Annotated in this window: 104 protein-coding genes, 1 tRNA gene, 2 pseudogenes and 1 riboswitch (1 of these 108 cut by a window edge); of the genes and pseudogenes, 64 read left to right on the forward strand and 43 right to left on the reverse strand. The window is 63.8% G+C overall.

Going from position 1 to position 105,279, the window contains the following annotated elements; all coding sequences use genetic code 11:
* From NKI49_RS11155 to NKI49_RS11180, 6 genes are all read left to right on the forward strand, one after another.
* Window positions 1-25 carry the 3' end of a cell wall hydrolase gene (locus NKI49_RS11155; protein WP_352598753.1) on the forward strand. It extends 1,160 nt beyond the left edge of the window, so only the last 25 of its 1,185 coding nucleotides appear in the window; its start codon lies beyond the left edge, outside the window; its stop codon occupies window positions 23-25.
* A gap of 257 nt (window positions 26-282) precedes the next feature.
* Window positions 283-690: an AtpZ/AtpI family protein gene (locus NKI49_RS11160; RefSeq protein WP_352598752.1), complete on the forward strand. Its 408-nt coding sequence runs from the start codon at window positions 283-285 to the stop codon at window positions 688-690.
* 59 nt (window positions 691-749) lie between these two features.
* Window positions 750-1,508, forward strand: a complete 759-nt coding sequence (locus tag NKI49_RS11165; protein ID WP_352598751.1) for a F0F1 ATP synthase subunit A — start codon at window positions 750-752, stop codon at window positions 1,506-1,508.
* An 84-nt stretch (window positions 1,509-1,592) separates the two neighbouring features.
* Window positions 1,593-1,817: a F0F1 ATP synthase subunit C gene (locus NKI49_RS11170; protein WP_013896722.1), complete on the forward strand. Its 225-nt coding sequence runs from the start codon at window positions 1,593-1,595 to the stop codon at window positions 1,815-1,817.
* A 63-nt stretch (window positions 1,818-1,880) separates the two neighbouring features.
* Entirely contained in the window at window positions 1,881-2,480 is a 600-nt protein-coding gene (locus tag NKI49_RS11175; protein WP_352598750.1) for a F0F1 ATP synthase subunit B, read from the forward strand.
* A 10-nt stretch (window positions 2,481-2,490) separates the two neighbouring features.
* Complete coding sequence (locus tag NKI49_RS11180) at window positions 2,491-2,982, forward strand: F0F1 ATP synthase subunit B (protein ID WP_027023007.1); 492 nt, start codon at window positions 2,491-2,493, stop codon at window positions 2,980-2,982.
* Between the two features lie 318 nt (window positions 2,983-3,300).
* On the opposite strand, the gene rnhB is transcribed toward NKI49_RS11180, so the two are convergent.
* Together rnhB and NKI49_RS11190 are read right to left on the reverse strand one after the other, a co-directional pair.
* Complete coding sequence (gene rnhB, locus NKI49_RS11185; RefSeq protein ID WP_352598749.1) at window positions 3,301-3,996, reverse strand: ribonuclease HII; 696 nt, start codon at window positions 3,994-3,996, stop codon at window positions 3,301-3,303.
* A 129-nt stretch (window positions 3,997-4,125) separates the two neighbouring features.
* Window positions 4,126-5,280, reverse strand: a complete 1,155-nt coding sequence (locus NKI49_RS11190; RefSeq protein WP_352598748.1) for a PA0069 family radical SAM protein — start codon at window positions 5,278-5,280, stop codon at window positions 4,126-4,128.
* A 151-nt stretch (window positions 5,281-5,431) separates the two neighbouring features.
* Here NKI49_RS11190 and NKI49_RS11195 point away from each other — a divergent pair, with 151 nt between their 5' ends.
* Both NKI49_RS11195 and NKI49_RS11200 read left to right on the forward strand, forming a co-directional pair.
* Window positions 5,432-5,953, forward strand: coding sequence for a glycosyltransferase (locus tag NKI49_RS11195; protein WP_352598933.1), 522 nt, complete (start codon window positions 5,432-5,434; stop codon window positions 5,951-5,953).
* 146 nt (window positions 5,954-6,099) lie between these two features.
* A complete protein-coding gene (locus NKI49_RS11200) occupies window positions 6,100-7,074 on the forward strand; it encodes a hypothetical protein (protein ID WP_352598747.1) in 975 nt (324 codons plus the stop codon).
* A gap of 30 nt (window positions 7,075-7,104) precedes the next feature.
* Here the strand turns inward: NKI49_RS11200 and moaB are convergent, their stop codons facing one another.
* The 6 genes from moaB to NKI49_RS11230 form a co-directional block, all read right to left on the reverse strand.
* Window positions 7,105-7,659 (reverse strand): molybdenum cofactor biosynthesis protein B, encoded by a 555-nt coding sequence (gene moaB, locus NKI49_RS11205; RefSeq protein ID WP_352598746.1) that lies wholly within the window; start codon window positions 7,657-7,659, stop codon window positions 7,105-7,107.
* Complete coding sequence (locus NKI49_RS11210) at window positions 7,646-8,545, reverse strand: 4-(cytidine 5'-diphospho)-2-C-methyl-D-erythritol kinase (protein ID WP_352598745.1); 900 nt, start codon at window positions 8,543-8,545, stop codon at window positions 7,646-7,648. Before NKI49_RS11210 ends, moaB begins: the two co-directional genes overlap by 14 nt.
* Window positions 8,546-8,571: 26 nt before the next feature.
* Window positions 8,572-8,757 (reverse strand): membrane protein, encoded by a 186-nt coding sequence (locus NKI49_RS11215; RefSeq protein ID WP_027023000.1) that lies wholly within the window; start codon window positions 8,755-8,757, stop codon window positions 8,572-8,574.
* A gap of 139 nt (window positions 8,758-8,896) precedes the next feature.
* Window positions 8,897-9,760: a S49 family peptidase gene (locus NKI49_RS11220; protein ID WP_352598744.1), complete on the reverse strand. Its 864-nt coding sequence runs from the start codon at window positions 9,758-9,760 to the stop codon at window positions 8,897-8,899.
* Between the two features lie 79 nt (window positions 9,761-9,839).
* On the reverse strand, window positions 9,840-10,640 hold the full coding sequence (locus NKI49_RS11225; protein WP_352598743.1) for a tRNA1(Val) (adenine(37)-N6)-methyltransferase: 801 nt from the start codon (window positions 10,638-10,640) through the stop codon (window positions 9,840-9,842).
* Window positions 10,640-10,864: a putative signal transducing protein gene (locus NKI49_RS11230; protein ID WP_015318845.1), complete on the reverse strand. Its 225-nt coding sequence runs from the start codon at window positions 10,862-10,864 to the stop codon at window positions 10,640-10,642. The genes NKI49_RS11225 and NKI49_RS11230 overlap by 1 nt, the downstream gene beginning before the upstream one ends.
* Before the next feature lie 204 nt (window positions 10,865-11,068).
* Between NKI49_RS11230 and NKI49_RS11235 the strand changes: the two genes are divergently transcribed.
* From NKI49_RS11235 to NKI49_RS11275, 9 genes are all read left to right on the forward strand, one after another.
* The gene (locus NKI49_RS11235) at window positions 11,069-12,085 is read left to right on the forward strand and encodes a polyprenyl synthetase family protein (RefSeq protein WP_027022997.1); all 1,017 of its coding nucleotides are present in this window, start codon (window positions 11,069-11,071) and stop codon (window positions 12,083-12,085) included.
* 275 nt (window positions 12,086-12,360) lie between these two features.
* Entirely contained in the window at window positions 12,361-13,029 is a 669-nt protein-coding gene (locus tag NKI49_RS11240) for a GntR family transcriptional regulator (RefSeq protein WP_352598742.1), read from the forward strand.
* Window positions 13,030-13,192: 163 nt separating this feature from the next.
* On the forward strand, window positions 13,193-13,792 hold the full coding sequence (locus NKI49_RS11245) for a biotin transporter BioY (protein WP_352598741.1): 600 nt from the start codon (window positions 13,193-13,195) through the stop codon (window positions 13,790-13,792).
* A 12-nt stretch (window positions 13,793-13,804) separates the two neighbouring features.
* Complete coding sequence (locus NKI49_RS11250; RefSeq protein WP_352598740.1) at window positions 13,805-14,248, forward strand: DUF1284 domain-containing protein; 444 nt, start codon at window positions 13,805-13,807, stop codon at window positions 14,246-14,248.
* 232 nt (window positions 14,249-14,480) lie between these two features.
* Window positions 14,481-16,256, forward strand: coding sequence for a tetratricopeptide repeat protein (locus NKI49_RS11255; RefSeq protein ID WP_352598931.1), 1,776 nt, complete (start codon window positions 14,481-14,483; stop codon window positions 16,254-16,256).
* A 184-nt stretch (window positions 16,257-16,440) separates the two neighbouring features.
* Entirely contained in the window at window positions 16,441-17,361 is a 921-nt protein-coding gene (locus NKI49_RS11260) for a glycine--tRNA ligase subunit alpha (protein ID WP_196807013.1), read from the forward strand.
* Window positions 17,362-17,474: 113 nt separating this feature from the next.
* Window positions 17,475-18,161 (forward strand): endonuclease domain-containing protein, encoded by a 687-nt coding sequence (locus NKI49_RS11265; protein ID WP_352695631.1) that lies wholly within the window; start codon window positions 17,475-17,477, stop codon window positions 18,159-18,161.
* Between the two features lie 75 nt (window positions 18,162-18,236).
* Window positions 18,237-20,939: a glycine--tRNA ligase subunit beta gene (locus NKI49_RS11270; protein WP_352598737.1), complete on the forward strand. Its 2,703-nt coding sequence runs from the start codon at window positions 18,237-18,239 to the stop codon at window positions 20,937-20,939.
* A 190-nt stretch (window positions 20,940-21,129) separates the two neighbouring features.
* Window positions 21,130-21,450: an ATPase gene (locus NKI49_RS11275; protein WP_352598736.1), complete on the forward strand. Its 321-nt coding sequence runs from the start codon at window positions 21,130-21,132 to the stop codon at window positions 21,448-21,450.
* A 75-nt stretch (window positions 21,451-21,525) separates the two neighbouring features.
* Here NKI49_RS11275 and NKI49_RS11280 read toward each other — a convergent pair whose 3' ends face one another.
* A complete protein-coding gene (locus NKI49_RS11280; RefSeq protein ID WP_352598735.1) occupies window positions 21,526-21,909 on the reverse strand; it encodes a hypothetical protein in 384 nt (127 codons plus the stop codon).
* Between the two features lie 173 nt (window positions 21,910-22,082).
* Complete coding sequence (locus NKI49_RS11285; RefSeq protein ID WP_352598734.1) at window positions 22,083-22,532, reverse strand: hypothetical protein; 450 nt, start codon at window positions 22,530-22,532, stop codon at window positions 22,083-22,085.
* 192 nt (window positions 22,533-22,724) lie between these two features.
* Here NKI49_RS11285 and NKI49_RS11290 point away from each other — a divergent pair, with 192 nt between their 5' ends.
* The 3 genes from NKI49_RS11290 to NKI49_RS11300 all read left to right on the forward strand — a co-directional run bounded on the left by NKI49_RS11290 (window position 22,725) and on the right by NKI49_RS11300 (window position 25,889).
* Window positions 22,725-23,699, forward strand: a complete 975-nt coding sequence (locus NKI49_RS11290) for an L-threonylcarbamoyladenylate synthase (protein WP_352598733.1) — start codon at window positions 22,725-22,727, stop codon at window positions 23,697-23,699.
* Window positions 23,700-23,707: 8 nt separating this feature from the next.
* Window positions 23,708-25,138: an FAD-binding oxidoreductase gene (locus NKI49_RS11295; protein WP_352598732.1), complete on the forward strand. Its 1,431-nt coding sequence runs from the start codon at window positions 23,708-23,710 to the stop codon at window positions 25,136-25,138.
* Between the two features lie 184 nt (window positions 25,139-25,322).
* On the forward strand, window positions 25,323-25,889 hold the full coding sequence (locus tag NKI49_RS11300) for a DUF6101 family protein (RefSeq protein ID WP_027022983.1): 567 nt from the start codon (window positions 25,323-25,325) through the stop codon (window positions 25,887-25,889).
* Window positions 25,890-25,977: 88 nt separating this feature from the next.
* On the opposite strand, the gene ubiA is transcribed toward NKI49_RS11300, so the two are convergent.
* Window positions 25,978-26,961 carry a 4-hydroxybenzoate octaprenyltransferase gene (gene ubiA / locus NKI49_RS11305; protein WP_352598929.1) on the reverse strand — a complete coding sequence of 328 codons (984 nt, stop codon included), beginning with the start codon at window positions 26,959-26,961 and terminating at the stop codon, window positions 25,978-25,980.
* A 60-nt stretch (window positions 26,962-27,021) separates the two neighbouring features.
* The gene (locus NKI49_RS11310) at window positions 27,022-27,933 is read right to left on the reverse strand and encodes a LysR family transcriptional regulator (RefSeq protein WP_352598731.1); all 912 of its coding nucleotides are present in this window, start codon (window positions 27,931-27,933) and stop codon (window positions 27,022-27,024) included.
* An 89-nt stretch (window positions 27,934-28,022) separates the two neighbouring features.
* On the opposite strand from NKI49_RS11310, the gene NKI49_RS11315 reads away from it, so the two are divergent.
* The gene (locus NKI49_RS11315) at window positions 28,023-28,844 is read left to right on the forward strand and encodes a phytanoyl-CoA dioxygenase family protein (protein WP_352598730.1); all 822 of its coding nucleotides are present in this window, start codon (window positions 28,023-28,025) and stop codon (window positions 28,842-28,844) included.
* Between the two features lie 128 nt (window positions 28,845-28,972).
* Window positions 28,973-30,250, forward strand: coding sequence for a phosphoribosylamine--glycine ligase (gene purD, locus NKI49_RS11320; protein WP_352598729.1), 1,278 nt, complete (start codon window positions 28,973-28,975; stop codon window positions 30,248-30,250).
* Window positions 30,251-30,267: 17 nt separating this feature from the next.
* Here purD and NKI49_RS11325 read toward each other — a convergent pair whose 3' ends face one another.
* The gene (locus tag NKI49_RS11325) at window positions 30,268-31,377 is read right to left on the reverse strand and encodes a glycoside hydrolase family 25 protein (RefSeq protein WP_352598728.1); all 1,110 of its coding nucleotides are present in this window, start codon (window positions 31,375-31,377) and stop codon (window positions 30,268-30,270) included.
* Window positions 31,378-31,759: 382 nt separating this feature from the next.
* Here NKI49_RS11325 and NKI49_RS11330 point away from each other — a divergent pair, with 382 nt between their 5' ends.
* Both NKI49_RS11330 and NKI49_RS11335 read left to right on the forward strand, forming a co-directional pair.
* Window positions 31,760-33,529 (forward strand): acyl-CoA dehydrogenase family protein, encoded by a 1,770-nt coding sequence (locus NKI49_RS11330; RefSeq protein ID WP_352598727.1) that lies wholly within the window; start codon window positions 31,760-31,762, stop codon window positions 33,527-33,529.
* A gap of 19 nt (window positions 33,530-33,548) precedes the next feature.
* On the forward strand, window positions 33,549-34,301 hold the full coding sequence (locus NKI49_RS11335) for a crotonase/enoyl-CoA hydratase family protein (RefSeq protein ID WP_352598726.1): 753 nt from the start codon (window positions 33,549-33,551) through the stop codon (window positions 34,299-34,301).
* A gap of 231 nt (window positions 34,302-34,532) precedes the next feature.
* Here the strand turns inward: NKI49_RS11335 and pdxH are convergent, their stop codons facing one another.
* On the reverse strand, window positions 34,533-35,150 hold the full coding sequence (gene pdxH, locus NKI49_RS11340; protein WP_352598725.1) for a pyridoxamine 5'-phosphate oxidase: 618 nt from the start codon (window positions 35,148-35,150) through the stop codon (window positions 34,533-34,535).
* Window positions 35,151-35,220: 70 nt separating this feature from the next.
* Here pdxH and NKI49_RS11345 point away from each other — a divergent pair, with 70 nt between their 5' ends.
* The 4 genes from NKI49_RS11345 (at window position 35,221) to NKI49_RS11360 (ending at window position 38,311) form a co-directional block, all read left to right on the forward strand.
* Entirely contained in the window at window positions 35,221-35,682 is a 462-nt protein-coding gene (locus NKI49_RS11345; RefSeq protein ID WP_352598724.1) for an RT0821/Lpp0805 family surface protein, read from the forward strand.
* Window positions 35,683-35,824: 142 nt separating this feature from the next.
* Window positions 35,825-36,757 (forward strand): DnaJ C-terminal domain-containing protein, encoded by a 933-nt coding sequence (locus NKI49_RS11350; protein ID WP_027022972.1) that lies wholly within the window; start codon window positions 35,825-35,827, stop codon window positions 36,755-36,757.
* Between the two features lie 106 nt (window positions 36,758-36,863).
* Entirely contained in the window at window positions 36,864-37,682 is an 819-nt protein-coding gene (fabI, locus tag NKI49_RS11355) for an enoyl-ACP reductase FabI (RefSeq protein WP_352598723.1), read from the forward strand.
* A gap of 41 nt (window positions 37,683-37,723) precedes the next feature.
* Window positions 37,724-38,311, forward strand: a complete 588-nt coding sequence (locus NKI49_RS11360) for a histidine phosphatase family protein (protein ID WP_352598722.1) — start codon at window positions 37,724-37,726, stop codon at window positions 38,309-38,311.
* Window positions 38,312-38,390: 79 nt separating this feature from the next.
* Here the strand turns inward: NKI49_RS11360 and NKI49_RS11365 are convergent, their stop codons facing one another.
* On the reverse strand, window positions 38,391-38,651 hold the full coding sequence (locus tag NKI49_RS11365) for a DUF1344 domain-containing protein (RefSeq protein WP_352695633.1): 261 nt from the start codon (window positions 38,649-38,651) through the stop codon (window positions 38,391-38,393).
* A gap of 184 nt (window positions 38,652-38,835) precedes the next feature.
* Here NKI49_RS11365 and aroC point away from each other — a divergent pair, with 184 nt between their 5' ends.
* Both aroC and ribB read left to right on the forward strand, forming a co-directional pair.
* Window positions 38,836-39,957: a chorismate synthase gene (gene aroC / locus NKI49_RS11370; RefSeq protein ID WP_352598721.1), complete on the forward strand. Its 1,122-nt coding sequence runs from the start codon at window positions 38,836-38,838 to the stop codon at window positions 39,955-39,957.
* A gap of 109 nt (window positions 39,958-40,066) precedes the next feature.
* The gene (gene ribB, locus NKI49_RS11375; protein ID WP_352598720.1) at window positions 40,067-41,167 is read left to right on the forward strand and encodes a 3,4-dihydroxy-2-butanone-4-phosphate synthase; all 1,101 of its coding nucleotides are present in this window, start codon (window positions 40,067-40,069) and stop codon (window positions 41,165-41,167) included.
* Window positions 41,168-41,461: 294 nt separating this feature from the next.
* Here the strand turns inward: ribB and NKI49_RS11380 are convergent, their stop codons facing one another.
* Window positions 41,462-42,685, reverse strand: a complete 1,224-nt coding sequence (locus NKI49_RS11380) for an MFS transporter (RefSeq protein ID WP_352598718.1) — start codon at window positions 42,683-42,685, stop codon at window positions 41,462-41,464.
* A 120-nt stretch (window positions 42,686-42,805) separates the two neighbouring features.
* Here NKI49_RS11380 and NKI49_RS11385 point away from each other — a divergent pair, with 120 nt between their 5' ends.
* A complete protein-coding gene (locus NKI49_RS11385) occupies window positions 42,806-43,414 on the forward strand; it encodes a TetR/AcrR family transcriptional regulator (RefSeq protein ID WP_352598717.1) in 609 nt (202 codons plus the stop codon).
* A 78-nt stretch (window positions 43,415-43,492) separates the two neighbouring features.
* On the opposite strand, the gene NKI49_RS11390 is transcribed toward NKI49_RS11385, so the two are convergent.
* Genes NKI49_RS11390 through NKI49_RS11400 form a run of 3 tightly spaced genes read right to left on the reverse strand, consistent with a single transcriptional unit; the run spans window position 43,493 to window position 46,387 of the window.
* Window positions 43,493-44,164 (reverse strand): ABC transporter ATP-binding protein, encoded by a 672-nt coding sequence (locus NKI49_RS11390; protein ID WP_352598716.1) that lies wholly within the window; start codon window positions 44,162-44,164, stop codon window positions 43,493-43,495.
* Window positions 44,161-45,402: an ABC transporter permease gene (locus tag NKI49_RS11395; protein ID WP_352598715.1), complete on the reverse strand. Its 1,242-nt coding sequence runs from the start codon at window positions 45,400-45,402 to the stop codon at window positions 44,161-44,163. The genes NKI49_RS11390 and NKI49_RS11395 overlap by 4 nt, the downstream gene beginning before the upstream one ends.
* Window positions 45,403-45,409: 7 nt before the next feature.
* Window positions 45,410-46,387, reverse strand: a complete 978-nt coding sequence (locus NKI49_RS11400; RefSeq protein ID WP_502899469.1) for an efflux RND transporter periplasmic adaptor subunit — start codon at window positions 46,385-46,387, stop codon at window positions 45,410-45,412.
* An 80-nt stretch (window positions 46,388-46,467) separates the two neighbouring features.
* On the opposite strand from NKI49_RS11400, the gene NKI49_RS11405 reads away from it, so the two are divergent.
* Both NKI49_RS11405 and NKI49_RS11410 read left to right on the forward strand, forming a co-directional pair.
* Complete coding sequence (locus NKI49_RS11405; RefSeq protein ID WP_352598713.1) at window positions 46,468-47,238, forward strand: TetR/AcrR family transcriptional regulator; 771 nt, start codon at window positions 46,468-46,470, stop codon at window positions 47,236-47,238.
* A 175-nt stretch (window positions 47,239-47,413) separates the two neighbouring features.
* On the forward strand, window positions 47,414-48,397 hold the full coding sequence (locus NKI49_RS11410; RefSeq protein WP_352598712.1) for a hypothetical protein: 984 nt from the start codon (window positions 47,414-47,416) through the stop codon (window positions 48,395-48,397).
* An 83-nt stretch (window positions 48,398-48,480) separates the two neighbouring features.
* On the opposite strand, the pseudogene bluB reads toward NKI49_RS11410, so the two are convergent.
* Window positions 48,481-49,149 (reverse strand): annotated as a pseudogene (gene bluB, locus NKI49_RS11415) (5,6-dimethylbenzimidazole synthase); the annotation flags it as partial.
* A gap of 47 nt (window positions 49,150-49,196) precedes the next feature.
* Window positions 49,197-49,375, reverse strand: a riboswitch (cobalamin riboswitch).
* Between the two features lie 349 nt (window positions 49,376-49,724).
* Between bluB and NKI49_RS11420 the strand changes: the two are divergent.
* The 6 genes from NKI49_RS11420 to NKI49_RS11445 all read left to right on the forward strand — a co-directional run bounded on the left by NKI49_RS11420 (window position 49,725) and on the right by NKI49_RS11445 (window position 54,726).
* Window positions 49,725-50,651 carry a histone deacetylase family protein gene (locus tag NKI49_RS11420; protein ID WP_352598711.1) on the forward strand — a complete coding sequence of 309 codons (927 nt, stop codon included), beginning with the start codon at window positions 49,725-49,727 and terminating at the stop codon, window positions 50,649-50,651.
* A 3-nt stretch (window positions 50,652-50,654) separates the two neighbouring features.
* Window positions 50,655-50,906, forward strand: a complete 252-nt coding sequence (locus tag NKI49_RS11425) for an exodeoxyribonuclease VII small subunit (protein ID WP_352598710.1) — start codon at window positions 50,655-50,657, stop codon at window positions 50,904-50,906.
* A gap of 110 nt (window positions 50,907-51,016) precedes the next feature.
* Window positions 51,017-51,283: a DUF2277 domain-containing protein gene (locus NKI49_RS11430; protein ID WP_352598709.1), complete on the forward strand. Its 267-nt coding sequence runs from the start codon at window positions 51,017-51,019 to the stop codon at window positions 51,281-51,283.
* Between the two features lie 39 nt (window positions 51,284-51,322).
* Window positions 51,323-52,243, forward strand: a complete 921-nt coding sequence (locus NKI49_RS11435; protein WP_352695635.1) for a pirin family protein — start codon at window positions 51,323-51,325, stop codon at window positions 52,241-52,243.
* A 146-nt stretch (window positions 52,244-52,389) separates the two neighbouring features.
* On the forward strand, window positions 52,390-54,303 hold the full coding sequence (gene dxs, locus NKI49_RS11440; protein ID WP_352598708.1) for a 1-deoxy-D-xylulose-5-phosphate synthase: 1,914 nt from the start codon (window positions 52,390-52,392) through the stop codon (window positions 54,301-54,303).
* Between the two features lie 147 nt (window positions 54,304-54,450).
* Window positions 54,451-54,726, forward strand: a complete 276-nt coding sequence (locus NKI49_RS11445; protein WP_352598707.1) for a hypothetical protein — start codon at window positions 54,451-54,453, stop codon at window positions 54,724-54,726.
* A gap of 161 nt (window positions 54,727-54,887) precedes the next feature.
* Here NKI49_RS11445 and NKI49_RS11450 read toward each other — a convergent pair.
* The 3 genes and pseudogenes from NKI49_RS11450 to NKI49_RS11460 all read right to left on the reverse strand — a co-directional run.
* Window positions 54,888-55,283, reverse strand: a pseudogene (locus tag NKI49_RS11450) (GFA family protein); the annotation flags it as partial.
* A 103-nt stretch (window positions 55,284-55,386) separates the two neighbouring features.
* Window positions 55,387-56,535 (reverse strand): GNAT family N-acetyltransferase, encoded by a 1,149-nt coding sequence (locus NKI49_RS11455; protein ID WP_352598705.1) that lies wholly within the window; start codon window positions 56,533-56,535, stop codon window positions 55,387-55,389.
* Window positions 56,532-57,533: a sterol desaturase family protein gene (locus tag NKI49_RS11460; protein ID WP_352598704.1), complete on the reverse strand. Its 1,002-nt coding sequence runs from the start codon at window positions 57,531-57,533 to the stop codon at window positions 56,532-56,534. Before NKI49_RS11460 ends, NKI49_RS11455 begins: the two co-directional genes overlap by 4 nt.
* 333 nt (window positions 57,534-57,866) lie before the next feature.
* On the opposite strand from NKI49_RS11460, the gene NKI49_RS11465 reads away from it, so the two are divergent.
* On the forward strand, window positions 57,867-58,631 hold the full coding sequence (locus NKI49_RS11465; RefSeq protein WP_352598703.1) for a TlyA family RNA methyltransferase: 765 nt from the start codon (window positions 57,867-57,869) through the stop codon (window positions 58,629-58,631).
* Window positions 58,628-59,869 carry a class I SAM-dependent RNA methyltransferase gene (locus NKI49_RS11470; RefSeq protein WP_352598702.1) on the forward strand — a complete coding sequence of 414 codons (1,242 nt, stop codon included), beginning with the start codon at window positions 58,628-58,630 and terminating at the stop codon, window positions 59,867-59,869. The genes NKI49_RS11465 and NKI49_RS11470 overlap by 4 nt, the downstream gene beginning before the upstream one ends.
* 250 nt (window positions 59,870-60,119) lie before the next feature.
* Here NKI49_RS11470 and tldD read toward each other — a convergent pair whose 3' ends face one another.
* From tldD to NKI49_RS11485, 3 genes are all read right to left on the reverse strand, one after another.
* Complete coding sequence (gene tldD / locus NKI49_RS11475) at window positions 60,120-61,532, reverse strand: metalloprotease TldD (protein WP_352598701.1); 1,413 nt, start codon at window positions 61,530-61,532, stop codon at window positions 60,120-60,122.
* Between the two features lie 87 nt (window positions 61,533-61,619).
* Window positions 61,620-62,111: a GNAT family N-acetyltransferase gene (locus NKI49_RS11480; RefSeq protein WP_352598700.1), complete on the reverse strand. Its 492-nt coding sequence runs from the start codon at window positions 62,109-62,111 to the stop codon at window positions 61,620-61,622.
* 10 nt (window positions 62,112-62,121) lie between these two features.
* Complete coding sequence (locus NKI49_RS11485; RefSeq protein ID WP_352598699.1) at window positions 62,122-62,676, reverse strand: invasion associated locus B family protein; 555 nt, start codon at window positions 62,674-62,676, stop codon at window positions 62,122-62,124.
* Window positions 62,677-62,934: 258 nt separating this feature from the next.
* Between NKI49_RS11485 and coxB the strand changes: the two genes are divergently transcribed.
* The 11 genes from coxB to rnhA all read left to right on the forward strand — a co-directional run bounded on the left by coxB (window position 62,935) and on the right by rnhA (window position 72,243).
* The gene (gene coxB / locus NKI49_RS11490; RefSeq protein WP_352598698.1) at window positions 62,935-63,951 is read left to right on the forward strand and encodes a cytochrome c oxidase subunit II; all 1,017 of its coding nucleotides are present in this window, start codon (window positions 62,935-62,937) and stop codon (window positions 63,949-63,951) included.
* Window positions 63,952-63,989: 38 nt separating this feature from the next.
* Entirely contained in the window at window positions 63,990-65,642 is a 1,653-nt protein-coding gene (ctaD, locus tag NKI49_RS11495) for a cytochrome c oxidase subunit I (protein ID WP_352598697.1), read from the forward strand.
* A gap of 75 nt (window positions 65,643-65,717) precedes the next feature.
* Entirely contained in the window at window positions 65,718-66,662 is a 945-nt protein-coding gene (locus NKI49_RS11500) for a heme o synthase (RefSeq protein ID WP_352598696.1), read from the forward strand.
* A complete protein-coding gene (locus NKI49_RS11505) occupies window positions 66,659-66,826 on the forward strand; it encodes a cytochrome c oxidase system small membrane protein (protein WP_502899466.1) in 168 nt (55 codons plus the stop codon). The genes NKI49_RS11500 and NKI49_RS11505 overlap by 4 nt, the downstream gene beginning before the upstream one ends.
* Window positions 66,826-67,458, forward strand: coding sequence for a cytochrome c oxidase assembly protein (locus tag NKI49_RS11510; protein ID WP_352598695.1), 633 nt, complete (start codon window positions 66,826-66,828; stop codon window positions 67,456-67,458). The genes NKI49_RS11505 and NKI49_RS11510 overlap by 1 nt, the downstream gene beginning before the upstream one ends.
* A gap of 1 nt (window position 67,459) precedes the next feature.
* Window positions 67,460-68,338 (forward strand): cytochrome c oxidase subunit 3, encoded by an 879-nt coding sequence (locus NKI49_RS11515; protein ID WP_352598694.1) that lies wholly within the window; start codon window positions 67,460-67,462, stop codon window positions 68,336-68,338.
* Between the two features lie 190 nt (window positions 68,339-68,528).
* On the forward strand, window positions 68,529-68,915 hold the full coding sequence (locus tag NKI49_RS11520; RefSeq protein ID WP_352598927.1) for a DUF983 domain-containing protein: 387 nt from the start codon (window positions 68,529-68,531) through the stop codon (window positions 68,913-68,915).
* Window positions 68,912-69,667, forward strand: coding sequence for an SURF1 family protein (locus NKI49_RS11525; RefSeq protein WP_352598693.1), 756 nt, complete (start codon window positions 68,912-68,914; stop codon window positions 69,665-69,667). Before NKI49_RS11520 ends, NKI49_RS11525 begins: the two co-directional genes overlap by 4 nt.
* A 67-nt stretch (window positions 69,668-69,734) precedes the next feature.
* Entirely contained in the window at window positions 69,735-70,745 is a 1,011-nt protein-coding gene (gene ispH, locus NKI49_RS11530; protein WP_352598692.1) for a 4-hydroxy-3-methylbut-2-enyl diphosphate reductase, read from the forward strand.
* 5 nt (window positions 70,746-70,750) lie between these two features.
* Window positions 70,751-71,713 (forward strand): homoserine kinase, encoded by a 963-nt coding sequence (locus NKI49_RS11535; RefSeq protein ID WP_352598691.1) that lies wholly within the window; start codon window positions 70,751-70,753, stop codon window positions 71,711-71,713.
* On the forward strand, window positions 71,710-72,243 hold the full coding sequence (gene rnhA, locus NKI49_RS11540) for a ribonuclease HI (protein ID WP_352598689.1): 534 nt from the start codon (window positions 71,710-71,712) through the stop codon (window positions 72,241-72,243). The genes NKI49_RS11535 and rnhA overlap by 4 nt, the downstream gene beginning before the upstream one ends.
* Window positions 72,244-72,294: 51 nt before the next feature.
* On the opposite strand, the gene NKI49_RS11545 is transcribed toward rnhA, so the two are convergent.
* From NKI49_RS11545 to NKI49_RS11555, 3 genes are all read right to left on the reverse strand, one after another.
* Window positions 72,295-72,771, reverse strand: coding sequence for a DUF2938 domain-containing protein (locus NKI49_RS11545; protein ID WP_352598688.1), 477 nt, complete (start codon window positions 72,769-72,771; stop codon window positions 72,295-72,297).
* A 92-nt stretch (window positions 72,772-72,863) separates the two neighbouring features.
* Window positions 72,864-73,346 carry a peroxiredoxin gene (locus NKI49_RS11550; RefSeq protein WP_352598687.1) on the reverse strand — a complete coding sequence of 161 codons (483 nt, stop codon included), beginning with the start codon at window positions 73,344-73,346 and terminating at the stop codon, window positions 72,864-72,866.
* 82 nt (window positions 73,347-73,428) lie between these two features.
* Window positions 73,429-74,235 (reverse strand): protein-disulfide reductase DsbD domain-containing protein, encoded by an 807-nt coding sequence (locus tag NKI49_RS11555; RefSeq protein WP_352598686.1) that lies wholly within the window; start codon window positions 74,233-74,235, stop codon window positions 73,429-73,431.
* Window positions 74,236-74,404: 169 nt separating this feature from the next.
* Here NKI49_RS11555 and NKI49_RS11560 point away from each other — a divergent pair, with 169 nt between their 5' ends.
* On the forward strand, window positions 74,405-75,013 hold the full coding sequence (locus NKI49_RS11560) for a YqgE/AlgH family protein (protein WP_352598925.1): 609 nt from the start codon (window positions 74,405-74,407) through the stop codon (window positions 75,011-75,013).
* A gap of 141 nt (window positions 75,014-75,154) precedes the next feature.
* Here NKI49_RS11560 and NKI49_RS11565 read toward each other — a convergent pair whose 3' ends face one another.
* Genes NKI49_RS11565 through thrC form a run of 4 tightly spaced genes read right to left on the reverse strand, consistent with a single transcriptional unit; the run spans window position 75,155 to window position 81,360 of the window.
* Complete coding sequence (locus NKI49_RS11565) at window positions 75,155-78,043, reverse strand: EAL domain-containing protein (RefSeq protein WP_352598685.1); 2,889 nt, start codon at window positions 78,041-78,043, stop codon at window positions 75,155-75,157.
* Window positions 78,044-78,045: 2 nt separating this feature from the next.
* Window positions 78,046-78,642: a GNAT family N-acetyltransferase gene (locus NKI49_RS11570; RefSeq protein WP_352598684.1), complete on the reverse strand. Its 597-nt coding sequence runs from the start codon at window positions 78,640-78,642 to the stop codon at window positions 78,046-78,048.
* Between the two features lie 13 nt (window positions 78,643-78,655).
* A complete protein-coding gene (locus NKI49_RS11575; protein ID WP_352598683.1) occupies window positions 78,656-79,948 on the reverse strand; it encodes a M16 family metallopeptidase in 1,293 nt (430 codons plus the stop codon).
* Window positions 79,949-79,962: 14 nt separating this feature from the next.
* Entirely contained in the window at window positions 79,963-81,360 is a 1,398-nt protein-coding gene (thrC, locus tag NKI49_RS11580) for a threonine synthase (protein WP_352598682.1), read from the reverse strand.
* A 129-nt stretch (window positions 81,361-81,489) separates the two neighbouring features.
* Between thrC and NKI49_RS11585 the strand changes: the two genes are divergently transcribed.
* The gene (locus NKI49_RS11585) at window positions 81,490-82,197 is read left to right on the forward strand and encodes a hypothetical protein (RefSeq protein ID WP_352598680.1); all 708 of its coding nucleotides are present in this window, start codon (window positions 81,490-81,492) and stop codon (window positions 82,195-82,197) included.
* A 41-nt stretch (window positions 82,198-82,238) separates the two neighbouring features.
* On the opposite strand, the gene NKI49_RS11590 is transcribed toward NKI49_RS11585, so the two are convergent.
* Window positions 82,239-82,928 (reverse strand): HAD family hydrolase, encoded by a 690-nt coding sequence (locus tag NKI49_RS11590; RefSeq protein WP_352598679.1) that lies wholly within the window; start codon window positions 82,926-82,928, stop codon window positions 82,239-82,241.
* A gap of 176 nt (window positions 82,929-83,104) precedes the next feature.
* On the opposite strand from NKI49_RS11590, the gene NKI49_RS11595 reads away from it, so the two are divergent.
* Entirely contained in the window at window positions 83,105-84,238 is a 1,134-nt protein-coding gene (locus tag NKI49_RS11595) for a site-specific DNA-methyltransferase (protein WP_352598678.1), read from the forward strand.
* A 59-nt stretch (window positions 84,239-84,297) separates the two neighbouring features.
* Here the strand turns inward: NKI49_RS11595 and NKI49_RS11600 are convergent, their stop codons facing one another.
* Window positions 84,298-84,909 (reverse strand): HAD family hydrolase, encoded by a 612-nt coding sequence (locus NKI49_RS11600; protein ID WP_352598677.1) that lies wholly within the window; start codon window positions 84,907-84,909, stop codon window positions 84,298-84,300.
* Window positions 84,902-86,041: an A/G-specific adenine glycosylase gene (mutY, locus tag NKI49_RS11605; RefSeq protein WP_352598676.1), complete on the reverse strand. Its 1,140-nt coding sequence runs from the start codon at window positions 86,039-86,041 to the stop codon at window positions 84,902-84,904. The genes NKI49_RS11600 and mutY overlap by 8 nt, the downstream gene beginning before the upstream one ends.
* Window positions 86,042-86,095: 54 nt before the next feature.
* Here mutY and NKI49_RS11610 point away from each other — a divergent pair, with 54 nt between their 5' ends.
* From NKI49_RS11610 to smc, 3 genes are all read left to right on the forward strand, one after another.
* Window positions 86,096-86,605 carry a DUF721 domain-containing protein gene (locus tag NKI49_RS11610; protein WP_352598675.1) on the forward strand — a complete coding sequence of 170 codons (510 nt, stop codon included), beginning with the start codon at window positions 86,096-86,098 and terminating at the stop codon, window positions 86,603-86,605.
* 154 nt (window positions 86,606-86,759) lie between these two features.
* On the forward strand, window positions 86,760-87,503 hold the full coding sequence (locus tag NKI49_RS11615) for a DsbA family protein (RefSeq protein ID WP_352598674.1): 744 nt from the start codon (window positions 86,760-86,762) through the stop codon (window positions 87,501-87,503).
* Between the two features lie 117 nt (window positions 87,504-87,620).
* Complete coding sequence (gene smc / locus NKI49_RS11620; RefSeq protein WP_352598673.1) at window positions 87,621-91,079, forward strand: chromosome segregation protein SMC; 3,459 nt, start codon at window positions 87,621-87,623, stop codon at window positions 91,077-91,079.
* Between the two features lie 13 nt (window positions 91,080-91,092).
* Here the strand turns inward: smc and NKI49_RS11625 are convergent, their stop codons facing one another.
* The 4 genes from NKI49_RS11625 to NKI49_RS11640 all read right to left on the reverse strand — a co-directional run bounded on the left by NKI49_RS11625 (window position 91,093) and on the right by NKI49_RS11640 (window position 94,887).
* The gene (locus NKI49_RS11625) at window positions 91,093-93,183 is read right to left on the reverse strand and encodes an O-antigen ligase family protein (protein ID WP_352598672.1); all 2,091 of its coding nucleotides are present in this window, start codon (window positions 93,181-93,183) and stop codon (window positions 91,093-91,095) included.
* 458 nt (window positions 93,184-93,641) lie between these two features.
* The gene (locus NKI49_RS11630; RefSeq protein ID WP_352598671.1) at window positions 93,642-94,031 is read right to left on the reverse strand and encodes a hypothetical protein; all 390 of its coding nucleotides are present in this window, start codon (window positions 94,029-94,031) and stop codon (window positions 93,642-93,644) included.
* Window positions 94,032-94,368: 337 nt separating this feature from the next.
* Window positions 94,369-94,443, reverse strand: a tRNA-Gln gene (locus NKI49_RS11635).
* Between the two features lie 99 nt (window positions 94,444-94,542).
* Window positions 94,543-94,887 (reverse strand): VOC family protein, encoded by a 345-nt coding sequence (locus NKI49_RS11640; protein WP_027022915.1) that lies wholly within the window; start codon window positions 94,885-94,887, stop codon window positions 94,543-94,545.
* Between the two features lie 221 nt (window positions 94,888-95,108).
* On the opposite strand from NKI49_RS11640, the gene ppdK reads away from it, so the two are divergent.
* From ppdK to NKI49_RS11655, 3 genes are all read left to right on the forward strand, one after another.
* On the forward strand, window positions 95,109-97,775 hold the full coding sequence (gene ppdK / locus NKI49_RS11645; protein WP_352598670.1) for a pyruvate, phosphate dikinase: 2,667 nt from the start codon (window positions 95,109-95,111) through the stop codon (window positions 97,773-97,775).
* 177 nt (window positions 97,776-97,952) lie between these two features.
* Window positions 97,953-99,020 (forward strand): glycosyltransferase family 9 protein, encoded by a 1,068-nt coding sequence (locus NKI49_RS11650; RefSeq protein ID WP_352598669.1) that lies wholly within the window; start codon window positions 97,953-97,955, stop codon window positions 99,018-99,020.
* A gap of 171 nt (window positions 99,021-99,191) precedes the next feature.
* Entirely contained in the window at window positions 99,192-99,932 is a 741-nt protein-coding gene (locus tag NKI49_RS11655) for a polysaccharide deacetylase family protein (RefSeq protein WP_352598668.1), read from the forward strand.
* A 31-nt stretch (window positions 99,933-99,963) separates the two neighbouring features.
* On the opposite strand, the gene NKI49_RS11660 is transcribed toward NKI49_RS11655, so the two are convergent.
* Both NKI49_RS11660 and NKI49_RS11665 read right to left on the reverse strand, forming a co-directional pair.
* Window positions 99,964-100,353 (reverse strand): DUF427 domain-containing protein, encoded by a 390-nt coding sequence (locus NKI49_RS11660; RefSeq protein WP_352598667.1) that lies wholly within the window; start codon window positions 100,351-100,353, stop codon window positions 99,964-99,966.
* A gap of 126 nt (window positions 100,354-100,479) precedes the next feature.
* Entirely contained in the window at window positions 100,480-100,836 is a 357-nt protein-coding gene (locus NKI49_RS11665; RefSeq protein WP_352598666.1) for a hypothetical protein, read from the reverse strand.
* Window positions 100,837-101,028: 192 nt separating this feature from the next.
* Here NKI49_RS11665 and NKI49_RS11670 point away from each other — a divergent pair, with 192 nt between their 5' ends.
* Both NKI49_RS11670 and NKI49_RS11675 read left to right on the forward strand, forming a co-directional pair.
* A complete protein-coding gene (locus NKI49_RS11670) occupies window positions 101,029-102,651 on the forward strand; it encodes a fatty-acid--CoA ligase (RefSeq protein WP_352598665.1) in 1,623 nt (540 codons plus the stop codon).
* Between the two features lie 78 nt (window positions 102,652-102,729).
* On the forward strand, window positions 102,730-103,515 hold the full coding sequence (locus NKI49_RS11675; RefSeq protein ID WP_352598664.1) for a DUF1499 domain-containing protein: 786 nt from the start codon (window positions 102,730-102,732) through the stop codon (window positions 103,513-103,515).
* Between the two features lie 14 nt (window positions 103,516-103,529).
* On the opposite strand, the gene NKI49_RS11680 is transcribed toward NKI49_RS11675, so the two are convergent.
* On the reverse strand, window positions 103,530-104,438 hold the full coding sequence (locus NKI49_RS11680; RefSeq protein ID WP_352598663.1) for an MBL fold metallo-hydrolase: 909 nt from the start codon (window positions 104,436-104,438) through the stop codon (window positions 103,530-103,532).
* Between the two features lie 119 nt (window positions 104,439-104,557).
* Here NKI49_RS11680 and NKI49_RS11685 point away from each other — a divergent pair, with 119 nt between their 5' ends.
* Entirely contained in the window at window positions 104,558-105,148 is a 591-nt protein-coding gene (locus tag NKI49_RS11685) for a biotin transporter BioY (protein WP_352598662.1), read from the forward strand.
* Window positions 105,149-105,279: the final 131 nt, after the last annotated feature.

The following is a 105,279-nucleotide window of genomic DNA, read 5'->3' on the forward strand; positions in this document are numbered from 1 at the left end:
CACGTACGGCGGCGGCTGGAGCTGAGTGCCCGCACGCCCGCGATCTTTTCGCGCGGTCCTGCGGCCGATCGAGGAGCCATTGTCCGGGGGGATTCGCGCGACGCACCCCCGTCATCGCGGCGGGCACGATGTCGCACCTCTCTAATCCGCTGATTTCATTCACTAAAATACATGAGTATGAACTTCCGCCCGTGGCTTGACGGGCGCAAACCCTCTAACTATGTTGCCGGCGACTTTAGAAGCGGACGGACGGTGACGGTCTGACCGGGCAGGGGGGTTGCGATGGCCGAGAAGAATGGGCCAGGCGGAACCGGAGAAACCGGCCGCGGCAATCAGCATGAAACCGGCATCCGCGACGACGATCTTGAGCGACGTCGGCGTGAACTTGAAGCATCGCTTGCGACAAGGTTGCCGAACCGGCTCGAGGGGAAAGACGACGCGAAAGCGGGCAGTGTGGCCGGATATGGCCAGGCGCTCAAACTCTCCAGCGAGTTTATCGCCGGAGTAGTGGTGGGTGCCGGCATCGGCTGGATCATCGACCGGCTGGCGGGGACATCGCCATGGGGTCTGATCGTGTTTCTGCTGCTCGGGTTTGGCGCCGGCGTGCTCAATGTCATGCGTTCGGCGGGCGTTGTTGCTGAATTCGGGCAGGGCGACAGATCGCGCCGTGACCAGGACGACACGAAATGACCGCGCTTCATGTGCGGCAATGGTAACGAGGCCGCACGCGGCATTGACGGGGATTGAAAGTGGCAGCTGACAAGGTCGATCCGATCCACCAGTTCCATATCAACAAGCTGATACCGATCGAGATCGGCGGCTATGACCTGTCATTCACCAATTCGGCGCTGTTCATGGTCGCCACCGTGGTCGTCGCGGCGGCGTTCCTGTTCCTGACCACGTCGAGCCGCAGCCTTGTTCCCGGCCGGCTCCAGTCGGTCTCCGAAATGGCCTACGAGTTCGTCGGCAACATGTTGCGCGATGCCGCCGGAACGCAGGGCATGAAGTTCTTCCCCTTCGTGTTCTCGCTGTTCATGTTCGTGCTGGTCGCCAACCTGCTCGGCCTGTTCCCCTATTTCTTCACCGTCACCAGCCACATCATCGTCACCTTCGGCCTCGCTGCCCTGGTGATCGCCACCGTCGTCGTCTACGGCTTCATGAAGCATGGGTTCGGCTTCCTGAAACTGTTCGTCCCGCATGGCGTGCCGGTGTTCCTGCTGCCGCTGGTGGTGCTGATCGAGGTCATTTCCTTCGTGTCGCGCCCCGTCAGCCTCTCGGTTCGTCTGTTCGCCAACATGCTGGCCGGCCACATCACGCTGAAAGTGTTCTCCGGGTTCGTCGTCAGCCTCTCCGCGCTCGGCGCGGTCGGCGTCGCGGGCTCGGTGCTGCCGCTGGCCATGGCCGTGGCGCTGACGGCGCTTGAACTGCTGGTCGCCTTCCTGCAGGCCTACGTCTTTGCCGTGCTGACCTGCATGTATCTCAACGACGCCCTGCATCCCGGGCACTGACCAAAAATTTCCGGCCCAAGAGTTTCCAACATTGCCGCCGGAATGGAATAACAACGGAATTTCAGATCCAAAGGAGTTGAACAAATGGACGCAGAAGCAGCAAAGTACATCGGCGCTGGTATCGCTTGCCTGGGCATGGGCGGCGCGGGCATTGGCCTCGGCAACATCTTCGGCAGCTACCTCTCGGGCGCGCTGCGCAACCCGTCGGCCGCCGATGGCCAGTTCGGCCGTCTGATCTTCGGCTTCGCCGTGACCGAAGCTCTGGGCATCTTCTCGCTTCTCATCGCGCTTCTGGCCCTGTTCGGCTGAACCTCTGCGTTGATTGGACAGGCCGGCCGCGAAAGCGGCGGGCCTGATATCAGGGAATAGTCCATGTTCGTGACATCTGCCTTCGCGCAAGAGTCCGCGCCATCAACCGATACCAGCCACGCTGCGACGGAAGGCGACACGCAGTCCGGCACCAGCGTGCCTGCCGAAGCGCACGGCACGTTTCCGCCGTTCGATCCTGCGACCTTCCCGTCGCAGCTTCTGTGGCTGGCGATCACTTTCGGGCTGTTCTACCTCTTCCTGAAACGGGTCGTTATGCCGCGCGTCGGCGGCATCATCGACGTCCGCAACGATCGCATCAGCCAGGACCTCGACCAGGCAGCCAGGTTGAAGGGCGAGGCCGACGCCGCCGTTGCTGCCTACGAGCAGGAACTGGCGGAAGCCAAGACCAATGCCAATTCGATCGGCCAGCAGGCCAACGATGCGGCCAAGGCCGAAGCCGAGACCGCGCGCAAGAAGGTCGAGGCCGCGCTCGATGAAAAGCTTGGCGCGGCCGAAGCGCGTATTGCTTCCATCAAGGCCAACGCCATGAAGGAAGTCGGCGGCATCGCCGAAGACACCGCCTCGGCGATCGTCGAGGCACTGGTCGGCGGCAAGGCCAGCAAGGCCGAGATCGCGGCCGCGGTCAAATCCGTGGCCCGGTGAGGAGCGCATCATGGACGCCACATCTCTAGCAACGCTCTGGGCAACGATTGCCCTGGTCATCTTCCTGGGCGTCGCCGTCTACATCAAGGTGCCCCGCATGATCGCGAAGGCGCTCGATGCCCGCGCCGCCAGGATCAGCAACGAACTCGACGAAGCGCGCAAGCTGCGTGAAGAGGCCCAGCAACTGCTCGGGCATTACCAGCGCAAGCGCAAGGAAGCCGAACAGGAGGCCGCCGACATTGTCGCGGCCGCCAAGCGCGAGGCCGAACTGCTCGCTGCCGAAGCGCACAAGAAGACCGAGGACTACGTCGCCAGGCGCACCGCGCTTGCCGAGCAGAAGATCGGTCAGGCCGAGCGCGAGGCGATCGGCGAAGTGCGCGCCAGCGCCGTCGACATCGCCGTCGAAGCGGCACGCACGCTGCTCGCCGGCAAGATCGACGCCAAGGCCGGAGCGGAGTTGTTCAAGGCTTCGCTCGCGGACGTGAAGGCAAAGCTCAACTGAGCCGATCGCGTCAGGAATTGAAAAGGCCGCCCGGGAAACCTGGCGGCTTTTTTTATTTCGGCTGGGATGATCTCCCCCCTCGAGGGGGAGATGTCGCCGAAGGCGACAGAGGGGGTCGGTACGTCCAGGCGCAACCTCTTATCCGGCAAAAAAGGATGTCGGCGCTTCACGCGCGGCGACCCCCTCTGGCCTGCCCGTCCTCCGCAGCAGCTGCGCTGCAGCTACGGAGGGTGGACCGGCCATCTCCCCCACGAGGGGGGAGATCGGCTGTCATCGCCGCTTCGCCAATCTCTTTGTGACGCAGTCGAGCCCAACAGCTCAATCGAGCCCGTCGAAACTCTCTTCTTCCACCACTTCCGTCCCGCCGAGCCTGAAGGGCGCGAACGATACGCGGTGCAGCCGGGCGACCGGCCCGTGTGCTTCGATCGCCGTGCGATGCCGGACGGTGGCGTAACCCATGTGGGCCTCGAAACCGTAGCGGTCGTGATGATTGCCGCAGCCGCACATCATGCGGTCGCGCATCACCTTGGCGACGATGGAGGCGGCCGCGATCGACTGCGAGCGCTGATCGCCCTTGATCAGCGCGCGTCCGGCGCAAGGCAATCCGGGCGGCACGTCGCGGCCATCGGCGAGCGCGAGCTTCGGCTGAACCGACAAGCCGACCAGGGCGCGGCGCATCGCCTCCACGCTGGCCTTCAGTATATTGCTGCCGTCGATGCCCTCGGCGCTGATCGACGCCATCGAAACACCCTGCGCGGAACCGAGAATGCGCAGGAACAGCGCCTCGCGCTGCAAATGGCTGAGCCGCTTGGAATCGTCTAGGCCTTCGGGGATGTTGGCGGGGTCGAGCACCACCGCCGCAGCGACCACCGGCCCGGCGAGCGGGCCACGGCCGGCCTCGTCCATCCCGGCCACCGGCCACAGGCCTTCGGCCATCGCCTTCGTCTCGAAGGAGAAATCGGGTTTCTCGACGATTTCGAAGAGAGGCGGAGAATCAGAACGCGCGCGAGCCATGTTGCGGCGAGGTTCGCATCGGCTCCGATTCTCCGCAAGTCCCTCCGGGTCGGGTGGGGCGCCGGACCGGGAGGGCACCGTCTGCAGGCCGGGGCAGGCCGGACGGGATTCAACAAGCGAAAGGCAAGTTTAGAGCAGCATCAGCTGCTCCTGGTCCTTTCCGGCCGCGACGAACTGGTCGGTCCTGAGCGTGCGCCGCTCGGCATTGAGGCCGAGCCGCTTGGCGGTGATCTCGAAGCGCCGGCCGATCTGCCAGGCATAGGGACCGGCGCCCTTCATGCGCTTGCCCCATTCCGAATCGTAGTCCTTGCCATCGCGCATCGAGCGTATCAGCGACATCACGTGACGGTAGCGGTCCGGATAATGGCGCAGCAGCCAGTCCTTGAAGATCGGGCTGACCTCCAGCGGCAGGCGCAGCACGACATAACCCGCCTCGCGCGCGCCGGCGGCACACGCCGAATCGAGGATGCGCTCCATCTCCTGATCGGTCAGGCCAGGGATGATCGGCGCCACCATCACCGAAGCCGGAATGCCGGCATCCGAAAGCTGCCGGATCGCCTCCAGCCGCTTGGTCGGCGTCGACGCGCGCGGTTCCATGGTGCGCGCCAGCATGCGGTCGAGCGTCGTCACCGACAGCGCCACCTTGGCGAGCCCCCGTTCGGCCATGCGCGACAGGATGTCGATGTCGCGCGTCACCAGTGCTGATTTGGTGACGATGCCGACCGGATGTCCGCGCGCCTCCAGCACTTCGAGGATCTCGCGCATGATCCGGTATTGCTTCTCGATCGGCTGGTAGGGGTCGGTGTTGGTGCCGATGGCGATGGTGCGCGGCTGGTAACCGTCCTTCGACAATTCCTTGTCGAGCAGCCTTGCGGCATCCGGCTTGGCGAACAGCTTGGATTCGAAATCGAGGCCAGGCGACAGGCCCATGAAGGAGTGCGTCGGCCGCGCGAAGCAATAGACGCAGCCATGCTCGCAGCCGCGATAGGGATTGATCGAGCGATCGAAGGAAATGTCGGGCGATTCGTTGCGGGTGATGATGGTGCGCGGCTTCTCGACCTGCACCTCGGTCTTGAACGGCGGCAATTCCTCCAGCGAATTCCAGCCATCGTCGAAGACATGCCGGCTGACCGGCTCGAACCGCCCGGTCGGATTGATGCCTGCCGACCGGCCGCGGTTGCGGTCGGGACGGATACGCACGCCGCTCTGTTCGATCATCGCGTTGGCCATCTCGGCTCTTCCTGCTCCGAAAGCCGCGATGTCGGCGCGCACGATCTGTTCCATCTTCGCCCGCTCCCAGGGACTGTCCATGTTGTGCCGGATTGCTCTGTTCATGAAAATAATCCTATCTCAGCAAAAAGAACAAAGCAAGAACTTTTTTATGCTGCGTGGCAAAAACTGGCGCCCGGAACGGCTTTCCGCTATTCGGCTAGCGATGCTCAGTGTTCTCATCGAAACCCGCAATGACGAGGAGGCTCTCGCCCGCACGCTCGCTTCGCTGATCGGCGGTGCGGTGGAGGGCGTGGTGCGCGAGGTCGTCGTCTGCGATGCCGGCTCCACCGACCAGACGCATCGCGTCGCCGAGCATGCCGGCTGCCACTACGTGGCCAGCGGCGGCATCGCTGCCGGCATCCGACAGGCCAAAGGCGACTGGCTGCTCATCCTGGAGCCCGGCGCGCGGCTGGTGGAGGGCTGGATCGACGCTGTCGTCGCCCACACCGCCAGGCAAACCATGGCGGCGCGGTTCTCGCGGGCGCGCGGCAGCCGCATGCCGTTCCTGGCCCGGGTCTTTTCCGGAAACCGGGCCCTGGCCGACGGACTGGTGATCAGCAAGCGGCAGGCAGCCTCGCTGTCGAAGAATGCCGCCGGCGCCGAGGCGCTGGCGCGCGGCCTAGCGACGAAGCGGCTCGACGCCGAGATCTGGGTGGCGCCACCCAAACAGGGCGCGCGGAAGTGATTTTTTGCAACTGCACACTCTGTTGTGCATTGCACAAAATCTGACGTGAGATTAGCGTCCCCGTCAGGTGGGCGAATTGGGTTTGGGTCATGCCGAGCGGTGGGCACCGATGCAGCGTCGGTGCCGCTCTCATAACCGAGGACCCAATGAACCTTTCACCCCCCGACAACTCCGGCGCCGCCAGTCTCGAGGCAATTGCGCGCAATGGCAGCCTGCTGCGCCGTATCGCCGTGCGCATTCCGACTTACCTGAAGGATTTACGCGAAAATCCCGCCTGGCTGCCGATGTTCGTCCTGGCCCGCACCATGCCCGGGCGGCGGATGCACTGGCTGGGCGCGAAACGCGCCCGTCCGGCCGACAATGCGGGGGATACGATGTTCGCAGGCGTCGAGCGCGAGGCGGCGGTCGATGCGCTGCGCTCCGACGGGCTGTTTTCAGGCTTGGTCCTGCCGCCGGAAATCCATCAGGAGATCGCGAATTTTGCCCGACGCACGCCTTGCTTCGGCAATTTCGACCGCCGTATCGAGTTCATGCCGGACGAGCATGCCGAAGCCGAAAAGCGTTATGGGCGGCCGCTGCTCAGCGGGCATTATTTCGAGCGTGTCCTCGACTGCCAGGCGGCACTCGCCATACAGCGCGATCCGCTGCTTCTCGACATCGCCGCGCATTATCTCGGCGGCCAGGCGAAACTGATCACGACGCGCGTCTGGTGGAGCTTTCCGACCGGCGCGGCCTCGGACGCCGACAAGAACCTTGCCTCGCTCGGCAAATATCATTTCGATCTCGACGATTGGCGGATGCTGAAGTTCTTCTTCTACCTGATGCCTGTCGATGCCGGCACCGGTCCGCATGTCTACGTCAGGGGCAGCCACAGGCGCCGCAGCCTCAAGCACCAGCTGACGCTTCTCGTCGGCCATCCAGCCGAGGATGTGCTGAACGTCTATGGCGACGAGAGCCCGGTGACGCTGACCGGCGAGGCTGGGCTGGGCTTCGTCGAGGATCCGTTCGGCTTCCACATGGGCACCGTGCCGGCGCGCACGCCGCGGCTGATGATGGAAGTCGGCTTCGGTGTTTCGCGCCCCTCGCGCCGGCGCTTTCACGGCGAGCCGGTCATCCGCTGAAACCTTGCGTCCGGGGACGCAGGACGGCAGCTACGGAGCCGATTTGCCGCGCCGCAGATGCTCGTCCAGGCGCGGCATGATCTCGACGAAGTTGCAGGGCATATGGCGGTAGTCGAGCTGCGCCTTCAATATGCCGTCCCAGGCGTCCTTGCAGGCCCCGGGCGAGCCCGGCAGCACGAAGACGAAGGTGGCGTTGACGACGCCGCCGGTCGCCCGGCTCTGGATCGTCGAGGTGCCGATCTTGTCGTAGGAGATGCGGTGGAACACTTCCGAAAAGCCGTCCATGCGCTTTTCGAAGATCGGCTCCAGTGCCTCCGGCGTCACGTCGCGGCCGGTGAAGCCGGTGCCGCCGGTGGTGATGACGACATCGATCGCCGAGTCCTTCGACCAGTCGAGCACCTTGTCGCGGATGTTCTCGCGGTCGTCGGTGACGATATCGCGGGCGGCCAGGATGTGGCCGGCCTCGGTGATGCGGTCAGCCAGCGTCTGGCCGGATTTGTCGTCGGCGAGGCTGCGTGTGTCCGAAACGGTCAGCACCGCGATGCGCACGGGGATGAAGGAACGGCTTTCGTCAGTTCTGGCCATCAGCGCCCTCCGATGCGATGCTGCGCGTCGCCGCGACGAACCAGTCGGGCTGGCGGGCGCGGATCTCGGCGGCCGCGCGTTTGGCGACGTTGCCGGTCTCGAACAGGCCGAAGCATGTCGCGCCCGACCCCGACATTCGCGAAAAACCCGATCCAGCCTTGTTCAGCCATGAAAGCGCCCTGCCTATGGCGGGCTGTAGCGCAAGAGCTGCCGGTTCAAGATCATTGCGGGTGATCTCCAGCCAGTTGCGCAGGCTGTGAAAATCGATGCGGCCCGGCAGCGGCGGCAGGCCCTCATTGTCGCGCCGCGACAGCGCGTTGAATATTTCGGCCGTCGAGACAGGAGTGCCGGGATTGACCAGCACCAGCCCCAACGCCGAAAAATCCGGCACGATGGACAGCTCGTCGCCAATGCCGCGCGCGACCAGCGGCTTTGCCGCCAGGCACATCGGCACATCGGCGCCAAGCGAGAGGCCGATCCGCGCCAGCGCGGCGTCATCGATGTCCAGGCCCCATGTCTCGGCCAGCCCGCGCAGCACCGCCGCCGCGTCGCTCGACCCGCCGCCGACGCCGGAGGCAACCGGCAGGTTCTTTTCGAGCTTGATCGAAACCGGCGGCGTTCTCTCTGGTCCAGCCTGTTTTCGCAGGGCGTCGCGCGCCTGGAGCACGAGGTTGGCGGCGTCGAGAGGAACCGTCGGCGCGTAGCGGCCGGAAACGGTGAAATCGTCGCCGTCGGCAAGCGCGATCTCGACCCGGTCGCCGAAACGCGTGAACACCGCCAGGCTTTCGATCAGGTGATAGCCGTCGGGGCGCCTGCCCGTGACATGCAGCGCTAGATTGATCTTGGCGTGCGCTGGCCAGATGCGCGAACCGATATCGGTGTCCACGGCGTCAGTCGTCTGCGGAATGATGCTCAGTCCTTGGCCAGCCGGTATTCGCCGGTCTTCGGGTCCTTGACCAGCGTACCCATCGCGCCGTTCGCCGCCTGCTTTTCAGTGCGCCGCACCTTGGCGGTCACGCGCTCGGCTTCCCGGATGAAAGTGCGGTAGCCGAAATAGGCGGCGACGCCAACGACGGTGAAGAAAATGATCTGCGGCATGTCGAAACTCCTCCCACGCTAGGCCGGCGAAGGCGGCCGGTCGGGTCGGTTGATGCATGTCACCCAAAGCGGTTTCGGCTTTGGGGAAACGACATGCCTACGATTTCAAGCGCTCATGCTAGACGGTTTTGCATGGTTTTCAAAGCCCGAACCGAGCCCACAGCGCGCGCTCTTCCGCCGCATCGATGATGCCGCTGGCCGCGGCGGCGGCGATGTCGGGCGCCGAAAAGCCCTGGCTCGACCCGAACAGGCCGAAGCGGCTGAGGAAACCGCGCGGCGCGGTGATCAGCTTGAGTTGGGTCTTCTCCCCGAACCTTGTCTTCAGCACCGTGCGCATGTCGCCGAGCGCGTCGACCAGGCCGAGCTCCAGGCCTCTCTTGGCGGTCCAGAACAGGCCGGTGAACAGGTCCGGATCATCCTTCAGCTTCGTGCCGCGCCGCTCCTTGACCAGGTCGATGAAGGTTTCGTGGACCTCGAGCTGCAGCGCCTTCAGCCGTTCGACGTCTTCCTTCTTCTCGGGCTTGAACGGGTCGAGCACCGCCTTGTTCTGGCCGGCGGTGTGGACTCGGCGCTCGACGCCGATCTTCTTCATCAGTTCGGGGAAACCGAACGAGGCCGAGACCACGCCGATCGAGCCGACGATGGAGGACGGATCGGCGAAGATTTCGTCGCCGGCGACCGCGATCATGTAGCCGCCCGATGCCGCGACGTCCTCGACGAAGACCAGAACCTTCTTGTTCTTTTCCGTCGCCAGGTCGCGGATGCGCTTGAAGATCAACCGCGACTGCACCGGCGAGCCGCCGGGCGAATTGATCGATATGGCGACCGCCGGCGCGTCGAAGGAAAAAGCCTTTTCGATGAGGCCGGCGGTAGAGGCAAGCGACAGCGTCGGCCGGAACTGGCCGCCACCGGCCATGATGGTGCCGTGCAGCCGCATGACCGGAATGGTGACGACGCTGGAACGCCAGGATTTAGGCAGCAGGCGGTTGAAAAAGCGCTTCACGATGGCGAGGTCTCCGGCCGGTGGGTTGCAGGCATGTAGGAATTCCCCGGCCAACGGCAATGTGGCCGGCGACAATAGCTCAGTCTCCGAACAGCGAGGCGAGACCGTTGGCGATCATTTCGCTGCGCTCGTCCGGACCGTTGCCGGAGCGCGCATGCAGCATCAGGGGCGGGCGGATGGCGAGTTTCCCGCGCGCGCCGAGCGCCGCCCGCACGATGATGCGGATCGCCGCCGCATCGGGGCGCGGGTGGACGGCGAGCATCTCGGCATCGCCGAAGCGGCCGGCAAGCGCGCCGAGAATGGCGCCGAGCTGGTCGGGTCGCGCGATGACGGCAAGCCCGCCGCGCGGCCTGACCACGGCCGCCGCACTGCGGATCCAGCTCTCGAACAGCCCGTCCTCCATCACATGCGCTTCCTTTCTCAGCCGGTCTGGTGTGGCGCGGTCCCGGGCGGCGTTGAAAGGCGGGTTCATGATGACGAAATCGAAATCATTGTCGGCGAGACCGGCCGCCGCGCGCGCCCGGCCCGACACCGTGACGTCGGCGATCAGAACGGAGGCGCGGTCGCTGAGATGCGCGTTGCCGGGATGGGCAAGGGTGGCGGCCGCGAAACGTGCCATTTCCGGCGCGCGCTCGACGAGCACGGCCTCGGCGGCCGGGCAGCGAGACAGCACCGCAAGCCCGGCGGCCCCGGCTCCGGCGCCGAAATCGGCGAGGCGCCCGCCAAACGCGGATGGCACGGCCGCCGCCAGCATCATCGCATCCATGCCGGCGCGATGGCCGCCCTGCTTGGGCTGCACGAGCCAGAACCGGCCGCGATGAAAAGCGTCGACCGTGTGGGCCGGCGTGTCCGAAACAAGGGCGGCTGGCGCGGCTGACATTATTTTCCGCGGATCTCGTTGGCGATGCCGGCATCGGTCAGGATGCGCCGCGCCGCGTCGGCCTGGTCGGCGTCGACCATGACGCGCCGCGGCAGGATCCCGAGCGAACCGTCGAGCACGCTCATGTTCTGGTCGGCGACGAAGCAGCCGATGCCGGCATCGCGCATCAGCGATTCGACAAAGGAGATGATGACCGCGTCGTTGGTGCGAATGAGCTCTATCATCGGGCGAAACTCTCAGTTTGCAGCACTTCTGTAAACGGGCAGGCGGATTTGCCTGGCGAAGAAGAACTTCCTTGGCGCCGGTCGGCACGCTGTCGTCATCGCCGCGCTAATTCGCCTCTTGCCGTGGCTATGTCCGCCGCCCTAGAGTCCATGCGGGATCAAGGGTGCCGTCGCACGCGTTATATCAAGACGGGAGAGTTTGTCGTGGGTGTCGTTCTCAACATCGAAAACGGGAAGCGGGAACCCGCGTCCATCAAGGATCTGATCGACCTGACGGCGGCCGATATGGGGCGTGTCAACGAATTGATCCTGTCCAAGGCTGGCTCCGACGTCGAGATGATCCCGGAGGTCGCCAATCACCTGATCTCGTCCGGCGGCAAACGGCTGCGGCCGATGCTGACGCTCGCCGCAGCCCAGATGTTCGGTTATGCCGGCGAGGGCCATGTCAAGCTCGCCACCTCGGTCGAATTCATGCACACCGCAACGTTGCTTCACGACGACGTCGTCGACGAGAGCGGCATGCGGCGCGGCAAGAAGACCGCCCGCATGATCTGGGGCAACCAGGCGAGCGTGCTGGTCGGCGATTTCCTGCTCGGCCAGGCCTTCCGCATGATGGTCGATGTCGGCTCGCTCGAAGCGCTCGATATCCTGTCGAGTGCGGCCTCGATCATCGCCGAGGGCGAGGTCATGCAGCTTGCGGCCGCCAAGAACCTCGAAACCACCGAGGACGAGCATTTCGCCGTCATCAAGGCCAAAACCGCGGCGCTGTTTTCGGCCGCCGCCGAAGTCGGCCCCGTCATCGCCCAGGCGACCCGCAACGACCGTGCGGCGCTGCGCTCCTACGGCATGAATCTCGGGCTTGCCTTCCAGCTCATCGACGATGCGCTGGATTATGGCGGCACCAGCAAGGATCTGGGCAAGAATGTCGGTGACGATTTCCGCGAGGGCAAGGTGACCTTGCCGGTCATTCTCGCCTACCGGCGCGGCACCAAGGCCGAGCGCACCTTCTGGAAGCGCGCCATCGAGGACAATGTCACCGACGACGCCGGCCTGGAAAATGCGATCGGCCTGATGACCCGCCACGGCGCCATCGCCGATACGATCGGCCGCGCCCGCCATTTCGGCGAGATCGCCCGCGACGCGCTGGCGCCGCTGGAAGCGACGCCGCAGAAATCGGCGCTGATCGACGTCATCGATTTCTGCATCAGCCGGGTGAACTGAAGCCGTCTCATCCGGGCTCCGGCTACTTCGCTTTTCCAGGCAATACCATCGCGGCGAGCAGGGCTGATGACGATGCACGCTCCTGCACGGCCTTTCCGTGCAGGAGCGTGACGGCGTGCCGAAGAAGCGCCTTCACCATCTCGTCACCGTCGCCATGCAGGCGCTGGACGCAAGACTGGCAGAGCGCCCTTGACTTGCGGCGCCGCTTTAAAGCAGTTGTGAAAGCCGGTCCCACCATCTCGACAAGACGCCCCGCCGCAAATTATCTATAAAACATGGCAAAGGGCACGGACGACACCATCGCGGTGCGCATCAGCAAGGCATTGGCGGACCGCATCATCTCGGGCGCGATCGAACCGGGCGCTCGGCTTCGGCAGGATCATGTCGCCGAGGAGTTCAACACCAGCCATGTGCCCGTGCGCGAGGCCTTCCGCCGGCTCGAGGCGCAAGGCCTTGCCGTCAGCGAGCCGCGCCGTGGCGTGCGCGTCGCGGCTTTCGATCTGGGCGAGGTCAAGGAAGTCGCCGAAATGCGGGCCGCGCTCGAAGTGCTGGCATTGCGCCATGCCGCGCCGCATTTGACGGCGGCCATTCTCGACCAGGCCGAGGAGGCGACCAAGGCCGGCGACAAATCCCGCGACGTCAGGTCTTGGGAAGACGCCAATCGCGCCTTTCATCGCTTGATCCTGGCGCCATGCGGCATGCCGCGCCTGCTTGCCACCATAGACGATCTCCACGCCGCGAGCGCACGCTTCCTGTTCGCGGCGTGGCGCTCGGAATGGGAGGTGCGCACCGACCAGGACCACCGGGCGATCCTGGCCGCCTTGCGGCAGGGAAACACCGAATCGGCGGCGGTGACGCTGGGGCGGCATGTCCAATGGATTGGCCGCAAACCGGTCAAGACAGCCTCCGGGACCACGCGGGAAGCGTTCGCGATCGTGGGTTAGAGCAACTCCGGCAAAAATGCGAGACGGCCGTCCGGACCTGCCTGACGAACAGCGTTGGATTGGCCTTTGCACAGCGAAGGCTTGCTATCTCCGAAGAATTGTGGATTCGATAATAGATCGAAGTCAGAAATTATCTATAATTCAGATCGATCGAAGGAATCCAATGGCAAACATCGCATTCTCGTCCCGCAAGGCCTCTTTCAGCCCGCTCAGGCTCCAGGATCGCGCGCTCGGCTGGCAGGTCGGAGCCGTCGTGCTCGGCACGCTGTTTCTGGCACTGTCGTCCTACATCGAGGTGCCGATGGTGCCGGTCCCGGTGACCATGCAGACCTTTGCCGTGACATTGATCGGTGCGCTCTATGGCTGGCGGCTTGGCGCGGTCACCATCGCCGCCTGGCTGGTCGAAGGCGCGGTGGGCTTTCCGGTCCTGGCCGGAGGGGCAGCCGGTTTGTCGCATTTCGTCGGCCCGACAGGCGGTTATCTCTTCGCCTTTCCGGTCGTCGGCGCGCTTGTCGGCTGGCTGGCCGAACGCGGCTGGAACGGCAACAGGGTGGTGCTTGCCTTCGCCGCCATGCTGCTGGGCAATCTTGCCTGCCTGGTCCTCGGCACGATCTGGCTCGCCGTCATGATCGGCACCGAACAGGCCATCACCTTCGGCTTCTTGCCTTTTCTGCTCGGCGGCTTGCTGAAGTCGGCGCTCGGCGTGGCGACCCTGAAGCTGTTTTCAGGCTACAGGCCGGAGCCGACCGATCTCAGGCCGTAAGAATAGCCGCGAATGACGATCAGGCTGCGCGCCCATCACCTCCTTTGCCTGCTCACCTATGTGGGCAAGGGATACAGCCCCGCTTTCACCGCCAATTATGACGGGATCGCGAAGCGCCTGAGCCTGGGCGAGGACATCCTCCTCGTTTCCGGGCCCGACGACGTCTGTGCCCCATTGCTCGACGATCCGGAACCGCACTGCCTGCGTGAAAGCGCGGCCGAGCGGGACCGGCAGGCAGCGGCAGACCTGGGGGATCTGCTGGCCCGGCCAACCCGGATCGGCGACCGCCTCGATCTCGATGCGGCAACCTTGGCGCGGATGCGCGAGGCGTTTTCGGCCGGCCTCGTGCGCAAGGCCTGTGACGGCTGCGAATGGAACGCGCTGTGCGGCACGGTCGCGGCTGATGGGTATCGCGATATCCGGGTACGGCGGTCGGCTTTGCCGGGCAAGCGCTGACATTGGCGCTGACATCCCTGCATGTCCGGGCTCCGCGCAGCGCCCAAGTCCAGCCTCGAAGGCGAAAACGATCCTTCCACCATGTTTTGTTAATCGGGTGCCCCGATTGTGAATTGGAAGCGGATTGAAGCCCGACCCCAAAAAGGCCATGCTTTGCCCCGAAGATCGAGTAAAGTTCGAGTCTACGTCGATCCCGCTGACGCGGAGATGGCGCGCGGCTGAAAGGGATATGATGCAGCAAGGACGTGCACGCTGGCTGGCAAGGCTGGCAATTGTGACAGGCATGGCGATCTCGGCTCTGCCGGCCTATGCCAAGCAAACCAGCGAACCGGTCAAGATTACCTCGTTCTCGGGCGCCTATCTGGCGGCCCGGATCGCCGAAGGCGACAACGATCTCGACGGCGCCATCGCCTACTACAAACAGGCCCTGGCCTTCAATCCGGGCGACACCGCCCTGCAGCAGAGCCTGATGCTGTCGCTGATCGCGCAAGGCCGCTTCGACGAGTCCCTGGTCTATGCCGACAAGCTCAAGGAAGTTCCCGATGTCGAGCGCTTCTCGCGCCTGGCGCTCGCGGTCGATTCCTTCCACAAGAAGGATTTCACCAAGGCGCAATACTGGCTCAAGCTGTCGCTGGAATCCGATCTCGACCGGCTGATCTCCGGGGTCATGTCCGGCTGGGCCGAGCAAGGTGCTGGCCAGCCTAGCGATGCGATGGCCTCGATCGACAAGCTTCAGGGACCCGATTGGTTCGGCCTGTTCAAGTCCTTCCATCGCGCGCTGATCGCCGATGCCTCTGGCATGCCTGAAAAGGCCGACGCGATCTACGCCGCGACGATGCAGGATACGGCGGCCGGCGGTGCGGCCCCCGAGACCTGGATGCGCAACGCGCAGGCCTATGCCTCCTTCCTGGCCCGCAAGGGCGACAAGGCAAAGGCGATATCGGTGCTCGATCAGGCCGAGGCGTTTTCGCCGGGCAAGCTGGAAATCGTCGCCTTGCGCGACAGGATCAGCAAGGGCGACAAGATCGAGCCCCTCATTGCGGGCCCGTCGGATGGCGCGTCGGAGATACTGCTTGACCTTGCCACCGCGCTCAACCGCGGCGGCGGCGAGCCGTTCGTCCGTCTCTACCTGCAATACGCGCTGGCGCTCAAGCCCGACAGCGACGCGGCCCTCGTGCAACTCGCCGCCGTCTCCGAACAGTTGAAGGACGGCGAGGGCGCCATTGCGCTCTACCGGCGCATCCCCGACTCTTCGCCGCTGAAGCAGCTGTCTGACCTCCAGCTTGGCCTCAACCTTGCCGATCTCGACCGCCACGATGAGGCCATCACCCATCTGAAGGCCTTCATCGACGCCCATCCGAACGATATGCGCGCCTATCTGGCGCTCGGCGGGGTCTATTCGTCGAAGGACGATTTCCGCTCGGCTGCCAATCTCTACGACAAGGCTGTCGAGGCGCTGAAGACACCGACCGCCGCCAACTGGAACATCTTCTATCAGCGCGGCATCGCCTATGAGCGCCTTAAGGAATGGCCCAAGGCCGAGCCGAATTTCCGCAAGGCGCTGGAGCTGCAGCCTGACCAGCCGCAGGTGCTGAACTATCTCGGCTATTCCTGGGTCGACATGAATATGAACCTCAAGGAAGGCCTGGCGATGATCCAGAAGGCCGTCGATCTCAGGCCGAGCGACGGCTACATCGTCGATTCCCTGGGCTGGGCCTATTTCCGGCTAGGCAGGTTCGATGACGCGGTCCGTGAGTTGCAACGCGCCGTGTCGTTGAAGCCGGAGGATCCGGTTCTGAACGACCATCTCGGCGATGCCTACTGGCGCGTCGGCCGCAAGCTGGAGGCAACCTTTCAGTGGAACCAGGCGCGTGACCTGAAACCCGATCCCGGCGTGCTCGCCGCCTTGCAGCAGAAGCTGATGAAGGGCCTGCCGCCGATCGTATCCAACACGGCGCAGGAAAGCCCGAAGGTCAAGCCCGAACCGGTGCCCGCCCCGAAGGGCTGACGGGCAATCGATTCACGAACGAATTGTCGAAGCTAGCGCCGCCCCTCGATGAGGGGGCGGCGCAAATCTGAAGCGATTGCCCCTGCAAGGGCCTGACCCCTTTGCCTTGACGGTTGCCGGCCGGGCATCTACGAGGTGCCGCATCCTGCCGGAGGCTGCCGTGACGATTGAAATTCCCGCCCATATGCATCCCAGCCGCTCGTTTCAGGGGCTGATCCTGACCTTGCACAATTACTGGGCCGACTATGGTTGCGTCATCCTGCAACCCTACGACATGGAGGTCGGCGCCGGCACGTTTCACCCGGCAACGACCTTGCGTGCGCTCGGGCCAAAGCGCTGGAACGCCGCCTATGTCCAGCCTTCGCGCCGTCCCAAGGACGGCCGCTATGGCGAGAACCCGAACCGGCTGCAGCATTATTACCAATACCAGGTGATCCTGAAACCGAACCCGCCTAACCTGCAGGAGCTCTATCTCGGCTCGCTGGCGGCGATCGGCGTCGATCCGCTGCTGCACGACATCCGCTTCGTCGAGGACGATTGGGAAAGCCCGACGCTGGGCGCCTGGGGGCTTGGCTGGGAATGCTGGTGCGACGGCATGGAAGTCTCGCAGTTCACCTACTTTCAGCAGGTCTGCGGCATCGAATGCGCGCCGGTGGCGGGCGAGCTGACCTACGGGCTTGAGCGCCTGGCCATGTACGTGCAGGGCGTCGACAATGTCTACGACCTCAATTTCAATGGCCGCGAGGGCGCCGACAAGGTCACCTATGGGGACGTTTTCCTGCAAGCCGAGCAGGAATATTCGCGCCACAATTTCGAACACGCCAACACGGCAATGCTGCTGCGCCATTTCGAGGACGCCGAGGCCGAATGCAAGGCGCTGCTCGATGCCGGCGCGCCGGCGTCGAACGACAATTCGCCGATGCACCGCATGGTCTTCCCGGCCTATGACCAGTGCATCAAAGCCAGCCATGTCTTCAACCTGCTCGACGCGCGCGGCGTGATCTCGGTCACCGAGCGGCAGAGCTACATCTTGCGGGTGCGCAATCTGGCGAAAGCCTGCGGCGAGGCGTTTTTGCTGACGCGGGCCGGCGGGCTGGCGGCCTGAGTTCAGGCACCCTCCGTCATCAATTCGAGGGAAGTGTTGATCGGCGATAGAATGCCGCTGGGACCAGCCATTGTACGCAATGCCTGTCGCACGCCCGGCATCGAGAAGGCGCCGTGGGCCTGCGCGGTGAAGCAGGCGCTGAGCGCGAGGATCTGCAGAAGTCTCGATGCCGTTTTCATGGTTTTCAGCCAATAGTTCCCTGCCTGAGCGTGGGTCGCTCCAGCGCTGCGTTCGGTTCATGGAAATCTTTGATCCAAGGACGAGCGGGATCGTCCCGCCCCGACAAGAGGGCTAAAATTTCTGGAAAGGGTGACAGCGGCCAACCGAGTTGCTATGGCCTCTTTACCTCCCCCTTGATGGGGGAGGTCGCCGCGAAGCGGTGGGTGGGGGTGATAGCGCGATTTCCCATGCCGAAACTCGATCGGTTCAAGTTGCAGTCCGCACAACGGCTGCGTGCGGCAATGACCGATGAGGAGCGCATATTGTGGCGGCATCTCTGGCGCATACCCGTCGAGGGCACGCATTTCCGCAAACAGGCGTCGATCGGTATTTACTTCCCCGACTTCATCTCACATCGGCTGAAGCTGATTGTCGAAGTCGACGGCGCCCACCATGGTTTCGACGACCAACAGCGCCATGACGAGCTTCGAACAAAATGGTTTGAGAACCAGGGTTATCGCGTCATCCGCTTCCGGAACCATGAAATCAAAAACGAACTGGATTCCGTGCTCGATACGATCTATGCGGCGGTGGAAGAACGAAAATCACACCTTGGCCTACGAGACGCCGACGGCGCTTGAGACCGAGACGCCGCCACCCCACCCCGGCGCTAACGCGCCGACCCTCCCCATCGAGGGGAGGGTGAGGAGCTACGCATGCCCGACCTGCTTTTAGAACTCCGCTCCGAGGAAATCCCTGCCCGCATGCAGCGCAAGGCGGCGGGCGATCTGAGGAAGATGCTGGCCGACGGTCTGGTCGAGGCTGGGCTGACCTATGAGGCGGCGCGCGAGTACTGGACGCCGAGGCGCCTGACCCTTGATATCAGGGGCCTCACCGCGCGCTCGAAGGATGTAAGCGAGGAGATCAAGGGGCCCTCGACGACGGCGCCGGACCAGGCTGTCCAGGGTTTCCTGCGCAAGGCCGGGCTTTCGTCGGTCGCCGAGGCGCACGTCCATTCGGACCCCAAGAAGGGCGACTTCTATGTCGCCCATATTTCGAAGCGGGGCAGGGCGGCCGAGGAAATCATCGCCGAGCTGGTGCCTGATATCATCCGCAATTTCCCCTGGCCGAAGTCGATGCGCTGGGGACCGGCCTCGGCTAGGCCCGGCTCGCTACGCTGGGTACGGCCGCTGCAATCCATCCTGTGCACCTTCGGGCCGGAAACCGAGGAGCCGGTGGTGGTCGATTTCGAGATCGACGGAATTCGGTCGGGCAACATCACCTATGGCCATCGCTTCCATGCGCCGGGTGCCATTACGGTGCGCCGCTTCGACGATTATGTGAGCAAACTGGAAGCGGCGAAGGTTGTGCTCGACGCCGACCGGCGCAAGCAGATCATCCTTGCCGATGCGCGAAACCTGGCCTTCGCCAACGGACTCGACCTGGTCGAGGACGAGGGGCTGCTGGAGGAAGTGTCCGGCTTGGTGGAATGGCCGGTGGTGTTGATGGGCGAGTTCGAGCAGGATTTCCTCGCCATTCCGGCCGAGGTGATCCGGCTGACCATCCGCGCCAACCAGAAATGTTTCGTGACATCGCGCCTGATCTCCCCCCTTGAGGGGGAGATGTCGGCGAAGCCGACAGAGGGGGGCGCCTCGCGTGAAGCGCTGGCGCCATCTGCGCCGAGCCCGGTCGAACCGACCCCCTCTGGCCTACCGGCCATCTCCCCCTCGAGGGGGGAGATCAGCCAGCTTTCCAACCGCTTTATCCTCACAGCCAACGTCGAGGCCAAGGATGGCGGCAAGGAGATCGCCTACGGCAACGGCAAGGTGGTGCGCGCCCGCCTGTCCGACGCACTGTATTTCTGGACGACCGACCAGGGCGATTTGCCTGACCTTGGTGAGCTCAAGCCATCGGCTGAAAAGTTCGGGCTCGATCTGAAAAAACCGCTCGACCAGCGCATGGCCCGCCTCGACCATCTCAATGTGACCTTCCACGCCAAGCTCGGCACGCAAGGCGAGCGCGTGGAGCGGATCAAGCGGCTGGCTGGAGAATTGGCGCCGATCGTGGCGCAGTCGATCTCCCCCCTTGAGGGGGAGATGGCCGGTCCACCCTCCGCAGCAGCTGCGCTGCAGCTGCGGAGGACGGGCAGGCCAGAGGGGGTCGTCTCGCGTGAAGCGCCGGCCTCTTCCGTTAGAGATGGAGCGTCGCGCCCCGTCGTGCCGACCCCCTCTGTCGCCTTCGGCGACATCTCCCCCTCAAGGGGGGAGATTGCCGCGCTCGCAAGTCGCGCCGCTGTTTTGGCAAAGGCCGATTTGACGACCGAAGTCGTTGGCGAGTTTCCCGAGCTGCAGGGCGCCATGGGCCGCAAATACGCACTGCTCCAGGGCGAGCATCCGTCAGTGGCCGCCGCCATCGAGGAGCATTACAAGCCGCAAGGCCCGTCCGACTATGTGCCGGGCGATCCGGTGTCGGTCGCTGTCGCGCTTGCCGACAAGCTCGACACGCTGGTCGGCTTCTGGGCCATCGATGAAAAGCCGACAGGGTCGAAGGATCCCTATGCGCTGAGGAGGGCTGCGCTGGGTGTGGTGAGATTGGTGTTGGATAGTGAGACGCCGGTAAGCCTTCTTTCGATCATAGGAGAACATCGAAAAATCATCGAAGGCCAAATCGAGCGAAGGCACGTTGAAGAGCAAACCAAGTCGGGCGGCGACTATGCGACCGCACAAGCGGTTGTCGGCGACGGAAGGTCTAAGGACCGAGACCTTCTCGCCTTCTTCCACGACCGCCTGAAAGTCTATCTGCGTGAACAAGGTGCGCGACACGACTTGATCGACGCGGTGCTGTCGGCGGATTCGCGCCCAATCTCCCCCCTTGTGGGGGAGATGTCGGCGAAGCCGACAGAGGGGGGCGCTGTCCCGCCGACCCCTCAGCACGAGACGCCCCCCTCTGCCCTGCCGGGCATCTCCCCCACAAGGGGGGAGATCGGCCAATCGTCCAATGACGATCTCCTGCAAATCGTGCGCCGCGTCGAGGCGCTGGGGTCCTTCCTCGACACCGAGGATGGCAAGAACCTGCTCGCCGGCACCAAGCGCGCGGCCAACATCCTGGCTGCCGAGGAGAAGAAGAAAACGGCGGTCGCCGACACCGTCGAGCCGGCGCTGTTCCGCGAGGATGCCGAGAAATCGCTGTTTGCGGCGGTGAACCGGGCCGAGAGGCAAGCCGGCGAAGCGATTCAAAATGATGACTTTTCCGGCGCCCTGCTGGCGCTTAGCGCATTGCGCGAACCGGTTGATTCATTCTTTGAACGTGTTCTCGTGAATGATGAGGACCAGGCGGTGCGCGCCAACCGCCTGGCGCTGCTCGGCCGCATCCGCGCCGCCACCGGTCAGGTCGCGGATTTCTCGAAGATTGCTGGTTGAAAAGCATGATCCCGGAAAGTGGGAACCGGTTTTCGGACAAGATCATGCTCGGGCAAAACAGGCCGTAGGGGCCCAAGAAAAATATCTTCCGGCGAGCCGTTCGAGCCGGCTTACAGTCATATGGCGATGATCTCTCCGTGGCAAAAGGGACATGTTCCCCGACCCCACTTCCCCAACCACGGAGGCTTCCATGAATTCCGATCACGAAATCGAAGTGACAGAAGAAGAAACCTCGGCCCCCGCCGAGGCGCTTGAATCCGCTTCCGAAACCAACCTCGACCATGCCGCCGCTGCGGTGGTCGAAGCCGCCGATCAGTCTGACGACGACGAGGACGGCGATGAAGACGACGATGAAGGCGAAGATGAAGGCGAAGATGAAGGCGAAGAGTCCCACGACGCCGAAGCCGCCACTCTCTCGGGTGACGATGAGGATGAAGACGACGACAAGTCCGAGGACGACGAGTCCGAGGAAGGTGAGTCCGAAGACGACGACAAGGACGTCGCCGCCTGAGATTTCAATCCGGCTTTGCCGGAAGAGAGGGCGGTGCTGACGCGCCGCCCTTTTTTTCAGCGTTGCCGGATACGGTCAGTTCTCGAGGATACTGACGCGCACGCTGTTTTCGAAGACGTCGACCTGGATCAGCGGTTCGCCATTGACGATGGCGCGCCTGGTCGAGCCGCTCATGGCGCGGGGACGTTCCAGCATGCGCTGCAGATCGGCGCGCTGGTCGTTGGTCCTGAACCAGCCGTCACCCTCATCATCGCTGTCGCGGCGATGGAATTTGTGCCAGTTGGCGCGGTCCTGCCGCACCATCTGCGCCGCGCCGTCCAGCGCATAGCCATCACTTGCCTGGTGATCGCGATCGGAAATACGCGCCACATAGGATCCCAGCATCTCATCGGCATTGGCCGTTCCCGGCAACGACGCCAGAAGAAGTCCCGCTATGGCAACGTTTCTCAGTGTATTCATGGTCAACCCCCCTTATCCAAACCATATCTCGTCTGCCGAGCCGCTGGCGAAAATCCAGGCGGCAGCGCAGGCCGCGAGTGATGCCGGAACGGGCTTGCCCGGCAATGGTGCGCCTGGCGCCGGACCGCCGTCAATCCAGCCGGCTGCTGGCGATCTGTTATCCACGCAAGGCATTACTTGACCTGGCCGACCCCGGGAGCGGGCTCTTGTGCCACCGGTGCCGGGGCGGCTGCCGCGGGGGTGGTTTTCTTCTGTTGTTCGCCCGCCGCAGGGGCTGCGGAAGCCGTCGCTGTGGCAGGGACGGCGGCTGCGGCTGGTGCCTGGCCAGAGGCCGGTGTCGAGAAAGCACCGCCGGCGACGCCGCCACGAATGATCATCGGGCTCTGCGTGAACCCGTGCCGGGCTGCGGGCGCGTGGGGGATCGCCGCCACCTTTTCGTAGGTGACGTCGGGCTCGCCGAGCGCCACGACCGATTGCCCATCGCTCGCCTTGTCAGCGGCCGCTGCCTGCAGCAGGAGGACGGAGGGCGTCGAGGCCGGCGCGCCGGGAAAGATCAGCGACGAGGCTTGGGCCGTGCCGCCCGCCGCGGCCAGGGCGATCCCCAGCAATATACGCAAAGACATGATATGGCTCCCCATTGCCCAGAAGCGCGATGATAACGGACCGGAATTGATCCCGGCTTTCGCGAAAACATAGCATTTTAGGGATTGATAATTCGCCAACGCCCGACTTGCTCGGCAGCCGGCTTGCCCAACAGCTGACTTGCCCAACGGCCACCATCGTACTACGCACCCCTCATCTGTGAGGTGACGAGAGTGGCTGAAATACTTGCCGTCGGCGAAGCTCTGGAGCGGGCGCTGACGCTGCTTAGGGGTGGCGATGTCGTCGCCATTCCGACGGAAACGGTCTACGGGCTGGCCGGCGATGCCACCAATGGCATTGGCGTGGCGCGCATCTTCGAGGCCAAGGGGCGGCCGCGCTTCAACCCGCTGATCGCCCATGTCTCAGACATGGCGATGGCCGAGCGCATCGCCTCGTTCGATCCGTTGTCGAGGAAGCTGGCGCTTGCCTTCTGGCCTGGTCCGCTGACGCTGGTGCTGCCGCAGCGGGCCGGCAACGGCATCCATCCGCTGGTCACGGCCGGGCTCGACACGATCGCCTTGCGCATGCCGAGGGGCTTTGGCGGCGACCTCATCGCCAGGCTTGGCCGCCCGCTTGCCGCTCCGAGCGCCAATTCGTCCGGCAAGATCAGCGCCACGACGGCGCAAGCGGTGGCGGCGGATCTCGGCGCGCGCATAAAGCTGGTGGTCGACGGCGGCGCAACGCCGGTCGGGCTGGAATCGACCATCGTCAAGGCCGAAGGCGAGAACTTGCGGCTGCTGAGGCCCGGCGGCATCGCCGCCGAGGAGATCGAAGCGGCAATCGGCATGAAGCTGTTGCGCGGAGGGGCCGCCGGCGTCGAGGCGCCCGGAATGCTTGCCTCGCATTATGCGCCGGGGGCCGCGATGCGGCTCAACGCCGGCACGGTCGGTGAGGGCGAAGCCTTGCTCGCGTTCGGCAGCCAGCGAGCGCAAGGCTGGCGGCATGCTGCCGCGTTCCGCAATCTCTCCGCAGCGGGTGACCTGCGCGAAGCGGCGAGCAATCTTTTCGCCTATATGCAGGATCTCGACCGCAGCGGCGCGCGCACCATCGCCGTCGAGCCTGTCCCCTTCGACGGCCTCGGCGAAGCGATCAACGATCGGCTGTCGCGCGCGGCCGCCCCTCGTGACAACATCCCGCCAGCAACATAGTTTTCGCCATGACCGAAATTTCAAAGAAACTCGATCCCGCTCTCATCGACCGTTTCGCGGCGATCGTCGGCGACAAAAATGCGCTGCGTGACGAGCAGGACATCGCGCCTTATCTCATCGAACGGCGCGGACTCTGGCATGGCGCGACATCGCTGGTGCTGCGGCCGGGCAGCGTCGAGGAGGTCAGCCGGATCATGCGGCTGGCGACCGAAACCGGAACCCCGGTCGTGCCGCAGAGCGGCAACACCGGGCTGGTCGGCGCCCAGGTGCCGGACAGGTCCGGCCGCGAGATCATCCTGTCGCTGTCACGGCTGAACCGCATCCGCGAGATCGATGTCCTGTCCAATACGGTGACGGTCGAGGCCGGCGTCATCCTGCAGACGCTGCAGGAGGCGGCCGATGGCGTCGACCGGCTGTTCCCGCTTTCGCTGGCCGCGCAGGGGTCTTGCCAGATCGGCGGCAATCTCTCGTCCAACGCCGGCGGCACCGGCGTGCTTGCCTATGGCAATGCGCGCGAGCTCTGCCTTGGCGTCGAAGTGGTGTTGCCCACCGGCGAAGTGTTCGACGATTTGCGCAAGCTGAAGAAGGACAATACCGGCTACGACCTGAAGGACCTGTTCGTCGGCGCCGAGGGAACGCTAGGCGTCATCACCGCCGCCGTGCTCAAATTGTTCCCGAAACCGAAAGGGCGCGATGTCGCGTTCGTCGGCCTGTCCTCGCCCGAGGCCGCCCTTTCCGTGTTCGGCCTGGCCATGGACCGCGCCGGGGCCGCACTCACCGCCTTCGAACTGATCGGCCGCAGGCCATACGACTTCACGCTGGCGCATGCCCAGGGCGTTACGCGGCCGCTGGCGCAAGATTGGCCTTGGTATGTGCTGATGCAGATTTCGTCGGGCCGCTCATCGGACGATTCGCGGGCGTTGATCGAGGACGTGCTCTCGGCTGGGCTTGAGCAGGAATTCGTCGGCGATGCCGTGATCGCGGCCAGCATCGCCCAAGGCGACGCCTTCTGGAATTTCCGCGAGGTGCTGCCCGAAGCGCAGAAGCCGGAGGGCGCCTCGATCAAGCACGACATTTCGGTGCCCGTCGCATCTATCCCACGCTTCATCGAAGAGGCTGCCGGCGCGGTGGCGTCGGTCAGTGCCGGCGCGCGCGTCGTCTGCTTCGGGCATATGGGCGACGGCAACCTGCACTATAACATTTCGCGGCCCGTCGACGGCGACGACGAGGCGTTTCTCGATCTCTATCACACCATGAACAAGGCGGTGCACGACGTCGTGCGCAGCCTGCACGGGTCGATCTCGGCCGAGCATGGCATCGGCCAGTTGAAGCGGGACGAACTGATCGCCACCGCACCGCCGATGGCGATCGATCTGATGCGCCGGGTGAAGGCTGCCTTCGATCCGGCCGGCATCATGAATCCCGGTAAGGTTATCTGATCCTTTCAATATCTTTGGCTGGTGGCATTCCGATAACCATCCCTGAGATCAGCAAAATTTAACCGACTTTCTTAAGCGGGGCGGTAAGGAGCCCGCGCTACTGTTTCCACACAAACGAGGCTGGAAAAACCGGCCCGGAGAGAACCGGATACCGGCTCTCAGGAGACAGACAGGAAGGCACTCGATGAACACCGGACTGAAGCCAGTCTGGGCCGGACGCAACATGCGCCTCGACCCATTCCGCCTGCCGCAAATGGTGACCTACGCCACGCGCGACGACTATGGCGACGTGACCTTCACCATCGACCATCGCGGCGCCGTGATCCGCCGCTTGCTCGAAATGAGCGGCGTGCCGGCGATCATCGCTCTGCCCGCCAACGCGTTCCGCGGCGTTGCCGCCCGCGCGATGGAGGACCCGGACGGCAATGTCACGGTGACATTGGAACTTCTGCACAACGATCCGATGCTGTCGGTGCCTCTGCTGGTGGCCGACGACCTTGACGATGTCGCAGCCGACTGGCGCGCCTGGGCCGAGGCCTACCGCCTGCCGATGCTGCTGATCGAGTCGGATGGCGTCGCCCGTACTCTTGAAGAATCGCTCGGCGCCGCCATCAAGACGCTGCCGCCGCAGGCACGCCGCAAGGGCCGGGTTTCGACCACGCGCCGCCCGCGCTTCCTCGCCCGCCGCAGGGCCGGCGACCTTGGCCTGAGACTGGTCATCGGCGGCCAGGAGATCATTTCGCGGGAATAGTCTGCTGTGCCTTTCGCCTTCTGCAAAGTCGGCGCTGCCCCTCATCCGGCTGCCGCCACCTTCTCCCCGTAGAACGGGGAGAAGAAGACTACACCAGCGGCTTCAACGCCACCCACAGTGCGCCGCCGATCAGGCCGAGGAAGATCAGCCAGCCGACCTGGTTGTTCGACCGGAATAGCCGCAGGCACTGGTCCGGATTGTCGATGTCGAGAACCGCGATCTGCCGGGCCATATGGGCGCCGGCGGCGATCAGGCCGGCCAGCGCAACCACCGGAGCCTGCGCCGACGCAAAGGCAATCGCGAAGCAGATCAGCGTTCCGCCATAGAGCCCCGCCAGCCACGATTTGGTGTTTTCGCCGAACAGGCGCGCCGTCGAGCGCACGCCGACAATGGCATCGTCTTCCTTGTCCTGATGCGCGTAGATCGTGTCGTAGCCGATGACCCACAGGATCGACCCGATATAGAGCATGACGGCCGGACCATCGAGATCGCCGAACTCGACCGCCCATCCCATCAGCGCGCCCCAGGAAAAGGCGAGGCCCAGAACCAATTGCGGCCAGTCGGTTATGCGCTTCATGAATGGGTAGATGGCGACGACGACCAGCGAACAGATGCCGAGCAGAATGGCGAAGCTGTTGAATTGCAGCAGCACCGCCAGCCCGGCCAGGGCCTGCAGGACGAGAAACAGCCACGCCCGCCGGCGTGTGACCTTGCCCGCCGGCAGCGGCCGCGAGCGCGTGCGCTCGACCTTGTTGTCGATGTCCTCGTCGACAAGGTCGTTGTAGGTACAACCGGCGCCGCGCATGGCGATGGCGCCGATGAGAAACAGCACGAGATACAGTGGCGCCGGCAACAGCGAGAGCAGCGGATCGCCATGGCGCGGATAGGCGCTCGCCGCAAGCGCCGCCGACCACCAGCATGGCCACAGCAGGAGCTGCCAGCCGATCGGCCTGTCCCACCGTGCAAGCTGTGCATAGGGCCATATCGAGCGCGGCAGCACGCGGTAGACCCAGTGGCCGTTCGGCGCGTCGGCGACGCGGCCCTGGGCCGCTTTCGATTGGACAGGTTCCATGATCATGGAGTGGCAGCAGCGGCGGAAACCGTCAAGCGGCAAGCGGGCTCGGTCAGTCCGTCACGAGGCAAAGATTTCGTACGTGGCGAACCAGTCTTTGGCCACCTCCACGAATGCCAGCGCCGCATTCGACACGCGCTGCTGCGTGTCATGGGTGAGGATGATCCGCTGCATGGGCAGCGGATCCGACAACGGCTTGCAAATGAGGGGCAGCCCGTCATAGCTGCGGTCGCCGTGCGGGCGGGTGTAGCTGACGGCGACGCCGAAGCCGTTCGCCACCATGCTGCGCTGGAGTTCGAACGAACTCGTCGCTCTGTCCGCCACCGGCGACAGGCCGCGGCTGCGGAACAGATCCAGCATATGCTGCCAGCTGTGCGGCTGGTCCGTGGTGATCAGCGGATAGGCGGCGAGATCCGCCAGGCTGATTTCGGGGCGATCCGCCAGCGCATGGCCCGCCGGCAGCAACGCATGCGGCCGCAACTCGTGCAAAAGGATGCGGGCGAAATGCGACGGCAGGCCGAGATCGTAGGTGAGGCCGAGATCGATGGCGGCGTCTCCAAGGCGCCGCCCGAGCGTCTCGAACGTCTCGTCGCCGACAATGACTTCGACGGCAGGATAGCGCTCCGAAAAGGCGCGGATGAGACCCGGCGCGAAATAGGGCGCCAGGTCCTCGAAGCATCCGAGCGTCAACTGGCCGGCGACCGCGGACTTGCGCGAACCCAGCCCAATGAGTTCGTCGGTCTCGGCAAGAACCTGCCTTGCCTTCGCCACCACAGTGCGGCCGAAGGAGGTCAGCGAAACGCCGCTTCCCCGTTGCCGCACGAAGAGCTTCTGGCCAAAGTCCTTTTCAATCGCGTCGATCGCCACCGAGATCGACGGCTGAGAAATGTTCAGCGCCCTGGCCGCGCCGGTGACGCTGCCTTGGCGGGCGACCGTGACCAGATAGCGCAGCTGCGTGAGGGTGATGCTCATAGTCCAGGTCTATGCGTCGGATGCGAAGTTATTATTTTACTGAATAAGCTGGGGTTGCGATAGTCGGCCGATCCTGAAAGGAGGACACCATGGCTTCCCAAGTTGCGACCCGCACAATTGATGCCGGACTGATCGATGGGGACACGATTGCCGATTACCAGCGTGACGGCGCGGTCTGCATCCGCGGCGCGTTCAAGGGCTGGGTCGACACGATCGCCGCCGGCATCGAGCGCAACATGCAGAACCGCAGCGCCACGGCATCGGACATCGCCAATGGCCGCGGCAGTTTCTTCGACGATTATTGCAATTGGGAGCGCATCCCCGAATTCGTCAAGCTGGTCCGGGAATCGCCCGCCGCCCAAATGGCGGCAGCGGTGATGCAGTCGCGCACCGCGCAGTTCTTCCACGATCATGTCCTGGTCAAGGAACCCGGCACCCAGAAGCTGACGCCCTGGCATCAGGACATTCCCTACTACTTCGTCGATGGCCGGCAGACGGTAAGCTTCTGGATCCCCATCGACCCGGTGAAGGAAGCGACGTTGCGGCTGATCGCCGGCTCGCACAAATGGGACAAGATGATCCTGCCGGTGCGCTGGCTCGACGACGGCAATTTCTATGCCGGCGAGGGTGACTATCTGCCGGTGCCGGATCCCGACAAGGACCCGTCGATGAAGGTGCTCGAATGGGAGATGGAGCCGGGCGACGCCATCCTGTTCGACTTCAGGACCGCGCATGGCGCGCGCGGCAACCTCACTGCGGCGCGGCGCCGGGCGCTGTCGCTGCGCTGGGTCGGTGACGATGCGCACTATGTCGAGCGGCCCGGCCGCACATCGCCGCCCTACCATGGCCATGGCATGCAACCGGGGCAGAAATTGCGCGAGGACTGGTTCCCGATCGTCTATCAGGGCTGAATTGGCCTGGGACGTCCGCGGCCGCGCGACGTTCCGGTGCCCAACGGCGGTCGATCGAGCCAAAGGTCTTGACCCGCTGCCCTGAGAGCAATAGCGCAGTCCCTGTCGTGGAATGAAGGGACATGGGCATGCGCGTTTTGTTGATCGGCTCCGGCGGCCGCGAACATGCCCTGGCCTGGAAGATCGCCGCTTCGCCGCTGCTGACCAAGCTTTACGCCGCTCCCGGCAATCCGGGCATAGGCAGCGAGGCCGAACTGGTGAAGCTGGACATCGCCGATCACGCCGCCGTCGCCGCCTTCTGCCGAGAGAAAAAAATCGACCTCGTAGTCGTCGGCCCTGAAGGGCCGCTGGTCGCAGGCATTGCCGACGACCTTCGCGCCGAAAACATCCGCATCTTCGGTCCATCCAAAGCCGCCGCGCAGTTGGAAGGCTCGAAGGGTTTCACCAAGGACCTCTGCGCCAGATACAACATCCCTACCGCCGCCTATGGCCGCTTCGCCGATCTGGCTTCGGCGAGAGCTTATGTCGAGAAGGTGGGCGCGCCGATCGTCATCAAGGCCGACGGGCTCGCCGCCGGCAAGGGCGTCACCGTCGCCATGACGCAGGATGAGGCGCTCGCCGCGCTTGACGCCTGTTTCGACGGTTCTTTCGGCGCCGCCGGCGCGGAGGTGGTGGTCGAGGAGTTCATGACCGGCGAGGAGGCGAGTTTCTTCTGCCTCTGCGACGGCACCACAGCACTTCCCTTCGGCGCCGCGCAGGACCACAAGCGCGTCGGCGATGGCGACACCGGCCCCAATACCGGCGGCATGGGCGCCTATTCGCCGGCTCCGGTGATGACGCCGCAGATGATCGAACGCACCATGCGCGAGATCATCGAGCCGACCATGCGCGGCATGGCCGAACTGGGAGCGCCCTTCGCCGGCATCCTCTTCGCCGGGCTGATGATCACGGACAATGGGCCGAAGCTGATCGAGTACAACACCCGTTTCGGCGATCCGGAATGCCAGGTGCTGATGATGCGGCTGAAGGACGATCTGCTGGTGCTGCTCAATGCGGCGACCGACGGCCAGCTTGCGCACATGTCGATACGCTGGCGCGACGAGGCGGCACTGACAGTGGTGATGGCGGCCAGAGGCTATCCCAGCACGCCTGAAAAAGGATCGGTGATCCGCGGCGTCGAAGAAGCGGCGAGCGACGGCGTCCAGATATTCCATGCCGGCACGGCCATCAATGGCGGCGCTCTGGTCGCCAATGGCGGCCGCGTTCTCAATGTCACCGCGACCGGCGATACGGTCGGTGAGGCGCAGGGACGGGCCTATGCGGCGCTCGACCGGATCGACTGGCCTGATGGGTTCTGCCGCCGCGACATTGGCTGGCAGGCCGTGGCGCGTGAACAGGCAGGCTGAAAGTCCGGGACGCCGGCTTACCGCTGGCCGCGATCGATCTCGGTCGAACCAGTGCTGAGCGGATCGACCGCCGTGAAAGCTGCGTCGAGTTGGTCGGGAGAGCGCTGTCCGGTCCGTTTCCAGGCGACATATTGGACGATGCCGAAGCCCGGCCGCCGCGGCACCGTCTTCACGACAGGCATGTGGAAGCCGTCGCGGAAGCGCGACCAGCGCGAACCGAGCACAGTCATCATTTCATCGAAAGTCGGGGGCGTCGCTACGTCGGCATAGGTGATGATTGTCTTGCCGGCCAAGGCTGCTTCCCGCGAGACCGGCACCGGCACGCTGGCAAGATAGTCGACCGGCACGTCGATCAGCCCGCCGAATGGCCATTGCTGGCGCAGTGTGGCGACATCCATCGGCGCGGCGTTGACGTCGATATCGTGAGGCGTTCCGGCAACCCGGTAGGGACAACGGAAACGGCCGCAATTTGCCTGCGCCGAAAACTGCCAGAGCGCGTAGCCCTGCCAGTTGCCCATCGGAAAATGCACATCGATGTCAGGCTTGTAGCGCGCGTACCAGAGCGGCAGGCGCGACAGAAGCCGGTATTCATAGCGGTTGTCGGCGATATATTGGGCTGTCTTGCCGTTGGTGTAGAGCACCGGGAAGCGGCCGATCCGCCGATGCACCTGGCGCACGAACTCCTCTGCGTCGTCGAGCGACATCCATTGCGAGGGATCGTTGCCTTCCAGGTCGAGAGCCAGCAGGTCGTCCGGCGCGGGTTCGGCGAAATCGAGGAAATTGTTGGCCTGCTCGACCGGATTGCCCGGGCGGGCGAGGTGGTAGGCGCCCCATTTCATGCCGAGTGCCTTGGCGACGACCTTGCGCGTCTGGAACAGCTCGCGCGTCACCGCATAGCGTTTCCACAACGCCTTGCACAACTTCACCTCGGTATCGCCGCCGAAACAGAAATAGGGCGGCGGCATGCCGTCGGACGCCTTGTTGATGAAGCCGGCGATGCGCTTGTCTGTGGCAAGTTGAGCCCAGTCGATGGAATTGTATTCGTAGGCGTCAACGACCAGGGCGCGGTCTGCGTCTTTCCACGGCTCGGAGAAATCCGAGGCCTTTGCCGCTGTCGACAGCGCCATCGTCGCCGCCAAGGCGAGAAGCGCCAGCGCATGTCGCCCAAAAATGTGCAGCGGTTTTGAGCCAACGACACGCACGGAAAACAAAGGCTTGAAGAGCGTCGGCGCGACGCTTTTCAAGCAGCGAATGAGGCGCGCCGTCCTTTTCAAACAAGGAGTCCCCGTCGTTCAAAGGCAAATCCTGGACCGCTATGGTTAAGGAAATGCTTCGATCCGAAAGCTGGATCTGAGGCGGTTTGGCGGATCGACGCGCGGGCGATTGCAAAATCCGCGTGACAAAATTTGACGTTTACGTAAAAAGAAAGAAGGGAAGACCGCCCCAAGGCGGACGGTTTGCGGCCCCGTCGCCGCCGGTCGGTGGGCGGGAGTTGAGGAGGATAGCGGCATGTATCGGGCACCGGTCGAGGACATCGCGTTCACGCTGAAGCACGTGGCCGGCATGAAGTCTGCCCTCGATGCCGGCACGTTCGGAGATCTCGGCGAGGATCTGGTCGATGCCGTTCTGAGCGAGGCCGGCCGCTTCGCTACCGAGGAGGTGGCGCCCCTCTACAATATCGGCGATAAGCAAGGCGCAGTGCTGAAGGACGCTGCCGTCATCACGCCGTCCGGCTGGAAGGAACTCTATCGCCGCTGGATCGACGGCGGCTGGAATGCGCTCTCCGGGCCTGAAGAGTTTGGCGGCCAGGCGCTGCCGACCATGCTTGGCGTCGCCGCGCTCGAAATGTGGAATTCCGCCGCCATGGCCTTCGGCATCGGCCCGACGCTGACCATGGGAGCGGTCGAAGCGCTCGACAAGCACGCCTCTGAAGACCTCAAGGCCAAATATCTCAAAAAGCTCGTCTCCGGCGAATGGATGGGCACGATGAACCTAACCGAGCCGCAGGCCGGCTCCGACCTCGCTGCCTTGCGCGCCCGCGCCGAGCCTGCTGGCGACGGCACCTACCGTATCTTCGGCCAGAAGATATTCATCACCTACGGCGAGCACGATTTCACCGACAACATCATCCATCTGGTGCTGGCGCGCCTGCCCGACGCGCCGGCCGGCACGCGCGGCATATCGTTGTTCCTGGTGCCGAAATTCCTGGTCGGCGACGACGGCTCGCTGGGCGCGCGCAACGATGTCTTCTGTTCCGGTCTTGAGCACAAGCTCGGTATTCATGCCTCGCCGACCTGCACCATGATCTATGGCGATGGTTTCGCGGGTGCCGAGCCCGGCGCGATCGGCTGGCTGATCGGCGAGGAGAACAAGGGGCTCGCCTGCATGTTCACCATGATGAACAATGCCCGTCTCGCCGTCGGCATGCAGGGCGTGGCAGTCGCGGAAGCCGCCACCCAGAAGGCGATCGCCTATGCCAATGAGCGCCGCCAGGGCAAGGCGCCGAGCTACACCGGCGCCGGCATGGCGCCGATCGTCCATCACCCCGATGTGCAGCGCAATCTCCTGACCATGAAGGCGCTGACGCAGGTGGCGCGCGCCATCAGCTACTGCTGCGCGCACGCCATCGACATGGCGCGCGTATCGTCCGGCGACGAGGCCGTGCATTGGCGCGACCGTGCCAATCTCTTGACGCCCCTGGCCAAGGCGTTCTCGACCGACGTCGGCGTGGACGTCGCCTCGCTCGGTCTCCAGGTGCATGGCGGCATGGGCTTCATCGAGGAAACCGGTGCGGCGGCGCTCTACCGCGATGCCCGCATCGCGCCGATCTACGAGGGCACCAACGGCATCCAGGCGATCGATCTGGTGACGCGCAAGCTGCCGCTTGGCGGCGGCGACCATGTGCATGGCTTCGTCGACGAATTGGCGGCGGTGGCCGGAGCCGTGCGTATCTCCAATCTGCAAGGGTTTGGCCGCACGGCCGATGCCCTCGACCAGGCGCTCGGTGATCTGACGCAAGCAACCCGCTTCCTCCAGAAACTGTCGGCCGACGGCCGGTCGGACGAGGGGTTGGCGGGTGCGACGCCTTACCTCAGGCTGATCTCGCTGGCTGCCGGCGGCGCCTATCTGGCGCAAGGGGCACTCGCCGATCAGGCCCGTATCGCGCTTTGCCGCTTCTTCGCCGAAAACCTGCTCGGCGAGGTCGGCGCGTTGAAGCAACGCGTTGTCGATGGTGCCGAAAGCCTTGCCGCTGCCGGCAAGACGCTGATTTCAGCCTGACGCCCACAAGGAAAACACCATGACGGACCATATCCTCGTCGAGCGCCAGGGCGCCATTCAGATCATCCGCATGAACCGCCCGGACAAGAAGAACGCGCTGACGCGGGGCATGTATGCCAAGATGTCCCAGACGCTGGCCGAAGGCGATGCCGATCCGGCGATCCGCGTTCACGTTTTTCTTGGCGTGCCCGGCGCCTTCTCCTCGGGCAACGACCTCGGCGACTTCATGGTCGTGGCCACCGGTGGCGATGGCGGCACCGAGGTCTGGGATTTCCTAATGGCTCTGGCCAAGGTCGAAAAGCCAATGGTTTCCGGGGTCGATGGCATAGCGGTCGGCATCGGCACCACGCTCAACCTGCATTGCGACCTGACTTTCGCGACGCCACGCACCGTGTTCAGGACGCCTTTCGTCGATCTCGGCCTAGTGCCGGAGGCGGGATCGAGCCTGCTTGCCCCGCAAATCCTCGGCCGGCAGAGCGCTTTCGCCCTGCTCGGCCTTGGCGAAGGCTTTTCGGCCGAACGGGCGAAAGCCGCCGGCCTGATCTATGAGGTGGTCGAGGAGGGCGCGCTGGAGGCCTTGGTCCTGGCCGCGGCCGGCCAGATCGCCGCCAAACCCCCGCAGGCGCTGAAGATAGCGCGCGATCTGATGCGCGGCTCGTGTGACGACCTCGTCGCGCGCATCAAGGTAGAAAGCGAACATTTCCGCGAACGGCTGAAATCCGACGAAGCGCGCGCCGCGCTGACGGCGTTCATGACCAGGAAGAAGACGTAAGCCCGACCTGAATGGGGGCGCGGACGCGGAAACTGCCAATCTCCCCCCTCGTGGGGGAGATGTCCGGCAGGACAGAGGGGGGCGCTGTCCCGCCAACCTCTCAGCCCATGCTGGTAGCGCTCGCAAACAAGTTCACATGATCATCAAAGTCCGAAGGCTGGCGATCCTTCGCGCCCCCCTCTGCCCTGCCGGGCACCTCCCCCACGAGGGGGGAGATTGGCGCGCTGCACCTCAGGGATAAAGCCGCGTCTTGTCCCAGCCGCCTTTCGCGTTGCGCGAGAACACCACCCGGTCGTGCAGCCGGAACGGCCTGTCGTGCCAGAACTCGATCGTCTGCGGCACGATGCGGAAGCCAGACCAATGTTTGGGGCGTGGAATTTCGCCGATCGCATAGCGCGCGGTGTATTCGGCAACCGCCTTCTCCAGCGCGAAGCGGCTTTCCAGCGGCCGCGACTGCTTCGAGGCCCAGGCGCCGATGCGGCTGCCGCGCGGGCGCGTCGCGTAGTAGGCATCGGCCTCGGCGTCGCTGACGATCTCCACCGGCCCGCGGACGCGCACCTGCCTGCGCAGCGATTTCCAATGGAAACACATCGCCGCCTTCATGCTGCCAAGAATTTCGCGGCCCTTGGCGCTCTCGAAATTCGTGTAGAACACGAAGCCGCTTTCATCGAACCCCTTGAGCAGTACCATCCGCACATCCGGCATGCCCTCGGCGTCGACGGTGGCCAGTGCCACGCCGTTCGCGTCGTTGATTTCGCTCTTCGTGGCGTCGTCCAGCCATGCGGCAAAAAGGCGAAACGGCTCGGCTGCCTCGGTAAAGTCACCGCTTGTTAACTCAGTGTCACTCATAGTTTTTCTCAATTGTCGCGAAGCCAGATTTTACGAAGCCCAGATTTTACGAAGCAGGGGAGATTGCCGATTGTCGCGTATCGCGCAAGCTTTTGACAGCAGGCAATGGGGCGTTATCGCTTCGGCCAGCACGAAAGCGGCGATCGTGATGGTCGCTCTGCCGCTTGCCGCCTGCGGTGCCGGTGGTTTCAGCCTCGAAAAGGCCGAAGTCGATCGCTCGATCCTGACCGGCAGCACGTCGGCTTCAGCCGCACCGGTCGATTCCGATCGCAATTCCGACCAGACGACGATCGGCAATGCCGTGTCTTCGGTCGACGTCGAGCAACTCGGCGGGCAGTCCGTGCCGTGGGCAAACGCCGGCACCGGGTCGCGCGGCTCCATCACCGATCTGGCGGAATTGAAGGACAGGGGCCAGACATGCCGCCGCTTCAAGGCCTCGCGCGAAAGCTTCGACGGCGTTGTCATGTTCGAGGGTGAACTGTGCCTCGCCAGCGCCGGCGGCTGGCGCATGCAGGACTTCAAGCCGCTCTGATTTTCCATCTTTGACGCTCCGATTCTCCATTTTCGATGCTAATATTCCGCCCTTGAAATGACCGCTCACCACTGGAATTTCTTCCTATGCGAGCGCATATAGAGGGCAACTATGGACTCACTCCTATTCCAGGGCAGGACGCATGCGCGACCCCTATGAAGTGCTGGGCGTTGCCAAGAACGCATCAGCCAAGGACATAAAATCGGCGTACCGGAAACTCGCCAAGAAGCATCATCCGGACCAGAATCCGAATGATCCCAAGGCGAAGGACCGTTTTGCCGCGGCCAACCAGGCTTATGAGATCGTCGGCGACGAGAAGACACGCGCCGCTTTCGATCGTGGCGAGATCGACGCCGACGGCAAGCCGCGTTTCCAGGGTTTTGAAGGAGCGGCCGGGGGCGGCGATCCCTTTGCCGGTTTCCGTCGCCAGCAGCAGGGAGCCGGCGGCTCGCGTTTCGAATTCCGCTCCGGGCGTCCGGGCGGCGATCCGTTCGATGGCAACAGCGACATTTTCAGCCAGATTTTCGGCGACGCCTTTTCCGGCACGCGCGGTGCCGGCATGGGCGACCGCCGCCAAGCGGCCACCGCGGCCGATCTGAACGTGACGCTCGATGTCACCGTCGAGGAAGCGGCGACCGCCGAAAAGGTGACGGCGATGTTCCCCGACGGACGCAAGATGGCGGTCAAGCTGCCGGCCTATGTCGAGGAGGGCCAGATCATCCGGCTGAAGGGACAGGGCGAGCAAGGACCGGGCCAGCCCGGCGACGCGCTGGTCAAGATCCACATCCGCCGGCATTCGCGGTACCGCATCGAGGGCCGCGACTTGCATGCCGATCTGCCGGTGTCGCTGGCCGATGCGGTGCTGGGCGCCAAGGTGCCGGTCGAGACTCCCACCGGCAGGCTTGCGGTCAACATCCCGGCGTGGTCGAGTTCGGACAAGGTCCTGCGCCTGAAAGGCAGGGGCCTGCCGGAAAAAGCCGGCGGCCATGGCGATCTCTACGCCCATGTACGGATTATGCTGCCGGAAGGCGGCGACAGTGCGCTCGAAGCGATGTTCCGCAACCGAAAAGGCTGATTGGCGGCTCTTGTCCCCCGAACTGTCCCGTTTGAGCGCTTGAAGGGGCTTTGTGCCTGTGCGATAGGGCTCTCCACAAAGCAGAAATCTTGCGGAGAGCACGCACATGGCGGGTGGACAGGGGCTTATGGCCGGCAAGCGCGGCCTTATTCTTGGCGTCGCCAACAACAGGTCGATCGCCTACGGCATCGCCAAGGCCTGCGTCGACCACGGTGCCGAAATTGCGCTGACCTATCAGGGTGAAGCCTTCAAGAAGCGCGTCGAGCCACTGGCTGCGGAACTCGGCGCCTTTGTCGCCGGTCATTGCGATGTGACCGATCCGGCGAGCCTCGATGAGGTTTTCGCCAATGTCGCCAGCCATTGGGGCAAGCTCGACTTCCTCGTCCATGCCATCGCTTTTTCCGACAAGGACGAGCTGACCGGCCGTTATGTCGAGACGACGCGCGACAATTTCCTGCGCACCATGGATATTTCGGTCTATTCCTTCACCACCATCGCCAAGCGCGCCGAGGCGCTGATGACCGATGGCGGTTCGCTGCTGACGCTGACCTATTATGGCGCCGAGAAGGTGATGCCGCATTACAACGTCATGGGTGTCGCCAAGGCGGCGCTCGAGGCCAGCGTGCGCTATCTCGCGGTCGATCTCGGCGGCAAGAAGATCCGCGTCAACGCGATTTCCGCCGGCCCGATCAAGACGCTCGCGGCATCCGGCATCGGCGATTTCCGCTACATCCTGAAGTGGAACGAGTACAATTCGCCGCTGAAGCAGACAGTCACGCAGGAAGAGGTCGGCGATTCCGCCGTCTATTTCCTGTCCGACCTGTCGCGTGGCGTTACCGGTGAAGTACACCATGTCGATTCGGGCTATCACGTCGTCGGCATGAAGGCGGTCGACGCGCCTGATATTTCGACGGTCAAGGATTAACTTCCTCCGCCCAGGCCCTGGCCCGACCTCCGGAAGACCTGATGTACCCGCTGGTTTATATCGTGCGCCACGGCCAGACCGCGTGGAATGCCGAATTCCGGCTTCAGGGGCAAGCCGATACCGACATCAACGCGCTCGGCCGCGAGCAGGCGAGCGCGAACGGGCATCGGTTGGCTAGCCTGATCTCCAATCCCGAAGAATTCGACTTCGTTGCCAGCCCGATGCGGCGGACGCGCGAGACGATGCAGCGCATTCGCGCCGCGATGAAGCTCGATCCGGATGCCTACCGGACCGATCCTCGCCTTGTCGAAGTCCATTTCGGCGATTGGCAGGGATTTACCTTTGCCGAGCTCGAGACGCGCTATCCCGGCGCGGGCAGGACGCGCGCGCTGGATAAATGGAACTTTCAGCCGCCCGGCGACGGCGCGGAGAGTTATCAGATGCTGCTCGTCCGGGTGAAGCCGTGGTTCGATGCGCTGAACCGGCAGACCGTGTGCGTGACCCATGGCGGCATCATGCGCACCTTGTTCCGCTTCGTTCTGGGAGTGGCCGAGAACGAAGCCGCGAATCTGCAGATACCGCAGGATCGCGTGCTGAGGCTCGAAGGCAGGAGCCTCGACTGGCTTTAGGCCGGCAATGCAGGGCAACCCTCAGCTTCGCCTCAGGATTACGAAGCGATGGGCATTTTCGCTCAACCGCGCCAGGCAGCTAGTTGGCCGAGCTGTCCGGCAGTTCCATGTCGGTGATGACGTTTTCGCCATTGGTCACATCATAGGCGATGACGATGTCCATGCCGGGCTTCAGCGCGTCGAGATCGGTCTCGTCGTTCATCTTGTACGATTTGCCGTCGTCCAGCGTCAGCGTCAGCGCATCCTTGTCGACCTTCTTGATCAGGCCTTCTGTCTGGCCGGCGAAAGCGGCGGTGGAAAGCAGCAGTGTGGCGGCAACAACGCCAATCAGGGTACGCATCATCGTCCTCTTTGGTCATTACGCCGCCTTGGATGGCGGCGGATCCTCAACGGCGGTTGGAAGAGAGCAGAAACCAACCGAATGTGTCAAAACTAAATCCGCCAGATCACAGTTTGACCCCTGTGAAAAACGCCAATAGAAGGCAGGCTTCAGCCGGTTCCGATGCCGGGCAGGGCACTTTGCGATGTCTCACAACACGTTCGGCCATCTTTTCCGTGTCACCACCTGGGGCGAAAGCCACGGCGCCGCACTTGGCTGCGTTGTCGACGGCTGCCCTCCCGGCATCCGCTTCACGCAGCGGGATATCCAGGCCGAACTCGACAAGCGCCGGCCGGGCCAGTCGCGTTTCGTCACCCAGCGCCGCGAACCGGACGAGGTGAAAGTGCTGTCGGGCTTCGTGCTCGACGAGGACGGCGAGACGATGACCACCACCGGCACGCCGGTCTCGATGATGATCGAGAATGTCGACCAGCGTTCGAAGGACTATGGCGAGATCGCCCGTCAATACCGGCCGGGTCATGCCGACTACACCTACGACGTCAAATACGGCATACGCGATTATCGTGGCGGCGGCCGCTCCTCGGCCCGCGAGACCGCCGCGCGCGTGGCGGCTGGCGCCTTGGCCCGCAAGGTGGTGCCCGGCATGGTGGTGCGCGGCGCGCTGGTGTCGATGGGCGAGAAGTCGATCGACCGCGCCAACTGGAACTGGAATTTCATCGGCGACGCGCAAAACCCGTTCTTCACCCCGGATCCCGCCTCCGTTCCCGTCTTCACGCAGTATCTCGACGGCATTCGCAAGTCCGGCTCCTCGGTCGGCGCGGTGATCGAGATTGTCGCCGACGGCGTTCCGGCAGGCCTCGGTGCGCCGATCTACGCCAAGCTCGACCAGGACATCGCCTCCGGCCTGATGTCGATCAACGCCGTCAAGGGTGTCGAGATCGGCAATGGTTTCGAGGCCGCCCGCATCACCGGCGAGCAGAACGCCGACGAGATGCGCATGGGCAATGACGGCAAGCCGGTGTTCCTGTCCAACAATGCCGGCGGTATTCTTGGCGGCATCTCGACCGGCCAGGCGATCGTTGCGCGCTTTGCCGTCAAGCCGACTTCATCGATCCTGACGCCGCGAAAGTCGATCGACAAGGACGGCAAGGACGTCGAGGTCATGACCAAGGGCCGCCATGACCCCTGCGTCGGCATCCGCGCGGTGCCCATCGGCGAGGCGATGGTTGCCTGCGCCATCGCCGATCATTATCTGCGACACAGAGGACAGACGGGAAGGGAAGGCAGTAGGGCAGTAGGGCAGTAGGGCAGTATGCTACGCCGTCCATCGAGACAGCGAAATTTTTCCTTTTCCCCTACTGCCCTACTGCCCTACTGCCTTACTCCCCTGTCTCTGCGAGAGAAGCGAGCATTCCATGTCTTACGACCAGAAGAAAATCGTCGAAGCCCTGCGTGCCTTCGAGCGCGGCGAGATCGTCGTCGTCATGGACGATGACGGTCGCGAGAACGAAGGCGACCTGATCGTCGCTGCCGTCCACTGCACACCGGAGAAGATGGCTTTCATCGTGCGCAACACGTCGGGCATCGTCTGCACGCCCATGCCGCGCGAGGAGGCAAAGCGGCTCAACCTGCAGCCGATGGTGGCCGACAATGATTCTGCCCACACGACCGCTTTCACGGTCAGCGTCGATTTCAAGCATGGTACGACGACAGGCATTTCGGCCGAGGATCGCACGCTGACCGTGCGCAATCTCGCCAACGGCAATGTCGGAGCTTCCGATTTCGTTCGTCCCGGCCATATCTTCCCGCTGATCGCACGCGAGGGCGGCGTCTTGATGCGCTCTGGCCATACCGAAGCCGCGGTGGATCTCTGCAAGCTCGCCGGCCTGCCGCCGATCGGTGTCATTTCGGAACTGGTCAATGACGACGGCACCGTCAAGCGCGGCCCGCAGGTGCAGGCATTCGCCGAGGAGCATGGACTGAAGCAGGTTTCGGTCGCCGACCTCATCGCCTACCGGCAACGCAAGGAAACATTGGTCGAACGCGTCGCTTGCTCCGAGATCGACACGCTAGGCGGCAAGGCGCAGGTCTTCACCTACACGCTGCCCTGGGACACCATGCATCACGTCGCCATCGTCTATGGCGATATCCGCGACGGCGAGGACGTGCCGGTGCGCCTGCATTCCGAGGATGTGGTGACCGATGTCTTCGGCACCAGCCACCGGCTCGACGGCATCATGAAGGCCATGGGCGAGCGCAAGCGCGGCGTCATCGTCTACCTGCGCGAGGGCTCGGTCGGTGTCGCCCACCAGGAGCGCAACCGGCCGGCGAGCGGCGACCGCGAGGACCACGAAGAGGCCCGCCGCCGCGAGAACGAATGGCGCGAGATCGGGCTCGGCGCCCAGATCCTCAAGGATCTCGGCATTTCGTCGATCAACCTGATCGCCTCGCGCGAACGCCACTATGTCGGTCTGGAAGGTTTTGGCATCCACATCGCCAAGACCGAGATTCTCTAACAGGCCGCCTAAAAGGGCTCCGAAAGTCCAAACTGTGGCCGAGAGTGTAGGGCGGGCGCCACGAATTCCGTCATCCTCGGGCTTGTCCCGAGGATCTGCCAGCATCGATGTAGGTGATTGAATGTAATAGTAATTATTCCCGGGCAATAGATCCTCGGGACAAGCCCGAGGATGACGGCGATAGCTATGACGCGCTTGCCCGCTGACGGAGCTGTTCGCCATTCCGTGAAACGGTGATGGCTCTGGAACCGGCTACGCAGGCGTCTGCCTGTTCGAAACCGGGCGCGTCACGGATCATTCGGCGGGAACGACGTCCGCTTCGCACCCATCCAACTCGCATTCATGGGTGGCAAGGCTGCGCTGACCCAGCAGCACGGTGACCAGCGCGATCGTGCCGGCCGCCACCGAGACCCAGAATCCGTTCTGGGCGCCGAACGCATCCACAACCGCGCCGGCGGCGAAGGAGCCGAGCGCCATGCCGATGCCGATGCCGGTCATCACCCAGGTGATGCCCTCGGTCAGCATCCCTTCCGGCACGTGGCGCTCGATCAGGCCGAAGGCTGTGATGAAGGTCGGCGAGATCGCCACGCCGCTGATGAAGACGGTCAGCGCCAGGAGCGGCACGCCGTCGGCGGTGAGCGGCAAAAGGGTGCTGACCGCGATGATGGCGATCGCGATTGCCAACTGGCGTTGCAGCGGTGCTTTCAGGTTGAGCGCGCCGACGACGATGCCGAGCACGAACGATCCCAGCGCGTAGACGCCGATGACGAGGCTGGCAGCGCCCGGCTGGCCGAACTCCTTGGTGATCGCCACGGTGCTCACTTCCGTCGTTGCAAAGGTCGCGCCGATGAAGATCAGGGCGAAGGTGATGATCTGCACCTGCCGCAGGCGGATCGCCGAGCCGCTTGAGCCATGGTCCACCGGTCGCACCTTCGGCTCGGTCGAGCGCTGCAGGATGAACGCCGTAGAGCCGAAGGCGAGGAAAAGTGTGCTCACGAGCATGCCGGCTTCCGGGAACAGTGCGGCAGCAAGGCCCACCGACAGCGATGCACCGGCCATGTAGACCAGCTCGTCCGCCGCCGACTCGAAGGCGAACGCGGTGTTCATCTGCGGTCGGCCGCGAAAGATCTCGGTCCAGCGCGCGCGCACCATGGCCGGGATGCTTGGCATGGCAGCGGCCAGCAGCGCCGACGCGAACAGTGTCCACACCGGCCAGTCCTGATTGGCGGACGCAATCAGTGCTGCGAACGCGAGCACGGAGATGATCGTGGTTGGCACGACGACCCGCGTCTGGCCTAGACGGTCCACCAGCCTCGATATTTGCGGCGCTAGGAACGCATTGGCCAACGCGAAGGTCGCCGAGACGGCGCCTGCCAGCCAATATTCGCCGCGCGTCTGCGACAGCATCGCGACGATGCCGATTGGCGCCATGGCGATCGGCAGGCGCGCCATGAAGCCGGCGGCGGCAAAGCCCTTGGCTCCTGGGGCGCGAAAGATTTCCGAATAGGGATTTTGCATGGTCCGGTTCCTCGACAAAGGACGATTCGACAATTACATACGCAGCGTATGAGTGTTAAATAGCCCATACGTCGCGTATGTCAATTGGCATACGCAGCGTATGTGAATAAGGCCAGAGCCATGCACAAGCCCCGCAAGGAAATGATCGCCGAGACGCGCGCCAAGCTGATCGCGGCCGCCCGCGAAGCCTTCGGCACGATCGGCTATGCCGAAGCGTCGATGGATGATTTCACCGCCTCGGCCGGACTGACGCGCGGCGCGCTCTACCACCATTTCGGCGACAAGAAGGGACTGCTGCAGGCGGTCATCGCCGAGATCGACGGCGAGATGGCCGCGCGCGTGAACGAAGTGGCGTCGCGAGCGCCAACCCGTTGGCAGCATTTCGTCGATGAATGCACCACCTATATCGAGATGGCGCTGGAGCCGGAAATCCAACGCATCATGTTCCGGGATGGCCCGGCCGTGCTGGGGGATCCGGCCCAGTGGCCGAATGCCAACGCCTGCATCGCTTCAATGACCGGCCACCTAGCCACGCTGCAGGAGGAGGGCGTTGTCGTTTCCAGCCTCGACCCCGAGACGGCCTCGCGGCTGATCAACGGAGCCAGCAGTCAGGCAGCGCAACGGATCGCCAATTCGACTGACCCTGAAGCGACGTCGAAGATGGTGGTGACGGCATTCAAGCAGCTGCTCGAGGGTTTGCTCAAAAGGCCCGGCCCGCCGGCTGTCTAGGTGTGTTGAGGTTCAGATCAGGCCGAGCGTAGAAAACCGCCATTTGCCGGCCGCACTTACCTGAAGATCGATCCACCCTCACTCGATCTTGCCATCGACAATATGGAGGCGGCGGTCCATCCGATCTGCCATGTCGATATTGTGCGTGACCGCGACTACTGTCTTGCCACGTTCGCGCACCAACTTTTCGAGAATCGTGAAGACCTGCTCGGAACTCTTCGAGTCCAGGCTTCCCGTCGGCTCGTCGGCGAGGATGAGCGGCGGATCGTTGGCGAGCGAGCGCGCTACCGCCACACGCTGGCGCTGGCCTCCCGAGAGCTGGTCGGGCCGCTTGTCGAGATGCTCGGCAAGTCCCAGCGAGCCAATCAGCTCGCCGGCGCGCTCGCGCATCTTTTCGCGCTCCAATCTGCCGAGCTTGCGCATCGGGATCTCGACATTCTCACGCACCGTGAATTCGGGCAGCAGGAAATGGAACTGGAACACAAAACCGAGCATCTCGAGCCGCGTCCTGGCCCGCTCCTTTTCGTCCATGGGGCCCGCGTCACGGCCGCCGATCATCAAGGTTCCGCGGGTCGGCCGATCGAGCAGCCCGAGCAGATAGAGAAGCGATGACTTGCCGGAGCCGGATGGGCCGGTGACGGCGATGAACTCCTTCTCGCCGATCTCAAGCGTGATGTCCTCGACCAGCGTGACGGGGACCGTTTCCGGCAGGATGCGCGTCAGCCCTTCGGTCTCGACCAGCGTGGTCATGTCGCGCCTCGGATGATGTCGACCGGGTGTTGCATCGCCGCTCGACGTGCCGGCAAATATCCGGCCACCGCCGCAGAACCGACGGCGAAGGCCGTGGCGATGACGTAATGCAGCACGCTCCAGGCGATCGGCAGATGCGTCATCTCCTGGCCGGTCGCGGCGATCTCGAAGCGCACCAGCGACAGCGCGTAGACCATCGCGAAGCCGAGCACCCAGCCGAGCGCCGAACCGCTTGCGCCGATCGCCACCCCTTCGAGCAGGAACAGCCGGCGCATGTCGGCCTCGGGGAAACCGAGCGACTTCATGATGGCGATGTCGCGCGCCTTCTCGTGGGTGATGGTGGAGATGATGTTGAAGATACCGAAGCCGGCCACCAGCATGATCGCGCCGACCACGGTGTACATGATGACGTTGCGGATGACGAAGGCTTCGAGGATGGATTCATTGGCCTCCTGCCACGCCACGGCCTTGTAACCGAGCTCGGCTTCGGCCCGCCGCGCCACCGCAGGCGCGCGGTTCGGGTCGTCGAGCTTGATGCGGATTTCGTTGATGGCGTTCGGCCGCACGGACAGGATCTGCGCATTCTTCAGAAGAATGTAGGCCTCGCTCTCGTCGCGCTGGGTCGTGCCGGTGTGGAACAGCCCGGCGATCTTGAAATTGCGCGCCTGGCCTTCCGAGGAAACCGCCGTGATCGTGTCGCCGAGCCCGGCGCCGAGCCGGTTCGCCATGGTGTCGCCGACGAGCACGTTGTTGCCGCCGGCCGCGAGCGCGGCGAAGCTGCCCTGGACGAAATCCTCCACGATTGGCGACACGCCGGGCTCGCGCTCCGGTTCGACGCCGAAGATTGTCGCGCCCACTTCGCGGCTCGAATAGCGGATCACGCCTTGTGTCTTGAGGCTCGGGGCGAAGCGTCCGGGAATCCAGCTTTCCAGCCAGGCGGTCGCCTCGGTCGGGTTGATGATGCCGCGGCGGTCGTCGCGCGGCCTCAGCCCCGAGATCGCGACAGCGTCGAACATATCCTCGGCCGGCTGGCGTCGGGCAGTGCGTTGCTCGTCGGTGATGTCGACATGGGGCATGGTGTCGACGAGTTGGCGCACGAAGTCATCCTGGCCGCCCTGCATGAGCGCTGCCATGGCGACCGAAAAGCCGACGCCGACCGCCACGCCGATCACCGCGACGAGCGTCTGCCGGCCGCGGCCGGCGATGTGCGTGATTGCGATGTCTAGGATCAGGGGCATCTTCACCTCATGATCCTTGGGCCGCCACACGGGCGCCGTCGGCGAGCTCCGCGGGGTAGGGCGACACGACCCGGTCCTGCTCGCCGATGCCGGACCACACCTCGACACCGTCCACGCCGCGGATGCCGGCGCGGATCTCGCGCCGCCGCGCCCGGTCGCCTTCGACCACGAATACATAGTTCCCCTGGACCGCAGCCGAGGGGATCAGCAGCGCGTTCTTCGCTTCGCGGGTGACGATGTTGACGTCGGTCGACATGCCGATCCTCAGCGGCGTGTCGTCCGGCAGGCGCAGGTAGACGCGATAGGTTTTCGCCACCGGGTCGCCCTTGGGCGTGATGCTGTCGACCATCGCCTGGAGGTTTTGTCCGAGGAACGCATCGGCCCTGAGGAGCACTCGCTGGCCGACCTCGACGCGCGCGATGTCTTCCTCGTTGACCTCCGCGACCACACGTAGCGGACGCGGCTCGCCGACCCAGAATAGCACGGTGCCGAGTTCGGCAATCTCGCCCACCTCGCCGTCCTGCCTCAACACGACGCCGGGGGCCGGCGCCCGCAATATGTAAGTCTCAAGCCGTGCCTTCTGCGCGGCAAGCAGCGCCTCGGTCTGCGATAGTTCGCTGCGTGCACGATCGAGCGCCTGCTGGCTCGCGGCATTCTTCTGCGCGAGCACGGTTTGGCGTTGGAACTCCTGTTCGGCTAGAGCCCGCCGCGCCTCAAGTTCGCCGAGCGCGGCCTTCGCCTCGCTGTCGTCAAGCTTGGCGAGCACATAGCCGCGCCCGACTCGCGATCCTTCGCAGTCGCATTGCTCGACGATCCTCTCGCGCACCACCGGCGCCACCTTGGCCCAGATCTTCGGCTCGACTGCGCCGCTGGCATAGACGATCTCGGCGGCGTTGCCGCGCTTGGCGGTCACCACCGAGACAGGTGTCGGTCTGAGAAAATACCAGGCTGCGGCACCGCCTGCCGCCGCCGCAACGATGATCATACCCGCAATCCAGCGCCTCAACCGCATGCAATGCTCCTTTTTGGCGGGACTTGTGGCGTCAGACCGACCGTCGGTCTATAGTGCCGGAAAACGTCTTGTCGGCTGCTGCGTTCCGGTCCGTCGATCACGTTTTCAGGAAAGCCGCCGGTGGGGGAACCTTATTGACCAGAGCCAGAAAAGCGCCCGAAATACGCACCGCCGAGCTTCTCGACTGCGCACAGCGCTTGTTCTTCGAGCGCGGTTATGACGACACGACGGTAAACGACATCATCCGCGCGGCCGGCCTGTCGAAGGGAGCCTTCTACCATTACTTCGCCTCCAAGGAGGCACTGCTGGAAGCGCTCGCGGCGCGGCTTGCCCGAGACAGCCTCGCCGAGCTGCAACCCATGCTCGACAATCCATCGCTCGACGCGGTCGGCCGGCTCAACGCGCTTTTCGCAGGTTCCCAGCGGCTGAACGTCGAACTCGCGCCGCAACTCAGGACGACCTTTGCGGTCCTGTTTCGGCCCGAGAACGTCGTGCTCTTCCACCGGGTCGACCTGGCCGCCAGGCAGCTTGCCCTGCCGTTGATCGCTGATCTGCTGGCGAAGGGCAGCGAGGAGGGCGCTTTCGACGTACCCGACCCCCTGGCGTTCGCCGACATGCTGCTGCAGATCAGGCTGATCTTTCGCGACGTGATGCATAGCGCGCTGCGCCAGGCCGACCAAGGAAACATCGAGGAGGCCGCACGCCTGCTCGACGAACGCCTGAGGCTATACGGCGTCGCGATCGATCGCCTGCTCAAGCTGCCCGACGGAACGATCAAAGCCGTGGAGCCGGGATTTGCCCGCGCTTTCCTGCAGGCGGGCTAGCCATCCTGCTTTACCAAAGATCGAGGTTCCGCTTCCGGACGGGAAACCGTTTCGCAGTTTTCCTGGAATTGCACTGATCAATCGCGGCAGTTGCGCGTGGCGTCACCTCCAGCGATTGACAATCGCCGGGTTGGGCGCATGCTCCCCAGCAGTCTCTCGGCGGGAGATTCGGGGCATGTGGGATTTCGATATCGGCAGGTCGGTGTCCATCATGATGCGGACATGGCCATTCATCGTCTTTCGCATGATCGTCTATTTCGGCATCACGCTGGCCTACATCATGGCGACGGGAACGGGTGCCTCCGTCGGCTACGGTCTCGGCCATATCTCCACCGATCCCGACGGGCCGCTGTCCTTTGCCTTATGGGGCGGCGTGGTCGGCTTCGGCGTCGTCTCGATCGCCGTTTACTGGATCCGCGAATACATCCTCTATGTCGTCAAGGCCGGCCATATCGCCGTCATGGTACATCTGATCGACGGCCGGGATGTCCCCGATGGTCAGAACCAGATCGCCTATGCCAGGCAAGTCGTCACAGAGCGTTTCGCCGAGGCCAACATCCTTTTCGTCATCGACCAGCTGGTCAAGGGTGCCATCCGCGCCATCACCGGCTTGCTAGGCGGCGTTGCCGCCTTCCTTCCTATTCCGGGCCTGAGCGGCTTGGTCTCTTTCCTCAACACGGTGATCCGCCTGTCGCTGACCTATGTCGACGAGATCATCCTCGGCTACAACATCCGCCTCAATTCGTCCTCGCCGTTCGAGACTGCCAGGCAAGGGGTCGTGCTCTACGCCCAGAACGGCAAGACCATGGTCAAGAACGCCGTCTGGCTGGCAGTCATCATGTGGGGCGTCTCCTTCGTGATTTTCCTGCTGATGCTGGCGCCGGCCGGCGCCATTCTTTTCCTGATGCCCGGCCAACTCGCCGGCTGGGCTTTCGTGCTCGCCATCGTTTTCGCCTGGGCTTTCAAGGCGGCCTTCATCGAACCCTTCGCCATCGCCTGCCTGATGCAGGTCTATTTCAAGACCATCGAGGGCCAGGTGCCCGACCCCGCCTGGGACGACCGGCTGGCCGAGGCGTCGTCGAAGTTCAGGGAACTCAGGGACAAGGCGCTGGCCTCCTTCGGCGGCTCGCGCTGGGGCACGGCCGGCGCGACATCCTGATCCGCGGGGCTGGCGGTCGCAGGTGCGGGGCCAACCGCGTTGAAGCGCGCCACGGTGGATTTGAGCGGCGCCTCGCCTGGGCCGCCAAAAATCTCGCTCATGATCAGTTCGGGCAGCGGCAGCCGCCGTCGCCAGCCATGCATCTCAAGGTCCGGTTTTGAGGCGAACTCCGAAACGCGGCCGACACAGAGGTAAGCGACCGGCGTCACATGCTCGGGAATCGATAGCAGGTCTTTCAGCGCCTGTGCCTCGATGATGCTGACCCAGCCGACGCCGACGCCTTCGGCGCGCGCCGCCAGCCAGAAATTCTGGACCGCGCACACCGTGCTGTAGAGATCCATCTCCGGATTGTGCCAGCGCCCAAGCGGCGAGTTCTTCGAGCGCTCGCGGTCGCAGGTGATGCAGATGTTGAGCGCGCTTTCGCAGATGCCTTCCAGCTTGAGCTTGCGATAGAGCGCCTGCCGCTCTGCCGCGATGGCGGGCAATTCCTGTTCGCGCGCGGCCAGGAACAGGTCGCGCACCTCCGCCCGTCGTGCGGCATCGCGAATGACGATGAAATTCCATGGCTGCATGAAGCCGACCGACGGCGCGTGGTGCGCGGCAAGCAGCAGCCGCGCCAGCAATTCGTCGTCGAGCGCTGTGGGCAGGAAATGGCTGCGCACGTCGCGCCGCGTGAACATGGCGCGATAGACCGCGTCGCGCGCCATCTGGTCAAATCCGTCGCCCATAGGAGCGGTCATGGTGTCCGGCATCGCTTGTCCCCTTGCGATTGCTATGATGCCAGCCGCCTGACCATGCGGATGACGATGCCTGCCAGGCCGGTCTTCTGGCTCGGGATCAACCCGCGTCCGGTGCCTTCCCGTCATCGACAGTGGCATTTACCGGCGCGGTCCCTCTTACAGCGTTGGGCACGCCACGGAGTTCAACCGTGTTCCCGATTCTCCCGCTTGCGCGGGCACCAGGCAGTGGCCGAGACCTTACGACGAAGCGCCGGCACCGCCAATCCCCTCGGCGACACGAACAGGCTCCGAACTCAGCTTGGCAGCTTTTTGTGCGCCGGCAGCTGTTCACGGTAGGAATTTTTTCCTTGACACCGTGACCGCCGCTATGATAGATATTCATCCATGGTGCTGATTTGCTCGAATGACCCACCGCACAGGCGGGTTTCTCGTCTGCTGCTTCTCAAACCAGCGCGCCGACGAACGCTCCGAAGGAACCGCTAACCCGGATTCGTTGCCTAGCGACAAGAATGGACGCAGGTGCGATTTCCCCAGCCATCAAGCCGCAACGCATGGCCATTGCGCCGTCAGGGCACTAGATAGAAAACATGGCCACCCGTCTCTACACCCATCCGATCTTTCTCGAGCACATCACGCCACCCGGCCACCCCGAGCGGCCCGATCGTTTGCGCGCCATAGAACGGGTGCTCGATGACGAAGCCTTCGCCGCGCTCGACCGCGTCAAGGCGCCTCAAGGCGATGAGGCCACCATCCTCTACGCGCATCCCGCCGACTTCGTCGCGCGCGTGCGCGCCGCCATTCCCGACGAAGGCATAGCTCGCATCGATGCCGACACCACCGCCAGCCCGAAGAGCTGGCAGGCGGCGATAACCGCGATCGGCGCCGCCAACGCCGCCGTCGACGACGTCTTTTCAGGCCGAGCCGACAATGTTTTCGTCGCCGCCCGCCCGCCTGGCCACCATGCCGAGAAAACCACCGCGATGGGGTTCTGCCTGTTCAATACCGCTGCGATTGCGGCGCGCTATGCGCAGAAGAAGCATGGCATCGAGCGCGTCGCCATCGTCGACTGGGACGTGCACCACGGCAACGGCACGCAGGACATTTTCTGGGACGATCCGTCGGTGCTCTATTGTTCGACGCACCAGATGCCGCTCTATCCCGGCACCGGCGCGAAGACCGAGACCGGCGCCGGCAATATCGTCAACGCCCCGTTGGCGCCGCAGACCGGCAGCGAGGTCTTTCGCGATGCCTTCCTGTCGCGCGTCCTGCCGGCGCTCGACAATTTCGCGCCCGAGCTGATCATCATTTCGGCCGGTTTCGACGCGCACCATCGCGATCCGCTGGCCGAGATCAATCTGACCGAGGACGATTTCGACTGGGCGACCGGCCAGCTGATGCAGCGCGCCGCGCGCCACAGCGGCAACCGCCTCGTCAGCCTGCTCGAGGGCGGCTACGATCTGCAGGGATTGGCATTTTCGGTCGCCGCCCATGTCGGGCGACTGATGAAAGGATGAATGATGGCTGATGCGACCAACGAAGACGTCAAGGCTATGAGCTTCGAACAGGCACTCGAGGCGCTGGAGAAGATCGTCGATGACCTCGAGCGCGGCGACGTGCCGCTCGACCAGTCGATCCGGATCTATGAGCGCGGCGAAGCGCTGAAGGTGCATTGCGACCGGCTGCTGAAGTCCGCCGAGGACAAGGTCGAGAAGATAAGGCTGTCGCGCGACGGCAAGCCTGTCGGCACCGAACCGCTGGATGCGGATTGAGGCGTCCCCCAACGGCGGTCTCGTCTCACCGACTTTTGGACACCATGATGATTAGGGATAAAGCTCGTCTCGATTGAAACGGCTCCACGGCAAGAGGAGATTAGGAAGCGATGTGCAGAAACATCAAGACCCTGTTCAATTTTGATCCGCCGGCAACCAATGACGAAGTCCGCGATGCGGCACTTCAGTTTGTCCGTAAGCTGAGCGGAACGACGCGGCCCTCGAAGCAGAACCAGCACGCGTTCGACCACGCCGTCGAGGCCATTGCCGCGTCGGCGCGCGAGCTGCTGGATTCGCTCGAAACCCATCAGCATCCCCGCAATCGCGAAGAAGTGGCGGCCAAGCTGCGGGCCAAGGCGGCGACCCGGTTTGCCTGATCCGGCCAAGCAGCCATTGGTCGCTGACAAGGAGAGTTCATGAGCTTCTTTCCCGGGAAGGATCCCGAAGTAGGCGACGCCTTTGCCAGCGACCAGATCGAGCTGATGGTCATCCCGAACGCCAAGGATATTGGCGGCTTTGAGGTGCGCCGCGCCCTGCCGACCGCCAAGAGGCGGCTGGTCGGGCCTTTCATCTTTTTCGACCGCATGGGGCCGGCGATCCTGCGCGCCGGCCAGGCGCTCGATGTCCGCCCGCATCCGCATATCGGCCTGTCGACGGTGACTTACCTGTTCGACGGCAAGATCCGGCATCGCGATTCGCTCGGCACCGAGATGGTCATCCAGCCCGGCGACGTGAACCTGATGACCGCCGGCCGCGGCATCGTCCATTCCGAGCGCACGCCGGAAGAACTGCGCGGTGCGCCGATGTCGGTCTCCGGTCTACAGACATGGCTGGCGCTGCCGGACGACAAGGAAGAGGTGGCGCCGGTGTTCGAGAACACTGCCGCCTTGCGCCTTCCCGGGATCGATGCCGAGGGCGTCAGCGGGCGCGTCGTCATCGGCGACTTCCAGGGATTGCAGTCTCCGGTCACGACAGCCTCCGACACGCTTTATGCGGACCTGCGCCTGGCGCCGGGCGCCAGCGTGAAGATCCCGCCCGATGCCGAGGAGCGCGCCATCTACACGCTGGAAGGCGAGGTATCGATTTCAGGCGATGTCTTTCCGGCGGAACGGCTGCTGGTGTTCCGGCCCGGTGACGAGATCGTCGTTTCGTCGGAGCGTGGCGCCCATTTCATGCTGTTCGGCGGCGCTTCGCTCGGCTCGAAGCGCTACATCTGGTGGAATTTCGTATCGTCCTCCAAGGAGCGCATCGAACAGGCCAAGCAGGAATGGAAGACAGGCCGCTTCGATATCGTTCCCGGAGATGAGGAAGAATTCATCCCGTTGCCGGAAAGCTAGTGTACGTCGCCCAAAAGTGGCCCCGGTTTTGGGAGAACGACATGCATGAAACAACGACCTAAAGCCTGATCCGCGTCGCTGCCAAGCATTTACTTTCGCCGGCCGGCGGCCTATCCCGCCCATGAACATACCGAGCAGGCCAACCCGTGAACGCTACGCCGCATACGCCGCTTCTCGACACGGTCCGCATCCCGGCCGACCTGCGCACGCTTGCCGAGAGCGATCTGCCGCAACTGGCTTCCGAGCTTCGCACCGAGCTGATCGACGCCGTGTCCCGCACTGGCGGCCATCTTGGCGCCGGCCTTGGCGTGGTCGAACTGACGGTGGCGCTGCACTATGTCTTCAACACGCCGGATGACAGGCTGATCTGGGACGTCGGCCATCAAGCCTATCCGCACAAGATCTTGACCGGCCGGCGCGACCGCATCCGCACCTTGCGGCAGGAGGACGGCCTTTCGGGCTTCACCCGCCGCGCCGAGAGCCAATACGATCCGTTCGGCGCCGCCCACTCCTCGACATCCATATCGGCCGGCCTCGGCATGGCCGCCGCCCGCGATCTCTCCGGCGGCCGCAACAACGTCGTCGCCGTCATCGGCGACGGCGCGATGTCGGCCGGCATGGCCTATGAGGCGATGAACAATGCCGGCGCGCTCGATGCCAGGCTCATCGTCATCCTCAACGATAACGACATGTCGATTGCCCCGCCGACCGGCGCGATGAGCGCCTATCTGGCGCGCCTCGCCTCGGGCAAGGCCTATGTCGGCCTGCGCGACTTCGGCAAGAAACTGACCTCCTATCTCGGCAAGCGCGCCGATCGCGCTATCACCAGGGCGGTCGAGCATGCGCGCGGCTACGTCACTGGCGGTACTCTGTTCGAGGAGCTCGGCTTCTATCATATCGGTCCCATCGACGGTCACAATCTGGAGCATCTCATCCCGGTTCTGAGGAATGTCCGCGACAATGGCAAAGGCCCGGTGCTGATCCATGTCGTCACTCAGAAGGGCAAGGGCTATGCGCCGGCCGAAGCCGCCGCCGACAAATATCACGGCGTCAACAAGTTCGACGTCATCACTGGCGCGCAGGCCAAGGCGCCAGCCAATGCGCCAGCCTACACCAAGGTGTTCGCCGAAAGCCTGATCAGGGAAGGCCGCGAGGACGACCGTATCGTCGCCGTCACCGCGGCGATGCCGAGCGGCACCGGGCTCGACCTGTTCGGCGAAGCGTTCCCGGCCAGGACGTTCGATGTCGGCATCGCCGAGCAGCACGCCGTGACCTTTGCCGCCGGCCTCGCCACCGAAGGCTACAAGCCCTTCGTGGCAATCTATTCGACCTTCCTGCAACGTGCCTACGACCAGGTCGTCCATGACGTCGCGATCCAGAAACTGCCAGTGCGTTTTCCCATCGACCGCGCCGGCTTCGTCGGCGCCGATGGCGCGACGCATTGCGGCGCCTTCGACACCACTTTCCTGGCAACACTGCCTGGCTTCGTCGTCATGGCGGCCGCCGACGAGGCGGAACTGCGCCATATGGTGCGCACCGCGGCAAGCTATGATGACGGCCCGATCGCCTTCCGCTATCCGCGCGGCAACGGCGTCGGCGTCGATATGCCGGAACGCGGCTCGGTGCTCGAACTTGGCAAGGGCCGCATCGTCAGGGAAGGCACGAAGGTCGCCCTGCTGTCTTTCGGCACCCGGCTGCAGGATTGTCTCGCGGCGGCCGAGGAACTTGGCGCGGCTGGACTTTCCACCACGGTTGCCGATGCCCGTTTCGCCAAGCCGCTCGACGAGGATTTGATCCGGCGGCTGGCGCGCTCGCACGAGGTTCTGGTGACGGTGGAAGAGGGCGCCGTCGGCGGCTTCGCCAGTCATGTGCTGCAGTTCCTCGCCCATGAGGGCTTGCTGGAAAGCGGCCTGAAAGTGCGTCCCCTGGTGCTGCCCGACGCGTTCACCGACCACGCCAAGCCGGAAAAGATGTATGCCGATGCCGGTCTCGATGCCGCCGGCATCGTGCGCACCGTTTTCATGGCGCTCGGACATACGGTCCGCGCCCAGCGCGCCTGACTCAAAACCTCAAGGACCTGCCCGGTTTACCGGCTTGCTTCCTTAACGCGTTGGTAATACTGCCGTTTGGCGTTTTGCTTACCGTGTCTCTTGGCCGTTTTTCAATGGCGCCCTGCTAGATCGGAACCAGGCAGGGAGACAACGACAATGAAGAGGCTTCTATGCGGCGCGGCCGTCTTGGCGGTCATCGCGGCACCCGCCGCCGCCGAAACGCGTTACGACCGCAATCTCGAAAAAGCGGCGGTGGGCATCGTCGCCAACAAGATGGGCGATATCCGCGGCGGTTTTTCCTACAAGCAGGTGCCGCAATTGGTCATCGCGCCGGCCGCGCCGGTCGAGCATCCGCGCAAGGAAGCAGCCGGCGACGTGGACGATGGCCTGTCTCCTGCCGTCGAGCGTCGGGCTTCGCGGACGATCTTCTAATGCATGTCGCTCAAAAGTGGCCCCGGTTTCGAGACAACGACATGCGTGAAACAAATAATGCATGTCGCTCAAAAAGTGACCCAGGTTTCGAGACAACGACATGCATGGAGCAAAGACCGGAGCGCGTCGCATGGATCCGTTTCGACGCGACGCGCGCTAGACCACATGTCGCCTACGCAGCGACCATCGCGCGGCAGGTCGTCAAAGGTGTCGAGACCGTCGAAATGGTCGATCGGCAAGCCGGCGACGGCCTCCGGTGCTGCAAGCCGCACATTGACCGCGATGCGTGTGCGCCCGGAGGCATCGGAGCGCAAGCCTCGCCAGGCAAGCACGCAGGCGCAAGTCGGACAGAATAGGATTTCGAGCGAAGGCGATTCCTTTCCGGGGCGCCTATAGCTGCTGACCGGTCCGGCAACGCGGACGCGTTCGTCGACATAGTCGTAGGCCCAGAGCGTGCCATAGCGACGGCAAAGCGTGCAGTTGCAGGCTGTGATCGACCCGGGATCGCCCTCCAGGGTCCAGTGGGTTGCCCCACAGTGGCAGGTTCCCGTCAGCATCCATCCTCCTCCGCACCGAGGTTCCAACGAGCGGTATCTGCTGCTTGAGAGGGGCATTTTATCGCGCTTGCCGCATGCAGGCGATCTAAAAAAGCTGGCAATGTTACTCCGCGGCCAGCTCTGCTTGTCTCGACGGTTTCTCGGAGCGCCAGGAATTCGTGGCGTGGCGGGCGCGGTCCGCCAGGGCGGCGAGGCGTCCGCGCAGGCTTCGCCCACCCATCACCGACGACAAGATCACCGATTGCGTCGCAAAACGGCGCTTGAAATCCTCCCCGCCGGAGAGAAAGTCGACCGTGGTCAAGCCCCGGTCAAGCGACCACTGGATGTAATCCATCATCAAGACCATGCCCGGCGAGGCCCGCTCGAAGGCCGGATCGTAGGTTGTGACGAAAGCCATCATCGTTCCATGCTGCTCGAAATTGATCGAGACGGCGATGATCGCATCGTCGCGTTCGAGCACGAAGATGCGGAGCAATCCGAGTTCGGCCAGGACCGAGACCAGGGCCGCCAGAGCGGCGGAGCCTTCGTCGAAGAGGTCCGAAACACGGCCGTGCTTTGCAAGCCATAGCCGCTTCAGCGCCGCCAAGCGCTCGAGCACCGGCTCGCGGGCTTCGTGCGCATCCATCAGGCGGAAGCGCAGCGCGCCGCCTTCTTCCATGAATTTGCGGCCGCGGCGATAGTTCTGCCGGGTCTTCTTCGATTGGCTTTCGAACCACTGCGCGCCGCTTTGCCCAGCGCCAGCGACACGATAGCTGATCTCGCTGCGGTGGTTTGGCTGCAAGATCCTGCCGCGGCCCGGGGCGGCAGCACTGAGCAGGGCCTGGAACCGGGCGTCGGGCAACAGGCGATTGAGATAGACGAGGTCGAAGCCGCCATGGTCGAGAATGCATTGCCAGAGCTGCGGCAGGATGTCCGGGTCGCCATCGGGAGCAAACAGGACATCGCCATAGTCGCAGTGATCCTTCGCCGCCCATTCCAGGACGCGGATGCCGGAGCGCCTGAAGGTCGCGAGCGCAATGACGGCTTCGAGCCGCTCGCCTCTCCAGACCAACCCGATCCTGAGGTCGCGCCGGTCCCGATGCGACGTCGTGCGCCACCAGGCCGAGATCCAGTCCGGATGCTGGAAGACGAGGCCGCCGGCGCGCTGCCAGAGCGCAGCCCAGGCGGGCGCGATTTCTTCAAGGCGCGCCGCCGAAGTCGCGATTTCGATCCGGTGCGTTCGCGGCAGCCGGTACACGACAGGCGCGTTCAAGGCTCGCTCCTTTGCAACGATTGCCGCGGCTCGGACTTGTCGGTTCGGAAGCGTCTGGCGATCAGCCGCCATATCCGCTTCAGCGGCAGGATGTAGAGGCCCGCGAGCGACTGATAGTCGCGCACGTTGCGTTCGATCAAGCCGAACTTGAAGTCCTCGTCCGGCCTGGGAACGCATAGGGTTCCGAAGAGCCGATCCCAGAACGAAAAAAGCAGGCCGAAGTTCTTGTCGTAATGGCGCGGGTCCGTGCTGTGGTGCAACTGATGCCAGTGCGGGCACAAGATCAGGTTGTTCAGCGGCCCAAACGAGATCTTGAAATGCGTGTGCCTGACGAAATCCATCATCAGTATGTTGCGTATGACATAGACGTTGACGCCGAAGACCGTCAGCTCGACCAGGTTCAGCGAGACCAGCGACCAGATGCCGAAGCAGATGCCGGGAATGACGCCGTCCCAGGCTCGGTTCATCAATTCGTCGAGCGGGTGGACGCGATCCTTGGTGATGCCGACCATCACCTCGGCCGAATGATGCACCTTGTGCAGTTCCCAGAGCACCGGATAGCGGTGCTGGGCGACATGATAGAGATAGTAGGAGATGTCGTAGGCGAGAAGCATCGTGATGGTGAAGATCGTCACCGTTACCGGCCCTGCCGGGCCCTCGATCAGGGGCGACTGTATCGCCAGGGGCGTCGAAAGCAGCCAGTTCGTCGCATAACCGACGGCGCCGACGAAAACGATTCCGGCAGGCAGCATGAGGAACGGCATCAGGGCCTTCCTCGTCACCCAGAACAGCAGGTCGGCCCTTGCCGAGGGGTGAGTGATGATTTCCTGCGGGATCGCGAACTCGAAGAATTCTTTCAGGCTCTTTTTCTCGACCGTGCGCCAATAGGCGACGATGGCGCTGGCGAGAGCAGTCAGAAACAGAAGCCCCGTCGCCAGCAGCCCGGCCCCAGAAATCCGGTCGAGAGCCTTGTAGACGATATCGATGGCCGTTTCCAAGATTGCCGCCTTTTCATCCCGTTTTACCGGTCTTCTCGATCATAACATTGAAGTCCTCAAGCAAATGCGACGAAAATAGGTTAATAATTCCTTAGGGTTTCTCGAATTCGAAACAGTGGTCTGCAAACGGCGACGTATCGTGCTTCGACGACGACCAGCCTCCAACGAGTGCAAACGCAGGGATTTTCAAAAGGATGGCGGGCGTGACAGAACCATCCAGCATCGTCTCAAAACCCAGTATTGCCGCGCACGATGGCGGCAATGGAGACTATCCCTCCCTTCGATGCCCGCTTAGCGCCTTGCCATCGCCGTCGGCTTTCGCCATGAAGGCCGATGAACTCGCCTCTGCCAGCCAGCACACGCCAGCGGCTCGACGACCTGCTCGTCCAGCGCGGGCTGTTTGCCAGCCGTTCGCGTGCCCGCGACGCGGTGGAACGCGGCACGGTAACGGTCGACGGCGCCATTGCCCGCAAGCCCGGCCAGGCCGTTCAGCCCACCTGCATCATTGCCGTCGATGATCCGGCGCAAGGCTATGTCTCGCGCGCGGCGCTGAAGCTGATCGCCGGGCTCGACCATTTCGGACTCGATCCGGCCGGAAGCGAGGCGCTCGACATCGGCGCCTCGACCGGCGGCTTCACCCAGGTGATGCTGGAGCGTGGCGCGTCCCATGTCACCGCTATCGATGTCGGTCACGGCCAGATGCATCCAGACATTGGCGAGGACGCGCGCGTGACCGTGATCGAGGGGCTTAACGCCCGCGATCTCACAATCGCCGATCTTGCCGGCCGCATTCCGGATTTCATCGTCTCCGACGTCAGCTTCATCTCGCTGAAACTGGCGCTGCCGCCGGCACTCGCCTTTGCCAAGCTGGGAGCCGCCGCGGTGTTTCTGGTCAAGCCGCAATTCGAGGCCGGCAGGGAAGCAATCGGCAAGGGCGGGCTGCTGAAAGATCCGTATGACGCCGCCCGCGTCGCCGGCCTGTTGCAGGATTGGCTGGACACCGTGCCTGGCTGGCGCTCGCTCGGCCTGCATCTGTCGTCTATCGAAGGCAGCGACGGCAATCGCGAATTCCTGCTAGGTGGGGTCAAGGACCGATGAGCGCGCGCTTCACCATCACAAAGCTTGGCGCCCAGGGCGACGGCATCGCCGAGACCGAAAGCGGCGATCTGTTCATTCCCTTCACGCTGCCCGGCGAGGTTGTCACCGCCGCGCGCGAAAGGGATCGCGCCACGCTGATGGCGGTTCTGGAAGCCTCGCCGCTACGCGTCGATCCCGCCTGCCGCCACTTCACCGAATGCGGCGGCTGCGCCCTTCAGCATTGCCAGGCCGAAGCCTATCGCCAGTGGAAACGCGAGAAGGTGGTGCACGCCCTGAAAGGCAAGGGCATCGATTGCCAGATCGGCGAGCTAGTGGCCTGCGCACCGCAGACACGGCGCCGTGTCGTGCTTGCCGCCCGGCGCACCGACAGCGGCATGCTGCTCGGCTTCAATCGCCATCTATCGTCGGAACTCATCTCGATATCGGAATGTCCGATCTCGCTGCCCGAGATCGTCGTCGCGCTCGCCCCGCTGAAGGCGCTCGCCGATTTGATATGCGCTACCACCAAATCGTTCCGGCTGGCGGTCACCGTGACGGGTTCGGGCCTGGACGTGGCCGCTCATGACTCCGGCAAGCTTGGCGAACACCAGCGCCGTGTCGCGGCCAATTTTGTCATGGCGCAAGGCTTTGCCAGGCTGTCCATCGATGACGAGATCATCATCGAACCAAGGAAGCCTGTCGTCATGTTCGGCAGCGTCGCAGTCGCCGTGCCGCCGGGCGCCTTCCTGCAAGCGACCGAGGCCGCCGAACAGGCCATGGCCGACGTCGTCGGCGGACATCTGAAGCGCGCCAAGAAGGTCGCTGATCTTTTCGCCGGGTGCGGCAGCTTTGCGCTCCGGCTTGCAGCGAAATCGGAAGTCCACGCCGTGGAAGGCGATGCGGCCGCACTTTCGGCGCTCGACCGGGGATCACGCTTCGCCACCGGCTTGAAGCGGGTGACGAGCGAACGTCGCGACCTGTTTCGCCGTCCGCTGACGTTCAAGGAATTGAACGCCTTCGACGGCCTCGTCTTCGATCCGCCGCGGGCGGGCGCCGAGGACCAGTCGAAGCAGATAGCCCGCTCGGATGTCCCGTTTGTCGCCGCGGTGTCCTGTAACCCGGTGACGCTGGCGCGGGATTTGCGGATCCTGCTCGACGGCGGCTACACGCTGAAAAGCGTGACGCCGATCGACCAGTTCCTCTGGTCGCCGCATGTCGAGGCGGTGGCACTGCTGGAGAAGCCGAGAAGAAGGCGTTAGGACGCGCCGCACTGCGCGTCGATAAGTGTCGTCGGTCAGCGCCGCCCCTCATTGCCCTGCCGGGCATTTCTCCCCGTATAGTGACGGGGAGAAAGGGACCCTGCGCCAAAGCCGTCGCCAATTACCCGCTGTAGGAAGAGTCCGGCACACGGTCTGCGTCTTCTCCCCGTCCCTATACGGGGAGAAGGTGCCGGCAGGCGGATGAGGGGCAGCGCTACTCCAACTGCAACAAATCGACCGGCGGACAAAATCAAACCCGGGTGCCGCCCACCGTCATCTGGTTCATCCTGAGATGCGGCTGGCCGACGCCGACCGGCACGCCTTGGCCGGCCTTGCCGCACATGCCGATGCCGGTGTCGAGCTTCATGTCGTTGCCGATCATGGAAACACGGTGCATGGCGTCAGGCCCGTTGCCGATCAGCATGGCGCCCTTGATCGGCTGCGTCACCTTGCCGTTTTCGATCATGTAGGCCTCGGTGCAGCCGAAGACGAATTTGCCGGAGGTGATGTCGACCTGGCCGCCGCCGAAGGAGACGGCGTAGATGCCGTTCTTGACCGAGGCGATGATCTCGTCCGGCTCCATGTCGCCTGCGGTCATGTAGGTGTTGGTCATGCGCGGCATCGGCTGATGCGCGTAGCCTTCGCGCCGGCCGTTGCCAGTCGCCTTCATGCCCATCAGCCGGGCGTTCTGGCGATCCTGCATGTAACCGACCAGTTTGCCGTCCTCGATCAGCACGTTGCGGGCCGACGGCGTGCCTTCGTCGTCGACGGTAAGCGAGCCGCGCCGCTCCGGCATGGTGCCGTCATCGACGACGGTGACCCCCTTGGCGGCGACCTGCTGGCCGAGCAGGCCGGCGAACGCCGAGGTCTTCTTGCGGTTGAAGTCGCCTTCGAGTCCATGGCCGACGGCCTCGTGCAGCATGACGCCCGGCCAGCCGCTGGACAGCACGATATCGAAGGTGCCCGCCGGCGCCGGAACGGCTTCCAGGTTGACCAGCGCCTGCCTGAGCGCCTCCTTGGCGGCGTGCTTCCAGCTGTCCTCGATCAGGAAGTCGCCAAACGCCTTGCGTCCGCCCATGCCGTAGGAGCCGCTCTCCTGGCGGTCGCCGTCGCCGACGACGACCGAGACGCTGACCCGGACCAGCGGGCGGACGTCGCGCACCATTTGGCCGTCGGCGCGCACGATCTCGACATGCTGCCAAGATGAGGTCAGCGATGCCGAAACCTGGCGCACCCGCGGGTCCTCCGCGCGCAGCCAGGCGTCGATTTCCTGCAAAAGCTTCGCCTTGACCTCGAATGAAGGCGAGGGGATCGGGTTCTCTTCGCCATAGAGATGGCGGTTGGTGCGGGCGGGTGCCGCGGCGAGCGTGCCGGAATAGCCGCCCTTGACGGTCGACACGGCATCGGCGGCGCGCAGCAGCGAGGCTTCGGACAGATCGCTGGAATGGGCGTAGCCGCTGGCCTCACCGGCGACTGCACGCAGGCCGAAACCCTGGTCGGTGTTGAAATTGGCGGTTTTCAGCCGGCCATTGTCGAACATCAGCGCTTCGCTCTCGCTGTATTCGAGAAACAGTTCGCCATCGTCGGCGCCGTTGATGGTCTCGGCGACGATCTGCTTGATGCGATCGTCTGAAATATCGAATTGGCCGATCAGGCTGTTCATGGCGCGTGCCCTTCAGTAAGCGGTTTCACCGGCATGTAGGCGTCAGCGCGCCATTCGGCAATCTTTGCGAGTCGAATACGGCAGATGCTAAATCAGGCGTCGCGCCATCATGATTTCGTCGATCTCTCGGCCTTCATGAAGCAAGGCGCCAGGTATGCGGCCGATTTCGTGAAAACCCTCGCGTAGATAGAATCGGATGGCCGCCTGATTTTCCGCACTTACAGCCAGTTCGACCTGCCTTATGTGCAATGTGCGGGCGTGATCGAGCAGCAGATTGAGCATCGCCACCGCATGCCCGCCGCCACGCTCCGAGCCACGCAAATAGACCATGACGATGGTGGCGCGATGCGCCATCTTGCCGGCCTGCTGCCGCATCAGGCCCATTAGGCCGACGGGTTCCTGGTCTTGAAAGCTGACGACGACCGGGGTGTTCGTCAGGCGCCGCCGCCATTCCTCGTCCGGCAGACTTTCCCAATCCGCTGCGCTGCTGGCGAAGGCTTCGGGAACTGTGCGCAAGGCCTCCAGGCGAATTCGCTTGAATATCTCGAAGTCGTCCGGATCGAGCAGTTTCAAGGCCAAACGGGGAGCCTCAGGGCAGGGCGGCAAAACCGTCTGCGAAACCCTTGAGGTCGACCGGGATGCCGATGCCTTCTTCCGGGGTCTGGAAGACGATGAAGGTGGCGGACGTGCCGGTCTTCAACGTGTCGAGCAGCGGCTTTTCGAGAATGACCTCGGCATAGCAGCCGTCCTGGAAGCAGCGCACGAAATAGGCGCGGCCGATATCCTTGCCGTCGACGTTGAGGCCGAGCCCGTTGGGCAACAGCACGCCGAGCGGTGCCAGCACGCGCAGGATCTCGGCCTTGTTGTCGGCGGTGCGCAGCACGACGACCGACAGCCCCATCTCCGGGCGGTCCTCGGCGACGACGTTCTGCATCATCACGCATTGTTCCGAGGTGGCGCCGGCGGGCGTGTCGCAGATGATCGACCACGCACCATGCGTCGAGCGCACGGTGCCGCTCGGCTGCGCCGCATTGGCCGTGCCTGAAAAGACCATTGCGGACAGGCCGATTGCGGACAGGGCGGCGAGGAAGCGGATCATCGCCAAGCTTCTCGAAAGCCCAAATCCCGAAAGCCAAGAGTTCATGACGGCTCCATTGCGAATCACGGCACTTTAAGCCGCGCCAAAGCCAAGTAAAGGACGAGACCGCGGCCGGTCTGCCCTGAAAAAGCCAACTCGGCGCTTTTCCTTGCCAATTTCGCCCGAATTGCGACGCTCCGCACGTGGAGCCCACAGGAATGTGGTGATAGCCCGACCATACGCGATTCGAGGCTGTCGCCGCAGCCTTTCAGGGTGCATCGTGGCTTGCGCGCAAAATGCCGCACGGTTTCGCCCGCTCCTTTCTTGCGGTGGGAAAAAGAGTGTGGTTTGAACCAGCTTGAAACTGTCGGGATTCCCGTCCGGGCATTGTTCGTTATTCTCGCGCACACAGCCGCGAGGAACTGGGAGACGAAGAGGGCGATGAGAAATTTCCTGGCAAACGCCAAGTTTCCAGCAAGTGCCAAGTTTCTAAGCACTTGTGCCGCTATTACGCTTTTCGCCGGCACATCCGCTCGCGCCGATCAACCCGTGGATTGGGAGACGACCTTCCAGCCGCCGGCGACCGATATGATGCGGCAGATCGAGTGGTTCGGGAACTACACGATGTGGTTCATCGTCCCGGTCACCGTGCTGGTGTTGCTTCTCCTCGCCTACTGCATCGTGAAATTCCGCGCGAGCGCGAACCCGGTTCCCTCCAAGACCAGCCACAACACGCTGATCGAGGTGATCTGGACCGTCGGCCCGGTCGTGATCCTGCTGTGTCTCGCAATTCCCTCGTTCCAGCTGCTGACGGCGCAGTACACGCCGCCTGAAGAAGCCAAGCTGACGGTCAAGGCGACCGGAAACCAGTGGAACTGGGACTACGAATATCAGACTGAGAATACGCTCTCCTTCAACTCCGCCATACTGCAAGACGGCGACCGTTCGGCCGCCGGCAAGGAAGATCGCAAGGTCTATCCGCGCCTGCTCGCCGTCGACAATGAATTGGTGGTGCCGGTCAACACGATGACCCGCGTGCTCGTCACCGCGACCGACGTGATCCACTCCTTCGCCATGCCCTCCTTCGGCATCAAGATCGACGCCATTCCGGGACGCACCAACGAGACCTGGTTCAAGGCGGAGAAGGAAGGTCTTTACTACGGCCAGTGTTCGCAGCTCTGCGGCAAGGACCATGCGTTCATGCCGATCGCCATTCGCGTGGTCTCCGACGCACAGTTCAAGACCTGGCTGGCGGCGGCCAAGACCGATCTGCCCGGCGCCAACAGGACGCTGATGGCTGCGGTCGACGGCCAGAACAAGATAGCTGTCGCCGGCAACTGAAGCCTGCGGCCAGAAAAGATCAGGGAACGGAGCGGAACATGGCAGACGCTGCAGCTCACGACGGGCACGACCACAAACCTTACCGTGGTTGGGTGCGCTGGGTTTATTCGACCAACCACAAGGACATCGGCACGCTCTATCTGATCTTCGCGATCATGGCCGGCGTCATCGGCGGCGCCCTGTCCGTCGCCATCCGCATGGAGCTGCAGGAGCCCGGCATCCAGATCTTCAGCGGTCTGGCGCAGATGGTCTACGGCATGAACGGCGATGCCGCGGTCGACGGCGGCAAGAGCATGTACAATGCCTTCGCCACCGCACACGCCCTGATCATGATCTTCTTCATGGTCATGCCGGCACTGATCGGCGGCTTTGCCAACTGGATGGTTCCGATCATGATCGGCGCGCCCGACATGGCGTTCCCGCGCATGAACAACATCTCGTTCTGGCTTCTGCCTCCGGCTTTCATCTTGCTGCTCACCTCGATGTTCGTGCCGAGCGCGCCGGGCGCCTTTGGCGTCGGCGGCGGCTGGACGCTTTATCCGCCGCTCTCGACCTCCGGCCAGCCCGGACCGGCCATGGATCTGGCGATCCTGTCGATTCACATCGCCGGTGCTTCCTCGATCCTCGGCGCCATCAACTTCATCACCACCATCTTCAATATGCGCGCGCCTGGCATGACGCTGCACAAGATGCCGCTGTTTGCCTGGTCGGTGCTGATCACCGCCTTCCTGCTGCTTTTGTCGTTGCCTGTCCTGGCCGGCGGCATCACCATGCTGCTCACCGATCGCAACTTCGGCACCACCTTCTTTGCTCCCGATGGCGGCGGCGACCCGCTCCTGTTCCAGCACCTGTTCTGGTTCTTCGGCCATCCGGAAGTCTACATTCTGATCCTGCCGGGCTTCGGCATCATCAGCCATATCGTCTCGACCTTCTCGAGGAAGCCGGTGTTCGGTTATCTCGGCATGGCCTATGCCATGGTCGCGATCGGCGCCGTCGGCTTCATCGTCTGGGCGCACCACATGTACACGACCGGCCTGTCGCTCGACACGCAGCGCTATTTCGTCTTCGCCACCATGGTCATCGCGGTGCCGACGGGCGTGAAGATCTTCTCGTGGATCGCGACGATGTGGGGCGGGTCGATCTCGTTCAAGACGCCCATGCTGTGGGCGTTGGGCTTCATCTTCCTGTTCACCATCGGCGGCGTCACCGGCGTTCAACTGGCAAATGCCGGCCTCGACCGCTCGCTGCATGACACCTACTTCGTCATCGCGCACTTCCATTACGTGCTGTCGCTGGGTGCGGTGTTCGCCATCTTCGCCGGCTGGTACTACTGGTTCCCGAAGATGACCGGCTACATGTATTCGCCGGTCATCGCCAACACCCACTTCTGGGTCACGTTTGTCGGCGTCAACCTGATCTTCTTTCCGCAGCATTTCCTCGGGCTGGCCGGCATGCCGCGCCGCACCATCGACTATCCGGACGCGTTTGCCGGCTGGAACATGGTTTCGTCCTACGGTTCGTATATTTCGGCCGTCGGCGTGGCGATCTTCCTCTACGGCGTGTTCGAAGCCTTCCAGAAGAAGCGGATCGCCGGCGCCAATCCATGGGGCGAGGGCGCAACGACGCTCGAATGGCAGTTGCCTTCGCCGCCGCCCTTCCACCAGTGGGAGCAGCTGCCGAAGATCAGGTGAAGCGGCGACCGCTCGAATACGAAACCGCCGGCACGCCGGCGGTTTCGGCCAACGGAATAATGGACTTGAGTACGCATGGCCCTAGTCGACGAAACCAGCATTGACGAAGCGGGCTTCCGCATGTCGGAAGCGACGGCGGGCGATTTCTTCGCTCTGCTGAAGCCGCGCGTCATGTCGCTGGTGGTGTTCACCGCCTTTGTCGGCCTGGTCGCGGCGCCCGTCACCATCAATCCGCTGCTGGCGGTGATCGCCATCCTGGCGATCGCCATCGGCGCCGGAGCGTCGGGCGCTCTCAACATGTGGTACGACGCCGATATCGACGCGGTCATGACCAGGACAGCCAGCCGTCCGGTACCGGCCGGCCGCATCCAGCCGCACGAGGCGCTGAGCTTCGGCCTGGTGCTTTCGGTGTTGTCGGTGATGACGCTTGGCGTGCTGGTCAACTGGCTGTCGGCGACGCTGCTGGCCTTCACCATCTTCTTCTATGCCGTGGTCTACACGATGTGGCTGAAGCGCTGGACGCCGCAGAACATCGTCATCGGCGGTGCCGCCGGCGCCATTCCGCCTGTCATCGGCTGGGCCGCGGTCACCGGCACGGTCAGCCTCGAAAGCCTGATCCTGTTCCTGATCATCTTCCTGTGGACGCCGCCGCATTTCTGGGCGTTGGCGCTGTTCAAGTCCGAGGACTACCAACGCGCCGGCATCCCGATGATGCCTGTTATCGCCGGCCACGCCTCGACCCGCCGCCAGATCTTCGCCTACGCGCTGGTGCTGGCCCCGGTCGGCGTGCTGCCATGGCTGCTTGGCTATACCACGCCGGTCTATGGCGTGGCCGCTGTGCTGCTTGGGGTCGGCTTCGTCTGGTATGCGTGGAAGGTGCTCGGCATGGCCGACACCGACCGCGTCATGAAGCCGGCAAAGGCCTTGTTCGGTTATTCGCTGCTCTATCTCTTCGCCATCTTCGCCGTCTATCTGGCGGACAGCGTCCTCGAGCGCGCGCTTGCCGTGGGTGGAGTATGACCATGATCGAGGAAAAGCTCGAGACGGTAACGTTGACCGAGCGTCAGAAGAAGGCCCGGCGCAGCCGTTCCGTTGCCATCGGCGTGGCGCTGGCCGTGCTGGTCGTCATCTTCTATGTCGCGACGATCGTGAAGTTCGAGCACAATTTGTCGGGCACGATGTGATGAGCCTCGAGACGTCTGAAAAGCCGGCCGGGAGGAACAGCAACCGCATCGTCGCGGCGGTCTGCCTTGCCTTCTTCAGCGGCATGATCGGCATGGCCTATGCGGCGGTGCCGCTCTACAAGATGTTCTGCCAGGCGACAGGCTATGGCGGCACGACGCAACGCGTCGAGAAGCAGTATGCCGGCCGCGTGCTCGACCGCGAGATCACGGTGCGCTTCGACGCCAATATTGCCGGCGTGCCCTGGGAGTTTCAGCCGGTCCAGCGCTCGATGACCATGAAGATCGGTGAGACCGTACAGGCGCATTATCAGGCCACCAACAAGTTCGATCGCCCCGTCACCGGCCGCGCCACTTTCAACGTGCAGCCGGAACTGGCGGGTCCCTATTTCAACAAGGTCGAGTGCTTCTGCTTCACCGATACGACGCTGAAGCCCGGCGAGACGCTCGATATGCCGGTCCTGTTCTATGTCGACCCCGACATCGTGAACGTGCCCGAACTGAAGGACGTCAAGACGATTACCTTGTCCTACACGATGTTCCCGGTCGAGAAGAACAAGCCGGTCGCCTCGTCGGAGCCGGTCAAAGTGAATAGCAAGACAGTTTCGGATACCGAAGGAAATCTCGGGGGTTGATATGGCAGACGCGCACGCAAAAAATCACGACTATCATCTCGTCGATCCGAGCCCGTGGCCTTTCCTGGGATCGGTAGGGGCGCTTGTCACCGCATTCGGCGGCGTTTGCCTGATGGAATACCTGAAGGGCGGCAGCTTTCCGATCTTCGGCTTCAACATCGCCAATCCCTGGCTGTTCTTCATCGGCCTCGTAATCGTGCTCTACACCATGTTCGCTTGGTGGTCCGACACGATCAAGGAAGCGCATGAGGGCCATCACACGCGCGTCGTATCGCTCCACCTGCGCTACGGCATGATCATGTTCATCGCCTCGGAGGTGATGTTTTTCGTTGCCTGGTTCTGGGCCTATTTCGACGCCAGCCTGTTTCCGAGCGAGGCGCAGCAATATGCCCGAACCGCGTTTACCGGCGGCGTCTGGCCGCCGAAGGGCATGGAAGTTCTCGATCCCTTCCATCTGCCGCTCTACAACACCGTCATCCTGCTCCTGTCGGGCACCACGGTCACCTGGGCGCACCATTCGCTCATCCACGGCGACCGCAAGGGGCTGATCAACGGCCTGGTGCTGACCGTCGGCCTCGGCATGCTGTTCACCATGGTCCAGGCCTACGAGTACATGCACGCTCCGTTCGCCTTCAAGGATTCCATCTACGGCGCCACTTTCTTCATGGCGACCGGCTTCCACGGTTTCCACGTCATCATCGGCACCATCTTCCTGGCTGTCTGCCTGATCCGGGCGATGAAGGGCGACTTCACCCCCAAGCAGCATTTCGGCTTCGAGGCGGCTGCCTGGTACTGGCACTTCGTCGACGTGGTCTGGCTGTTTCTGTTCACATCGATCTACGTCTGGGGATCGGTCGGCGCGGTCATCGAAGCCCACTGATACCAGTCGGCTGATATCGATCCGGGGAGGGCGGCCGCGGCGACGTGGCCGCCTTCTTCTGCTTCAATTGGTCGACTGGACCGACGGCTGCATTGCGGCTACGGACTCCGACACGGACGAAACCTGGGCAATGGCGGTCGATGGGACATCCATCGAGATTGAGCGGTAAGCAATGAGCGACGACGCTTCCATGCGTGAAGACAAGGCGATCTGGCCTCCGATCGACCCGATTTCGGCTGGCTTGCATGGACGCTGCCCGCGCTGCGGCGAGGGGCGGCTGTTTGCGGGCTTCCTCACCGTCGGCAAACGCTGCACCAATTGCGGCCTCGATTACTCCTATGCCGATGCCGGCGACGGGCCCGCGGTCTTCGTTATCCTGATCATCGGCTTTATCATCGTCGGCCTGGCGCTTTGGGTTGAAGTGACGCTGAGCCCGCCGCTCTGGCTGCATCTGCTGGTCTGGATCCCGCTAGCCGTGGTGCTGTGCCTGACGGCGCTCCGGCTGATCAAGGGCGTTCTGCTCACGCTGCAGTACCGCAACAAGGCTGCCGAGGGCCGGCTGGACCGCGGCGAATGACCGACATGTCCGCCAAGGACGGCGGCCGTTCGCGGCCGGGATCGGTATTGCTGCTCGGCCTTGGCCTGGTTCTGCTGCTGATCCTGCTCGCGCTCGGCACCTGGCAGATGCAGCGTCTGCACTGGAAGGAAGGTCTTCTCCAGACCATCGATCAGCGCACCCACTCGGCGCCGCGGCCGCTGGCCGAAGTCGAGAAGGAATTCGCCTCGACCGGTGACGTCGACTACACGCCGGTGACCGTCAGCGGCACGTTCCTGCATTCGGGCGAACGGCATTTCTATGCGACATGGGAAGGTGACGCGGGCTTCAACGTCTACACACCGCTGGCCCTCGACGATGGCCGCTTCGTCCTGATCAATCGCGGTTTCGTACCCTACGACCTCAAGGACGCCGCCAAGCGCGCCAAGGGACAGGTCGCGGGCAAGGTGACGGTCACCGGGCTCGCCCGCAATCCGCTGCCGGCAAAGCCATCGATGATGCTTCCCGACAATGACGTGCCGAAGAACATCTTCTACTGGAAAGACCGCGACGCCATGGCGGCGAGCGCCGGCCTGCCGGCGGGCGCGACGCTGGTGCCGATCTTCATCGACGCCGACAAGAGGCCTACCCCGGGCGGTTTGCCCATCGGCGGTGTCACCATCATCGACCTGCCGAACAGCCATCTGCAATATGCGATGACTTGGTATGGGCTCGCAGCGGCACTCGCCGCTGTTCTCGTCCTGCGGCTTCGCAAGCCTGCGAAAGCGGAATGAGCCATCGCCCTTGACAGGACGGGGGTAGGCACCTCATTTCGGCTCTGTTCAACCCGGCCCGGATTAAATGCTTCAGACCACGACAAAGCCTCCCCTCACGATCCGGCTCTGCCAGCCGCGCGGTTTTTGCGCCGGCGTCGACCGTGCCATCCAGATCGTCGTGCTGGCGCTGAAAAAATATGGCGCGCCGGTCTATGTTCGCCACGAGATCGTGCACAACCGCTATGTCGTCGAAGGGCTGCAAAGTCTTGGCGCCGTCTTCATCGAGGAACTCTCCGAGATCCCCGCCGAACATCGGCAGTCGCCGGTCGTTTTCTCGGCGCATGGCGTGCCGAAATCGGTGCCGGCGGATGCCCAGGCGCGCAACCTGTTCTATCTCGACGCCACCTGTCCGCTGGTCTCGAAGGTCCACAAGCAGGCGATGCGCCACCAGCGGCTCGGCCGCCATGTGCTCCTGATCGGCCATGCCGGACACCCCGAGGTGATCGGCACCATGGGACAATTGCCGGAAGGCGCGGTAACGCTGATCGAGACCGAGGCCGATGCCGCGAAGCTTGCGCCGGCCGACCCGAAGGCGCTCGGCTTCGTCACCCAGACCACGCTTTCGGTCGAGGACACCGCCGGCATTATCCGGGCGCTGCAGGATCGCTTTCCCGACCTGCGGGCGCCAGCCGCGGAATCGATCTGCTATGCCACCACCAATCGCCAGGAAGCGGTCAAGGACACCGCCGCGGGCGCCGATCTCTACCTGATCGTCGGCGCGCCCAATTCGTCCAATTCGCGGCGTCTCGTCGAAGTGGCGGAGCGTGCCGGCGCCACCATGTCGCTTCTCGTGCAACGCGCCGCGGAGATTCCGTGGGATGATATCGGCGACATCTCGACGCTCGGCCTGTCGGCGGGGGCGTCGGCGCCGGAGATCATCGTCGACGAGATCATCGATGCGTTCCGCCAGCGCTTCGATGTCACGATCGACCTGGCCATCACGGCCACCGAAACGGAGGATTTTCCCGTCATGCGGGTACTGCGCGATGTCGAACTGACGGCGGCCGACATGGCCTTCGTCAACGGGGCCGCGTAAGGCGCATGGCGGTCTATACCGACGTTGCGGAAGGCGAGCTCGGCGCATTCCTGAAGCACTACCCGGTCGGCAATCTCCTGTCCTACAAGGGCATAGCCGAGGGCACCGAGAACTCGAACTTCCTGCTGCACACCTCCAGCGGTTCCTACATCCTGACGCTCTACGAAAAGCGGGTCGAGAAGGCCGACCTGCCGTTTTTCCTCGGGCTGATGGGTCATCTCGCCAAAAAGGGCGTGTCCTGCCCGCTGCCGGTGACCGCGCATGACGGCAGCGTCATCGGCACGCTCGCCGGGCGGCCGGCCGTCATCATCACCTTCCTCGAGGGGCTCTCGCTGCGGCGGCCGGCATCGATCCATTGCGCCGAGGTCGGCAAGGCGCTGGCCGCGCTACATCTGGCCGGAGCCGATTTTCCAATGACCCGCCCGAATGCACTGGGCATCGAGGGCTGGCGCAAGCTTTGGGCAGCAGCCCGCGACCGTGCCGACGAGGTCGAGCCGGGCCTCGCGGCCGAAGTCGACACCGACTTCACCGACTTCGAGCGGAACTGGCCGAAGGGCCTCCCGGAAGGCATCATCCATGCGGATCTTTTCCCGGACAATGTTTTCTTTCTCGGCGAGAAGCTCTCCGGCCTGATCGACTTCTATTTCGCCTGCAACGACCTTTACGCCTACGACGTCGCCACATGCCTGAACGCCTGGTGCTTCGAGAAGGATTTTTCCTTCAATCTCACCAAGGGCAAGGCATTGCTTGCCGGCTATCAGAGCGTGCGGCCCCTGAGCGATCAGGAAAAGGCAGCACTGCCGATGCTGGCGCGCGGATCGGCGCTGCGTTTCATGCTGACCCGGCTGTATGACTGGCTGACAGTTCCCGATGGCGGGCTGGTGATGAAACGCGATCCGACCGAATATATCCGCAGGATGCGGTTTCATCGGGCAATCAGGTCTGCTTCGGAATATGGATTGGCATGAGCAAAAACGTTGAGATATTCACCGACGGCGCCTGTTCGGGCAATCCAGGCCCTGGCGGCTGGGGCGCTATCCTGCGCTTCAACGGCGCCACCAGGGAACTGTCCGGTGGCGAGGCCGAGACGACCAACAACCGCATGGAACTGCTTGCCGCCATCTCGGCGCTGAACGCCCTGAAGGAGCCTTGCACCGTCGCTCTGCACACCGACAGCAAATATGTCATGGATGGCATTTCCAAATGGATCCATGGCTGGAAGAAGAACGGCTGGAAGACCGCCGACAAGAAGCCGGTCAAGAACGGCGAACTCTGGCAGGCGCTGGATGAAGCCAACCGGCGTCACAAGGTCACCTGGATCTGGGTCAAGGGCCATGCCGGCCATATCGAAAACGAACGCGCCGACGAGCTCGCGCGTGAAGGCATGGCGCCGTTCAAGAAAGGCCCGGCCAAACTTGTTGCTGCGCCACCGCAGGCGGTCACGCAGACCAAGCAACCGGCGGTGGCAAAGGTGCGGCGCTCCACCCAGAGCTATTGAATCGGGGTGCGGGACCATCGTGCCGGTGCCGCGCCGTAACAGTTGACTTGACTAGCGGATCAGCAGCGCCGTGCCGTAGAGCCCGAGCGCGAACACCGTGTGCGACACCAGGTTGAGCGCACGGATCTTCGTCGGATTGGGCCGCTTCGAGGCGGCCCAGCCGGCACCCATGCCGGGCGCCAGCAGGAACCAGCCAGCGCCGACGGTGACGATGCCGAGGATGAAGGCGGGCAGGAATGTCGGCACAGTCAGCCAGCTCGCTCCGGCCACCACGACCAGGATGATGCCGTAGACGATGCCGACGAAATAATGAAAGGCCCAGCCCAGCGCCGATTCATGCGCGTAGGGCGCCGCATCGCCGATATCGTCGTGGAAGACCTTGTCGCGAAGATGCCAGACCCAACGTCCGACCGGCGCCCAGTTCGGGCGTTGCTGGCCGAACACTTTGTAGAGGAGGGCGGCCCAGAGATCCATCAGCACGGTGGCGCCGATGCCGATCGCGATGCTGCGCCAGATGATGTCAGACATCGTTGAAGTTCCTTGAAAACCGGCGGTTCTGGAGTGCAGGTGCGACGTCGGGACCGTTTGCAGGTCCCAAGGCCCGACGCAATCTCGGACGTTCAGAGCTGGCCGAGAATATGAGCCGCGCCCGACTCGTCGACACCGGGCTTGGTCTCGACATTGAGCGCTGTGACCTTGCCATCGTCGACGATCATCGAAAAACGCTTGGAGCGCAGCCCCATGCCGCCTGCGGAAAGGTCGTTGTCGAGGCCGACCGCCTTGGCGAAATCGCCATTGCCGTCGGCGAGATAGAGGATCTTGCCTTCACCGCCGGTAAAGTGCGCCCATGCGCCCATGACGTGGACGTCGTTGACCGAAACGACGGCGATGGTATCGACGCCGCGCGCCAGGATGGCGTCATGGTTCTCGAGATAGCCGGGCAGGTGGTTGTTGCTGCAAGTCGGCGTGAAGGCGCCGGGAACGCCGAATAGAACCACCTTCTTTCCCGGGAATATCTCGGCCGTCGTGATCGCCTTCGCGCCATCGGCGGTCATCGTCTTGAAGGTCGCGTCAGGCAGCTTGTCGCCAACAGAAATGGTCATGAGTTCCTCGCTTGGGATGGGGAAGGACGTGTCCTTGCCTAGCGAACTCGGCGACTTCCCGCAACCGTCCGGGCCAGCTGGATCAAGGGAAAGGCAGAAGTCCTTCGACCGCGCCCGCCGAACTCGTCAGCGTATAATGAAGTCCGCCATCCGTGGGTTTCGTCGAAGGACGATCGAGGATCGGCACCGTGAAGATCAGCTTGCCGTCCTTTTCGCTGCGGGAAGGGGCGCCGAACATGTAATCCCGCTCGGCGGCGACGAAGAAATCCGCTGCCGCCGGATCGCCGGGAAAGCTCGCCTCGACAACCAGTGTCTCATGATCGCCCGGCAGCACATTAATGCCGAAATCGGATCTTGCCGGCGCCGGCAACGCCGCGAAACTTGCCTTCACCAGTGCCGCGTCATCGGCATTATCCGGGTCGGAGCCGGGGTCGACGCTCAGCCGCGTCTGCACCGGTATGCAGATCGTTTCGCAAATACCAAGAAAAATATCGGCATCGATGACCGCCGGGTCCTTGGTCGCCGACAGCGTGAAAACCACCGGCAGCGAGACCGGATAATCGTAGCCCGCCCATTTGCCGTAGCCGTCGTCATGGCGCCGCGGCGCCGGGAAGGACAGCCGGGCGTCGGCGATGTTCGTGCTGGCCGAAATGTCGAGCTGCGGCGGCACGCCGGCATCGCCGGGGTCGCGCCAGTAGGTTTTCCAGCCGGGCTTCAGCGCTATGTCGAGAACGCCCTGGATACGGCCGGCATCGTCCGGCTTGCCGCTGGTTACCAGCCGCACCTTGCCGCCTTCGCTGTTGTACCAGCCGGACGAGGAGGCGGAGGCGGGGGGGACAGTCGCCGATCCGATAGCGGCACCGAGCAACAGGATTTTCAAGCTTCGCATGGTCTTGATTTGATCGTCCGTTCGTGGCCGCGCAATGATTTCACCGGCTTGTCGATATCATATTTGCGTGACCTTCGCGCGCAAGTCATCCAGCCCGGTAATATGGGCTTTGATCGATTCCGGTATGGTGCACCTTTTCGACGCCTGGGAAACGCGTTACGCTCTCGGCATGGATTTGTTGCGCCATAAGAAGACGGAAGCCCGCCGCGGTTTTCTCGACGACCAGTTTCTGATTGCCATGCCTGGCATGAAGGACGACCGCTTCACGCGCTCGGTCATCTACATCTGCGCCCACAGCGATGAAGGCGCGATGGGCCTGATCATCAACCAGACACAGCAGATGCTGTTTCCGGACTTGTTGGTACAGCTCGGCATCATGAAGGAGCAGGAGGCGATCCGCCTGCCGGCACAGGCGCGCGATTTCGTCGTGCGCAATGGCGGGCCCGTCGACCGCAGCCGGGGTTTCGTCCTGCATTCGGGCGACTATCGTGTGGAATCCTCGCTGACCGTTTCCGACGACATCTGCCTGACCGCGACGGTGGACATATTGCGCGCCATATCGACGGGCCGCGGCCCCCGCCATGCGCTGATGGCGCTGGGCTACTCGGGCTGGGGCGCCGGCCAGCTGGAGACCGAGATCGCCGAGAATGGCTGGCTGACCTGCCCGGCCAGTGCCGAGCTTCTGTTCGACACCGACATCGAGCGCAAATACGACCGGATTCTCGCCTCGATCGGCATCAATCTCGCGCATCTCAGCCTCGCCGCCGGTCACGCGTGAATCGCAAGCATTCGGAATGGCCGAAAGCCGCCCTAGGCTCGTCATCCTAGGGGTCTGCGCCGCGTCGCTGCGCTCCTTGCTCCGCCCCAGGATGACGAGGTGACGGTAACCAAGGCAGGAGTTCGGCTACGAGGCCTCTAACTAAGCCTGCGTCAGCGGATACTGCTCCTTCAGCGTCTTCAGCACCTGGTCGCCCGGCATCGGCGCGCCGAACATGAAGCTCTGCACATATTCGCAGCCCATCTGGCGCAGCTCCAGCGCATCGCGTTCATCCGAGATGCCCTCGGCCACCACCGACAGGCCGAGCTCATGCGCCATGTTGACCATGGATTTGAGCAGCACCGCGCGTTTGGGCGTGTTGTCGTCGACGAAGCTCTTGTCGATCTTGATGGTGTCGAAAGGGAACCGCGTCAGATAGGCGAGCGAGGAATAGCCGGTGCCGAAATCGTCCAGCGACAGGCCGATGCCGAGCTGTTTGAGCTTGGTCAGTACGTGCGCGGTCTGCTCGGGATTGTCCATCACCAGCGATTCCGTGAGTTCCAGCCGGAAGCAGCGCGGCTTCAGATTGGCCCTTGCGATGACGGAGCGGACGTCGCTGACGAGGTCGCGGCGGATCAGCTGGCGGCTCGACAAATTGACCGAGACCGACAGCGGCGCGTCGCCGATCTGCTTTTGCCATCCGGCAAGATCCTCGGCCGCCTGCTGCATGGCGAACAACCCAAGCTGCACGATCAGCCCGCAGCTCTCGGCGACCGGGATGAAATCCGCCGGCGGGATCATGCCGCGGCGCGGATGGTCCCAGCGCAGCAAAGCCTCGAAGCCGGCGACGCTGCCGTCCTCCAACCGCACGATCGGCTGGTAGGCAAGTGTGAATTCACGCCGTTCGATGGCGCGCCGCAGGTCGGATTCGAACTGCAGCCGGTCGGTTCCGACGGTGCGGAACGCCGGGCGGAACGGTTCGATCCTGTCCCCGCCGAAGCGCTTGGCCTGATGCATGGCAAGCTCGGCGTCCTTGACCATGTCCTCGGCCGAGGTCTGCGCCGATGTCCAGGTGATCAGGCCGATCGAGGCGGTCAGCACGATCTCGCGCTTGGCAAAGGTGATCGGGTTGTTGATCGCATGCTTGATTGCATCCGCCACCCCGGCGATGCGGGCGGGGTCCTGCTCGGAAAGCAGCATCAGGGCGAACTGGTCGCCGGCAAAACGCGACAGCGAATCCTTCGGCTTCAGGAGCCGGTGCAGGCGTCGCGCTATGGTGAGCAGGATGGTGTCGCCGGCCGAGATGCCGAGCCCGTCATTGACCTGCTTGAAGCGGTCGATGTCGATGACGAAGACGGTCGGGCGCACCTTCTCTTCGGTTCGCGCGATCGAGATGATCGCCTCGAGCCGGTTCATGAACAATTCGCGGTTCGGCAGCCCGGTCAAATTGTCGTGCACGGCATCGTGCAGCAGTCTTTCCTCGGACTTCTTCTGCTCGGTGACGTCGACCATGGTGCCGACGCAGCGTATGACCTCGCCGTCCGATCCGATCACCGGCCGAGCCCGCAAGGCGAACCAGTGATAATGCCCGTCGGCGCCGCGCAGCCGGAAATTCTGCGACACCCGCCCGCGCCGGTGTTCCAGCACCACGTCGAGCGTGGTGCGGAAAGTGTCGCGGTCGTCGGCATGCAGCACCGGCAGCCAGTTGCGCGCCGCACCGCCGAGGCTGTTGGGCGCAAGCCCGAGCTGCAGGCTGACATCGGGCTTGGTGACGACGCGGTCGCGCAGCACGTCCCAGTCCCACACCGTGTCGCCGGATCCGGCGACGGCCAGCGCCTGTCGTTCCAGATCGGAGAACAGCCCCTGGTGCAGCGCGCCGCCGGCAAAAGCGTGCTGCATGACGGTGAAGCCGATCAACAGGATGATCAGGATCAGCCCGCCGCCCAACGCCGGCTGGGCGATGTCGTTGTCCAGCATGCCGGTGATCGCCATCCACGATCCGCATAGCCACAACAGCACCATCACCCAACTGGGCACAAGCATGATGGCGCGGTCGTAGCCGCGTATGCCGAGGAAGACGATCAAGCCGAGCCCGGTGAGAGCCGTGGCGGCGAAGGACAGCCTGGCGATGCCGGCGGCGACCGCCGGATCGACGATCGCCACACCGGCGATCAGCAAGAGCCCGAGGATCCAGACCAGCGCGCCATAGCTGAAATGGCCGTGCCATCGGTTGAGGTTGAGATAGGCGAACAGGAACACCACGAAGGTCGCCGCGAGCGCCACCTCCGTTCCCGCCCGCCACATCTGCTCGTTGCCGGGCGAGATCTCGATGATCTTGTTGAGGAAGCCGAAATCGACGCAGATATAGGCAAGCACCGCCCACGCAAGCGCCGCGGTCGCCGGGAACATCGACGTTCCCTTGACCACGAACAGGATGGTCAGGAACAGCGCCAGCAGGCCGGCGATGCCGATGACGATGCCGCGAAACAGCGTGTAGGAATTGACCGAATCCTTGTAGGATTCGGGATCCCACAAATAGACCTGCGGCAGCTTCGGCGAGGCGAGTTCGGCGATGAAGGTGATCACCGTGCCGGGGTTCAGCGTCACCCGGAACACGTCGGCGTCGGGACTTGTCTGGCGATCGAGCGCGAAGCCTTCGCTGGGCGTGATGGCGGCGATGCGCGTCGAGCCGAGATCAGGCCAGAAGATGCCCGAATTCACCAGCCGGAAATGCGGCGCCACGATCAGCCTGTCGAGCTGCTGGTCGGTGGTGTTGGCGAGCGCGAACACCGCCCAGTCGCCGGTCGAGCGGGCATCGTTGGCCTCGACCTCGATGCGCCGCACGATGCCGTCCGGCCCGGGCGCGGTCGACACCTGGAAATTCTCACCCTGGTTGCGGTAGATCTCGACGGCGCCCGAAAGGTCGAGGGCGATGTCGTCGCGGGCGATCTTGATCGGCTCGACGGCAAAGGCGGACGAAGCCGCGCACAGCATCAGGATTGTCGCGAGGACAAAAGCGAACAACGGCCCGTTTCGCAGGAAATTCGTCAAAATCAGTCCTTCGTTTCCGCGCTTGGCGGATCGTCCGCGATCCGGGCGTAGAGGTAGTGGTCCTGCCAAATGCCGTTGATCCTGAGGTAGGATCGAAGAAGTCCTTCGCGCCGGAATCCGGCTTTTTCAAGCACGCGGATCGACCTGATGTTGTCGGGGATACAGGCCGCTTCGATCCGGTGCAATCTCAGCGTATCGAAGGCGAAGCGGGTCACGACCTTGACGGCGTCGGTCATCAGGCCGCGGCCGCCGAAACGTTCGCCGATCCAGTAGCCGACATGGCCGCTCTGCGAGACGCCGTGGCGTATGTTGCCGAGCGTAATGCCGCCCGCCAGCCTGCCGCTGCTCTTCTCGAAGATGAAGAAGGCGATCGCGGTTCCCTGCGCATAGTCCTCGCGGTAGCGGCTGATGCGCAGCCGCCATGCCGTGCGGTCGAGTTCGTCGGGAGTCCAGCGTGGCTCCCACGGTTCGAGGAAGGCGCGGCTCTCGCCGCGCAGCGCCGACCATTCGCGATAGTCGTTGGTCAGCGGCACCCGCAATGTCACGCGCTCGCCTTTCAGCGCCGGCAGGTCACGGCGAAAGAAAGGGAGCGCGAACACGACGCTTTGGGGCTTAGACGGCGAGCTTGCGGGCCGCGGTCTGCGTGCCCGCAAGCGAATCAAGGACCGCTTCGTATGGCGCCAGAGTACCCACGGGCCCGACAGCGGTAAGCGTCGGCTTGGTCGAGAACAGCCGCGACGACAGGTCGGTCAGTCGCTCGACCGTCAGCGCCGCCAGACGCTCCATCAGTTCCTCCTTGGCGATCGGCCGGCCGAAGAGCAGCAATTGCCGGGCAATCTGCGAAGCGCGGCTGGCCGGGCTTTCGGCCGACATGATCAGTCCGGCGCGATATTGGGCGCGAGCGCGGTCGAGCTCTTCCTGGAGGATGTTTTCCCCCACCTTCTGCAACTCGTCGATGATGACGGGCACCAGCTTGGCGATGTCGCTCTGCCCGGTTGCGGCGTGGACGCCGAAAATGCCGGTATCGGAGAAGCCCCAGTGGAAAGCATAGACGGAATAGCAAAGGCCGCGCTTCTCGCGGACTTCCTGGAAAAGGCGCGACGACATGCCGCCGCCGAGGATCATCGACAGCACCTGCGAGGCGTAGAAGTCGCGCACATGGTAGGCGCGGCCTTCGAAACCGAGCACGATCTGCGCGTCCATCAGGTCGCGATCCTCGCGGAAATCGCCACCGACATATTGCGCGTATTGCGGGATGGTGCTGTCGGCCTTGGCACGGAAGCCGCCGAGCTGCTTTTCGACCTCGCGCACGAACTTGTCATGCTTGATGTCGCCGGCAGCCACGATCACCATCCGCTCGGCGCCATACTGGCGTCCGATGAAATCGTGCAACTGCTTGGAGGTGAAGGATTTGACGGTTTCCGGCGTGCCCAGGATGGAGCGGCCGATCGTCTGGTGGCGAAACGCCGTCTCGGTGAACCGGTCGAAGACGATGTCGTCGGGCGTATCGTGCGCGGCGCCGATCTCCTGCAGAATGACGTGCTGCTCGCGTTCGAGCTCCTGCGGGTCGAATTCGGACTCCTGCAATATGTCGGCAAGGATGTCGACGGCCAGCGGCACGTCGTCGGACAGCACCCTTGCATAATAGGAGGTGGTCTCGACGCTGGTGGCGGCGTTGATCTCGCCCCCTACATCCTCGATTTCCGAGGCGATTTCGAAGGCGGTTCGCCGTTTCGTGCCCTTGAACGCCATGTGCTCGAGCAGATGGGCCATGCCATGCTCTTCGTCACGTTCGTTGCGGGCGCCGGACTTGACCCAGGCACCCAGGGCAACCGATTCGATGCTTGGAAGGGTTTCGGTCGCGACTGTCAGGCCGTTCGACAGACGGCTTACCTCAACACCCATATGGCTCGTACTCCCTAACGCGCCGCTCGCGCGTGGCGGCTGACGTAATCTTCCACCATTTTGAGGTCGGATGGAAGTACCGTGTATTTTTCATCAGCCGTCATCAACCCACCTAGCCATGCGGGCAGTGCGGGCGAGACGCCGCTGGCGGCCTCCACGGCGGCAGGAAATTTTGCCGGATGGGCGGTGCCCAGCACCACCATCGGCACGGCATTCGCGGCCTTGCCAGCCGCCACATGCACGGCCGCCGCCGTATGCGGATCAAGCAGGTAGTTGCTGGCGGCGAGCGTCGAGCGGATGGTGGAGGCGACCTCGTCCATATCAGCGCGGCCGGCGTCGAATTCGGTCCGCATTGCAGCGATTTCGGCGGCTTCGATGGTGAAGGCGCCGGACTGCTTCAGGCCCGCCATGTAGCGACGCACCGTCGCCGCGTCGCGGTTGGAGGCCTCGAACAGCAGGCGCTCGAAATTGGACGACACCTGGATGTCCATCGATGGCGAAGTGGTCGCAAAGACGCCCTTGGTGCGGTATTCGCCGGTCGCGAAGGTGCGCGCCAGGATATCGTTGTCGTTGGTGGCGATCACCAGCCGCTCGATGGGCAGGCCCATCTTCTTGGCGGCGTAGCCGGCGAAGATATCGCCGAAATTGCCGGTCGGCACCGTGAAGGATACCGGCCTGTCCGGCGCGCCGAGCGACAGCGCCGAGGAGAAATAGTAGACGATCTGGGCCATGATGCGGGCCCAGTTGATCGAATTGACCCCCGACAGCGCCACCCGGTCGCGGAAACCGTGGTCGTTGAACATGTCCTTGAGCAGGCCCTGGCAGTCGTCGAAATTGCCTTCGACCGCCAGCGCGTGGACGTTTTGCGCGCTCGACGTCGTCATCTGCCGCTGCTGCACCGGCGAGACGCGGCCATGCGGGAAAAGGATGAAGATGTCGGTGCGGCTGCGCCCGGCGAAGGCATCGATGGCCGCGCCGCCGGTATCGCCCGACGTGGCGCCGACAATGGTGGCGTGCTGGTCGCGTTCGGCGAGCACATGGTCCATCAGCCTGGCCAGCAACTGCATCGCCACGTCCTTGAACGCCAGCGTGGGTCCATGGAAGAGTTCGAGGATAAAAGTATTGGGGCCGGTTTGCACCAGCGGGCAGACGGCCTCGTGGCGGAAGGTGGCATAGGCCTCGCGTACCAAGCGTTCGAAGACCGGGGCCGCGATTTCGCCGCCGAGAAACGGCGTCAGCACGCGGATCGCAAGATCGGGATAGGCAAGGCCGCGCATGGCGCGGATCTCGGAAACGGAAAATTGCGGCCACTCGCGCGGCACGTAGAGGCCGCCGTCGCGCGCCAGGCCCGCCAGAACGGCGTCGGAAAAACCAAGCGCGGGCGCTTCCCCGCGGGTGCTCACATATTGCATCGTCATAGATCCATTACTGCTTGGCTTTTCCGTTCACCACAAGGTGGTTAATTTCTGCGCTCGCTCAGTCGCATTTTTGCCGCGCGGTTGATATACGTCACCAGCTTTGCGAGAGGGAAGTGCAGTTTCATGGCGTTTCATACATTCAGCGGTCGCTTTTTGGCGGGTCTTGCGCTCACCGGCTTTATGCTTGCCGCCGCCGGCTGCCAATCGGGCGACAATGGCATCCTGAACCTCGGCTTCGGCAAAAAGGATCCGACTGCGCCTCCGCCGCCGCAGGATCCCAAGGTGCTGGCCAGCCAGTTGCAGGCCTATTGCCCGAAGGTGGCGGTGCGCGACGGCACGGCATTCTTCAACACCTACGCCAAGACCGCCGCTCCGAAGCCGAAGAAAAAGGCCGATGTCACGCAGGACGTCCAGGCCGCGGCCGATGCGGCCGCCGCTCCGCCGGACGATTCGGCCAAGATCATCTACCAGGCGTCGATTTCCGACGTCACCCGCGATTGCAGCCGCGCCAACGGGCAACTGACGATGAAGATCGCGGTCGCCGGCAAGATCGTGCCTGGACCGATGTTCTCGCCCGGCACCATCACCATGCCGATCCGCACCGCCGTGATGCACGGCACCGAGGTGCTTTACTCGCAGCTTCACCAGCACCAGGTCCAGGTCACCGATCCTTCCGTCGCCACCCAGTTTGTCTTCACCGATTCCAGCGTCGTCGTGCCCGAGCCGACGGCGCAGGACTACCAGGCCTATGCCGGCTATGACGAGACCGCGCCGAAGGCGGACAAGCCGAAGAAGAATACCCACAGGAAGAAAGCCGCGGCGACGAACTGAGTCTCGGCATTGCCTGAGACGTGCGCCGCGTAGCGGGCGTCTCAGGCATCCGCCGACCACTCCGACAAGGCCGCGATCACGCTTTTCAGTTCCGCCCAGCGGCGGATCACCGTCTCGGCACCGGCCTCCGTCAACGCATCGGCGTGGCCGGGATAGCTGTGGCCGGCGCCGGTGAAGCCGATCACGCGCATTCCGGCCGCCCTGGCGCCGTGGACGCCGTGCACGGAATCCTCGATGACGAAAGTGTTCGCCGGGTCGGCGTTGAGCTTCTCCGCCGCGACCAGGAACACGTCGGGCGCAGGCTTGGTCTTCCCGGTCGGTGTTTCCTTCGCGGAAAAGATGCGCCCCTTGAAGAACGGCAGCAGATGCACCTTCTCCAGCATGAATTCGATCCGTTCGGAGCGTGAATTCGAGCAGATGCAGCACGGCGCCGTGACTGCGGCGACCGCCTCTCGCACGCCCTCGATGGCGCGCACGTCGCTGCGCAATTTGCGGTCGACCAGCTCTTCGGCGCGGTCGATCAGCGACACCTGGAAGGGGATAGTGGACTTCTCCTCGACCCGCATCATGATGTCCTTGAAGGTCAGTCCGGCGTAGGTCTCGGCGAGTTCCTCGGCCGATATTTCATATCCGGCCAAGGTCAGCAATTCCGCCTCGACCCGTGCGGCGATGATTTCGGAATCGACGAGCACGCCGTCGCAATCGAAGATGACAAGGTCTGGCTGGGGCATAGCAATCCGGGACATGGGAGGATGAGCGAGCCTCCACGGGCTCAGGCGGCGCGGCATACACCAACGGCCCGGTCTTCGCAAACCCGGCGGCCATCCTCAGCTCTTCACCGAATATTTACGCTGATCGGTAACCATAACAGTCAGTAAAAACAGTAACGCGTGCCTTGGGTGTCAGAATGTCTGCCGTGCGTCTTCTCGACGAGCTTTCCCACGCTCCCCAGCGATCCGAATGGCTGGACACGATCCTCAAGGGCGACTGCGTCGCGGCGCTCGACCGGCTGCCCGAAAAATCCATCGACGTCATCTTCGCCGATCCGCCCTATAACCTGCAGCTCGACGGTGATCTGCATCGCCCCGACCAGTCCAAGGTCGACGCGGTCGACGACGATTGGGACCGGTTCGAGAGCTTTGAGACCTACGACGCCTTCACCCGCGCTTGGCTGCTGGCGGCGCGGCGCGTGCTGAAGCCCAACGGCACTATCTGGGTCATCGGCTCCTATCACAATATCTTCCGGGTCGGCGCCAAGATGCAGGATCTGGGGTTCTGGATCCTCAACGACGTGGTCTGGCGCAAGACCAATCCGATGCCGAATTTTCGCGGCCGCCGCTTCCAGAACGCCCATGAGACGATGATCTGGGCCTCGCGCGACCAGAAGGGCAAGGGCTACACCTTCAATTACGAAGCGTTGAAGGCGTCGAACGACGACATCCAGATGCGCTCCGACTGGCTGTTCCCGATCTGCACCGGCGCCGAGCGGCTGAAGAACGACAATGGCGACAAGCTGCACCCGACGCAAAAGCCGGAAGCGCTGCTAGCCCGCATCATGATGGCCTCGACCAAGCCCGGCGACGTCGTGCTCGATCCCTTCTTCGGCTCCGGCACCACCGGGGCCGTGGCCAAGCGTCTCGGCCGCCACTTCGTCGGCATCGAGCGCGAGCAGGCCTATATCGACGCCGCCAACGAGCGCATCGACGCGGTGCGGCCGCTCGACGGCGCCGATCTCACCGTGCTGACCGGCAAGCGCGCCGAGCCGCGCGTTGCCTTCGTCAGCCTGATCGATACCGGGCTGGTGGCGCCGGGCGCGACGCTCTACGACGCCAAGAAGCGTTGGGCGGCCAAGGTCCGTGCCGACGGTACGGTGGCGATCGGCGACAGCGCCGGCTCGATCCATAAGATCGGCGCCGAGGTGCAGGGCCTGGACGCCTGCAACGGCTGGACCTTCTGGCATTATGAGCGCAGCGGCGGGCTCACCCCGATCGACGAACTGCGCCGCATCGCCCGGCTTGGCATGGAACGGGCAGGAGCCTGAGCCCCTGCCGTTCGTATCGTTGATGCAAAGCCTCAGGAAAACGCTGGAAGCGATTCAGATCACGCTCTGATTCCGAGGCGTTGAAGATCTGCCTGAAGTGTCTTGGCATCGGTGAACAGCACCGATTGCCAGCCGGCCGCCCTGGCGCCGTCGACATTCTTCTGGCTGTCGTCGATGAACAGCGTGGCGGATGGTTCGAGCCCGAACGCAGCCACGTGATGGTCGTAGATGTCGCGGTCCGGCTTGATCTTGCCGATCTCGCCGGAGATGGTGACGCCGCGCGGACGATCGAGGAAATCGAAGCGCTTGCGGGCTTCGGCCAGCGTGTCGGAGGCGAAGTTCGTCAGCATGGTCACGTCGTGGCCGCTGTCGATCAGGCCGACCATGATGGCGACGCTGTCGTCATAAGCGTGCGGCACCATGTCGTGCCAATGACGGCGGAAATTGCGGATGTTTTCCGCGTGATCGGGATGATCCGCGATCAGCAGCGCCTCGGCGTCTTCCCATTTCCGCCCGCGATCCTGCTCGATGTTCCAATCATGCGTGCAGACATTGTCGAAGAACCATTTCCGCTCCTTCTCGTCGGGAATCAGCCGGCTGAACGGAATGTTGGGATCGTAGTGGATCAGCACCCTGCCGATGTCGAAGACGATGTGGCGGATTTCAGTCATGGGGCCTCTTTGCACTGTGTGGCGACGGTTTCTTCGTCGCGCCGGGTATCGCAGCCTCGATTGCCTTTTTCATGACGGTCGGCAGCGCCTCCCCGGAAATCTCGTGGGCCAGCGACCAGAAATGCCCTTCTGGCGCACCGCCTTCGATGTGGGCATGAAAGACTTCGAGTTCGAGCGCGAAATGGGTGAAGACATGCCCGATCGTTCCGGCGCGCCGCCAGCCGGCCGCAAACGGCGCTGCCGCCTGCGTGGTCGCTCCGTCCGCCCGCGCCGTCCAGGCCGTGGTCGGCACCTCGGTCATGCCGCCGAGCAGGCCCTTTTCCGGCCGCTTGCGCAACAGGATGGCACCGTCGTCGCGCATGGCCACGAAAGCAGCACCACGCCGCAGCGGCTTGTCCGCCTTGGGCAGGCGGACCGGGAAACGCTCCGGATCGCCCGACAGGATCGCGCTGCAGCCCTCGCGCAGCGGGCACAGCATGCAGCGTGGCCGGCGCGGGGTGCAGATCGTGGCGCCAAGATCCATCATCGCCTGGGCGAAGTCGCCGGGCCTTGCCGCCGGCACCATGGGCTCGACATGGGCGCGTATCTCGGCCTTGGCTTCGCTGAGCGGCGTCGTGATCGAGAACAGCCGGGAAACGACCCGCTCGACATTGCCGTCGACAACGGCGGCACGGCGGTCGAAGGCGATCGCCGCAATCGCCGCCGACGTATAGGCGCCGATGCCGGGCAGGTCTTTCAAGCCGGCCTCGGTGTCGGGAAACCGGCCACCGCGCTGGGCGACGAGGTTGGCACAGGCCTTGAGATTGCGGGCGCGGGAGTAATAGCCGAGCCCCGCCCAGGCCTTCATCACGTCCTCGGTCGGCGCGGCGGCCAGTGCCTCGACATCGGGCCATTTCTCGACGAAGGCGCGGAAATAGGACTTTACCGCCTCGACCGTGGTCTGCTGCAGCATGACTTCGGACAGCCAGATACGATAGGGATCGGGCCGAACGCCGCGCGCGTGCTCGCTCGGGGCGACGCGCCAGGGCAGCTCGCGATGATGCGCGTCATACCAGGCCAGAAGGCGCGACGCCGTATCGTCGGGCATCGCTGTGCTGATCTGGGCCTTGCGGGTCTGGTCTGCTGGTGCCATTGATCTTGTGTTGGCCTGGCCGGTATCTGGTGAGGTCGTGGCTGGAGAACGTACATGGCAGGGAGAACGCCCTACGGCAATCCCGTCCCGGTGAGCGATCTTGCCACCAAAATCCTCGATCCGGTGTTGCGCAAGCGGGCCGGCATTTCGATCGGTCTCGTCCAGTCATGGGAAGAGATCGCCGGCCCACGGCTGGCCAGCCGCTCGCGCCCCGAAAAAATCCAATGGCCGCGCCGCATGCATGAAGACGATCCGTTCGAGCCGGCGGTGCTGGTCATCGCCTGCGAAGGCATGGCGGCGCTTCATCTCCAGCATGAGACCGGCGAGATCATCAACCGGGTCAATGCCTTCCTCGGCTTCAACGCTATCGGGCGCATCAGGATCGTGCAAAAACCGGTAATGTCGGACAAGGTGCGTCCGAAGCCTGCTCCAAGACCGCTGACCGAGGCCGAGAAAGCAAAGCTGTCCGGCACCGTCGCACTGATCGAGGATGATGGGCTGCGTGCCTCGCTGGAAAGGCTTGGCGCAACCATTTTGGGTGAAAGGAAGCCGAAAACCCCTTGATCGAAGTCATGGATTCGTCGTCGACATCTCGCATTCGTGATCGCCTCTGTCAGGTTTGGCGATTGGCTTGGGGATGGAGATGCCTTAATTCGCGCCAACTCTCGCTTTTTCGTGCCATTGCATTGCAAAATCCAACCCTTGTCAGGTGATTCGTATGAACCGTCCCCCGTTTGGCAAAAGTCTGTCTCGCAGAAACGTCCTGTCTTCGCTGGCCGCCATTCCCGCGGTGGCCCTGCTCGCCGCCTGCAGCGACTCCAGCGAGGAGGCCAAGGCGGCGGACGTGAAACCCGCGTCTCCAGCGACCCCTGCGACACCGGCAACGCCGGCCGCGGCCAAGGCGCCGGAAGCGCAAGGCACGGTCGACGTGGCGGAATTGATGAAGCCGGGCGCGCTGCCCGACAAGCAACTCGGCAAGGACGACGCCAAGGTCACCATCGTCGAATACGCTTCGATGACCTGTCCGCACTGCGCGCATTTCGCCGAGACCACTTTTCCGGAACTGAAGACGAAGTACATCGACACCGGCAAGGCCCGTTACATCCTGCGCGAATTCCCGTTCGATCCGAGCGCCGAGGCCGGTTTCATGCTGGCGCGTTGTGCCAAGGACAACTATTTCCCGATGGTCGACGTCTTGTTCCGGCAGCAGGCCAACTGGGTTGGCGTCTCCAACACCAAGGATGCGCTGTTGCAAATCTCGAAGCTTGCTGGTTTTACACAGGAGTCATTCGAGGCCTGCTTGACGGACCAGAAACTTCTGGACGATGTGAGATCGGTCCAGAAGCGCGGCGCCAATGAATTCAAGGTCGACTCGACGCCGACCTTCTTCATCAACGGTAAGACCTACAAAGGGGCGATGTCGATTGAGGAAATGTCGGCAATCATCGACCCTCTGCTCTGACGCTCGTTCAGCGCCGAAGCGGCAGCATTCGGCGCTGGCGGCCGTTTCGTCTTGCCGCGGAGTCACGCCGCAAAACGGCGGAACGCTTTTGCGGAACCCGGTGACAGGGCGGCGTGAATGAAGTTTTCGCGCCTTCGCCTCCTCGGTTTCAAGTCCTTCGTCGAGCCCGGCGAGTTCGTCATCGAACGCGGCCTGACCGGTATTGTCGGGCCGAACGGCTGCGGCAAGTCGAACCTTGTCGAGGCGCTGCGCTGGGTGATGGGCGAAAGCTCCTACAAGAACATGCGCGCGTCCGGCATGGACGACGTCATCTTTTCCGGTTCTGGCACCCGCCCGGCGCGCAACACCGCCGAAGTGACGCTTTTTCTCGACAACAGCGACCGCTCGGCGCCCGCCGCCTTCAACGACGCGGATGAATTGCAGGTGTCGCGCCGCATCGAGCGCGAGGCCGGCTCGCTTTACCGCATCAACGGCAAGGAAGCCCGCGCCAAGGACGTGCAGCTTCTGTTCGCCGACCAGTCGACCGGCGCGCGCTCGCCATCGATGGTCGGGCAGGGCCGTATCGGCGAGCTGATCCAGGCCAAGCCGCAGGCGCGGCGCGCCCTGCTGGAAGAGGCGGCGGGCATTTCGGGCCTGCATACACGGCGCCACGAGGCCGAACTGAGGCTGAAGGCGGCGGAGCAAAATCTCGAACGGCTGGACGATGTCGTCGGCGAGCTGGAAAGCCAGATCGAAAGCCTCAAGCGCCAGGCGCGCCAGGCGTCCCGCTTCAAGAACCTGTCGGCCGACATCCGCAAGGCCGAAGCGACATTGCTGCATCTGCGCTGGACGCTGGCCAAGACCCAGGAAGGCGAGGCGCGTTCGGCTCTGGCCGTCGCCACGGCGCTGGTCGGCGACCGCGCCGCGGCGCAAATGAACGCGGCCAGGGAGCAAGGGATCGGCGCTCACCGTTTGCCTGACCTTCGCGATGCGGAAGCCGCCGCCGCCGCTGCCTTCCAGCGTCTGTCCATCGCCAGGTCGCAGATCGAGGAGGAGGCCGGGCGCATCCGCAGCCGCCAGGCGGAACTCGAGCGCCGGTTGCAGCAGCTCGACGGCGACATCGCCCGCGAGGAGCGGATGGTGCGCGACAATGCCGACGTCCTCGAACGCCTGCGTACCGAAGAGGCGACGCTGAATTCCGAGAACGCCGGCGCCGCCGAGCGCGAGGCCACCACCCGGGCCGTCTTCGAACAGGCTGCCTCGACGCTGTCGCAAAGCGAGGCAAGACTGGCCGCGCTGACCGCCGAGCGAGCCGAAGCCGCCGCCTCGCGCCACCAGATCGAGCGCACCTTGCGCGAGACCGCCGAGCGCCGCGACCGCTTCGCCCGCCAGCTCGCCGAGGTCGACCGGGAATTGTCCGACATCCTCTCCAAGGTGGCCGGCCTGCCGGATCCGGCCGAAAAACGGGTTCTGGTCGAACAGGCCATGGCGCTGCTGGAGGAAGCCGAGGCTGCCGTGTCGCAGGCCGAGCAGTCGGTTGTCGATGCTCGCGTCCTTGAAAGCGCTGCCCGGCCGCCGCTTCAGGACGCCAGGGCCGAGCTGGCGCGGATCGAGACCGAAGCGCGCACGCTGGCCAAGATCCTCAACGCCGCCAGCGGCGATCTCTTTCCTTCAGTGCTGGAGCAGATCAGCGTCGAGCGCGGCTTCGAGACGGCGCTGGGCGCGGCGCTTGGCGAAGATCTCGACGTGCCGCTCGACCGCAGCGCGCCGGTCCATTGGGGCGGGAGCGAAATCCAGTCCGGTGACGCCGCGCTGCCAGAAGGCATCAAAAGCCTTGCCAGCGTGGTTCGCGCCCCGGTGCAGCTTGCCCGCCGCCTGGCGCAGATCGGCATTGTCGAGGCCGCGGACGGCAGTCGGCTGCAGGCGCTGCTGGCGCCTGGCCAGAGACTGGTCAGCCGCGAGGGCGCTCTCTGGCGCTGGGACGGCCTTGCCGCCAGCGCCGATGCGCCGACCGCGGCCGCCCAGCGGCTGGCGCAGAAGAACCGGCTGGCCGAACTCGATGCCGAGGCCGTGCAGGCGACGCTCGTCCTGCGCCAGGCCGAGGAGGCGCTGGCACAGGCCGAGCAGGCGCTCCGCCTGGCAAGCGAGACCGAGCGGAACGCACGCCAGGCCGGTCGCGACGCCCAGCATCGGCTCGACGCCGCCCGTGACGCGCTGGCCGAGGCCGAGAAGGCCGGCGGCGAATTGTCGAGCCGGCGCGCCGCACTGGACGAGGCGCGCGCCCGCATCGTCGACAGCCATGAAGAGACGTCGGCGGCGTTCGTCGAGGCCGAAATGCTTTTGCAGGACGCGCCCGATCTCGGCGACTTGCAATTGCAGCTCGAACAGTCCTCGGCCAATGTCGCGCGCGACCGCGCCGCGCTTGCCGATGCGCGTGCCGTCCATGAAGGGTTGCGGCGCGAGGCCGAGGCCCGCACGCGCCGGCTCGATGCCATTGGCGCCGAGCGCAGCAACTGGCAGGAACGTGCCGAAAACGCCTCCACGCAGATCGCATCGCTCGGTGAACGCAAGGCCGAGGCCGAGGCCGAACGCGAGAGACTGGCCGATGCTCCCGACGAAATCGACGCCAAACGGCGCGCATTGCTGTCGCAGCTCACCGAGGCCGAGACCTTGCGCAAGGCGGCCGCCGACCGTTTGCAGGAGGCCGAGAGCAGGCAGGCCGAACTGGACAAGGCGGCCACCGGTGCCATCCAGTCGCTGGCCGAGGCCCGCGAGACGCGTGCCCGCACCGAGGAACGGCTGACCGCGGCCGACGAACGCCGGCTGGAAGTCGAGGCGCGCATCCAGGAAACGCTGAACACGCCTCCACATCTGGTCATCCGCCACACCGGCCTGGAGGCCGACGACGCGATGCCTGAGATGCCCGAGATCGAGCGCCAGCTCGACCGGCTGAAGATCGAGCGCGAGCGGCTCGGCGCCGTCAACCTGCGTGCCGAGGAGGAGCAGAAGGAGCTTTCCGACCGGCTGGAGGCGATCGTTTCGGAGCGCGAGGACATCATCGAGGCGATCCGCAAGCTGAGACAGGCGATCCAGAGTCTCAATCGCGAGGGCCGCGAGCGGCTGCTGGCCGCCTTCGATGTGGTCAACAGCCATTTCCAGCGGCTGTTCTCGCATCTGTTCGGTGGCGGCACGGCGGAATTGCAGCTGATCGAATCCGACGATCCGCTCGAGGCGGGACTTGAAATCCTCGCTCGCCCGCCCGGCAAGAAGCCGCAGACCATGACGCTTCTATCGGGCGGCGAGCAGGCGTTGACGGCGATGTCGCTGATCTTCGCGGTGTTCCTGACCAACCCGGCGCCGATCTGCGTGCTCGACGAAGTCGATGCGCCGCTCGACGACCACAATGTCGAGCGTTTCTGCAATCTCATGGACGAGATGTCCAGGACCACCGAGACGCGCTTCGTCATCATCACGCACAACCCGATCACCATGGCGCGCATGGACCGGCTGTTCGGCGTGACCATGGCCGAGCAGGGCGTCAGCCAGCTGGTGTCGGTCGACCTGCAAGCCGCCGAGGCGATGCGCGAGGCGAGCTGACGCGCCGGCCCGTCTAGAAATAAGTTCTCGGCGCGACTAGGTTCTTCTGCTGGCGAAGATAGAAACAATAGAAGCCGAATGCAGCAGCGAACCACATGAAGGCCTCGCCGATCGACAGCCGGTTGTTCGAATTGCTGAGGATGGTGATGGCGAAGAAGACCAGCGTCGAGATGTAGCAGGACCATGCGGCCGGAGCGATAAGCTTGGCCCGCATGGCCAGCAGGACCTGCCTGGACGACCAGGTGTAGAGAAATACGAAGAACGCCAGCCCGACCACGCCGTAGCGCACGGCTATTTCCAGATAGCCGTTGTGGAAGACGTTGAAGATCATGGGATGATAGGTCCTGTCCTGCCATTCGGTGAGCCAGCTGGAACTGGCTCCCAGGATCGGGTGGCGTTTCCAGACCTCGATCGCATCGGCCCACAACATCAGCCGTTCCCTGGCCGCAAGCGGAACCGTATCGCTGGCGATGGCGCGGTCGAAGGCCGGCAGGATGCCATGGCTCAAAACATCCGAAATCAAGCTCTTGACGAAGACCATGGTGTCGCCGGCAGTCGACCAGAAGATGCTTTGCGTGGCGACGACGCCGGCTGCCACGATCGCCAGCACGCCGCCCCCGACGATCAGCTCGCGGCGATGACCCCTCGCCAGGGTCATGACCGCCAACAGCAGCAGGACGAGCGCGAGCGCAAGCCAGACGCCTTTTGATCGCAGCGCAATGATGTTGACCAGGGCAAGCAGGAGCACGGCTGCCGACAGCGCCCAGTGCAGGCTCCTGGTTGCGGTGTTCAGGTCCGTTCTATGGGCCGTGTATGCCATGAATTGCAGCGTACACAGGAAGATGAAGCCAGCCGCCACCGACGCGTGAATGGGATTGTTGAAAAGCCACGGCTCCGGTTTGATGCCGTGAAATATGTCCGAATAGCCGGTGTCCGCCGCCAGGAAGACGAGACTGAGGATCATGAACCCGAGGACGAACCGCGCGGGCCGCCTGACAAACAGCAAGAGGGCGAAGCCGGTCGTCGCATAAAACATCGGAAACAGGTAGATGCCTTCGGCGGCACCCAACTGATGGGTGCCGAAATAGACGATCGCCAGTCGGATGAAGACATAGAACGACCAACCCAGGCACAGAACGCCGACCCATCCGATCAGCGGTTTGCTGTAGGTCCATAGATCCAGCCTGAACCAGCGGATGGCTGCGGCCAGGGCGAGGGCAATCCCCGCATAGCGATAGGTGTCGGCCTCACGCCAGACCGAGGACACCAGGGCGAAAACGGCGAGTGCCGCAAGCAACAGAAGCAAGGTGCTGCGCGGCGCGTCGTCCTTGGCGTAGTCAGGGGTTTCCCGCGGCAAGGGCGGAGGGAGGAGGACGTGATGCAGGCGGCTCAGTTCGTCCCTGGCCCGCAACGCCACGGCGCTCCAGCGGCTCGGCCAGGCAAGCCTTGCGAATTTGTAGCTGCCCGAGGGACCGGCTATGCCCGAGGTCTCACTGCTCTTGGCGAAGCCAAGCACGTTTTGGCGGACCGAATAGACCTTCAGGCCGGCAGCCCAAAATCGCTCGATCGCGACGTCCCACGGCATTTTCATCACCGCGAGCGCCGACAACAGCCCCCGCGCGCCCTCCCTCGTCACCAGATAGGCGGCGGCCGAGCCTTGCGGGCCATGCAGCGCGCGACCGATCTCGTCGCCTTCGGTCGTCTCGAGGGCGCGCATGAAAAAGCTCATGCGGTGGTTGTTCAGCTTGATGACGTCGAAATCCGGGACCGCCGCGATGATGGCCTCGATGCGCCGCATGGTGTTTTCGCTGAAGAGGACATCGTCCTCGACAATCAGGCCATGGGCGCCGCCACCGGCCAGGAAGGTTTCCAGCGCCTTGATATGGCTGCGGTAACAGGCATACTCGCCGGGCAGAATGGCGCGCCCGCTTAGCTTGCGCGCGGCCGGAAGATCGATCTCCGTCCATTCCTCTTTGGCGAGGGCGCTGCCGTCGATGGCGGCAATGCGCTGAAAGCTCAGGCCGGCCGCTTCGGCGCTGGCAAGCAATTCGCTCCAGCGACCGGTCTCGCGATCGAGGTTGATGGCGAAGATAGGAAGGTTCATCGAAGTTCCATCTTGGAGCGCCACCCCTCTTGGCCGAATCTTCGACGACCTTGTATGGAAAAGAGAGAGATGTTCAAGGCGATTCAGACCACTTGCAATGAGCGGCCGCGCTCGGCATGGCCTGGCCGGCGCTGCACGCCGTCACCAGGCAGCTACCCGGTATGCCCGATCTCGGATTATCCATTTTACTAGGCCGTTGGTATCAAGGCCGGAAGAGGGGTCCTTCCTCTACAACTTTCGGCATAATTTCATCGACGCGCTTCGCCGGGCTGAGTTTCTGGATCAACAATTCGGGCTTTTGGTCAGTCACAAGGCCCATCCGATGACCGAACAATACGGAACATTGCCCCAAGGCATGTTGCGCCAGCGCGTCGAGATGATTGAGACGGTGGCGTATGCGAGGCTACGCCTGAAGCACCTATAATCCTACAGCGTGGTGTCCGTTTAAACGCAAGGGGCTACGGAATTCGCTTCGAGAACACCTTTCCAATGCCGACCACCGCGTAGGACAACCAGCCGATCACATGTCCGAAGAAATAGATGCAAAGCCCCAAATATGTAAGCAATGCAACCATAAATAACTTCTCACCGGACGAGACATTCGTCACGAAGCCATGGGGCAACATGTCTGAAATCCATCCAAAGCGAAGTCCCCAGCTGCACCCCAATTGACCACACATCGAGTAGGCACTCAGCACCGTTGCGCCAAACCATCCGATCGAAATCGCTATAAAACTGATCCACGAATAACGTTGATCCCGAATGAAGCCGTAGACTGAAATCGCCTTCGCGAAAGTGAGTCCTATTGAGGCGAGAACAGAAAAAAAGATTGAGATTAGAAGACTCATGTTCCACCCGCGTGGCTAAAATATTGAAGATACAACTGGGCCCTTTACGAAAGGTTCGGCCAAGCCTTCAATTTTTAGGTACGTCGAAGGAAATTTCAGAAAGCCGCTCCACGCATTCCGTTACGCGACCGAGTCGGGGTGTATGAGCGACCGTGCCGTAGTTTTGCTTTGTCGGGTAGGTCGCACTTTTAAGGCCCAGGCACTCGGCACTTCGGCGCGTCGCTGGACCACCGGCGGGGAATTGCCGCCGCTGCGCTATGCCTCCCGGCTATGGGGTTGGCGCTATTAAGCGCCGCAGTTGCAGTGTGGACCCCGTGCCCTTCCCGAGTGAGATGGATGGCTGGGGCGCCAGGATTCGAACCTGGGAATGTCGGTACCAAAAACCGATGCCTTACCACTTGGCGACGCCCCAACAGCCGGCACATGTCCGCTGCGCGCGGCCTTATAAGACGAGCCGGTGGAAAGCTCAATGCTGGAGGTTGCGACATTCCGGCTGATCACCACGCCTGGTCTACTCGCTCCAGACGGCCAGCTCGTTGCCGGCCGGATCGACAAAGTGGAAGCGTCGGCCGCCGGGGAACGCGAAGATCGACTTGACGATCGTGCCGCCGGCACTTTCGACCGCGGCGAGGGTTTTCTCCAATTCCCTGCTGTAGAGCACGGGCAATGGCTTGGCCGGCGCTTCCGCGGCATCGGCCTGAAAGCCTCCGTCCAGGCCCGCGGCAAAGGCCGAATAGGTCGGCCCATAATCGGTGAACGACCAGGCGAAGGCGGCGCTGTAGAAAGCCTTCAGCCGGTCCAGCGTTCCACCGGTCGCGGGCATTTCCAGATAGTCGAGTTTTCCGGACAGTTTCATGGAAGCCTCATTTGTTCATGTTATGTTCTAAACCAAAACTCCGGAAATAGCAAGTCTTTTTGCCGCACTCCCGGACATGGCTTTCCCTTAATCGATTGTAGCGGCCGGCGGGCTTTGCGACGCCTTGCCTTTCGCAGTGCAGCATCATATCGCTCCAAGGTAGGACACGGCGGAATATCGTTTCGCCAATCTTTCCAATCTCCTGCAACCGGAGAGCAGGCATGACCAAATGGGTTTTCACCTTTGGCGATGGCGCGGCGGAAGGCCGTGCCGGCGACAGGAACCTGCTGGGTGGCAAGGGTGCCAATCTGGCCGAGATGTGCAGCCTGGGCCTGCCGGTGCCGCCGGGCTTCACCATCACCACCGAGGTCTGCAATGCCTTCTACGCCAATGGCCGCACCTATCCGGCCGGCCTGGAAGCCGATGTCGCGGTCGCGCTCGATCATATCGGGCGCCTGACCGGCCGCCGGTTCGGCGATCCGTCGAAGCTGCTCCTGGTGTCGGTGCGTTCGGGGGCCCGCGCATCGATGCCGGGCATGATGGACACCGTGCTCAATCTCGGCCTGAACGACGAGACGGTCGAGGCGCTGGCCGCCGATTCCGGCGATGCGCGCTTTGCCTATGACAGCTACCGCCGTTTCATCCAGATGTACTCCGACGTCGTCATGGGCCTCGATCACGAGGTGTTCGAGGAAATCCTCGAGGACCAGAAGGCCAGCCTCGGCCATGAGCTCGACACCGAGCTGACGGCCATCGAATGGCAAGGCGTGATCGCGCTCTACAAGGCCAAGGTCGAGGAGGAGCTCGGCAGGCCGTTCCCGCAGGATCCGCACGAGCAGCTCTGGGGCGCGATCGGCGCGGTGTTTTCGAGTTGGATGAACAACCGCGCAATCACCTATCGGCGTCTGCATGATATCCCCGAAAGCTGGGGCACGGCGGTCAACGTCCAGGCCATGGTGTTCGGCAATATGGGCGAAACCTCGGCCACCGGGGTCGCCTTCACCCGCAATCCATCGACCGGCGAAAAGCAGCTCTACGGCGAGTTCCTGGTCAACGCGCAGGGCGAGGATGTCGTCGCCGGGATCCGCACGCCGCAGAACATCACCGAGGCCGCCCGCATCGGCGCCGGCTCGGACAAGCCGTCCTTGCAGAAGCTGATGCCGGACGCCTTCCAGTCCTTCGTCACCATCTCCGACAGGCTGGAAAAGCACTACCGCGACATGCAGGACCTCGAATTCACCATCGAGCGCGGCAAATTGTGGATGCTGCAGACCCGGTCCGGCAAGCGCACCGCCAAGGCCGCGCTCAGGATCGCCGTCGAGATGGCAAGGGATGGCCTGATCACGAAGGAGGAGGCCGTCGCCCGCATCGATCCCGCCTCGCTCGACCAGTTGCTGCACCCGACCATCGACCCGAAGGCGGCGCGCGACGTCATCGGCGTCGGCCTGCCGGCATCGCCCGGCGCGGCGACCGGCGAGATCGTCTTTTCCTCCGCCGATGCCGAGGAACTGAAGACGCAAGGGCGCAAGGCGATCCTGGTGCGCATCGAGACCAGCCCCGAAGACATCCACGGCATGCACGCGGCCGAGGGCATCCTGACCACGCGCGGCGGCATGACCAGCCACGCGGCCGTCGTGGCGCGCGGCATGGGCAAGCCTTGCGTGTCGGGCGCCGGCTCGCTGCGCGTCGACTACAAGGCCGGCACGCTGATCTCGATGGGGCAGATCTTCCGCAAGGGCGACATCATCACCATCGACGGCGGCAACGGCCAGGTGCTCAAGGGCGCCGTGGCCATGCTGCAGCCGGAACTTTCGGGCGATTTCGCCGCCATCATGGAATGGGCCGACGCGGCGCGGCGCATGAAGGTGCGCACCAATGCCGAAACACCGCTCGATGCGCGCATGGCGCGCTCCTTCGGCGCCGAGGGCATCGGGCTTTGCCGCACCGAGCACATGTTCTTCGACGGCGCCCGCATCGTCGCCATGCGCGAGATGATCCTGGCCGACACCGAGAAGGATCGCCGCACGGCCCTCGCCAAGCTCCTGCCCATGCAGCGTTCGGATTTCCTCGAACTGTTCGAGATCATGGCCGGCCTGCCGGTGACGATCCGCCTGCTCGACCCGCCGCTGCACGAATTCCTGCCCAAGACCGAGGCCGAAATCGCCGAGGTTGCCGCCGCCATGAATGTCTCGCCCGGCAAGCTTCGGCAGCGCACCGAGGCGCTGCACGAATTCAACCCGATGCTCGGCCATCGCGGCTGCCGGCTGGCGGTCTCCTATCCCGAGATCGCCGAGATGCAGGCGCGCGCCATTTTCGAGGCCGCCGTCGAGGCCGGCAAGAAAGCCGGCGCCCTGGTGGTGCCAGAGATCATGGTGCCGCTGGTCGGTCTCGCGAAGGAACTCGACTACGTCAAGGCGCGCATCGATGCGGTCGCCAAAAGCGTCATGGACGAGACCGGCGTCAACATCGAATATCTGACCGGAACCATGATTGAGCTCCCCCGCGCGGCGATCCGCGCCCATATCATCGCGGAATACGCCGAGTTCTTCTCCTTCGGCACCAACGACCTCACCCAGACCACCTTCGGCATCTCGCGCGACGATGCCGCCTCGTTCCTGGAGACCTACCGCCAGAAGGGCATCATCGAGCAGGATCCGTTCGTCTCGCTGGACATAGACGGCGTCGGCGAACTGGTGCGCATGGCCGCCGAAAAGGGCAGGAAGACGCGGCCGGCCATCAAGCTCGGCATCTGCGGCGAACACGGCGGCGATCCGGCGTCGATCCGTTTCTGCGAGGAGGTCGGGCTCGATTATGTCTCCTGCTCGCCCTACCGCGTGCCGATCGCCAGGCTGGCGGCCGCGCAGGCGGCGGTGCGGGGTAGCAAATGAGAGGGCGCGAACACGAGGCTTAGGCCCGGATCAAGGCTTACGGTTTCCTATGCAAGTTCACGCGAACGTGCTGGAAGAATCGGCTAAACTCGACATTATTTTAGCCCAATTCGCGAATAAGCCGAAATTACCCCCGCAAAAAACAGACGCTGTAGACCCGTGCCGTTCCAATCGATCTTGATCATTCAAACGAAGTATATCGGCGACATTGTTCTCGTCTCGCCACTCGCCAAGAACCTGCTGCTCGAATTCCCAGGCGCCAAGATCGTGCTTCTCTGCGAGGCTCAACTCGAGAGCTTCGTGATCGAGCACGGCATCGCTTCCGATGTGGTGACGTTCAGGCGGTCCCGCATGCGCGGCACGCCGCTGGAGCGCGCAAAAGAACTCTATGGGGTAGTGCGGGCGCTGCGCCGCTTCCGCTTCGACCTGACGATCGACGTGACCGATTCCAAGACCTCGCGCATACTCAGCGGGCTGGTCAACGCAACGACCCGTGTCGGCTACAATCCCACCGAGCGTCCCTTGCGGCTGCTGGAGAGGCAGCCCGCCAACGTGTTTGCCAAACCGTACGGTTTTGGTGGCCAGCACTTCGTCTACCGCTATCTCTCGCCGCTTGAAGCGCTTGGCGTCGATTTGCGCGTGACGGTGCCGGACATTCAGCCGCTGCCGGCTGAGACCGCGAAAATGTCGGCGCTTCTGGACAAGCACGATCTCCATCCGAACGCCTTCATCGCCGTGCATGCCGGCGCCAGTTTCAAGGGCCGACGATGGCAGCCCGAACGGTTCGCCGCGGCGATCGACGAGATCGCCGGAGAGACCGGATTGGGTGTCGTCCTAGTGGGAGGGCCGGACGAACGCGAGACCGCCGGACAGATCCTGGCCAACACGAAGTCGCCGGTTGTCGACCTTGTCGGAGCGCTGTCGCTCGGCAGCCTGCTGGCCGTGCTGAAACAGGCCAGGCTGTTTCTCGGCAACGAGAGCGGCCCGATGCATATGGCCGCTGCCGTGGGCACGCCGGTGGTCGGGCTTTTCGGTTTGACGAATCCGGCGCGCTGGGGGCCTGTCGGCGTGCCCAGCATTGCGCTGCGGCCGCCGATGCCATGCGAGTGCGTTGCCAAGGACTTGTGCCGCTGGCCGGACCCCAGCAGGGTGTGCTGCGTCTGGCGTGTGGAGGTCAAGCCCGTTGTCGACGCGGTTCGCGAGGTCCTTGCGCGCACCGATTTGAAGCGGGAGCGCGCCGTCTGAGCCCCGCCCGGCCAGGGGCGACCGTTCAGGGCTGTCGTCGGATGGTTCTTTCACCAAGTGGACGGTCAAATCGCCGCGCCGGGCATTTTCCTGCTAGGCACCGTCCCGATTTCCGCCTTGATGCGGGTCTTGTGGTACCCACCTGAAATCACCGGCCACGGAATTCGTTTGATGCGCCTGCTGCGAAAATATCTCTGGGCGGTCGCCATGTCGTTGGCCGTGGCAGCGGGCGGCCATGCCGCGCCGCTGGTCGAGCCGATTTTGCACATCAAGCCCGATGCCAGCGGAGCCGGCCGCGTCGCGCTGACGCTCGATGCCTGCGGCGGACGGACCGACACCCGGATCCTCTCGGCGCTGGTGGAAAACAAGATCCCCGCCACCATTTTCGTCACCGGCATCTGGCTCAAGCGGAACGCCGCGGCCGTCGCGATCATGCGGGCGCATCCGGAGCTGTTCGAGCTGGAAAATCATGGCGGCCGGCATATTCCTGCGGTCGACACGCCTCAGAAGATCTACGGCATACGCAGCGCCGGCAGCCCGCAGGCCGTGCTGGCCGAGGTCGAATCGGGTGCCGCGGCTCTTGCCGGGACCGGCGAGCCGGCGCCGAAATGGTTTCGTGGCGCCACCGCCGAATACAGCCCCGCGGCAATCGCAATGATCCGCAAGCTCGGCTTCAAGATCGCCGGCTTCTCGATCAATGGCGACGGCGGTTCGCTGCTTGGCGCCAGGGAAACCACCCGGCGCATCGCCGCGGCCAAGGACGGTGACGTCATCATCGCCCACATCAACCAGCCGACCCATGCCGCCGGCGAGGGCGTGGTGCAAGGCCTGCTCGCGCTCAAGGACAAGGGCATGACCTTTGTGCGGCTCGACGATGCCGACGGGTTCGGCAACAACGGCACCACCGACTGAAACGCCGCCGGGGTGCCTTCAAGCCAGGCGCTCAGTCCGGCTTGGCTTCGATGCTGACCTTGCTGGCGTAGAACGCGCCGTGGTCGCGTATCTCGGCCATTTCGTCGAAAGGCCGCCGATAGGCCCACATCGCGTCCTTGCCCGCCTCTCCGGCAGGCAGCACGCTCCAATAGCTCGCATCGCCCTTGTAGGGGCAATGGGTCTGATGCTCCGTGGCACGGAGTTTGCCGAAATCGATATCCGCGAACGGGATGTAGAAGGCCGCGGGATAGGGAGCCTCGGTCAGCACCTTGGCTTTTCCGGACGAGGCGATGACCGTATCGCCGGCGCGCACGGTGACAGTGCCGGCATACGGCTCGATGGTGATGATCTTGTCGGGATTGCGCTGGAAGCCGGGTGCCGGGTTGGCGATCTTGTCCATGCTGGTTCCTCCTTTGCCCGACCTTAAGGTGTGGCGGACAGGTGGATTGCGCAAGACCCGTTGTCGCTGAAAACGGAAGCCGTTTCCCAGGCTCTGCCGATCGCGCCTTTGCGCGTCCGCCGAGGTTCAGGCGGCGGTCTTGAATGCGTCCATCAGTCCCGCATAGGCGGCCGCGATGCCTGCCACCGGATTGCTGCTTCTCGAAACGGTCTCGACTTTCAGCGAGCCGCCGCCGGTCGGCAGGGTGAGCAGCAGGAACTGGCGGTTGCCGCCGTCGCCGACGGATGCGGCCGCGACGTGCTGGCCTTCGCCGTCGCTCTGGACGCACATCTTGAACAGCAGCGTGCCGCCGACCGCTTCAAGCGCGCCGCCGACGACTTCAACGAATTCATCTTCGGAAACAGCCTTCGTGTCCGGCTCCAGATCGACCAGGCTTTCGGCAAGCGTACTCTCGAGGGTTTTGTCGTCGAGCTGCGCGTTCATGCGAACCTCTTTCAGTCGCCAATCGCACCCCTTTGCCCGTTAACGAAACTTAACGCCGACGATGGCCGGATTGTGGCGGTTTTCCCGGTCATTTCGACCAATACGGCGCCGAATTGGTGGATGGCTGGACAATCCGCCGGTTCGCTTCACAATGGAAGAAAAAGCACGACTTAAAAAACAGGGAGGAACGAGATGCTGGGGCTGATGCAGGAATGGCCGCTGCTGTGCCACAAGCTCATCGACAACGCCGAACGGCAGCATGGCGTGCGCGAAATCGTGTCGCGCTCGATCGAGGGACCGATCGTGCGCACCACCTATGCCGACATCCATCGCCGTGCTCTCAAGGTCGCCCAGCGGCTGGAACGCGACGGCTATCGCCTGGGCGACCGCATCGCCACGCTGGCCTGGAACACCGCGCGCCATATCGAGGCCTGGTACGGCATCATGGGCATCGGCGCGATCTATCATACGCTCAATCCGCGCCTGTTCCCCGAGCAGATCGTCTGGATCATGAACCATGCCGAGGACAAGACCGTCTTCGTCGACCTGACCTTCATGCCGCTGCTCGAGAAGATCGCCGGCGCCGTCAAATCGCTGAAACAGGTGATCGTGCTGACCGACAAGGCGCACATGCCGGCGACGACCCTGCCCAATGTTGTCGCCTACGAAGACTGGCTCGACGAGGCCGATGGCGATTTCGCTTGGAAGACCTTCGACGAAGGCACCGCCGCCGGCATGTGCTACACGTCGGGGACGACCGGCGATCCCAAGGGCGTCGTCTACAGCCACCGCTCGAACGTGCTGCATGCCATGATCGCCGCCATGCCCGACGCGATGGGCCTGTCGTCGCGCGACACCATCCTGCCGGTCGTGCCGATGTTCCATGCCAATGCCTGGGGCCTTGGCCAGAGTGCGCCGATGATCGGCACCAAGCTGGTCATGCCCGGTTGCAAGATGGACGGCGCCTCCATCTATGAATTGCTCGACACCGAGAAAGTGACCTTCAGCGCCGCCGTGCCGACCGTGTGGATGATGCTGCTGCAGCATCTGGAGGAGACCGGCAAGACGCTTCCCCACCTGAACAAGGTCGTCATCGGCGGTTCGTCCTGCCCGCGCGCGATCATGACGAAATTCCAGGACAATTACGGCGTCCAGGTCATCCATGCCTGGGGCATGACCGAAATGTCGCCGCTCGGCACGCTGTGCACCTTGAAGCCGGAATATGCTGGGCTCGAGGGTGAGGCACGGCTCGATGTTCAGGGCAAGCAGGGCTATCCGCCCTTCGGCGTCGAAATGAAGGTCACGGACGACGACAACAATGCGCAACCCTGGGACGGCAGGACGTTTGGCCGGCTGAAGGTGCGCGGGCCCGCCGTCGCCCGCGCCTATTATGGCGGCGCCGCGCCGGAGCAGTTCGACGAGGATGGCTGGTTCGACACCGGAGACGTCGCCCACATCGACGCCGGCGGCTACATGCAGATCACCGATCGCGCCAAGGACGTCATCGGCGGTGAATGGATTTCGACCAGCGACCTGGAAAACCTGGCCGTCGGCCACCCGGACGTCGCGGAAGCGGCGGCCATCGGCGTCCAGCATTCGAAGTGGGGCGAGCGGCCATTGCTGGTGATCGTCGCCAAGCCGGGCAAGGAGCCGAGCAAGGCTGACATACTCGGCTTCATGGACGGCAAGGTGGCCAAATGGTGGATGCCCGACGATGTCGCCTTCGTCGGCGAGATACCGCATACCGCCACCGGCAAGATCCAGAAGATAACCTTGCGCCAGCAGTTCAAGGACTACCGTCTGCCGACGGATTGACGGAACGTTGCGGTTTCGGCTTCAACCCGCCGTCAAAAGGTTCTAAGTCTCCGTTCGGGTTGGGCAGCGCAGAGAATAATGGTCAGCATTCCGGAACGGCAAACCTCGAAGGCGGCCGGATGGTCGCGCCGCACCGCCGCCTTTTCGGCCGTGCTCTTGCTGACCGTCTTCGCCGGCCATTATCTCGGCCTCGTCGAGACGCCGGTATTCCTGTGGGTGCTGGCGATCGTCGGGCTGCTGGCGGCGCTGGCGCTGCTGTTTGCCGCCTTTGCGTTTTCGAGGCTGTGGAATTTCGGCGATCGCGGCGGCCATGACATCGCTGTCGCCGTCTTGCTGGCGCTGCTGGTGCTTTCCCCCTACGGCGTTGCCGTCTATTGGGCCGCAACTTTTCCGCCGCTCCGCGACATCTCGACCGATTTCGACGATCCGCCCGTGCTCGACGTCGGCGACCGGACGAAGGACATGAACGTGCTTTCCCCGTCGACGCCAGGCGAACAGCGGCTGCAGACTGAAAGTTATCCGCTGGTCACCGCCCGCAGCTACGACCTGCCGTTCGAGACCGTCGTCAATGCCGTCGAAACCGTGCTCGACCGGCGCAACTGGGATCTTTCCGAACCTTATCCCGAGCTCGCCGGGCAAAGCGAAGTGACCATTACCGCCGTCGCCCGGAGCTTCGTGCTCGCCCTGCCCGCCGACGTGGCGATCCGCGTGACCGACGACGGCGATACCGTCATCGTCGACATGCGGTCGGCCTCGCGCTACGGCCGTCACGACCTTGGCGACAACGCCGCGCGCGTCACCGACTTCCTGGCGGAACTGGACCAGGAAGTCGCCGGCCAGGTTGGCGCGGCCACCGCCGAGTAGCTCCGTCGAACCGCCTAAGGCGCAGGCGTGAAGATGCCGTCGATGGCCGGGTCGCCTTGGGTAGCGACCATGCCGCGCGCCACAAGGTCCTCCAGATGGGCAAGCACCGACAGTCCGGCTGCACCATGCAGCCGCGGGTCGGTATCCCTGTAGATCGCCATGACCATGGCTGGGATGGTGCGGTCGCCGGCCCTGACCCGCTCCAGTATGGCCCGCTCGCGCATCTTGCGATGCGTCTTCAGCCCGCGCATGAAATCGCGCGGCGCCGTGACCGGTCCGCCATGGCCGGGCAGCAGCAGGCGGTCGCCGCGTTCGATCAGCCGGTCCAGCGACGCCATGTAATCGGCCATCGCCCCGTCCGGCGGCGCGACTATGGACGTCGCCCACGCCATCACGTGATCGGCCGAAAACAGGATGCCGGTCCCTTCCAGCGCGAATGCCGCGTGGTTGGCGGTGTGGCCGGGGGTCAAGACAGCGCGGATCGCCCAGCCGTCGCCGTCGACCACCGTGTTGTCCGGCAGCGTGATGTCGGGAGCGAAAGCGGTGTCGGCGCTGGCGTCGAGCGCATTGACCTCACCGGTATGCAGGGGTCTTGCCGGCCGGTGCGGGCCTTCCGCCAGCACTGTGGCGCCGGTGCGCTCCTTCAGCTTTGCCGCCAGCGGGGAATGGTCACGGTGCGTGTGGCTGACGAAGATATGGCTGACCGGCCGGCCGGCGATCACGCCGAGCAGCGTCTCGAGATGCGCATCGTCATCAGGACCCGGATCGATCACCGCGAGCGCGTCGCGCCCGACGACATAGCTGTTGGTGCCGTGAAAGGTGAACGGGCTCGGGTTTTGGGCCGTGACGCGCCGCACGCCAGGGGCCACGTTCACCCCTTGGCCGTAGCTGGGGTCGAAACTGGTGTCGAATTTGAGAGCCATGGTGTCGGCGCATTGTTCCGGTGGACGGCAAAACTGATTGCCGCATAGCACGCGAGCCAATATAGGAAAACGCAAGACCGCGATCATCGGATGGCGGCAAATCGGATTGGGGAAGAACCATGGCAACTGCAACGACGATGCGCCCGCTTGTTTCTCTGGCTCTGCCGCAGGAGAGTGCGGCCCGCCTCGCGACACAGTTTTTGCTGGCGATCGGCGGTACGCTGCTGCTGGCCTTGTCGGCCAAGACCAAGGTGGTGCTGGGGCCTGTCGACATTTCCATGCAGACGCTCGCCGTCCTGCTGATCGCCGCCGCCTTCGGCATGCGCCTTGGCGTCGCCACCTTGCTGCTCTACATGGCGGAGGGCGCGATGGGCTTTCCGGTCTTCCAGGGCACGCCCGAAAAAGGCGTTGGCATTGCCTACATGCTCGGCTCGACAGGCGGCTATCTCGCCGGCTTCGTGGTCATGGCGGCAATCGTCGGCTGGGCCGCCGATCGCGGCTGGGATCGCCATCCAATCAAGCTTTTCAACGCCATGCTGGTTGCCGAGGTGGTGATGATGGCGATGGGCTTTGCCTGGCTGGCGCTGCTCATCGGCCCGGAAAAATCCTGGCAGTTCGGCGTCGTGCCGTTCATCGTCGGCGATCTCATTAAGGTTGCGCTCGCGGCAAGCCTGGTTCCGGCCGTCTGGTCGTTGCTGAAGCGCTCCTGAGATTTGAGGACATCCCGGGGCCGAATTTGTCGACCGTGAACTATCCGCAAGCCGTTGATGTGGCATGTTGATTGAGGCAGAGAGCGGCTTTGGAATTGCAAGAGTAGCGGTTTATGGGGGCTGTTTTCCTG

Origin of the sequence: Mesorhizobium sp. M0587 (assembly GCF_040320945.1) — a bacterium.
In the GTDB taxonomy this organism is placed as follows: Bacteria; Pseudomonadota; Alphaproteobacteria; order Rhizobiales; family Rhizobiaceae; genus Mesorhizobium.

Bases quoted from the DNA above. Each gene is read 5' to 3' on its own strand.
- NKI49_RS11160 (WP_352598752.1), top strand. From the start codon at position 283: ATGGCCGAGAAGAATGGGCCAGGCGGAACCGGAGAAACCGGCCGCGGC.
- NKI49_RS11170 (WP_013896722.1), top strand. From the start codon at position 1,593: ATGGACGCAGAAGCAGCAAAGTACATCGGCGCTGGTATCGCTTGCCTG.
- NKI49_RS11175 (WP_352598750.1), top strand. From the start codon at position 1,881: ATGTTCGTGACATCTGCCTTCGCGCAAGAGTCCGCGCCATCAACCGAT.
- NKI49_RS11180 (WP_027023007.1), top strand. From the start codon at position 2,491: ATGGACGCCACATCTCTAGCAACGCTCTGGGCAACGATTGCCCTGGTC.
- rnhB (WP_352598749.1), bottom strand. From the start codon at position 3,996: ATGGCTCGCGCGCGTTCTGATTCTCCGCCTCTCTTCGAAATCGTCGAG.
- NKI49_RS11190 (WP_352598748.1), bottom strand. From the start codon at position 5,280: ATGGAACAGATCGTGCGCGCCGACATCGCGGCTTTCGGAGCAGGAAGA.
- NKI49_RS11195 (WP_352598933.1), top strand. From the start codon at position 5,432: ATGCTCAGTGTTCTCATCGAAACCCGCAATGACGAGGAGGCTCTCGCC.
- NKI49_RS11200 (WP_352598747.1), top strand. From the start codon at position 6,100: ATGAACCTTTCACCCCCCGACAACTCCGGCGCCGCCAGTCTCGAGGCA.
- moaB (WP_352598746.1), bottom strand. From the start codon at position 7,659: ATGGCCAGAACTGACGAAAGCCGTTCCTTCATCCCCGTGCGCATCGCG.
- NKI49_RS11215 (WP_027023000.1), bottom strand. From the start codon at position 8,757: ATGCCGCAGATCATTTTCTTCACCGTCGTTGGCGTCGCCGCCTATTTC.
- NKI49_RS11225 (WP_352598743.1), bottom strand. From the start codon at position 10,640: ATGTCAGCCGCGCCAGCCGCCCTTGTTTCGGACACGCCGGCCCACACG.
- NKI49_RS11230 (WP_015318845.1), bottom strand. From the start codon at position 10,864: ATGATAGAGCTCATTCGCACCAACGACGCGGTCATCATCTCCTTTGTC.
- NKI49_RS11240 (WP_352598742.1), top strand. From the start codon at position 12,361: ATGGCAAAGGGCACGGACGACACCATCGCGGTGCGCATCAGCAAGGCA.
- NKI49_RS11245 (WP_352598741.1), top strand. From the start codon at position 13,193: ATGGCAAACATCGCATTCTCGTCCCGCAAGGCCTCTTTCAGCCCGCTC.
- NKI49_RS11250 (WP_352598740.1), top strand. From the start codon at position 13,805: ATGACGATCAGGCTGCGCGCCCATCACCTCCTTTGCCTGCTCACCTAT.
- NKI49_RS11255 (WP_352598931.1), top strand. From the start codon at position 14,481: ATGCAGCAAGGACGTGCACGCTGGCTGGCAAGGCTGGCAATTGTGACA.
- NKI49_RS11260 (WP_196807013.1), top strand. From the start codon at position 16,441: ATGCATCCCAGCCGCTCGTTTCAGGGGCTGATCCTGACCTTGCACAAT.
- NKI49_RS11270 (WP_352598737.1), top strand. From the start codon at position 18,237: ATGCCCGACCTGCTTTTAGAACTCCGCTCCGAGGAAATCCCTGCCCGC.
- NKI49_RS11275 (WP_352598736.1), top strand. From the start codon at position 21,130: ATGAATTCCGATCACGAAATCGAAGTGACAGAAGAAGAAACCTCGGCC.
- NKI49_RS11280 (WP_352598735.1), bottom strand. From the start codon at position 21,909: ATGAATACACTGAGAAACGTTGCCATAGCGGGACTTCTTCTGGCGTCG.
- NKI49_RS11285 (WP_352598734.1), bottom strand. From the start codon at position 22,532: ATGTCTTTGCGTATATTGCTGGGGATCGCCCTGGCCGCGGCGGGCGGC.
- NKI49_RS11295 (WP_352598732.1), top strand. From the start codon at position 23,708: ATGACCGAAATTTCAAAGAAACTCGATCCCGCTCTCATCGACCGTTTC.
- NKI49_RS11300 (WP_027022983.1), top strand. From the start codon at position 25,323: ATGAACACCGGACTGAAGCCAGTCTGGGCCGGACGCAACATGCGCCTC.
- ubiA (WP_352598929.1), bottom strand. From the start codon at position 26,961: ATGGAACCTGTCCAATCGAAAGCGGCCCAGGGCCGCGTCGCCGACGCG.
- NKI49_RS11310 (WP_352598731.1), bottom strand. From the start codon at position 27,933: ATGAGCATCACCCTCACGCAGCTGCGCTATCTGGTCACGGTCGCCCGC.
- NKI49_RS11315 (WP_352598730.1), top strand. From the start codon at position 28,023: ATGGCTTCCCAAGTTGCGACCCGCACAATTGATGCCGGACTGATCGAT.
- purD (WP_352598729.1), top strand. From the start codon at position 28,973: ATGCGCGTTTTGTTGATCGGCTCCGGCGGCCGCGAACATGCCCTGGCC.
- NKI49_RS11325 (WP_352598728.1), bottom strand. From the start codon at position 31,377: ATGGCGCTGTCGACAGCGGCAAAGGCCTCGGATTTCTCCGAGCCGTGG.
- NKI49_RS11330 (WP_352598727.1), top strand. From the start codon at position 31,760: ATGTATCGGGCACCGGTCGAGGACATCGCGTTCACGCTGAAGCACGTG.
- NKI49_RS11335 (WP_352598726.1), top strand. From the start codon at position 33,549: ATGACGGACCATATCCTCGTCGAGCGCCAGGGCGCCATTCAGATCATC.
- pdxH (WP_352598725.1), bottom strand. From the start codon at position 35,150: ATGAGTGACACTGAGTTAACAAGCGGTGACTTTACCGAGGCAGCCGAG.
- NKI49_RS11350 (WP_027022972.1), top strand. From the start codon at position 35,825: ATGCGCGACCCCTATGAAGTGCTGGGCGTTGCCAAGAACGCATCAGCC.
- fabI (WP_352598723.1), top strand. From the start codon at position 36,864: ATGGCGGGTGGACAGGGGCTTATGGCCGGCAAGCGCGGCCTTATTCTT.
- NKI49_RS11360 (WP_352598722.1), top strand. From the start codon at position 37,724: ATGTACCCGCTGGTTTATATCGTGCGCCACGGCCAGACCGCGTGGAAT.
- NKI49_RS11365 (WP_352695633.1), bottom strand. From the start codon at position 38,651: ATGCGTACCCTGATTGGCGTTGTTGCCGCCACACTGCTGCTTTCCACC.
- aroC (WP_352598721.1), top strand. From the start codon at position 38,836: ATGTCTCACAACACGTTCGGCCATCTTTTCCGTGTCACCACCTGGGGC.
- ribB (WP_352598720.1), top strand. From the start codon at position 40,067: ATGTCTTACGACCAGAAGAAAATCGTCGAAGCCCTGCGTGCCTTCGAG.
- NKI49_RS11380 (WP_352598718.1), bottom strand. From the start codon at position 42,685: ATGCAAAATCCCTATTCGGAAATCTTTCGCGCCCCAGGAGCCAAGGGC.
- NKI49_RS11385 (WP_352598717.1), top strand. From the start codon at position 42,806: ATGCACAAGCCCCGCAAGGAAATGATCGCCGAGACGCGCGCCAAGCTG.
- NKI49_RS11390 (WP_352598716.1), bottom strand. From the start codon at position 44,164: ATGACCACGCTGGTCGAGACCGAAGGGCTGACGCGCATCCTGCCGGAA.
- NKI49_RS11395 (WP_352598715.1), bottom strand. From the start codon at position 45,402: ATGCCCCTGATCCTAGACATCGCAATCACGCACATCGCCGGCCGCGGC.
- NKI49_RS11400 (WP_502899469.1), bottom strand. From the start codon at position 46,387: ATGATCATCGTTGCGGCGGCGGCAGGCGGTGCCGCAGCCTGGTATTTT.
- NKI49_RS11410 (WP_352598712.1), top strand. From the start codon at position 47,414: ATGTGGGATTTCGATATCGGCAGGTCGGTGTCCATCATGATGCGGACA.
- NKI49_RS11420 (WP_352598711.1), top strand. From the start codon at position 49,725: ATGGCCACCCGTCTCTACACCCATCCGATCTTTCTCGAGCACATCACG.
- NKI49_RS11425 (WP_352598710.1), top strand. From the start codon at position 50,655: ATGGCTGATGCGACCAACGAAGACGTCAAGGCTATGAGCTTCGAACAG.
- NKI49_RS11430 (WP_352598709.1), top strand. From the start codon at position 51,017: ATGTGCAGAAACATCAAGACCCTGTTCAATTTTGATCCGCCGGCAACC.
- NKI49_RS11435 (WP_352695635.1), top strand. From the start codon at position 51,323: ATGAGCTTCTTTCCCGGGAAGGATCCCGAAGTAGGCGACGCCTTTGCC.
- NKI49_RS11445 (WP_352598707.1), top strand. From the start codon at position 54,451: ATGAAGAGGCTTCTATGCGGCGCGGCCGTCTTGGCGGTCATCGCGGCA.
- NKI49_RS11465 (WP_352598703.1), top strand. From the start codon at position 57,867: ATGAACTCGCCTCTGCCAGCCAGCACACGCCAGCGGCTCGACGACCTG.
- NKI49_RS11470 (WP_352598702.1), top strand. From the start codon at position 58,628: ATGAGCGCGCGCTTCACCATCACAAAGCTTGGCGCCCAGGGCGACGGC.
- tldD (WP_352598701.1), bottom strand. From the start codon at position 61,532: ATGAACAGCCTGATCGGCCAATTCGATATTTCAGACGATCGCATCAAG.
- NKI49_RS11485 (WP_352598699.1), bottom strand. From the start codon at position 62,676: ATGAACTCTTGGCTTTCGGGATTTGGGCTTTCGAGAAGCTTGGCGATG.
- ctaD (WP_352598697.1), top strand. From the start codon at position 63,990: ATGGCAGACGCTGCAGCTCACGACGGGCACGACCACAAACCTTACCGT.
- NKI49_RS11500 (WP_352598696.1), top strand. From the start codon at position 65,718: ATGGCCCTAGTCGACGAAACCAGCATTGACGAAGCGGGCTTCCGCATG.
- NKI49_RS11505 (WP_502899466.1), top strand. From the start codon at position 66,659: ATGACCATGATCGAGGAAAAGCTCGAGACGGTAACGTTGACCGAGCGT.
- NKI49_RS11510 (WP_352598695.1), top strand. From the start codon at position 66,826: ATGAGCCTCGAGACGTCTGAAAAGCCGGCCGGGAGGAACAGCAACCGC.
- NKI49_RS11515 (WP_352598694.1), top strand. From the start codon at position 67,460: ATGGCAGACGCGCACGCAAAAAATCACGACTATCATCTCGTCGATCCG.
- NKI49_RS11520 (WP_352598927.1), top strand. From the start codon at position 68,529: ATGCGTGAAGACAAGGCGATCTGGCCTCCGATCGACCCGATTTCGGCT.
- NKI49_RS11525 (WP_352598693.1), top strand. From the start codon at position 68,912: ATGACCGACATGTCCGCCAAGGACGGCGGCCGTTCGCGGCCGGGATCG.
- ispH (WP_352598692.1), top strand. From the start codon at position 69,735: ATGCTTCAGACCACGACAAAGCCTCCCCTCACGATCCGGCTCTGCCAG.
- NKI49_RS11535 (WP_352598691.1), top strand. From the start codon at position 70,751: ATGGCGGTCTATACCGACGTTGCGGAAGGCGAGCTCGGCGCATTCCTG.
- rnhA (WP_352598689.1), top strand. From the start codon at position 71,710: ATGAGCAAAAACGTTGAGATATTCACCGACGGCGCCTGTTCGGGCAAT.
- NKI49_RS11545 (WP_352598688.1), bottom strand. From the start codon at position 72,771: ATGTCTGACATCATCTGGCGCAGCATCGCGATCGGCATCGGCGCCACC.
- NKI49_RS11550 (WP_352598687.1), bottom strand. From the start codon at position 73,346: ATGACCATTTCTGTTGGCGACAAGCTGCCTGACGCGACCTTCAAGACG.
- NKI49_RS11555 (WP_352598686.1), bottom strand. From the start codon at position 74,235: ATGCGAAGCTTGAAAATCCTGTTGCTCGGTGCCGCTATCGGATCGGCG.
- NKI49_RS11560 (WP_352598925.1), top strand. From the start codon at position 74,405: ATGGATTTGTTGCGCCATAAGAAGACGGAAGCCCGCCGCGGTTTTCTC.
- NKI49_RS11575 (WP_352598683.1), bottom strand. From the start codon at position 79,948: ATGGGTGTTGAGGTAAGCCGTCTGTCGAACGGCCTGACAGTCGCGACC.
- thrC (WP_352598682.1), bottom strand. From the start codon at position 81,360: ATGCAATATGTGAGCACCCGCGGGGAAGCGCCCGCGCTTGGTTTTTCC.
- NKI49_RS11585 (WP_352598680.1), top strand. From the start codon at position 81,490: ATGGCGTTTCATACATTCAGCGGTCGCTTTTTGGCGGGTCTTGCGCTC.
- NKI49_RS11590 (WP_352598679.1), bottom strand. From the start codon at position 82,928: ATGCCCCAGCCAGACCTTGTCATCTTCGATTGCGACGGCGTGCTCGTC.
- NKI49_RS11595 (WP_352598678.1), top strand. From the start codon at position 83,105: ATGTCTGCCGTGCGTCTTCTCGACGAGCTTTCCCACGCTCCCCAGCGA.
- NKI49_RS11600 (WP_352598677.1), bottom strand. From the start codon at position 84,909: ATGACTGAAATCCGCCACATCGTCTTCGACATCGGCAGGGTGCTGATC.
- mutY (WP_352598676.1), bottom strand. From the start codon at position 86,041: ATGGCACCAGCAGACCAGACCCGCAAGGCCCAGATCAGCACAGCGATG.
- NKI49_RS11610 (WP_352598675.1), top strand. From the start codon at position 86,096: ATGGCAGGGAGAACGCCCTACGGCAATCCCGTCCCGGTGAGCGATCTT.
- NKI49_RS11615 (WP_352598674.1), top strand. From the start codon at position 86,760: ATGAACCGTCCCCCGTTTGGCAAAAGTCTGTCTCGCAGAAACGTCCTG.
- smc (WP_352598673.1), top strand. From the start codon at position 87,621: ATGAAGTTTTCGCGCCTTCGCCTCCTCGGTTTCAAGTCCTTCGTCGAG.
- NKI49_RS11625 (WP_352598672.1), bottom strand. From the start codon at position 93,183: ATGAACCTTCCTATCTTCGCCATCAACCTCGATCGCGAGACCGGTCGC.
- NKI49_RS11630 (WP_352598671.1), bottom strand. From the start codon at position 94,031: ATGAGTCTTCTAATCTCAATCTTTTTTTCTGTTCTCGCCTCAATAGGA.
- NKI49_RS11640 (WP_027022915.1), bottom strand. From the start codon at position 94,887: ATGAAACTGTCCGGAAAACTCGACTATCTGGAAATGCCCGCGACCGGT.
- ppdK (WP_352598670.1), top strand. From the start codon at position 95,109: ATGACCAAATGGGTTTTCACCTTTGGCGATGGCGCGGCGGAAGGCCGT.
- NKI49_RS11655 (WP_352598668.1), top strand. From the start codon at position 99,192: ATGCGCCTGCTGCGAAAATATCTCTGGGCGGTCGCCATGTCGTTGGCC.
- NKI49_RS11660 (WP_352598667.1), bottom strand. From the start codon at position 100,353: ATGGACAAGATCGCCAACCCGGCACCCGGCTTCCAGCGCAATCCCGAC.
- NKI49_RS11665 (WP_352598666.1), bottom strand. From the start codon at position 100,836: ATGAACGCGCAGCTCGACGACAAAACCCTCGAGAGTACGCTTGCCGAA.
- NKI49_RS11670 (WP_352598665.1), top strand. From the start codon at position 101,029: ATGCTGGGGCTGATGCAGGAATGGCCGCTGCTGTGCCACAAGCTCATC.
- NKI49_RS11675 (WP_352598664.1), top strand. From the start codon at position 102,730: ATGGTCAGCATTCCGGAACGGCAAACCTCGAAGGCGGCCGGATGGTCG.
- NKI49_RS11680 (WP_352598663.1), bottom strand. From the start codon at position 104,438: ATGGCTCTCAAATTCGACACCAGTTTCGACCCCAGCTACGGCCAAGGG.
- NKI49_RS11685 (WP_352598662.1), top strand. From the start codon at position 104,558: ATGGCAACTGCAACGACGATGCGCCCGCTTGTTTCTCTGGCTCTGCCG.